Origin of the sequence: Nocardiopsis tropica (genome assembly GCF_042660575.1) — a bacterium.
Classification (GTDB): domain Bacteria; phylum Actinomycetota; class Actinomycetes; order Streptosporangiales; family Streptosporangiaceae; genus Nocardiopsis; species Nocardiopsis tropica.
On sequence record NZ_JBHSUF010000003.1, the window covers coordinates 278,587 to 393,929 of the forward strand.

At 72.4% G+C, this 115,343-nt stretch carries 87 protein-coding genes (2 of these 87 only partly in view); 52 read left to right on the forward strand and 35 right to left on the reverse strand.

Annotated features, from left to right (window positions below; translation table 11 throughout):
* A protein-coding gene (locus tag ACFQBR_RS06875) for a hypothetical protein (protein ID WP_344183084.1) crosses the window boundary here: on the forward strand, window positions 1–139 show its final stretch. 206 nt of this gene lie to the left of the window's left edge; the window shows 139 of its 345 coding nt (coding positions 207–345); its start codon lies off the left edge, out of view; the stop codon is at window positions 137–139.
* Between the two features lie 35 nt (window positions 140–174).
* Here the strand turns inward: ACFQBR_RS06875 and ACFQBR_RS06880 are convergent, their stop codons facing one another.
* Together ACFQBR_RS06880 and ACFQBR_RS06885 are read right to left on the reverse strand one after the other, a co-directional pair.
* Window positions 175–564 carry a hypothetical protein gene (locus ACFQBR_RS06880; protein WP_344183086.1) on the reverse strand — a complete coding sequence of 130 codons (390 nt, stop codon included), beginning with the start codon at window positions 562–564 and terminating at the stop codon, window positions 175–177.
* Between the two features lie 162 nt (window positions 565–726).
* On the reverse strand, window positions 727–882 hold the full coding sequence (locus ACFQBR_RS06885; protein WP_344183088.1) for a hypothetical protein: 156 nt from the start codon (window positions 880–882) through the stop codon (window positions 727–729).
* A gap of 556 nt (window positions 883–1,438) precedes the next feature.
* On the opposite strand from ACFQBR_RS06885, the gene ACFQBR_RS06890 reads away from it, so the two are divergent.
* Entirely contained in the window at window positions 1,439–1,570 is a 132-nt protein-coding gene (locus ACFQBR_RS06890; protein ID WP_378552463.1) for a hypothetical protein, read from the forward strand.
* 306 nt (window positions 1,571–1,876) lie between these two features.
* Here the strand turns inward: ACFQBR_RS06890 and ACFQBR_RS06895 are convergent, their stop codons facing one another.
* The 4 genes from ACFQBR_RS06895 to ACFQBR_RS06910 form a co-directional block, all read right to left on the reverse strand.
* Entirely contained in the window at window positions 1,877–2,179 is a 303-nt protein-coding gene (locus ACFQBR_RS06895; protein WP_344183092.1) for a hypothetical protein, read from the reverse strand.
* An 8-nt stretch (window positions 2,180–2,187) separates the two neighbouring features.
* Window positions 2,188–2,364: a hypothetical protein gene (locus ACFQBR_RS06900; protein WP_344183094.1), complete on the reverse strand. Its 177-nt coding sequence runs from the start codon at window positions 2,362–2,364 to the stop codon at window positions 2,188–2,190.
* 726 nt (window positions 2,365–3,090) lie between these two features.
* A complete protein-coding gene (locus ACFQBR_RS06905) occupies window positions 3,091–4,902 on the reverse strand; it encodes an ABC transporter substrate-binding protein (protein ID WP_344183096.1) in 1,812 nt (603 codons plus the stop codon).
* A gap of 82 nt (window positions 4,903–4,984) precedes the next feature.
* Window positions 4,985–6,010: an ABC transporter permease gene (locus ACFQBR_RS06910; protein WP_344183098.1), complete on the reverse strand. Its 1,026-nt coding sequence runs from the start codon at window positions 6,008–6,010 to the stop codon at window positions 4,985–4,987.
* A 317-nt stretch (window positions 6,011–6,327) separates the two neighbouring features.
* Here ACFQBR_RS06910 and ACFQBR_RS06915 point away from each other — a divergent pair, with 317 nt between their 5' ends.
* Window positions 6,328–7,044 carry a nucleotidyltransferase domain-containing protein gene (locus ACFQBR_RS06915; RefSeq protein ID WP_344183100.1) on the forward strand — a complete coding sequence of 239 codons (717 nt, stop codon included), beginning with the start codon at window positions 6,328–6,330 and terminating at the stop codon, window positions 7,042–7,044.
* A gap of 252 nt (window positions 7,045–7,296) precedes the next feature.
* On the opposite strand, the gene ACFQBR_RS06920 is transcribed toward ACFQBR_RS06915, so the two are convergent.
* The 3 genes from ACFQBR_RS06920 to ACFQBR_RS06930 form a co-directional block, all read right to left on the reverse strand.
* Window positions 7,297–8,919 (reverse strand): ABC-F family ATP-binding cassette domain-containing protein, encoded by a 1,623-nt coding sequence (locus tag ACFQBR_RS06920; RefSeq protein ID WP_344183125.1) that lies wholly within the window; start codon window positions 8,917–8,919, stop codon window positions 7,297–7,299.
* A 490-nt stretch (window positions 8,920–9,409) separates the two neighbouring features.
* A complete protein-coding gene (gene pgi, locus ACFQBR_RS06925) occupies window positions 9,410–11,110 on the reverse strand; it encodes a glucose-6-phosphate isomerase (RefSeq protein ID WP_344183101.1) in 1,701 nt (566 codons plus the stop codon).
* Window positions 11,111–11,322: 212 nt separating this feature from the next.
* Window positions 11,323–12,162, reverse strand: a complete 840-nt coding sequence (locus ACFQBR_RS06930; protein WP_344183127.1) for an ion transporter — start codon at window positions 12,160–12,162, stop codon at window positions 11,323–11,325.
* 274 nt (window positions 12,163–12,436) lie between these two features.
* On the opposite strand from ACFQBR_RS06930, the gene ACFQBR_RS06935 reads away from it, so the two are divergent.
* A complete protein-coding gene (locus ACFQBR_RS06935; protein WP_344183129.1) occupies window positions 12,437–12,685 on the forward strand; it encodes a hypothetical protein in 249 nt (82 codons plus the stop codon).
* A gap of 25 nt (window positions 12,686–12,710) precedes the next feature.
* Here ACFQBR_RS06935 and ACFQBR_RS06940 read toward each other — a convergent pair whose 3' ends face one another.
* Window positions 12,711–13,466 carry a FadR/GntR family transcriptional regulator gene (locus tag ACFQBR_RS06940; protein WP_267950341.1) on the reverse strand — a complete coding sequence of 252 codons (756 nt, stop codon included), beginning with the start codon at window positions 13,464–13,466 and terminating at the stop codon, window positions 12,711–12,713.
* A gap of 1,077 nt (window positions 13,467–14,543) precedes the next feature.
* Between ACFQBR_RS06940 and ACFQBR_RS06945 the strand changes: the two genes are divergently transcribed.
* From ACFQBR_RS06945 to ACFQBR_RS06965, 5 genes are all read left to right on the forward strand, one after another.
* Window positions 14,544–15,236, forward strand: coding sequence for a 7-cyano-7-deazaguanine synthase (locus tag ACFQBR_RS06945; protein WP_267949414.1), 693 nt, complete (start codon window positions 14,544–14,546; stop codon window positions 15,234–15,236).
* 325 nt (window positions 15,237–15,561) lie between these two features.
* The gene (locus tag ACFQBR_RS06950; protein WP_330157022.1) at window positions 15,562–16,347 is read left to right on the forward strand and encodes a (Fe-S)-binding protein; all 786 of its coding nucleotides are present in this window, start codon (window positions 15,562–15,564) and stop codon (window positions 16,345–16,347) included.
* Entirely contained in the window at window positions 16,344–17,771 is a 1,428-nt protein-coding gene (locus ACFQBR_RS06955) for a lactate utilization protein B (RefSeq protein WP_344183103.1), read from the forward strand. Before ACFQBR_RS06950 ends, ACFQBR_RS06955 begins: the two co-directional genes overlap by 4 nt.
* An 86-nt stretch (window positions 17,772–17,857) precedes the next feature.
* The gene (locus ACFQBR_RS06960) at window positions 17,858–18,481 is read left to right on the forward strand and encodes a LutC/YkgG family protein (protein WP_344183131.1); all 624 of its coding nucleotides are present in this window, start codon (window positions 17,858–17,860) and stop codon (window positions 18,479–18,481) included.
* A gap of 148 nt (window positions 18,482–18,629) precedes the next feature.
* Window positions 18,630–19,853, forward strand: a complete 1,224-nt coding sequence (locus tag ACFQBR_RS06965) for an alpha/beta hydrolase family protein (RefSeq protein WP_344183105.1) — start codon at window positions 18,630–18,632, stop codon at window positions 19,851–19,853.
* A gap of 16 nt (window positions 19,854–19,869) precedes the next feature.
* On the opposite strand, the gene ACFQBR_RS06970 is transcribed toward ACFQBR_RS06965, so the two are convergent.
* A complete protein-coding gene (locus ACFQBR_RS06970) occupies window positions 19,870–21,387 on the reverse strand; it encodes a cytochrome P450 family protein (RefSeq protein WP_344183107.1) in 1,518 nt (505 codons plus the stop codon).
* A 439-nt stretch (window positions 21,388–21,826) separates the two neighbouring features.
* Here ACFQBR_RS06970 and ACFQBR_RS06975 point away from each other — a divergent pair, with 439 nt between their 5' ends.
* From ACFQBR_RS06975 to ACFQBR_RS06985, 3 genes are all read left to right on the forward strand, one after another.
* On the forward strand, window positions 21,827–23,128 hold the full coding sequence (locus ACFQBR_RS06975) for a DUF2786 domain-containing protein (RefSeq protein WP_378552469.1): 1,302 nt from the start codon (window positions 21,827–21,829) through the stop codon (window positions 23,126–23,128).
* Between the two features lie 85 nt (window positions 23,129–23,213).
* Complete coding sequence (locus ACFQBR_RS06980; RefSeq protein ID WP_344183111.1) at window positions 23,214–23,999, forward strand: RNA ligase family protein; 786 nt, start codon at window positions 23,214–23,216, stop codon at window positions 23,997–23,999.
* Window positions 23,983–25,158 carry an AAA family ATPase gene (locus ACFQBR_RS06985; protein WP_378552471.1) on the forward strand — a complete coding sequence of 392 codons (1,176 nt, stop codon included), beginning with the start codon at window positions 23,983–23,985 and terminating at the stop codon, window positions 25,156–25,158. The genes ACFQBR_RS06980 and ACFQBR_RS06985 overlap by 17 nt, the downstream gene beginning before the upstream one ends.
* A gap of 130 nt (window positions 25,159–25,288) precedes the next feature.
* Here the strand turns inward: ACFQBR_RS06985 and ACFQBR_RS06990 are convergent, their stop codons facing one another.
* Complete coding sequence (locus tag ACFQBR_RS06990; RefSeq protein ID WP_344183115.1) at window positions 25,289–26,500, reverse strand: phosphatidylserine decarboxylase; 1,212 nt, start codon at window positions 26,498–26,500, stop codon at window positions 25,289–25,291.
* Between the two features lie 633 nt (window positions 26,501–27,133).
* On the opposite strand from ACFQBR_RS06990, the gene ACFQBR_RS06995 reads away from it, so the two are divergent.
* The gene (locus ACFQBR_RS06995) at window positions 27,134–28,711 is read left to right on the forward strand and encodes a hypothetical protein (RefSeq protein ID WP_344183117.1); all 1,578 of its coding nucleotides are present in this window, start codon (window positions 27,134–27,136) and stop codon (window positions 28,709–28,711) included.
* 79 nt (window positions 28,712–28,790) lie between these two features.
* Here ACFQBR_RS06995 and ACFQBR_RS07000 read toward each other — a convergent pair whose 3' ends face one another.
* Together ACFQBR_RS07000 and ACFQBR_RS07005 are read right to left on the reverse strand one after the other, a co-directional pair.
* Window positions 28,791–29,246 (reverse strand): GNAT family N-acetyltransferase, encoded by a 456-nt coding sequence (locus ACFQBR_RS07000; protein WP_267950339.1) that lies wholly within the window; start codon window positions 29,244–29,246, stop codon window positions 28,791–28,793.
* Window positions 29,247–29,430: 184 nt separating this feature from the next.
* Complete coding sequence (locus ACFQBR_RS07005) at window positions 29,431–30,261, reverse strand: hypothetical protein (RefSeq protein ID WP_344183119.1); 831 nt, start codon at window positions 30,259–30,261, stop codon at window positions 29,431–29,433.
* A 208-nt stretch (window positions 30,262–30,469) separates the two neighbouring features.
* Here ACFQBR_RS07005 and ACFQBR_RS07010 point away from each other — a divergent pair, with 208 nt between their 5' ends.
* Window positions 30,470–32,242, forward strand: coding sequence for a PD-(D/E)XK nuclease family protein (locus tag ACFQBR_RS07010; protein ID WP_344183121.1), 1,773 nt, complete (start codon window positions 30,470–30,472; stop codon window positions 32,240–32,242).
* Window positions 32,243–32,268: 26 nt separating this feature from the next.
* Here the strand turns inward: ACFQBR_RS07010 and ACFQBR_RS07015 are convergent, their stop codons facing one another.
* From ACFQBR_RS07015 to ACFQBR_RS07025, 3 genes are all read right to left on the reverse strand, one after another.
* Window positions 32,269–34,230 carry an ABC transporter ATP-binding protein gene (locus ACFQBR_RS07015; RefSeq protein ID WP_344183123.1) on the reverse strand — a complete coding sequence of 654 codons (1,962 nt, stop codon included), beginning with the start codon at window positions 34,228–34,230 and terminating at the stop codon, window positions 32,269–32,271.
* A 758-nt stretch (window positions 34,231–34,988) separates the two neighbouring features.
* On the reverse strand, window positions 34,989–36,209 hold the full coding sequence (locus tag ACFQBR_RS07020) for a CaiB/BaiF CoA transferase family protein (RefSeq protein WP_344185003.1): 1,221 nt from the start codon (window positions 36,207–36,209) through the stop codon (window positions 34,989–34,991).
* Between the two features lie 162 nt (window positions 36,210–36,371).
* Window positions 36,372–37,880, reverse strand: a complete 1,509-nt coding sequence (locus ACFQBR_RS07025; RefSeq protein ID WP_344185002.1) for a carboxyl transferase domain-containing protein — start codon at window positions 37,878–37,880, stop codon at window positions 36,372–36,374.
* 207 nt (window positions 37,881–38,087) lie between these two features.
* Here ACFQBR_RS07025 and ACFQBR_RS07030 point away from each other — a divergent pair, with 207 nt between their 5' ends.
* The gene (locus tag ACFQBR_RS07030; protein ID WP_267949390.1) at window positions 38,088–38,786 is read left to right on the forward strand and encodes a FadR/GntR family transcriptional regulator; all 699 of its coding nucleotides are present in this window, start codon (window positions 38,088–38,090) and stop codon (window positions 38,784–38,786) included.
* Window positions 38,787–38,873: 87 nt separating this feature from the next.
* Here ACFQBR_RS07030 and ACFQBR_RS07035 read toward each other — a convergent pair whose 3' ends face one another.
* Window positions 38,874–40,283, reverse strand: coding sequence for an SLC13 family permease (locus tag ACFQBR_RS07035; RefSeq protein WP_344185001.1), 1,410 nt, complete (start codon window positions 40,281–40,283; stop codon window positions 38,874–38,876).
* Window positions 40,284–40,902: 619 nt separating this feature from the next.
* Here ACFQBR_RS07035 and ACFQBR_RS07040 point away from each other — a divergent pair.
* Window positions 40,903–42,387 (forward strand): hypothetical protein, encoded by a 1,485-nt coding sequence (locus ACFQBR_RS07040; protein ID WP_344185000.1) that lies wholly within the window; start codon window positions 40,903–40,905, stop codon window positions 42,385–42,387.
* Between the two features lie 65 nt (window positions 42,388–42,452).
* Here ACFQBR_RS07040 and ACFQBR_RS07045 read toward each other — a convergent pair whose 3' ends face one another.
* Window positions 42,453–43,055 carry a histidine phosphatase family protein gene (locus tag ACFQBR_RS07045; RefSeq protein WP_330156994.1) on the reverse strand — a complete coding sequence of 201 codons (603 nt, stop codon included), beginning with the start codon at window positions 43,053–43,055 and terminating at the stop codon, window positions 42,453–42,455.
* A gap of 122 nt (window positions 43,056–43,177) precedes the next feature.
* On the opposite strand from ACFQBR_RS07045, the gene ACFQBR_RS07050 reads away from it, so the two are divergent.
* Together ACFQBR_RS07050 and ACFQBR_RS07055 are read left to right on the forward strand one after the other, a co-directional pair.
* Window positions 43,178–44,386, forward strand: a complete 1,209-nt coding sequence (locus ACFQBR_RS07050) for a hypothetical protein (protein WP_330156993.1) — start codon at window positions 43,178–43,180, stop codon at window positions 44,384–44,386.
* Window positions 44,387–44,537: 151 nt separating this feature from the next.
* The gene (locus ACFQBR_RS07055) at window positions 44,538–45,275 is read left to right on the forward strand and encodes an SDR family NAD(P)-dependent oxidoreductase (protein WP_344184998.1); all 738 of its coding nucleotides are present in this window, start codon (window positions 44,538–44,540) and stop codon (window positions 45,273–45,275) included.
* Between the two features lie 54 nt (window positions 45,276–45,329).
* Here ACFQBR_RS07055 and ACFQBR_RS07060 read toward each other — a convergent pair whose 3' ends face one another.
* From ACFQBR_RS07060 to ACFQBR_RS07070, 3 genes are read right to left on the reverse strand one after another with little or no spacing between them, the layout of a single operon-like run.
* Window positions 45,330–49,577: an SbcC/MukB-like Walker B domain-containing protein gene (locus ACFQBR_RS07060; protein WP_378552479.1), complete on the reverse strand. Its 4,248-nt coding sequence runs from the start codon at window positions 49,575–49,577 to the stop codon at window positions 45,330–45,332.
* On the reverse strand, window positions 49,574–51,058 hold the full coding sequence (locus ACFQBR_RS07065) for a DUF2398 family protein (RefSeq protein WP_344177733.1): 1,485 nt from the start codon (window positions 51,056–51,058) through the stop codon (window positions 49,574–49,576). The genes ACFQBR_RS07060 and ACFQBR_RS07065 overlap by 4 nt, the downstream gene beginning before the upstream one ends.
* Window positions 51,058–52,587 (reverse strand): TIGR02677 family protein, encoded by a 1,530-nt coding sequence (locus tag ACFQBR_RS07070; protein WP_344177735.1) that lies wholly within the window; start codon window positions 52,585–52,587, stop codon window positions 51,058–51,060. The genes ACFQBR_RS07065 and ACFQBR_RS07070 overlap by 1 nt, the downstream gene beginning before the upstream one ends.
* A gap of 273 nt (window positions 52,588–52,860) precedes the next feature.
* Between ACFQBR_RS07070 and ACFQBR_RS07075 the strand changes: the two genes are divergently transcribed.
* From ACFQBR_RS07075 to ACFQBR_RS07115, 9 genes are all read left to right on the forward strand, one after another.
* Entirely contained in the window at window positions 52,861–54,225 is a 1,365-nt protein-coding gene (locus ACFQBR_RS07075; RefSeq protein WP_344177737.1) for a hypothetical protein, read from the forward strand.
* Between the two features lie 239 nt (window positions 54,226–54,464).
* Window positions 54,465–54,968 (forward strand): DoxX family protein, encoded by a 504-nt coding sequence (locus ACFQBR_RS07080; protein ID WP_344177739.1) that lies wholly within the window; start codon window positions 54,465–54,467, stop codon window positions 54,966–54,968.
* Between the two features lie 177 nt (window positions 54,969–55,145).
* Complete coding sequence (locus ACFQBR_RS07085) at window positions 55,146–56,276, forward strand: 2-keto-3-deoxygluconate permease (RefSeq protein WP_344177741.1); 1,131 nt, start codon at window positions 55,146–55,148, stop codon at window positions 56,274–56,276.
* The gene (locus ACFQBR_RS07090; protein WP_378552484.1) at window positions 56,273–57,472 is read left to right on the forward strand and encodes a four-carbon acid sugar kinase family protein; all 1,200 of its coding nucleotides are present in this window, start codon (window positions 56,273–56,275) and stop codon (window positions 57,470–57,472) included. Before ACFQBR_RS07085 ends, ACFQBR_RS07090 begins: the two co-directional genes overlap by 4 nt.
* On the forward strand, window positions 57,469–58,500 hold the full coding sequence (pdxA, locus tag ACFQBR_RS07095) for a 4-hydroxythreonine-4-phosphate dehydrogenase PdxA (RefSeq protein ID WP_378552487.1): 1,032 nt from the start codon (window positions 57,469–57,471) through the stop codon (window positions 58,498–58,500). Before ACFQBR_RS07090 ends, pdxA begins: the two co-directional genes overlap by 4 nt.
* Before the next feature lie 202 nt (window positions 58,501–58,702).
* Entirely contained in the window at window positions 58,703–59,656 is a 954-nt protein-coding gene (locus tag ACFQBR_RS07100) for a GntR family transcriptional regulator (RefSeq protein ID WP_344177747.1), read from the forward strand.
* A gap of 291 nt (window positions 59,657–59,947) precedes the next feature.
* Window positions 59,948–60,244 carry a lactococcin 972 family bacteriocin gene (locus tag ACFQBR_RS07105; protein WP_267949375.1) on the forward strand — a complete coding sequence of 99 codons (297 nt, stop codon included), beginning with the start codon at window positions 59,948–59,950 and terminating at the stop codon, window positions 60,242–60,244.
* A gap of 69 nt (window positions 60,245–60,313) precedes the next feature.
* Entirely contained in the window at window positions 60,314–62,380 is a 2,067-nt protein-coding gene (locus tag ACFQBR_RS07110) for a hypothetical protein (RefSeq protein WP_344177750.1), read from the forward strand.
* Window positions 62,381–62,397: 17 nt separating this feature from the next.
* On the forward strand, window positions 62,398–63,054 hold the full coding sequence (locus ACFQBR_RS07115; protein ID WP_344177752.1) for an ABC transporter ATP-binding protein: 657 nt from the start codon (window positions 62,398–62,400) through the stop codon (window positions 63,052–63,054).
* 103 nt (window positions 63,055–63,157) lie between these two features.
* Here the strand turns inward: ACFQBR_RS07115 and ACFQBR_RS07120 are convergent, their stop codons facing one another.
* The gene (locus ACFQBR_RS07120; RefSeq protein WP_378552491.1) at window positions 63,158–63,778 is read right to left on the reverse strand and encodes a GNAT family N-acetyltransferase; all 621 of its coding nucleotides are present in this window, start codon (window positions 63,776–63,778) and stop codon (window positions 63,158–63,160) included.
* Window positions 63,779–63,902: 124 nt separating this feature from the next.
* Between ACFQBR_RS07120 and ACFQBR_RS07125 the strand changes: the two genes are divergently transcribed.
* From ACFQBR_RS07125 to ACFQBR_RS07155, 7 genes are all read left to right on the forward strand, one after another.
* Complete coding sequence (locus tag ACFQBR_RS07125; protein ID WP_344177758.1) at window positions 63,903–64,721, forward strand: metallophosphoesterase family protein; 819 nt, start codon at window positions 63,903–63,905, stop codon at window positions 64,719–64,721.
* A gap of 71 nt (window positions 64,722–64,792) precedes the next feature.
* Entirely contained in the window at window positions 64,793–65,209 is a 417-nt protein-coding gene (locus ACFQBR_RS07130) for an SgcJ/EcaC family oxidoreductase (protein WP_344177760.1), read from the forward strand.
* A 305-nt stretch (window positions 65,210–65,514) separates the two neighbouring features.
* Window positions 65,515–65,931, forward strand: coding sequence for a hypothetical protein (locus ACFQBR_RS07135; RefSeq protein ID WP_344177762.1), 417 nt, complete (start codon window positions 65,515–65,517; stop codon window positions 65,929–65,931).
* A gap of 361 nt (window positions 65,932–66,292) precedes the next feature.
* Window positions 66,293–66,562 (forward strand): hypothetical protein, encoded by a 270-nt coding sequence (locus tag ACFQBR_RS07140; protein ID WP_330156336.1) that lies wholly within the window; start codon window positions 66,293–66,295, stop codon window positions 66,560–66,562.
* Window positions 66,555–67,163: a DUF6879 family protein gene (locus tag ACFQBR_RS07145; RefSeq protein WP_344177763.1), complete on the forward strand. Its 609-nt coding sequence runs from the start codon at window positions 66,555–66,557 to the stop codon at window positions 67,161–67,163. The genes ACFQBR_RS07140 and ACFQBR_RS07145 overlap by 8 nt, the downstream gene beginning before the upstream one ends.
* Window positions 67,164–67,227: 64 nt before the next feature.
* Entirely contained in the window at window positions 67,228–69,594 is a 2,367-nt protein-coding gene (locus ACFQBR_RS07150) for an ATP-binding protein (RefSeq protein ID WP_344177923.1), read from the forward strand.
* Between the two features lie 326 nt (window positions 69,595–69,920).
* Window positions 69,921–71,219 (forward strand): purple acid phosphatase family protein, encoded by a 1,299-nt coding sequence (locus ACFQBR_RS07155; RefSeq protein WP_344177765.1) that lies wholly within the window; start codon window positions 69,921–69,923, stop codon window positions 71,217–71,219.
* 92 nt (window positions 71,220–71,311) lie between these two features.
* Here ACFQBR_RS07155 and ACFQBR_RS07160 read toward each other — a convergent pair whose 3' ends face one another.
* Together ACFQBR_RS07160 and ACFQBR_RS07165 are read right to left on the reverse strand one after the other, a co-directional pair.
* A complete protein-coding gene (locus ACFQBR_RS07160) occupies window positions 71,312–75,019 on the reverse strand; it encodes a caspase, EACC1-associated type (protein WP_344177767.1) in 3,708 nt (1,235 codons plus the stop codon).
* A complete protein-coding gene (locus ACFQBR_RS07165) occupies window positions 75,016–75,408 on the reverse strand; it encodes a hypothetical protein (RefSeq protein WP_378552497.1) in 393 nt (130 codons plus the stop codon). The genes ACFQBR_RS07160 and ACFQBR_RS07165 overlap by 4 nt, the downstream gene beginning before the upstream one ends.
* Before the next feature lie 262 nt (window positions 75,409–75,670).
* Here ACFQBR_RS07165 and ACFQBR_RS07170 point away from each other — a divergent pair, with 262 nt between their 5' ends.
* On the forward strand, window positions 75,671–76,639 hold the full coding sequence (locus ACFQBR_RS07170; RefSeq protein ID WP_344177771.1) for an HNH endonuclease: 969 nt from the start codon (window positions 75,671–75,673) through the stop codon (window positions 76,637–76,639).
* Between the two features lie 244 nt (window positions 76,640–76,883).
* Here the strand turns inward: ACFQBR_RS07170 and ACFQBR_RS07175 are convergent, their stop codons facing one another.
* The 7 genes from ACFQBR_RS07175 to ACFQBR_RS07205 form a co-directional block, all read right to left on the reverse strand.
* Window positions 76,884–77,912, reverse strand: coding sequence for an alpha/beta hydrolase (locus ACFQBR_RS07175; RefSeq protein WP_344177773.1), 1,029 nt, complete (start codon window positions 77,910–77,912; stop codon window positions 76,884–76,886).
* Window positions 77,913–78,216: 304 nt separating this feature from the next.
* Window positions 78,217–80,784: a hypothetical protein gene (locus ACFQBR_RS07180; protein WP_344177776.1), complete on the reverse strand. Its 2,568-nt coding sequence runs from the start codon at window positions 80,782–80,784 to the stop codon at window positions 78,217–78,219.
* The gene (locus tag ACFQBR_RS07185) at window positions 80,765–81,274 is read right to left on the reverse strand and encodes a hypothetical protein (protein WP_267949361.1); all 510 of its coding nucleotides are present in this window, start codon (window positions 81,272–81,274) and stop codon (window positions 80,765–80,767) included. Before ACFQBR_RS07185 ends, ACFQBR_RS07180 begins: the two co-directional genes overlap by 20 nt.
* Window positions 81,275–81,598: 324 nt before the next feature.
* A complete protein-coding gene (gene idi, locus ACFQBR_RS07190) occupies window positions 81,599–82,207 on the reverse strand; it encodes an isopentenyl-diphosphate Delta-isomerase (protein WP_344177779.1) in 609 nt (202 codons plus the stop codon).
* 166 nt (window positions 82,208–82,373) lie between these two features.
* Complete coding sequence (locus ACFQBR_RS07195) at window positions 82,374–83,234, reverse strand: geranyl diphosphate 2-C-methyltransferase (RefSeq protein ID WP_267949360.1); 861 nt, start codon at window positions 83,232–83,234, stop codon at window positions 82,374–82,376.
* Window positions 83,235–83,320: 86 nt separating this feature from the next.
* Entirely contained in the window at window positions 83,321–84,688 is a 1,368-nt protein-coding gene (locus tag ACFQBR_RS07200; protein ID WP_417629310.1) for a family 2 encapsulin nanocompartment cargo protein terpene cyclase, read from the reverse strand.
* Between the two features lie 44 nt (window positions 84,689–84,732).
* Complete coding sequence (locus ACFQBR_RS07205) at window positions 84,733–86,136, reverse strand: family 2B encapsulin nanocompartment shell protein (protein WP_344177784.1); 1,404 nt, start codon at window positions 86,134–86,136, stop codon at window positions 84,733–84,735.
* A 679-nt stretch (window positions 86,137–86,815) separates the two neighbouring features.
* Here ACFQBR_RS07205 and ACFQBR_RS07210 point away from each other — a divergent pair.
* The 3 genes from ACFQBR_RS07210 to ACFQBR_RS07220 all read left to right on the forward strand — a co-directional run bounded on the left by ACFQBR_RS07210 (window position 86,816) and on the right by ACFQBR_RS07220 (window position 94,004).
* Entirely contained in the window at window positions 86,816–88,048 is a 1,233-nt protein-coding gene (locus tag ACFQBR_RS07210; RefSeq protein ID WP_344177787.1) for an MFS transporter, read from the forward strand.
* Window positions 88,049–89,103: 1,055 nt separating this feature from the next.
* The gene (locus ACFQBR_RS07215; RefSeq protein WP_344177790.1) at window positions 89,104–92,793 is read left to right on the forward strand and encodes a CHAT domain-containing protein; all 3,690 of its coding nucleotides are present in this window, start codon (window positions 89,104–89,106) and stop codon (window positions 92,791–92,793) included.
* Between the two features lie 740 nt (window positions 92,794–93,533).
* Complete coding sequence (locus tag ACFQBR_RS07220) at window positions 93,534–94,004, forward strand: hypothetical protein (protein WP_344177792.1); 471 nt, start codon at window positions 93,534–93,536, stop codon at window positions 94,002–94,004.
* 667 nt (window positions 94,005–94,671) lie between these two features.
* On the opposite strand, the gene ACFQBR_RS07225 is transcribed toward ACFQBR_RS07220, so the two are convergent.
* Window positions 94,672–95,271 carry a TetR/AcrR family transcriptional regulator gene (locus ACFQBR_RS07225; protein ID WP_344177794.1) on the reverse strand — a complete coding sequence of 200 codons (600 nt, stop codon included), beginning with the start codon at window positions 95,269–95,271 and terminating at the stop codon, window positions 94,672–94,674.
* Window positions 95,272–95,502: 231 nt separating this feature from the next.
* Here ACFQBR_RS07225 and ACFQBR_RS07230 point away from each other — a divergent pair, with 231 nt between their 5' ends.
* The 4 genes from ACFQBR_RS07230 to ACFQBR_RS07245 are packed head-to-tail and all read left to right on the forward strand — an operon-like array spanning window position 95,503 to window position 101,505.
* Entirely contained in the window at window positions 95,503–96,213 is a 711-nt protein-coding gene (locus ACFQBR_RS07230; protein WP_378552506.1) for an ABC transporter ATP-binding protein, read from the forward strand.
* Window positions 96,214–96,216: 3 nt separating this feature from the next.
* Window positions 96,217–99,171, forward strand: a complete 2,955-nt coding sequence (locus ACFQBR_RS07235; RefSeq protein ID WP_344177797.1) for an ABC transporter permease — start codon at window positions 96,217–96,219, stop codon at window positions 99,169–99,171.
* Window positions 99,158–100,465, forward strand: a complete 1,308-nt coding sequence (locus tag ACFQBR_RS07240) for an MFS transporter (protein WP_267949348.1) — start codon at window positions 99,158–99,160, stop codon at window positions 100,463–100,465. The genes ACFQBR_RS07235 and ACFQBR_RS07240 overlap by 14 nt, the downstream gene beginning before the upstream one ends.
* On the forward strand, window positions 100,462–101,505 hold the full coding sequence (locus tag ACFQBR_RS07245) for a 3-oxoacyl-ACP synthase III family protein (RefSeq protein WP_344177800.1): 1,044 nt from the start codon (window positions 100,462–100,464) through the stop codon (window positions 101,503–101,505). Before ACFQBR_RS07240 ends, ACFQBR_RS07245 begins: the two co-directional genes overlap by 4 nt.
* Here ACFQBR_RS07245 and ACFQBR_RS07250 read toward each other — a convergent pair.
* Window positions 101,494–101,751, reverse strand: a complete 258-nt coding sequence (locus ACFQBR_RS07250; protein WP_344177802.1) for an acyl carrier protein — start codon at window positions 101,749–101,751, stop codon at window positions 101,494–101,496. The two genes, ACFQBR_RS07245 and ACFQBR_RS07250, sit on opposite strands and share 12 nt — an antisense overlap.
* Before the next feature lie 108 nt (window positions 101,752–101,859).
* Here ACFQBR_RS07250 and ACFQBR_RS07255 point away from each other — a divergent pair, with 108 nt between their 5' ends.
* The 9 genes from ACFQBR_RS07255 (at window position 101,860) to ACFQBR_RS07295 (ending at window position 110,798) form a co-directional block, all read left to right on the forward strand.
* Entirely contained in the window at window positions 101,860–102,129 is a 270-nt protein-coding gene (locus ACFQBR_RS07255; protein WP_330156283.1) for an acyl carrier protein, read from the forward strand.
* Window positions 102,126–102,779: a GNAT family N-acetyltransferase gene (locus tag ACFQBR_RS07260; protein WP_344177804.1), complete on the forward strand. Its 654-nt coding sequence runs from the start codon at window positions 102,126–102,128 to the stop codon at window positions 102,777–102,779. Before ACFQBR_RS07255 ends, ACFQBR_RS07260 begins: the two co-directional genes overlap by 4 nt.
* 7 nt (window positions 102,780–102,786) lie before the next feature.
* Window positions 102,787–103,566, forward strand: a complete 780-nt coding sequence (locus ACFQBR_RS07265) for an SDR family oxidoreductase (RefSeq protein WP_344177807.1) — start codon at window positions 102,787–102,789, stop codon at window positions 103,564–103,566.
* Window positions 103,563–104,510: an ACP S-malonyltransferase gene (locus tag ACFQBR_RS07270; RefSeq protein WP_344177809.1), complete on the forward strand. Its 948-nt coding sequence runs from the start codon at window positions 103,563–103,565 to the stop codon at window positions 104,508–104,510. The genes ACFQBR_RS07265 and ACFQBR_RS07270 overlap by 4 nt, the downstream gene beginning before the upstream one ends.
* Window positions 104,507–105,469, forward strand: coding sequence for an ACP S-malonyltransferase (locus tag ACFQBR_RS07275; protein ID WP_344177811.1), 963 nt, complete (start codon window positions 104,507–104,509; stop codon window positions 105,467–105,469). Before ACFQBR_RS07270 ends, ACFQBR_RS07275 begins: the two co-directional genes overlap by 4 nt.
* Window positions 105,466–106,836, forward strand: a complete 1,371-nt coding sequence (locus ACFQBR_RS07280) for a class I adenylate-forming enzyme family protein (protein ID WP_378552514.1) — start codon at window positions 105,466–105,468, stop codon at window positions 106,834–106,836. The genes ACFQBR_RS07275 and ACFQBR_RS07280 overlap by 4 nt, the downstream gene beginning before the upstream one ends.
* A 529-nt stretch (window positions 106,837–107,365) precedes the next feature.
* Window positions 107,366–108,733 carry a radical SAM/SPASM domain-containing protein gene (locus ACFQBR_RS07285; protein ID WP_344177815.1) on the forward strand — a complete coding sequence of 456 codons (1,368 nt, stop codon included), beginning with the start codon at window positions 107,366–107,368 and terminating at the stop codon, window positions 108,731–108,733.
* On the forward strand, window positions 108,730–109,716 hold the full coding sequence (locus tag ACFQBR_RS07290; RefSeq protein WP_344177817.1) for a hypothetical protein: 987 nt from the start codon (window positions 108,730–108,732) through the stop codon (window positions 109,714–109,716). Before ACFQBR_RS07285 ends, ACFQBR_RS07290 begins: the two co-directional genes overlap by 4 nt.
* 215 nt (window positions 109,717–109,931) lie before the next feature.
* Window positions 109,932–110,798, forward strand: a complete 867-nt coding sequence (locus ACFQBR_RS07295) for a JmjC domain-containing protein (RefSeq protein ID WP_344177819.1) — start codon at window positions 109,932–109,934, stop codon at window positions 110,796–110,798.
* Window positions 110,799–110,988: 190 nt separating this feature from the next.
* Here ACFQBR_RS07295 and ACFQBR_RS07300 read toward each other — a convergent pair whose 3' ends face one another.
* Window positions 110,989–113,820, reverse strand: a complete 2,832-nt coding sequence (locus ACFQBR_RS07300; protein WP_378552519.1) for an AfsR/SARP family transcriptional regulator — start codon at window positions 113,818–113,820, stop codon at window positions 110,989–110,991.
* 862 nt (window positions 113,821–114,682) lie between these two features.
* Here ACFQBR_RS07300 and ACFQBR_RS07305 point away from each other — a divergent pair.
* Window positions 114,683–115,343: the start of a BCCT family transporter gene (locus ACFQBR_RS07305; RefSeq protein WP_344177824.1), read on the forward strand. The gene runs 1,160 nt beyond the window's last position; 661 of the gene's 1,821 nt are visible here — the first part of the coding sequence; its start codon is at window positions 114,683–114,685; its stop codon lies off the right edge, out of view.

The following is a 115,343-nucleotide window of genomic DNA, read 5'->3' on the forward strand; positions in this document are numbered from 1 at the left end:
CGCGCAGGAGGCGCTGGCGGCCTCGGCGGCCGTGCCCCGGGAGGTCGCCCTGTCACGGTGGGCGGGGGCGGTGTTCGGCGAGCACCCGGACCTGGCGCGCCTGGACCGGCAGCTGGAGCACTTCTACGGCGACGCCTGAGGACGGGACGGCCGCACGAGGTCGCCGGCCCGGTGTCAGGGGAACGGAACGCCGTGGAGTTCGTCCAGGCGGCGCAGCCGGGCGCGCAGCTCACGTGCCGGCCGGTTCCGCATGGCGTGGACCAGGAGGTCGAGAAACTCCTTGGCCATCATCGGGCTGCCGCAGCACTCCCAGCAGCAGTACCACGAGCCGGGATAGAGGTGGTCGTCCCAGGGAGGGCGCCGGGGATCCCGGGCGTACCTCTCCCACTTGGGGAATGCCTCGCCGATGATGCCCGGCCACAACTGCGGGTGGCGGTGTTCGACCCGCCGGATCTCGGCCATCGTCTTGGACGACAGGCCGTCGATCCCCGACCGCTTCTTCTGTCCTGGACGCGCACGGGGATGGTTCTCGGCGCGCAGGCTCCCCGGCCGTCTACGCGGCACGGGCCTTTCTGTCGTTGAACATGCGACGCATCATGCCACAACGCCTGCGACGCGGCCAGGCCGGATCTGCGGGTCCTGTACGGCCGGGACCACAGGACCCCGTCGAAGTGACGGGAAGAATCCTGCCAGGACAGGCAGGGCCCTCCCCCACCAGAAGCGAGGTCAGTCCCCGGAGGAGGACGCGTCCATCATCTCGATACCGATGGCGACCACACCCAGGGCCTCACGATCCGGCGGGTAGATCTCCCGGATGTTGCGGAGTTGGTCCTCACGGGTGGCGGTCGGGTCGACCGAGGAGACCGGTTCGTGGTCGAACATCTCCTCGAAGTCGGTGTACCGGGCCAGGCGGGTGATGCGGGCCAGGACCTCCGCCTCGCGGCACCGGAACCGCTCTTCCTGACGGACAACCTGCTACGGCAGAGCCATGTCCGGATCAAAGAAGCCCGAAGGCCCCGACCATTTCCAGGCCAGGGCCTTTATTGCAAGGTTGTCCGCTCTGCCTCAGGCTCACATCAACAGCTGGCCCCGGAGTTTGGGCTAAATCCAGAACCCGGTGCAGCGGGTGTCACTCCGGTTGTGCGCCTTTCCGCAGGCTGCGTAGTAGACACTGGGGTACACGGATGGGGTGGCGACTCCAGTTGCCCCGGCGGGGATGCTCCTCTGGTGAAGCCGTGTGCTGGAGTGCTCCGTGCGCAACCACACCAGGTCTCCAGGGCTCCCATAGCGGATCCCAGCGTGCAGAGTCGGATTGCTGCCGGGATTGACAGTGCGCCACAGACTGATCCTCCGCCCGTGAAGCGTGACAGAACCCATCTCCCAGGTTGCCGCAGCGCCGACCTCCCCCTGGGTGCTGCTGGTGACGCGCACTCCCTCCGTGCTCTCAGCAGCAGCCGGTCCCGCCATCGCCAGCCCACCGCTCAACAACACCCCGGTCGCGGCGAGGGTCGCCAATGTCTTCTTGATCGCGCCCATGAGTCTCCTCGAAGAGAACCTTCGCGCCAAGTAGCGCGTTGGAAGGATCCTTACAAAGTCGACTTTGGCTCGGTGTCCTCTGTCGGTCCGCTGAATCGGGCCACATGGAGGACTTCCTGTCGCCCCACTGTCCGACGTAAGGCCACCAGTTTCCGTCCAGCGTGCGGGAACCGGACACAGCCGAAACGCCAGGTAGCGACAATGCGGTCGATCATCGACCCAGTTCAGACCCGCCCGGCAGGAAGCATCCACCCCGTGATGCGTCCCCGACTGCCGGGCGCCCAACATCCCGCCCTGCTCCGCGCCCCTGAGGGGGAGGCGCGTCGAGCGGGGCGGGCGACTACTTCCCCGCCGGGTCCCGCTTCTTGCCGACCGACGGGTCCATGATCAGCGCACCGAAGGCCAGCACGGCGCCCGGGACAATCGACCCCCACACAAGCAGAGTTCGGTTCGACCAAGCGGCCGCACACTCCGGGCCTCCGAGGTAGCTGCTCTCGCGATCGAACACCTTCCCGCACTCGCCTATGAACAGGGGCCCGGACTGGCCGGGGTCGATGGGCTCGATGGGTAGGAGCCCCGCGACGACACCGGTCACCACGAGGGCGACGCCGACCAGGATGAACAGCTTCGTGGAGTGCCGCATGGCGGCCCTCACCGGTAGTAGGTCTTCGTGACGCGCCTCTTCGGCACGATCACCCGGAAGATCCACCACGGGATCCAGATCATCAGCCACATGCCGCAGGAGAAGATCGTCAGCAGCAGGTGCGTCGAGTTCGCCAGCCCGCCGAGCCCGCGCCGCTTCTCCACGCTCTTGGAGTACCGGGGCATCGGCGGAGGCGGAGGAAGCTGCTGAGGCGGCGGATAGTACGGCTGTTGGTGGTGCGGCTGCTGATAATGGCCATAGGGGTCCTGGCCCGGGAGCGGGGGGTACGACACAGGCGTCTCCGAAGGCAGCGCAGGGATATGCCGCCACAGTAGACGGGCGCCAAAACCCCCTCAGGACGTTTGGCCACAGGCGGCCACCAGGGCGACCGCCCATCACCTGGGGCGTCTGGAGGTGCCCGTTGTCCGGAGGGTGGAGAGGCAGCACCCGCAGGGCCGAACTGCCCTCCGACTGGTACAGCCGCGGGCGCCCGCGCATCCTGCGCCGCGACCGCCATGTCTGCCAGTGGCGAATGGCTGTCGGGGAATCTGCGGTGAGCCCGCAAACCAGGTCGACCACATCGGCGACTGCCACGACCACCGCTACGAGAACCTCCAAGCGCTGCGCGAAAGACACCACAAGCACAAGAGCGCGGCCAAGGGCAACGTCTCCCATCGGCCGCTCCCGAACCACTTCCGCAGGCCTGAACGCCACCCCGAAACCTCATAGTCAGCTGAACTGGCAAAACAGGTGATACCCCCTCTCCCGCACCACGGTGTGGGCCCCGCCCTGTGGGGATCCAGGTGGAGCCCACGCGTGTGCTGGATCCGGGTGCGGCACGGGGTGCGAAGACAGGCGTCGCGGGCCGGAAGACCCCTCCCCCGACCCGCGACGCGTCCTGCCCGCCGCCCCTATTCCCGGGTGGTGCCCAAGGCCATGTAGTCGTACATCGAGTAGCCCGCGTGGTAGTAGACGTTGGTCAGGTGCGGCGGCCGGTACAGGACGGTCCGCTCGAACACGGCCGGGACGATCACGGCCTGCTGCATGGCCCGCTCGTCGATCCGCGTGTAGATCGACGCGCGCTCCTCCTGGTCGTCGACGGTGACCACCTCGTCGAACCAGTCGTTGATCCGGCTGTCGTCCAGCTCCGCGATGTTGGTGTTGCCCGCGTCCTGGATGGCGTCGCCGTCCAGCACCTTGCTCATGAACCCGTAGCCGCTGGGCCAGTCCGGCGCCCACCCGTACACGGTCAGGCCGAGGTCGTTCTCGTGCACGAAGTCCGGGGACCCGGCCTGGGTGTTGGTGTAGCTGTCCGACGGGTACTGCTTGATCTCCACGTCGATGCCCACACGGGCCAGGGCCTGCTGGAGGGCCTCGGCCGTGCTCACGTCGGTGGGACGGTCCGCGCGGGCGCCGATCGCCGTGGAGAACCCGTCGGGCTCACCGCACTCCTCCAGCTTCTCGCGGGCCTTGTCCAGGTCCCCCTTGTTGTCCTGGGAGGGGTACAGGTCGATGCTCGGATCGGCGCCCGGGAGCGCGGCGGGCATCAGCTGCGTCGCGATGTCGCCGCCGGTGTCGCCGCCCCACGCCCGCTGGAGGGCGTCGCGGTCCGCGGCGAACATGACCGCCTCCCGGCAGGCGGGGTCGTCCAGGGGCTCGATGACGGTGTTGATGTTGACGTAGCGCAGCGTGTTGGTCTGCGGGTTGTCGACGCTGTGCCGCTGGTTGTCGTCGGTGATCAGCGTGCCCTTCATGGCAGGGCCCACCCCCGCGCCGGCGAGGTCGACGTCGACCTCGCCGTTGACCAGGCGCTGGTCGATCTCGTTCTGGTCGACCCCGAGCTGGACCTCGATCCGGTCGGGCAGGGCCTTGCGGGTGGGGTCCGTGGCCGCGTCCCACTGGTCGTTGCGCACCAGGTTCAGGGAGACGCCGGGCCGGTAGTCGCCGTCGAACTTGTAGGGCCCGGACGACATGACGTGGCTCTGGTACTGCTCGCCCCGGTCGGCCTCGGCCGGGACCGGAGCCGTCTGGGGCTGCACCAGGACGTACGGGAACTCGGAGAAGCTCGTGTTCAGGTGGAAGACGAGGGTGTGGTCGTCCGGGGTCTCGATGCCGTCGAACCCGGCCAGGGGGTCGGCCTCGTCCGCGTAGGGCCCCTCGTAGTCGTCGCTGTCGGCCAGCAGCTCCTGGAAGTACTTGGGCCCGTTGGGCAGCGCCTGGTCGCCGAAGTTGCTGCGCGCGATGGCGTACTTGACGTCCTCGGCGGTGATCTCGGACCCGTCCTCGTATTTGAGGCCGGGCTTGAGCTCGACGGTCCACTCGGTGGAGTCCTCGTTGCCCTGCGGCATCCCCTCCGCCAGGTCGGGCTGGAGCTCGGTACCGCCCTCCCCCGGCGCCTCGGTGTAGGTGAGCAGGGTGCGCGCGTAGTAGCGGGTGAAGTTCCAGCTGAACGCGTAGTAGGTGTTGCCGGGGTCGGGCGAGTCGAAGTCCGAGGAGATGGCGTACCTCAGGGTGCCGCCGGTCTGGTCGGAGGGGTTGACGATCTCCGTCTCCCCCTGGTTGAACTCCGCGTCGACCGCGCCTTCCCCACCTCCGCCGCGGCCGTCCCCGCAGGCGCTCAGCAGCAGTGCCACGGCCGCCGCCGCGGCCGTGCACGCGGTGGCCAGGCCGCTCCCGCGGCGCCGCCTGGACGGCCCCGCGTGTGTGAAGTGATGGGTACTCACCTTGCCTCCTGGTCGGATTCGATGGTGGGACCGCGCCCCGCACGGTCCGGTGAACGGTCCGGCCCGGGCCGGACCCGGTGCGTCAGTCGGAGGAGCGGGGGTCGAACGCGTCGCGCAACCCGTCCCCGAAGAGGTTGAAGGCCAGGACGGTGACGAAGATGGCCAGGCCCGGGATGATCACGAAGTGCGGCGAGGTCGTGTAGAAGCGCAGGGCGCCCTCCAGCATCCCGCCCCAGGTGGCGGTGGGCGGGTTGATGCCCACCCCCAGGAAGCTCAGGGCCGCCTCGAAGAGGATGTTCGTGGGGATGAGCAGGGTGGAGTAGACGAGGATCGGCGTGACCAGGTTGGGCAGGATCTCGCGGAAGACGATGTGCGCGCTGCCCGCGCCGAGGCTGCGCGAGGCCTCCACGAACTCGCGCTCCTTGAGGGTGAGGGTCTGTCCGCGCACGATGCGGCCGATGTAGGGCCAGTTGAAGAACCCGATGATGAACACCAGCACGCCGATGCGCAGGTTGTTGCCGGAGAGGCCGAAGGCGCCGTCGGGGATGACCCCGACGAGGGCGATGGCGAACAGCAGCAGCGGGAAGGCCAGGAAGATGTCCATGGCCCGGCTGATGACGGTGTCGATCCAGCCGCCGAAGTACCCGGCCACGATGCCGAGGACGGTGCCGATGAGGACGCACACCACGGTGGCGACGGTGGCGACCAGCAGGGAGGTGCGCGCGCCGTAGACGATGCGGCTGAACAGGTCGCGTCCGTTGACGGGTTCGACGCCCAGGAGGTGCTGGGCGCTGATGCCGCCCCACGGGTCGAGCCCCTGGGCGGGGTCGTCGGGGTCGCGCAGGACCCCGCCGGTGAGCGGGTCGACCAGGTCCTGGTCGAACTGGTTGGGCGGGTGGCCGAACCAGGCGGTGAGGAGGGGCGCGAACAGGGCCACGAGGATGAGGAGGACGACGATGATCCCGCCGGCCATGCCGACCTTGTCCCTGCGGAACCTCTGCCAGGCGATCTGGCGCAGGGACCTGTTCGCCGCGTTCGCCGCGCCCGCGATCACCGCCTCGGGGTCGGCGTGTCGGGACGACTCGGGCACGTCCATCGGCGCGGTCATGTGGCCCTGCCCCCGTCATTACTTTGAGTAGTTTATCGACTACGCAAAGATTGCACGACTGACATGGGCGTTTCCAGCGTCCGCGCCGGTCGCCGACCGGCATGTCCAGCGCAGGACAGAAGGCGACAAACCGCAATGAAGCGGGGCGTCGATCCACTCCGGAGGCATGGCCCGCCCCCGGCTCGGGAGAACGCAGGCGCGACAGCGTGTCCCCGGTCGCCCACCCGGGGCTCGCCCCGGGCTCAGGGGAACGCAGAAGTCCTCCACGCCCGCCCGGCCCGCGCGTGGACCGGCCTCCGGTGCGGTAGGACCACGGAATGAGCAGAGAACGGCCGGCCCCCGTCCCCACGGTCATCGACCTCTCCCGCCGCCTGTTCCCCGAGGCCCTGGCGGTGGTCCTCGGCGGCAGCTCGGCCGCCGGGCGCCTCACCCCGACCTCCGACCTGGACGTGGTCGTGGTGACCCCGCCCAGGCCCGCCCCCTACCGCAGCTCCCTGCACTGGCTCGGCTGGCCGGTCGAGGTCCTGGTCCACGACCCGCAGACCCTGGCCGCCTACTGCGAGGACAACCTGGCCCGGCGCTGGCCGGGGATCCCGCGCCTGCTCGCGGAGGGGGTGGTGGTGACCGACACGGGCGGCCTCGGCGCCGGGTTCCGGGAGCGGATGCGGGCCCGGCTGGCGGCCGGTCCCGCGCCCCTGTCCCCGGCGGAACTCGACGAGCACCGCTTCGTCCTCACCGACCTGCTCGACGACCTCTCCGGGGCGACCGACCCCGGGGAGAGGGCCTTCGTCGCCTGGCGGGCGCTGACCGAGGCCTCACGGCTGGCCCTGGCCGCCGCGCGCCACTGGCAGGGATCCGGCAAGTGGCTGCTGCGCGAGCTCCGCGACCTGGACCCCGGCCTGGCCGACCGGGTCGTGCGGGCCATGGGCGAACCGGATCGGGCACACGGGGTCGTCCGCGAGGTGCTCGACCGCACCGGAGGGCCGCTGTGGGCGGGCCACACCGTGGTGTGCCCCCGCCGGCCGGGGCGGTGAACCCGGGGAGGTCGGTACTCCTTGTGTTCGGGTTCCTTGTCGAACTCGAAAACCCTCACCTTTATGTCGTAGATTCGTCTGTTTTTCCCGTTTCGCGCCGGTCGCTTCCTCCGCCGCTTTCTCGTACCTCCAGCGCGTTCGGGCGTCGAAGCCGCCCAGAAGTACACGTTCCACCGGCCCACCACAGCGGTGGCGGGGAGGGTTCCGACGGGAACCCCCTCCCACCACACCGGCGACGTGCACGGCCCGGACCTAGGACCCGGCCTGCGCCTCCGCGGCGCCGCCGTCGACCAGCCGCAGCTCGTCCCAGGACCAGTTGCGGCGCAGCCAGCGGTCGTGCGAGGCCACCACCACGGCCCCCGGCGCCGTGCCCAGCGCCTCCTCCAGCTCCTCCGCCAGGGACAGCGACAGGTGGTTGGTCGGCTCGTCCAGCAACAGCACGTCCGGGGAGTGGCCGACCAGCATCGCGAGCGCGAGCCGTCGGCGCTGCCCCACGCTCAGCTCCCCCACCGGCCGGTCCAGGTCGCGCGGCGCCACCAGGCCCAGGTCCGTCAGGCGCGGAGCGTCGGACAGCGACGCGTTCAACCCGTCGTAGAGCCCGCGCGGGGTCCGCTGCGGGTCGCGGAACACCACGTCCTGCTCCAGCAGCGCCACCGACACGCCCCTCCGCCACAGCACCTCACCGGACTCCGGCCGCAGCCGGCGCCCCAGGGCGTACAGCAGTGTGGACTTGCCTGCCCCGTTCGGGCCCGTCACCAGGAGCCGGCCGTCCGAAGGCACGTCCAGGCGGTCCAGGCGCAACCGCCCCGGCACCACCGCGTTCCGCAGCGTGATCGCGTTCGCGCCGGCCTCCCCGGGGTCACGGGTCAGTGCGGCGCCGAACACCAGCGGCCTCGGCGGCCTGCGCACCTGGTCGCGCTCCAGGTCCTCCAGACGCCCCCGCGCGTTGCGCACGCGGCGCGACACCTGCTTGTCCACGCGCCCGCCCGAGTAGTCGTACGCCATCTTGGCGTTGTCCCGGGGCGCCCGGTCCGGCGCGACCTGCCGCGACGTGGTGCGCACCGCCTCGCGCAGCCCCTTCAGGTCGTTCTGCTCCCGCTGGTAGCGCTGCTCCCAGCGCTCCCGCTCCACCCTCTTCTCCTCCAGGTAGAACGAGTACGCGCCGCCGTAGTACACAGGCCCCTCCACGGCCGGGTCCAGGTCCAGCAGACCCGTGCAGACCGCGTCCAGGAACACCCGGTCGTGGCTGGCCAGCACCACCACCCCCGGCAGCCCTCTCAGGTACCCCTCCAGGAACTCCAGCGCCCGGTCGTCCAGGTGGTTGGTCGGCTCGTCCAGCAGCAGGGCGCGCGGACGGCGGACCAGCAGCGCGGCCAGGCCCAGGCGGCCTCGCTGACCGCCCGACAGCCGTCCCACCGGACGGCCCGGGGAGACCCCGTCCAGTCCGAGCCCGGCCACCACCAGTTCCGCGCGGCGGTCGGCATCCCACACCTCCCCGCGCTCGGCGTCGGCCAGCGCCTCCGCGTACGCCGCCAGCAGCCCCGCGTCCTCGGGGGCGCCGTCGAGAGCGGCCGCGGTCTGCGTGAGCCGCCGCTCCACACGCCTGGCGGGCGTCAGGGCCTCCTCCAGGACCTGGGCCAGTGTCGTCTCCGGCCCATAGGGAAGTTCCTGGTACAGGAACCCGGTGTCGGCGGGTCGTTCCACCCTGCCGGCGTCGGGCTCCTCCTCCCCCGACAGCAGGCGCAGCAGGGTGGACTTGCCCGCGCCGTTCTCGCCCACGAGCCCCAGCCTCTGGCCCGGGGCGGCGTCGAGGCCGACACCGTCGAGCACCACGCGGTCGCCGTAGACGCGGGCCAGGTCGCGGGCGCGCAGCAGCGGTGGACCGCCCGTGCCGGGAGCCGCCGGGAGGGGCGGCCTCGGGGCCTTCGCCGACGCGGCCGGTGCGGATGTGGATTCACGGGTCACGGAGTGGGACCGCCCTTCGTCTGGGGGCGGGCCTCGACGCCTGACCGGTGCCGTCCCCTCCCGGTGCGCCTCGAAGGCGGATCCGTGGAGCGGCCCGGGACGACGGACAGGGGTCCGTCGCCGACATCGAGACCGCACCACGGGTCCGCGGGTCCGGGGGACGCCGCGAACGGGAAACAGGGAACGTGGGTCCGCCGTGCGGGACAGCGGGCTCGAGCCCTGGACGGGCGAGCCCCGCGCACGCGGCGGATCGGTCTCGATGTCAGTTCAGCATGTCCCCGCCAGGCTAACCGGACCGGCGCGGAACGCGCAAAGGGTTTTCCGGCGCGGCGCGGCCCCGTCCCCGCGCGGGAGGGCTGGGGCCCTCCCGCAGGCGGAGACAGGATCCGCTCCCCGGGGCCTACCTGCCGCGCAGGGACCGGTAGCGCTCCACCAGGGACGCGGTGGAGGCGTCGAGGCCGGGCACGTCGGCGCCCTCGCTCAACGCGGGTTCGACCCGCTTGGCCAGGACCTTGCCGAGCTGCACGCCCCACTGGTCGAAGGAGTTGATGTTCCAGACCGCCCCCTGCACGAACACCTTGTGCTCGTAGAGGGCGACGAGCTGGCCCAGGACGGACGGGCTGAGCCGGTCGGCCAGGATCGTCGTGGTGGGGCGGTTGCCCTCGAAGGTGCGGTGCGGGACCAGCTCAGCGGCGACGCCCTCCTCGGCGACCTCCTCGGCCGTCCTGCCGAAGGCCAGCGCCTGCCCCTGCGCGAACAGGTTGGCCATGAGCAGGTCGTGCTGGGGCGCCAGGGACTCGGGCAGGTCGGGGGCCGGGTTGGCGAATCCGATGAGGTCCGCCGGCACGAACCGGGTCCCCTGGTGCAGGAGCTGGAAGTAGGCGTGCTGGCCGTTGGTGCCGGGGGTGCCCCACACGACGGGGCCGGTCTGCCAGGCGACGGGGCGCCCGTCCCGCTGCACGGACTTGCCGTTGGACTCCATGTCGAGCTGCTGGAGGTAGGCGGTGAACTTGGACATGTGGTGGCTGTAGGGCAGGACCGCGTGGCTCTGCGCGTCGTGGAAGCCGCCGTACCAGACGCCCAGCAGCCCGAGCAGGAACGGCAGGTTGCGCTCCACCGGGGCGGTCGCGAAGTGGGTGTCCATCAGGTGGAACCCGGAGAGCATCTCCTGGAACCGCTCGCGCCCCAGGGCCACCATCAGGGACAGGCCGATGGCCGAGTCGTAGGAGTAGCGGCCCCCCACCCAGTCCCAGAACTCGAACATGTTGCGTGTGTCGATGCCGAAGGCCTCGACCTCGGGGGCGTTGGTGGACACCGCGACGAAGTGCTTGGCGATCGCGTCCCCGCCGGGCTTCTCCCCCAGCCCGTCCAGCAGCCAGCCGCGCGCCGCGGTGGCGTTGGCGATGGTCTCGACGGTGGTGAAGGTCTTGGACGCGACCACGAACAGCGTGGTGGCCGGGTCCGCGTCGATCAGCGCCTCGTGCAGGTCGGTGCCGTCCACGTTGGACACGAAACGGAACTCCAGGCCCCGGTCGGTGTAGGGGCGCAGCGCCTCGTAGGCCATGGCGGGGCCCAGGTCCGAGCCGCCGATGCCGATGTTGACGATCCGGCGCACGGGCAGGCCGGTGTGGCCGCGCCACTCGCGCGAGCGGACGCGGTCGGCGAAGGCGCCCATGCGCTCCAGGACCCGGTGCACGTCCGGCACCACGTCGTGGCCGTCGTCCTCGATGACCGCCCCGCGGGGCGCGCGCAGGGCCGTGTGCAGGACGGCGCGGCCCTCGGTGACGTTGATGTGGTCGCCGCGCAGCATGGCGTCGCGCAGGTCGGCGACGCGGGTGGCGGCGGCCAGTGCGCCGAGGAGGCCGAGGGTCTCGTCGGTGACCAGGTTCTTGGAGTAGTCGACGTGCAGGTCGCCGACGTCGAGCGTGTACCTTTCGGCCCGGGAGGGGTCGTCGGCGAACAGCTCGCGCAGGTGGGCGGGGCCGAGCCGCGCGCGGTGCTCTCCCAGCGCGGTCCACTCCCCCCTGCGGTCCAGGGGGAGGCCCGGGGCGGCCCCCTCTCCGGTGTCCCCGGTGCGAGGGAGGGGTGTGCTGGCAGACATCCGGTCGCTCCTCGTCGTCCGTGCGGTCAGGTGCGGGCGGCGGCGCACGGATGCCGGGTCCGCGTGCCGCTCCCACCGTGCGGCTGTGCCGCCGAACCGTCCGAAGGCGTCCGGCGCACAGCCCTAGCCTGCCACGAACACCACCGCTTCCGGGGCTTTCCACAGCCCCGGCCGGAAGACGGCGCGCCGCGGGGACCGGCCCCCGCGGGCGGTCACACCTCCTGGCGCTCCCGGCGCAGCTCGGCCACCTCGGCGCGCAGCATCCGGAGCTCCGCCATGATCATCGCGTGTCCCGGGTCGGGGCCGCCGTCGTCCGGGTCGGGCACCGCGCGGCCGCCCCGCCCGTCCCCGGGGCCGTCCCCGCTCTCCTCGCCGTCGTCCTTCTCCAGCGCCTCCACGGCGACGGCGATGAACAGGTTCAGGGCGACGAGGGTGGACACCAGGACGAAGACCACGAAGAACACCCAGGCCATCGGCGTGTGCTCCATCACGTCCTTGGCGATGGTGCCCCAGCCGTCGGCGGTGGCGATCTGGAAGAGGGTGAACAGCGAGGTGGGGAGGTCCCGGAAGTACTCCGGGGAGTCGTCCGCGAAGAGCCGCGTGGCCATGACCGCCGACACGTAGAGCAGCAGCATCACCAGGAAGAGGATGGACATCATGCCGGGCAGGGCCCGGAACAGGCCGGACACGACGTGCCGCAGGGACGGGATCACCGAGAGCAGCCGCAGCACCCTGAGGACGCGCAGCACCCGGAGCACGGAGAACGGCCCGGAGGTGGGCAGCAGGGCGATCCCGACGATCACCATGTCGAACCAGCTCCAGGGGTCGCGGAAGAACTCCGCCCGGTGGGCGTAGACCCGCAGCCCCAGTTCGAGGACGAACAGGGCGAGGATCACGATGTCGATACCGCGGAGGAGTTCGCCGTGGGCCGCCATCGCCCGGGGGGAGGTCTCCACGCCGAGGATGACGGCGTTGATCAGGATGAGGGTGACGACACTCGCCTGGAACCAGGAGGCGTCGACGATCGTTCGGACCCGGTCGCGCACGGTCACGGGAGAGGGGACTCCGTTCGTCATCTCGGACAACAGCGCCAAATCCTACCGTCCGTGACCACGCGGCGTTCCGGCCCTGGTGACCGCTTCGTCCCCGCCGGGTCCCCGGTCCGCACGCCCCTCTGGCATCCCCTGCCCTGACCAGGCATGATCAGGGGTAGGGACCACGAGAGCGAGGGGGACGCCGGTGACAGGACGACCCGACGGGTCCGGCGTGGGGCCCTTCGACCCCGCGCCCGGACACGAGAGCGACATCGACGACGTGGACGCGGACATGGACGTGGGCGCGGCGGACCAGGACACGGCGGTGGCCGAGTACCTGTCGGACCACCCGCACGGCCTCCGGATCGAGGAGCTCGAGGACCACGACGCCCTCGGCATCGGCGCGGAACTGCGCCAGGAGGTCCCCGAGCAGGCCCCCGAACCGGCGGAGGAGCGGGACCGGGCGCCGGACGGGGAGGACCTGACGCGCGTGCTCGGGGCGGAGGAGTTCGCGGACGGGATCCGCGACGGGGACGGCTGAGCCCCCGGCGCCGGCGGTGGTCCCCTCACCGTCCCGGCGCCCGCGTTCGGGTTCCGGCCCCGTCCCCCTGCGCGAGGTCGGCCCGGAGCCAGCGCTCCACCCGCAGGACGTGCACGGTCGCGGCGGCCCTGGCCGCGTCGGGGTCGCGCGCGACCAGGGCCTCGTGGATGCGCTCGTGGTCCTCGTGGAGCGCGGCGCTCAGACCGGCCTCACGGTGCCCGGCCCACACGCGGGCGTTGAAGGTGCGGGAGGACAGGCCCTCCCCGATCGCCGCCAGCGTGGCGTTGCCGGTGCTGGCCACGATGGCCTGGTGGAAGCCGAGGTCCGCGCCGGCCGTGTCGAGCACGCCCCCGTCGGGGGACTCCCGGCGGGGACGTGTGCCGCCCTCCGGTGCCGCGCCCCCCGGAGCCCCCGCGCAGTCCATGGCGTCGGAGCCGTCCATGCGCTCCAGCAGCGCGCCGATGCGTTCCAGGTCGCGCGCGTCGGCCCGCGCCGCCGCCAGGGCCGTGGCGGCGGGTTCGAGCATCCGGCGCACCTGGAGGACCTCCAGGAGGGTCTGCCCCTGGGACACCTCGGCGAGCACCGAGAAGGTCTCCAGCAGGTCCGCGGGGCGCAGCGCCGTGACGTAGACACCCGCCCCGTGGCGGGCCTCCAGGACACCGAGCGTGGTGAGGGCGCGGATGGCCTCGCGCATGGAACTGCGGGAGACCCCGAGCTGGACCGCCAGGTCGCGTTCGGTGGGCAGGCGCTCGCCGGGGCCGACCTCGCCCCCCGCGATCATCGCCTTGATCCGCTCGACGGCCCTCTGGGTGACGGGCGTGCGCTCTCCGCCGGGATCGTGGGGCACGGGTCTCTCCAAGTCGTCGGGCCGTGGCGCACCGCCCTCGCGGGGCGCCCCTCGCTGTGTTCCGGGCGGCGTCCGGGTCCGGTCCGGACTCCGAGAGGCTGCTGCACCGTTCCCTTTGACGGGCGATTCATCATACCAATTTTCTGATACATCATTGCTCTCCGCCGAAAAACCAGCTTATTTCCTCGGCTTGCCTCTCCCCACGACAGAGTGGTCCGACCATTAGGCGCTCGTCGGAACGGAGCAGTGAGTCCTGTCGCGGCCGGGGCACCGGGGCGGATACCGTGCTCCCCGCCGGGGCGAACCTCGGGCACCGGGCCGCGGGGCGCCGCCGCGGGCGCCGGGCCGGGCTCTCCTGGAACGACGGCCGGGGACCCGTCCAGCGACGCGGTACATCCGGCGGACTCCCCCGCGACGTGCGAACCGGGTTCCGCGAAACCCCTCACACGACGGATCCGGATCTGCTCAACTGGGAGCAGTTGTCGCCAAGGATGCTTGGAGCCGACCGTGATCCCTCACCTGTGCCGGGTGCGCGCCGCTCGTACCGCCGATGATGCGGCCCGGCGCACCCATGGCCCGGCCCGCCGCCCGGACGAGAGCGGCGACGGTCCCACGGCGGGCCCGCGCAGGCCCGCGTCGAGAACGTGGGCCGGCTCCCTCCTGCGGACCCCGCACCGGGAGACGGTCCTGCCGTCCTGAGACGGCCCCGGTCCACCTGCCCCCGAGCCCCGGGCCCGCCCGTCGCCACGGGTGGTGACACACCGTGTCCGACCCGACGGCCTGCCCGCGGACCCCCGCGGCAGGCGTCCGCGGGCTCCCCCGCCGCCACCGGGCCGGCCCCCGTGCCGGACGCCGGCCCCGGGACCTCCGTCCGCCGGACCCCGGGCGGCGGACAGAGCCGGGCGGCACACCGCCGAGGCCCCGCACGAGGAGTGCCGGGGCGGCCCCACGGGACTCCCCCTCTCACCGTTGAACCCGCACCGACGAAGGCAACCGAAAGGGAGATCTGCAATGAGCGACCTGGTACTGCTGTCCGGCGGCATGGACTCCGCCACCGCCCTGGCCCTCTCCGCCCAGGAGGGACGCGCCGGCGCGGTCCTCAACATCAACTACTCCCAGCGCAACGCGGCCGAGATCCAGTCGGCGAGGAGCCTGGCCGAGCACTACGGCGTGGACTACCACTTCATCGACCTCTCCTCCTGGGGGGCCAAGCTCCGCTCCTCCTTCACCGACCCCACCATCGACGTGCCGAGCGGCCCCTACTCCAACGGCGTGTACGGGGACGGCGGCGCCGACTCCACCGGCGTCACCGTGGTGCCGTCCAGGAACGGCACGTTCGTCTTCGCGGCCCTGGGCATCGCGCAGACCCTGGGGCACGACCGCGTCGTCACCGCGGTCCACGCCGACGACCACGACGTCTACCCCGACACCAGGCCGGAGTTCATCGCCGCGGTCAACACGGCCGCGCTGCTGTCCACCAGCGGCACCGTCACCGTCCACACCCCCTTCTCCCGCACGAGCAAGGCGGGCATCGGGAAGATCGGCCGGAGCCTGGGGGTGCCGTACGAGCTGACGTGGTCGTGCTACTCCGCCGGCCCCTCGCACTGCGGCACCTGCGGGACGTGCATCCTGCGCCACGACGCCCTGACCGCCGGGGGCCACACCGACCCGACCGTGTACGCCGTGGTCCCGGAGCTGGTGTAGCCCGTACGCGCCGCGGTCCGCACCCGTGGCCCGCCGGGGCCGCCCGGCCCCTCCCCCGGAAGGGGCCGGGCGCGGGCCCTCCCGGCCGGACCGGCGGGGCCCGGGAAGCACCGGTGGCCCGGAACGGATCCGCCCGGCCCCGACACGTGCCCCAGGCCACATAACCGAAAAGTGATCGTACCAATCCCGCCCGAGGCTCTCCCTCAACACCGACAAACCCCCCTGTTCTTGCCGCTCTTCCTCCAATGTGCAAAAGTGGTCGGACCACTGGAAGGCTCGTGGCGAGCGGGACGCCGACCCCTGGGGGACGGCTCGAGGGAGGCCCATGCGGATCGCACTCTTCATCACCTGTGTCAACGACACACTCTTCCCCGACACCGGGCGGGCGGTGGTGCGGCTCCTGGAGCGGCTGGGCCACGAGGTCGTCTTCCCGGAGGACCAGACGTGCTGCGGCCAGATGCACTACAACACGGGGTACCGCAGACCGGCGACACGGCTGGCCGTGCGCTTCGTCAAGACCTTCGAGGGCGCCGACGCCGTCGTCGTCCCCTCCGGCTCCTGCGCGGCGATGATCCGCGACAACTACCCGCGCCTGGGCGCGGGCGGCAGCCGCCTGTCCCGCAAGGTGGCCGGCCTCGCCCCGCGCGTGTACGACCTCACCGAGTTCCTGGTGGACGTGCTCGGGGTGACCGACGTGGGCGCCTACTACCCGCACAAGGTCGCCTACCACCCGACCTGCCACGGGCTGCGCATGCTCGGCCTGGGCGACCGCCCCTACCGGCTCCTGCGCGCCGTGCGCGGCCTGGAGCTGGTGGAGCTGGAGGGCGCCACCGAGTGCTGCGGCTTCGGCGGCACGTTCGCGGTCAAGAACGGCGACGTCTCCTCCGCCATGGGCGCAGACAAGGCACGGCACGCCGTCGAGACCGGCGCCGAGGTCCTGTGCGCGGTGGACAACTCCTGCCTGATGCACATCGGCGGCATCCTGTCCCGGCAGCGGTCGGGCATGCGGGTGGCGCACATCGCCGAGATCCTGGCCAGTACCGAGAAGGGCGGCTCGGCCGGGCCCGCCCCCGACCACGCACCCGCCGCGAAGGAGGCCGCCACCCGATGAGCGCCACGTTCCTGGGCATACCGCCCTTCCCCGAGGCCGCGAGAGCGGCCGTCGACGACTCCCGGACCCGCCACAACCTGCGCAGGGCGACGCACACGATCCGCGACAAGCGCGCGTCCGTGGTCGACGAGCTGCACGACGACTGGCAGCTGCTGCGCGCGGAGGGCGCGGCGGTCAAGGAGCACACGCTCCGCCACCTGGACCGCTACCTGGAGCAGTTGGAGGAGTCGGTGACCCGCGCGGGCGGCCGGGTGCACTGGGCCGCCGACGCCGAGGAGGCCAACGCGATCGTCACCCGGCTGGTGAAGGCCACCGGCGAGACGGACGTGGTCAAGGTCAAGTCGATGGCCACCCAGGAGATCGAGCTCAACAACGCGCTGGCCGAGGCGGGGATCACCGCCTACGAGACGGACCTCGCGGAGCTGATCGTGCAGCTGGGCGACGACCTCCCGTCGCACATCCTGGTGCCCGCCATCCACCTGGGGCGCGCCCAGATCCGGGAGATCTTCCTGGACCAGATGGCGGAGTGGGGTACCCCGGCCCCGCCCGGGCTGACCGACGACCCGCGCGCCCTGGCGGAGGCGGCCCGGCTGCACCTGCGCGAGCGCTTCCTGCGCACCAGGACCGCGATCTCGGGCGCCAACTTCGCGGTGGCCGACTCCGGAACGCTGGTGGTGCTGGAGTCGGAGGGCAACGGGCGCATGTGCCTGACCCTCCCCCAGACCCTCATCTCCGTGGTGGGCATCGAGAAGATCGTGCCGACCTGGTCGGACCTGGAGGTGTTCATGCAGCTCCTGCCGCGCTCGTCCACCGGCGAGCGGATGAACCCCTACACCTCGACCTGGACCGGGGTGACCCCGGGCGACGGCCCCCAGGAGTTCCACCTGGTGCTGCTGGACAACGGCCGCACGGACGTGCTGGCCGACACGGTGGGCCGCCAGGCCCTGCGCTGCATCCGCTGCTCCGCGTGCCTGAACACCTGCCCGGTGTACGAGCGCACGGGGGGCCACGCCTACGGGTCGGTGTACCCGGGGCCGATCGGCGCGATCCTCACGCCGCAGCTGCGCGGGATGTCCTCGGCGGTGGACGAGGCGCTGCCGTACGCGTCGTCGCTGTGCGGCGCCTGCTACGAGGTCTGCCCGGTGGCGATCGACATCCCGGAGGTGCTGGTGCACCTGCGCGAGGAGGTCTCCGCGGGCAAGGGCCACCTGGGCGAGAAGGCGTTGATGGCGGGCGCCGAGGCGGTCTTCTCGTCCTCGCGCGCCCTGGGGGCCGCCCAGCGCGCGGCGGGGCTGGGCCGCAGCCTGGTGCCGGGACACCTGCCGGGCACGGCCGGGGAGTGGACGGACACCCGGGACGTCCCGGACGTCCCCGCGGAGTCCTTCCGCTCGTGGTGGGACAAGCGTGGGAAGGGGCAGCGGTGAGCGCATCGCGGACGGGACGGACCCCGGGACGGGGAGGGGCCGCCGGAGGCGGGCCGCGGGGCCCCGTTCCGAGCAGCAGGGAGCGGATCCTCGGCCGGGTCAGGGCGGCGCTCGCCGACGTGCCCCCCGACGAGCCCGCGGTGCGGGCGCCGGGGCGCGGCTTCGCGGACAGCCACGCCGCGGGCCCGACCCTGGACGTGTTCGAGGACCGGTTGCTCGACTACAAGGCGCAGGTGCGCCGGGTCCCCGCCGACCGGGTGGCGGCGGAGGTGGCGGCGGCCCTGGACCGTCGCGGAGCACAGCGGGTGGTGGCCCCGCCGGGGGTGCCGGACGCGTGGTTCGACGGGGCCGCGGCCGAGCGGCTGCCCGACTCCCGGGAGGAGCCCCTGTCCGTGGGGGACCTGAACGGGGTGGACGGCGTGGTCACGGGGTGCTCCGTGGCGATCGCGGAGACCGGCACCATCGTCCTGGACGGGAGCCCCGACCAGGGACGGCGCGCGATCACCCTGGTGCCCGACTACCACCTGTGCGTGGTGCGCGCCGAGCAGGTAGTGGACGGCGTCCCGCAGGCCGTGCGGCTGCTGGACCCGGCCCGGCCGCTCACGTGGATCAGCGGCCCCTCGGCCACCAGCGACATCGAGCTCAACAGGGTGGAGGGGGTGCACGGCCCGCGCACCCTGGAGGTGCTGCTGGTCGAGGCCGCGCCCTGACCCGGTACGGCCGGCGGGGGTGGGGCCTGCCCCACCCCCGCCGGTCGTGCGGGCCCCCGGGGGAGGGGACGGCCCGCCGTATGGTCCGGCGGACCGGGGCTTCCTAGGGTCGGAGACGACAAGGACCCCACCGAACGACGGGACGCGCATGCCCCACGTACGACGCAACGCCGACCCCCTCCCCCGCGCCGCCCGCGCGCGGCGACGGAAATCCCCCTCCCGCCTGCGCACCGGGGCGGTGCTCGCCGCGGCCCTGGTCCTGGCCTCGCCGGCGGGCGCGCTCGCCGGCCCGGCGTCCCCACCCGCCCCGGCGGAGGCTCCGCGCGCCTCCCTCCCGGCCCCCACAGGGGAACGCCCGGTCGGCCGCACGACCCTGCACCTGGTGGACGAGGGCCGCGAGGACATGTGGGTCGGCGGTCCCCGCGAGCTGATGGCGACCCTGTGGTACCCGGCCCGGTCGGACGCGGGACGGCGCGCGCCCTACATGACCGAGGCCGAGTCGGCGGCGACGCTCGAAGCGCGCGGGGTGACCGGCCTGCCCGCGGACACCCTGCACCGGGTGCGCACCCACTCCCGTCTCGACGTCGCCCCCGCCCGCACGGGGGACGGCCTGCCCCTGGTCGTCCTGTCCCCCGGCGCGGGGCACAACAGGATCTGGTTCTCCTCCCTCGCCGAGGAGCTGGCCAGCCACGGGTTCGTCGTGGCCGCCGTCGACCACGCCCACGAGTCCGCTCCCGTCGAGTACCCACACGGGCTGGTGACCGGTTGTGCCGGGTGCGGCAGCGGGGAGTGGGCCCGGGGCGCGGTCAACCGCGCCGGGGACGTCTCCTTCCTCCTCGACCGGCTCACCGGCCCCGACCCGGCCTGGCGGTGGTCGCACGTGATCGACGCCTCCCGGATCGGGATGGCGGGGCACTCCTGGGGCGGCTCGGCCACCGCCGAGACCCTGCGCCTGGAGGAGAGGGTGGACGCCGGGATCAACCTGGACGGCCCCTACTACGCCACGGCGCTGGAGGAGGACCTGGACAAGCCCCTGGCCCTGCTCGGGAACGACCGGGGCATCGTCTGGGAGGGCCACGAGGAGATGTGGCCGCGCCTGACGGGGTGGCGCCAGTGGATCAGGGTCACCGGCTCCGGGCACTCCAACGGCATCGACCAGGGACTGGTCACCGAGCAGCTGGGGCTCCGCGACATGTATCCGGCCGAGGAGTGGCGCAACCTGTACGGCGACATCCCGGTCGGACACGGCCTGGACCTCGTGCGCGCCTACGGCCTGGCGTTCTTCGACCACCACCTGCGCGGGGGCGACCAGCCCCTCCTGGACGATCCGGAGCGCGTCCACCCGGAGCTGGTCGTGGTGGATCCCGGGTAGCCGCGTCAGGCGCAGGTCAGCCCCCGGGGCGCCAGGCGGCCAGCAGCACCTCCAGGGGGTCCGGCCGGGTCTCCTCCTCGGCGAACGGGGCCTGGTACCGGGCCCCGGCCCCCTGGGGCGGACGGCGCGGCCGGGGCCCGGGTCCCGCCGCCGGGACCCGGGCGGCCCGTTCACCCGGGTCCTCCTCCCGGGCCAGCGGCGCCTGGTAGCGGGCGCCCTGGGAGGCGGGCCTGCGCTTCTTGCGGATCCACCTGCGCACGGGCGTCTCCGGCTCCTCCTCGGCGGGCTCGGCCCGTTCGCCGGTGGCCGCGAACCACACCGGGAGCTCCACCAGGCCGTGGACGGACGGCCCGCCGCGGCGGCGCAGCTCGTGCGGCTCGACCGCCAGGACCATGCCGCGCATCCGGTCCACGGCCATGTCGATGGCGGTGCGCACCAGCTCGCGCGTGAACCCGGTGGCGGGGCAGCGGTGCGCCCCCGCTCCCCACAGCAGGTGGGAGCGGTTGCCCGCCATCGCCATCGCGTCGTCCCCGCCGTGGAACACGGACGGGTCGGTGTGGGCGGAGGCGAACCCGAACAGCATCGGCTCGCCCCGCCGGAGGCGGGCGCCCGCGAAGCCCGCGTCCGCCGTGGCGTAGCGCCCGGCGAGCATCCGGATCGGCGGGTCGGTCCACATGACGTAGTCGACGAAGTCCTCGGGGGTGAGGGTGCCGCCCAGGTAGGCGGTCCACATCCTCGGGTCCTCCAGCAGACTGAGCAGGGCGTTGCCGATGAGGTGGGTGGTCGGCTCGTGCCCGGTCTCCCACAGCAGGGACAGGGACGCGACCGCCTCCTCGTCGGTGAGCCCGTGGGGGTGGGCCAGCAGCCGACTGGCGAGGTCCTCGCCGGGGTCGGCGCGCTTGCGGGCGACCAGGCCCGCGAAGTAGGCGCGGACGGCCCGGGCCGCGGGTTCGGCGCGGTCCGGCTCGCCGCTCCACAGTCGCGCCGTGAGGTCGGCCAGCAGGCGTCCGTAGGCGTCCGGCAGTCCGAAGAGCTCGTTGAGGACGAGCGCCGGGAGCGGGGCCGCGTACTGGCCGATGAGGTCGGCGCTCCCCTCGGCGGCGACCCGGCCGAGCAGGTGCACGGCCGCGCGCTCGACCACCGGCACCAGCTGGGGCGTGCCCACCTGTGCCAGGGCCTCCACGAGGGGCACCCTCAGCCGCTGGTGCTCCTCTCCGTCGCGGGCCAGGGCCCCGCTGCGCGCCGGGGCCGTGCCTGCGGGGCTCCACGGGCGCGGGTCCGCGGAGAAGAGGTCGCGGTCGCGCAGGACCTGGAGGTTCTCCTTGTACCCGAGCAGGAGCCAGCCGCGCTCCCCGGGTCCGACCTCGACGGGGACCAGCCCTCCGTGACGGGCGCGCAGCAGGTCCCAGGGCACCTCGTCCCCGGGGCCCCCGTGGAGCCGCAGGGCCCGGTCCGCGCCGCGGGGGCAGCCGGCGGCGTCCGCCCCGCCCGGCGGCAGGCCGTCCCGGTCGTCGGCCCCGGTTCCCTGGCGCATGGCGGCTCCTCGGTGGGTGCGGATGGGAGCCGACGGTATTCCCCCCGTGTTTCCGGTGTGCTTCGGGGAGGAAAGCACTGCCTTTCCTTCCGGGGCACCGGGCTCCACGGCGGGGCAAGGCGGGATTTCACGACACCGCGCCCAACGGCGGCGTTGTCGTCGCACAGGCGCCGAATCCCCCTTCGGCCGCCCGGATCCGGCAGGGGGCCGCCGAACTGCCCCTTCGCCGGCGGAGGGCGCCCGAGGGCGCCGCCCGGTCCGCCTCCGCGGGGGAATACGGGCGGCGGGACGCGCAGGGGGCGAAAAGCGCTCCCCGGGCGCGCGACCGGCCCTTTTCCCGGAGGTTTCGGCTCTCTCACCGCGAATCCGGCCGACGGGGATCGGTAGGATTGTCCGTCGGCTCCACCGCCGAACGACGACACGACCGGGGAGAAGCACCGTGGGCAAGAAGGGTCGTGGCCGGCAGCGTCGCGCCGCCGGGGCGCCGACCGCCGCCTGGGCCGGGCCGGAGGCCGGGGCCTCCCCCGCGGAGGCGGTGTCCGGGGCGGTGGACGCGCTCGTGTCCGGCGGGGAGGGCGAGGGCGTCGACCTCGCCGCGGCCCGGCTCGCCGACACCGAGGACCGGGAGTGGGCGGACGCGGCGGGGCGCGCCCTCCTGGCGGCCCTCCTGGACGCCGCGGCCTCCGCGTGGACCCGCGGCTGGCAGCCCGCCGAGACGGTCCGCCAGGTCGAACGCGTGCTCGGACCCGTGGCCGCGGCGGTGTGCGCCGACGCCGTGACGGCCGACCTGGAGCGCCACTCCCCGGCGACGGTGGACCCGCGCTGGGCCGAGCAGGTGCGCGGGTTCGGCGTGAAGGCGTCGTGGGGCCGCGGCGAGGGGTACCCGGCCCACGTCGGCGCGGAGCACGGGCTGCTGAGGTTCGAGGCCGTGGACGCCGTGCTGCGGGTGCTGGCGGCCCTGCGGGTGCTCCCGCCCCTGCGGCGGCTGTGCCCGCCGCCGGGTGCGTACCGGCCGGGCCGTCCGGGCGCGGCGCGACGGCCCGAGCAGGTGGACGCGGGCAAGCTCGCCCGGGTGCGAGCGCTGCTGGCCAAGGCCGAGTCGACGGAGTTCCCGCAGGAGGCGGAGGCGCTGAGCGCCCGTGCCCAGGAGATGATGGCGCGGCACAGCATCGACCGGGCCCTGCTGGCCGAGGGCCCCGGGGAGTCGGAGGCCGCCTCCGGGCGCCGCCTGCCGGTGGACGCCCCCTACGACGAGCACAAGGCGGTGCTGCTGCACGAGGTGGCCGAGGCCAACCACTGCCGCGCCGTGTGGCACCAGGAGCTGGGGCTGTGCACCGTCATGGGGTTCCCGGGGGACGTGGAGGCCGTGGACCTGATGTTCACCTCGCTGCTGGTCCAGGCCGAGACGGCGATGCGGGCCAGCGGCTCGGTGCGGGACCGCTCGGGGCGCGCGGCGGGCAAGGCGTTCCGCGCCTCGTTCATGTCGGCGTTCTCGGTGCGGGTGGGAGAGCGGCTGGTCGAGACGGCGCGCGCCGCCGAGAGGGCGGCCCAGGCCGAGACCGGCACGGACCTCGTACCGGTCTTCGCGGCGCGCGAGCGCGAGGTGGAGGCGGCCGTCGCGGAGGCGTTCGGCGAGCTGACCTACTCGCGTGTGCGGGGCCCCTACAGCGAGGACGGCTGGGTCGAGGGGCGCGCCGCGGCGGACGCCGCCTCCCTGGGCTCGCGCCGCCACCTGCCCTGAGCCCCGGCCCCGGGGTGCCAACGCGGGCCGCCGCCGGGGGAAAACGGGTGGCGGCGCGGCGGCGCCGGCGTGTAGAACCGCACCCATGCGCAAGTACCCCCGGACCCGGCACATCCGCGGCTCCCGCCTCCAGGCGGGCGACCACGACCTGGCCGCCGTGCCCTTCGGGGAGCTGGCGGGCCGGCACCTGGTCGTGGAGGAGAAGCTCGACGGCGCCAACGCCGGCATCAGCTTCGGCCCCGGGGGCGCGCTCCTGCTGCAGAGCCGCGGCCACTACCTGGCGGGCGGGCCCCGCGAGCGGCAGTTCGCCCCGTTCAAGGCGTGGGCCGCCGCCGTCGCCCACCTGCTGTGGCCGCGGCTCGGTGAGCGGTACGTGCTCTACGGCGAGTGGATGTACGCCAGGCACACGGTCTTCTACGACGCGCTTCCCCATTACTTCTGCGAGTTCGACGTGCTGGACACCCGGGAGGACGCGTTCCTGTCCACCCCGCGCCGCAGGGAGCTCCTGGAGGGGACCCCCGTGGTTTCGGTGCCCGTGCTGCGCTCCGGCCCCCTGGACCGCCTGGAGGACCTGGTCTCCCTGGTGGGGGCCTCCACCTGCCGGACGGCCGGCTGGCGCGAGGCCCTGGCCCGGGCGGCGGTGGCGGGCGGCGCCGACCCGGAGCGGGCGCTGGCGGAGGGGGACGGCTCCGACCTGATGGAGGGCCTGTACGTCAAGGTCGAGGAGGACGGCCGCACGGTCGACCGGTACAAGTGGGTGCGCCCCGGGTTCACGGCCGCCGTCCTGGACTCGGGCTCGCACTGGCTGGACCGGCCGGTGATCGCGAACGGCCTCGCCGACCCGGAGGTGCTCCATGCGGGTCTTCGCTGAGCTGTGCCCCGCTCCCCCGTACTGGGAGCTGGACTGGGACCGGGTCAGGGAGGCGTTCCCGTGGGTGCGCGACCTGGCGGGGGTGGAACAGGACCCGGTGCACCACGCCGAGGGCGACGTGGAGGTGCACACCCGGATGGCCTGCGAGGCCCTGTCCGGGCTGCCCGGCTGGCGGGCCAGGCCCGCGCCGGAGAGGGTGCGGCTGTTCGCCGCGGTCCTGCTCCACGACGTCGCCAAGCCCTACTGCACGCGCCGGGACGCGGACGGCCGGGTGACGGCGCACGGGCACTCGCGGCGCGGCGACCTGATGGTGCGCCGCCTGCTGTGGGAGGCGGGGCCGGACGGTACGGCCCGGGCGGGCCGGGCCACGGAGGCCGACAGCCTCGCTGCGGCCCGGTGGCGCGAGCACGTGGCGGCGCTGGTCCGCCACCACCAGGTGCCGTTCTGGGCGCTCGAACGCCCCGACCTGCGCCACATCGCCTTCCGGGTGAGCCTGCTCGCACGCAACGACGACCTGGTGCTGCTGGCCACGGCGGACATCCTCGGCCGGCACTGCGGCGACACCGCCGAGGTCCTGGACAGCATCGGCCTGTACGGCGAGTACTGCGCCGAGCAGCGCTGCCTGGACCGGCCGCGCGAGTTCCCCTCCGACCACGCGCGGTTCTGGTTCTTCCGCAAGCCCGACCGCGATCCGGACTACGCGGCCCACGACGACACCCGGTCGTCGGTGACCGTCATGTCGGGGCTGCCCGGGGCGGGCAAGGACACCTGGATCGCGCGCCACCTCCCGGACACACCGGTCGTGAGCCTGGACGCGCTGCGCACCGAACTGGGCGTGCGCCCGACCGCCGACCAGCGGCCGGTGGCCGCCGCCGCCCACGAGCGGGCCCGCGAGCACCTGCGCGCGGGGCGCCCGTTCGTGTGGAACGCCACCAACGTCTCCCGCCAGCTGCGCGACCAGTGCGTCGGCCTGGCCGCCGACTACCGGGCCCGGGTGGAGATCGTGTCCGTGGAGGCCCCGCCGGGGGTGCTGCGGGCGCGCCTGGACCGCAGGGAGTCCCCCGTCCCGGCCGCCGCGGTCGAACGGCTGGTCCGCCGCTGGGAGTGCCCCGACCCCACCGAGGCGCACCGCCTCACCCTCGTCGCCTCCGGCGGGTAGCCGGGGCGCCGCGCACGCAGTGGCCGGGGCGCCGGCGATCGCGCGGGGCGCCTCCGCCCCGGCCCGGCAGCGGGCCGGGAGGGGCCGGCCCGCAGAGGCGTGGGGGCCGGTCGGGGCCGCCTCCCCGCGGTCAGGGGACGGTCCGGCGTCCGTTCGCGGGAAGGTCGGGGCGCAATGCCCCCGGACGGCGTGCGGCAGGTCCGGTGAAGAGGGAGCGCGGCTTCCCCGGGTCCTCCAGGAGCCCGATGCGCTGGCCCTGGAGCATCTGGAGCGCGGGGAAGCAGCCCTTCTCGAACAGGAGGATGTTCAGCGAACCGCCGTACTTGAAGCATCCGACCTCCTCCCCCTTGGCGATCGCGACCGGGTTCTCCGGCCTGACGCGGGAGAGTTCGGGACGGAACTCGACGGAGGCGATCGAGTTGAGGCCGACGGGCACCATCCCGACGTGTCCGCGCGCCGCGTTCCCCGTGTCGATGACGAGGTAGCCCCGCCGGAACCTCTCGAACATGCTGTAGTCGTGGCCGTAGCCCACGTTCCCGTCGTTGAGCAGTCCGGGGAGGTCGCGCATGCCGTAGTAGACGCCGCCGATCCCGGAGTTGGACTCCACGACCTGTCCCGCGACCGGGGAGTGGTACCGGTGGTAGCCGTCGGGCATCAGGATGCAGGACACCGCGGTGCCCCCGACGAATCTGCCCGCGTACGCGGAGCCGTCGAGCAGTTCCCTGACGTTCATGGTGACCGTCTTGACCGGGATGCGCGTCTCCTCGGTCAGCTCGTTCACGATCATGTTGATGACGCAGTCGGCGGGGGCGACCACGACGGTTTCGTCCGCGGGTGCGTCGATCGGGCGCTTTCCGTCCTTCACCTTCCGGACGAAGAAGTCGTTGAAGTTCCTGAACCCGCCCGGCGGCACGACATAGTCGTCCATCCTCGGCCCGAGCTGCCTCTTCCACTTCTCCACGAGCCCGAGCGATTTCTCGGAGTCCATGTAACGCCCTTGGAACTCGGTGAACAGGGCGGTCATCTCACATCCGGGACCGGAGGTGACGAAGACCATCCCGTAGTCGTTCTCGTAGTTGAGCCAGCTGAACTTCTCGATGAAGACGAGCCCGCTGTCGACCCCCGGCTCCCATTTGTCCCAGGCGCGAAAGAAGTCGCACAGGTCGTCGATCGTACTATTTCGCCAGTCGTGCCGGACCTCGGGCCCGATCCCCTCCGGGATCGGCTTCACGTTCTTGACCGCCGCGTCGAACATGGTGGCGAAACCCTCGTGGTCCGCCGCATACCAGCGCTGGAGCAGGTCGGTGAAGTCGTCGATGGTCTCGATGCGGTATTCTTTCATTTTTCCTCCCATGCAGCCAATTGTCTGATTCGCGCATTTCGCACGACCGGAGGTCGGATGGGACGGCTGCGCGAATTACACCTCCCGACCGGGGAAACAACCCGAACACACGGAGAGGTGTTCGATTCTTCCGCCAATCGCCCCGGGAGAGTCCGCGGCACTCGGAATCGAGATATCCCCGCACTCCGGGACGCCCAACCGCCTCTTACCCAGCCCCTTTGCGCGCAATAAACACACCGCTCCCGCAGGGGTCCTAATGGGGAAAAAGCGACTCTCTCCCGACAGAACGACACCCGTACTTCCGGAGGAGCCCGCCTTGCGGCCGCATCAGGACCTTGTGCACAAAACGCCCCCGAAACAGAACTCCGCGTGAATTGCCGACAAAGAAAACAGGGCGGCTGCGCCGGTCGACGCGCCCCGGAGCCGGCCCCTGCCGGGAGGGGCCGCGCAGCGCACCGCTCGGGCGCACACGCACCCGCCCGGCCCCGGGACGGGCCCGACCGCGTCCCGCGCGCCGTTCCGCCGCATCCGCCCCGGCCCGTGGGCGATTTCGGCGTTCTCCCGCGCCACGACGCGCGGCACGGTTAGCCTGAGGCCCTTTCGGCGACTCACACCACTCCGGGTGATAGGGCAATGACTGATCGCATCTACTCCGCCGTGCGCGCGTGTCTGGAGTGGGCCGGGGGCGTCGACCCCCGCCCCGTCCTGGACCCCGACACCCTTCTCTTCCTCCTGACCGCGCACCTGGAGGCCGGTGCGCCCGACCCCGGCGACTGGTCCACCGCCGACGTGCACGACATCGCCCGCACCGTCCGGCACTGGGACCGGACGCCCGTCGGTCTCAGGGACACCTGGCTGACGTGGTGCGACTTCCTGGTGGAGAAGGGGGATCTGCTGTCCGCGGAGAGCCCCCGCAGGCTCCGCCGGGCCATCGCCTCGGTCGACCTCTCCCCGGGCGGGTCCTCCGGCGCCCGCGACCCGGCGGACGGGGCGGAGGCGGACCAGGACGTGCTGCCGCTCCTGGACCGGTTCGGCGTGGGGGAGGGCGGGAGTTCCGGACCGCCGCGCCCGGTCGTGCCCGGGCGCCCGGAGGAGCTGGACGCGGCCGCGCGCCTGTGCCGCCCGCTGTCCGACGCCGTCCGCCTCGCCGCCTGGGTGGGCGGCGGCAGGGACCTCCGTTCGGACGGGGACGACGATCTCACCCGGTCCGACACCGCCGGGGCCGCCGCCGCGCTGGGCCGGACGCCCGTCGAGGTGCGGTCGCTGTTCGCCGTCGCCCGCCACTGCGGCCTGCTGCGCACGACGTACACGCGCGTCCTGCCCGGACGGGCCGCCCGGGCGGTCGCGGAGGAGGTCCCGGGCGCCCTCGCCGACGCCTGGTCGGACGCCCTGCTCACCATGGTCGGCGGGCCCGGGATGACGGCGTTCCTGCTGCTCGCGGACCTGTTCTCGCACGGTGAGCCCCGCACGCCCGCCCAGCTGGCCGGGGTCCTCGTCCCCGGGGCCGCGCCCGGGGGCGAGGACCCCGGGCGCCGTGCCGCCCGGGTGCTCGACACCCTGGCAGCCCTGGGGGCCGTGGCCCCCGCCGCCGGAGGACGGTTCCGCGTGACCCGGCTCGGCGACCACTTCACGGTGCGCCAGCTGCGGCAGTCGGGGGCCGACGTCGCGGTCGCCCCGCCCCTCGACGGGATGGGCGCCGAGGACGTGCTCGCGCTCGCGGACGGGGGGCGCCCCGTGGACGCCGAGGGGCTGGTGGAGGGGTGGCTGGCCGCCCGCGACACCGAGAGCGCCGTGTGCGACCTGCTCGAGGCCTGCGACGCGCCCGGCGACTGGCACCGCAGGCAGCGGGTGGCCGACGTCCTGTCGGCCCTGGACGAGGACCTCTCCCCCGTCCTCCGGCTGTACGTGCACCACCCCGTGCTGGGCGGGTGGGCGCGGGGGCTGCGCGGAGGTACGGACACCGACCCCCTGTCGCACCAGGCGGTGTGGGCCGTGCTCGACCGCTACGCGATCCGGCTCGACGCGGGCCGGCCGCTGCCGGAGTCGGACCGGGAGCGGTACGCGCGGTGCCCGGAGGAGTTCGCCCGGGCCGTGTGGCTGACCGGGCACCCGGTCTCCGACACGGTGCTGGACCGGATCTGCGGAGGGGCGCTGGGCGCGTCCCTGGCCGATGCGGCGCGCCGGGTCCGTCCCGCCCCGGCCGTCCCCTGAGGTGCCCGCCCCGCGCCTCCCCCGACGGCGGGGTCCGGGCGTCCGGTCCCCCGGCGGGACCGGACGCCCGGACAGGCGGTCAGTCCTTGACCACGAGCTCGTAGGTCAGGAGCTCCACGTCCGGCAGCGGGGACAGGTCGCGGTCGGGCGCCCGCCGGAAGCCGCGCGCCCGGTAGACGTACTGCGCGGCGACCATCTCGGGCAGCGCCGACACCAGCAGCCGGGAGACCCCCTCCTCGCGCGCCCTGTCGACGAGGGCGTTCACCAGCGCCCGGCCGACCCCGAGCCCCCGGGCCCCGGGCGACACCGCGAACGCGCGCATCTCCGCCTCGTCCGCGTTGCGGGCGATCTCGCTCTCCGGTGACCACGGCTCGAACATGACCGTCCCCAGGAGCCGTTCGTCGTCCGCCGCCACCAGGACCTCGCCGCGGCCGTCCGCCCCCAGGAGCCGCAGCGCCTCGACGTGGGCCGGGTTCACGTTCACAAGGCCGTCGGCCGTGTAGGCCATCACGCGCAGTTCGCTGACGGCGTTCATCTCATCGGGAAGTACTCGACGCACGATCATGCACGTCATTCAACATGATGAGGGGGTGCCGGACGGGTCTTCGCCGCACCGCCCGGGGAGGGGAAAACGTCACCGTGAGTGACTTTTTACGGAGGTTTATCCCCAGCTTCCCCGGACGTGGAGCGGTGTTCCCCGTCCGGGGCGCCCGTCGCGCTCAGGTACCGCGGATGGCGGCGCACCCGTCGTCGCCGTCGCGGTGGGCCTCCAGGTCGTAGGCGTCCTCGACCGGACCCCGGGGTTGCTCCCCCTCGGCGAGCTCGTCCGGATAGGCGGGGACGACGTTGTACCCGTCCACGCAGTGCGCCGGTCCGGTCCCGCGCCACCAGTTCGGCCACGCCTCCAGGGCCCCGTCCCCGGTGTCGAAGAAGGACACCTCGCCGTAGTGCGTGGTGACCAGCCGCACCGACACGGGATCGCCCGGGCGCGCGACGGGGTGGACGATCGTGTACTCGGTGTTGACCGCCAGGTGGTCGGGGCCGCCTTCGGAGGACTCCTCCGCCCACATACGGCCGTCCACCTTGACCACGTCGCCGATGGGCTCGGCGGTCCCGGGGGCGAGGTTGAAGACCACGTGCCGGCTGTCCAGGTCGCCGTTCTCGTGGCCGAGGTGGTTCATGTACCACTTCAGCGCCTGTTCGCCCAGCAGCCCGGTGAACTCGCTGTTGTCCTCGTCGAAGACCGCGTCGGGGTTCAGGTACACGGCGTCCAGGAGGTCCTGGGTGAGGCCGTAGGCCTCCTCCACCTGGGCGGCGGAGAAGGAGCCGACGGGCTCGGCCGGGGGCGGTTCGAATCCCTCGGCGTAGTCCTCGGCGGGGGTTCCCCCGAAGGGGTCGTCGCGGTCGACCTCGTCGTAGGAGCCCAGTCCGGAGACCGTCGGCGCGGGGGAGACGAACCACTCCAGGGCGTCCTGGACCTGGGCGCAGCCGGTGGCGGTGAGCAGGGCGAGCAGCGCGACCCAGCGGGTGGCGGCGGCGCGTCGTGACATGGGGGATGCCTGCGTTCTCTCTGGGTTCTGTGCGAACGATGTCCGCTTCGAGTGTTCTATACCACCGCGCCCGGACAGTTCGTCCACAGGCCGTTCGGCCCTGCGCCGACAGCCGGGAGCACGGCGCCTCCGAGGGCCCGGAGCGTTTGTCCACAGGCCTCCGGCGGGACGGTCCAGATCGTGCCACCCTTCTCCCAGGGAGGACACCGTGACCGACCGGACCCGTGGCAGCGACGGCCAGGCAGCCGTCATCCGACTCTTCAGCAGTTCCGCGACCCTCGCCGCGGGCGGCTGCCCCACCTTCCGCCGCACGGAGGCCGACCACGCCGCGCGGCGGGACCCCGCCCCCCGCCCGCCACCCCTCGCCGACTCCGCGCCCGCCGTCCTCGGCGCCGTCCTGGACCTGGTCGAACACCGGGGGCTGTCGCTCGGGGACGCGTGCTCGATGCTGCCCGCCCCCGGCGGGCGGTGCGCCGACGTGCTGGGCGAACGGGTGGCGCCGCCGCACCCGGGCCTGCTGGCCTGGGCGCGCCACGCCGCGCGGTCCTACCTCGACGGCCTGGCCGGGGACCGCGCGAGGGACGGCCTCGACCGCACTCCTGTGGCCGACTTCTGGGTGCGGCAGTACATGCCCGACCGGGGTGCCTCCCACGCCAGGCCCTACGAGGTGTGCGCGCAGGGGCGCGGGTACGCGTACCTGGACGGCGGGCAGCGGGTGCGGGAGCTGCGCGTCCCGGTCACGGGCCCGGCGGACGGCGGGAGCCTCCCCGACGCGGAGGTGGCCGTGGCCGCGTTCGTGCTGGCCACCGGCTCCGGGGTGGACCGCGACGCCTACGCGGGCCGCCCCGGACGCTACCGGGGCGGGGTCCCCTACCCCATGCGGGGGCGCCACGGCGGCCCGGCCGGTCCCCCCGACCGGGTGCGGGTGGTCCGGGCGTCGTGCCTGGACTCCTCCACCGCCGTGCTCTACGACGCCCCGGCCCGCGAGGCCGAGGGGTTCTTCTCCTCCTCCGGCAGGGAGCCCCTGCGCTCGGCCCTGGTCGGCGGGGCCCGGTCCCCGGGGGCCGACTGCCTGTCGTGCGGGGTGCGGACCGGCTGCGGACGCCTGCCCTCCGCCCCCGGGATCCTCGGCGTCCACGACCGCTCACGCCCCCGCAGGTCCTGGAGCGCAGCCGGGGGCCTGCGCTTCCGGGGCTGCCCGGCACGCGAACACTTCCACTCCCTCGGCCTCCCGGGGGACCCGCCGGAGGGCGCGCCGCCCGGGGCGGCCGGCGCCTCGGCCCGGGACCGCGCCGTCCGCGCCCGGCTGGAGCGGCTGCACGGGCGCCGACCGCGGAGGGCGTGCGGACCCGGCGACATCCCCGACGGTCCCGGGGACTGGGGCGCGGAGGGGTGGGTTCCCAGCGGCGGGGAGGCCCGCGCGGGCGCCGCCATGATCGCCGCCCACGTCGAGGTCTGCCCGCTGGACGGGCTCCGGTCCGGGAGCCATGTCCGGGTCGGGCGCACCGTGGCCGCCGACGACCCCCGGGCCGACGTCCTCGTCCTGGCCAGGCCCGACCTGCTGCTCCACCGGGACGGCGCCTGGAGCTGGCGGGACGTCGCGCCGACGACCGCGGGCCCGCCCCCGGACGAGCGCGGGCTCATGGCACGCGAGCCCGCGCTGGCCCTGGCCGTCCTGCTCTTCGCGTCCGGGGTGCTCCCCCTGGAGCCGGGGTCCGCGGTCGAACTGGAGGTCCTCACCCCCGACGGCGCCGACCTGCGCACCGTCGATCCCGGCGCCGCCCGGGTGAGGACCGAGGCGCGGGAGGTGGTCCACGGGCTCGCCGGTCCCTGGCACCGCGACCTGGAGCACGCCCCGACCCCGGGCAGGGTGTGCCGGGACTGCCCCTACCTCCGCTGGTGTCCGGCCTGGTCGGGGCGCCGGCCTCCCGAACGGGTCCCGGGGGCGCGCCCCGGGGACCGCGGGCGGGAGGGGCGGTGACGGGCACGGCGCCACCGCCCCCGGGGTCAGGCGCTGTGGCGGCTCTCCGGAACGGACCACCGGTAGGCGGCGGCCTGGAGGTCCCACAGTTCCCGGTAGAGCCCGTCGGCCTCCACCAGGTCGGCGTGGGCGCCCTCCTCCACCACGCGGCCCTTGCTGAGGACGACGATGTGGTCGGCCATCCGCACGGACGCGAGGCGGTGCGTGATCAGGACGACGGCCGCCCCGGTGCGTCCGGCGTGGGCGTGCAGGGAGGCGAAGAAGGCGTGCTCGGCCCGGGCGTCGAGCGCCGCCGTGGGCTCGTCGGCGATGAGCAGGGGCGTGGCGTCGCCGTCGTCGCCCCGGTAGAAGCCCCTGGCCGCCGCCAGTCGCTGCCACTGGCCCCCGGACGGTTCGGCGCCGTCCACGAAGCGCTTGTCCAGCAGGGTGTCCCACCCGTGGGCGAGCTCCGCAACGACCGTGTCGGCGCGCGCGGCGCGGGCCGCGCGCTCCAGGCGCCCGGGGTCGTCGCCGGGGCTGCTCATCACGACGTTGCGCCGGGCCGTCAGCGGCCAGTGGGTGTGGTCCTGGGCGATGACGGAGATGCGCCGCCGCAGACCGGTCCCGTCCACCCCGGCCAGGTCGGTGTCGTCCCAGCGGATCCTTCCGCTCTCCGGTGCGTACAGGCCGGACAGGAGCTTGGCCAGGGTGGTCTTGCCCGAGCCGTTCTCCCCCACGAGCGCCACGGTCCGGCCGCGCCGGAGGGTGAGGCTGACGTCGTCCAGGGCCGGCGCGTCCCCCTTGCCCCCGCTCGGGTAGGTGAAGGTGACGTTCTCGACCCGGATCTCCTCGAACCCCTCGGGGGCCGGTTCCGGTTCGGCCGGGGGCAGCCGCAGCGCGGCCTCCTCCTCGAAGGCGACGAAGTCGGAGAAGTACAGTCCGGACTCGTACACGTGCGTGAGGGAGGACAGGGCGTTGCCCAGCGCCCCCTGCGCGACCCGGATGGCGACCACGGCCGCGCCCGCGACGGCGATCTCCACGGTCCCGCCGACCAGCATCAGCCCCAGCACCGCGAACACGGCTCCGGAGGCGAGCCCGCCGGCGGCGCTGCCCGCCAGCCGGATCAGGGCCTGGCGGGTGGCCAGGCCGAGCTGGATGTCCAGCTCCCTGTCGGCGACCCTGTCGAACTCGGCGAGCAGGCGCCCCTCCATGGTGAACGAGCGGATCTCGGCCGCGTTGTCCCGGTTCACCATGATCTGTTCGAGCAGGAATTTGCGGCGGTGCCCGTCGGTGAAGGCCACGATCATCCGGTAGCGCATGCGCGCCGCCGCCGAGGAGCCCCACCACTGGGGCGCCATGGCCAGGAGCAGCAGCGGGAGGAGTGCGGGGTGCAGCACGCCCAGGACTCCGACGGCGGCGGCGACCCCCACGGTCCCGGTGAGCACGTCGGCGGTGTGGCGGACCAGCGCGCCCGCCTCGTCGCTGCCGCGCGCGTAGCACCGGTAGAGGTGGTCGTGGAAGCCGCTGTCGTCGAAGGCCCGCAGCTCGACGGCGGTGCACCGGCTCAGCAGCCGCCTCTCCGCGGTGAGCACGACCTTGGGCTCCAGGCGGGCCTGGGCGCGCCCGGCGGCGGCCGAGCAGATCCCGCGCAGGGCCAGGGCCGCGGCGAGCACCAGCAGGGAGGGCAGCGCGGCCGCGAGCCGGTCGGGGGTGGGCGCCGCCGCGAACAGCTCGCCGAGCACGCCGGTGGTGGCGACGAGCGCCCACGCGGTGGCCGCTCCCATGCCGATGTTGAGCGCGGTCGTCGCGAGGAGGTCCCGCGGGCTGCTCTGCCAGGCCAGCGCGGCGGCCTGGGCGGCCAGGGCCGGCATGCGGCGGGCGATCCGGGCCCAGGTGGCCTCGGCCGCCTGGGAGCCGAAGTGGCGCCAGACCGGGGTGGCCAGTTCGGGCAGGGACAGTCCCCCGCCGGTCTCGTCGTCGGTGACGGGTGGTTCCGTGGTTCGTGTCATGGAGTCCTCTGGTGGTCGGGAGCCGGTGCGCGCCCGTGTCCGGGCGCGCGGGAACGGCGGTCGCGCCGGGTGTGCGTCGCGACCTCCTCGGTGACCGGCGTCGAAGTGCTGCCGATCATGGACCCGCCGTGGGACGGTCGGAAGGGGATTTCGCGGTTGCGGTCGGACCGGATCCGGGCCCCCGCGAAGGCCCGGCGCGCACTCGCCCCGGGGGGTGGGAGACCCGGCCCGGGCACGCGAATCGAAAACCTGTCGGAGGGTGCGGCCCGGATCGGCACCGGATACGGACCGCCCCGAAGCGGGCCGGTCCGTCACCGATCCAAGGCCCGCCGGTGCCCGGAACCCCGGGGGGCTCGCCGTCGGGGGCCGGCCCGCGCCCGGAACCAGGGGTCCCGGGCGTCCGGGCGGTCGCCCGGCCGGGGCGCACGGTTCCGCCGGGACCCGGCCACGGGACGCGGCGCACGCGGGAGAGCCGTCACGGTGCCGCCGGGACCGGCGTGGGTTCCGCGCAGAAGGCCGGGGCAGCCCGCCGGGGGCGCGCGCCGAACGGCCGCACCCGCGCCCGGAGGGCGCTCGGTACGGCCGTTCGCATGGCTGTCGCGGTGCTCGTGGGGCCCGGGGGCAGGCCGGGGCCGGTGGGGTGGCGCTCGGCGCCCGTTCGCCGGGCGGGGGCCGTGCGCGGCGCCCGCTCCCCGGCGAGCCGGCCCGGTCGGAGGACCCGCGCCCCGTCTCCGGGGCAGTTCCGGGACCCCTCCGGGTCAGCCCACCGGCTCCGCCGCGGGCTCCCGCTCCCGCTCGACCTCGTCGAGCCAGGCCCGCACCGCGTCGTTGTGCTCGCCCAGGGCGGGGGGCGGCAGGTAGCCGCGTCCGAACTCCTCCGACTCACCGGGGTCGCGGGGGTCGAAGCGCAGGGCCGACCCGGGCAGCTCGACCTCGCCCAGCACCGGGTGCTCGACCGACACCACCAGCCCCTGGGACCGCGTCTGGTCCCACTCGTAGACCTGGTCGACGGTGCGCACCGCGCCGCAGGGCACCCCGGCCCCGCCGATCCGGCTCAGCCACTCGTCGCGGGTCCCCTGGCCGAGGACCGCCTCGATCTCCGCGATCAGGGCCTCGCGGTGGGCGACGCGGGAGGCGTTGTCCCGGAACCTGGGGTCCTCGGCGTCCAGCCCGAGCAGCCCCGCGAACCGGGTCCACTGCGCCTCGCCGCCCACCGCCACCTGGAGCATCCCGTCCATGCAGGCGAAGGCGCCGTAGGGGGCGATGGAGGGGTGCTGGTTCCCCAGCGCCGAGGGCACCTCGCGCGCGACGGTCCAGCGCGTCCCCTGGAAGGCGTGCACGCCCACGATGGAGGAGAGCAGGGAGGTGCGCACCACCCGTCCGCGCCCGGTGCGGCCCCGCTCCACCAGGGCCGCGAGCACGCCCTGCGCCCCGTTCATCCCGGCCAGCACGTCGCCGATGGCCACGCCCGTCTTGGTCGGCTCCTTGGAGGAGGGGCCGGTCAGGCTCATCAGGCCGGCCTCCCCCTGGGCGATCTGGTCGTAGCCCGCCCGGCCGCCCTCGGGCCCGTCGTGCCCGAACCCGCTGATGGAGCAGACCACCAGGCGGGGGTTGAGCTCCTCCAGGCGGCCGACGGAGAAGCCGAGCCGGTCCAGGACGCCCGGCCGGAAGTTCTCCACCAGGACGTCGGCGGCGCGCACGAGCCGGGTGAGCTGCTCGACGCCGTCGTCGGACTTCAGGTCGAGTTCGATGGACTCCTTGTTGCGGTTGCAGGAGAGGAAGTAGGTGCTGATCCGCTCCTCCTCCGGTCCGACGAACGGCGGACCCCAGCCGCGGGTCTCGTCGCCCGTGCCCGGCTGCTCGACCTTGATCACCCTGGCCCCGAGGTCGCCGAGCAGCATCGCGGTGTGCGGCCCCGCGAGGGCCCGCGACAGATCCACGACCACGGTTCCCTTGAGCGGGCCTTCCGAGCGGTCCATGTTCCACCTCCGGTGTCGTTCTTCCTGTCCTGTGTCCGGCCGGTCCCGGCGGAGGGCGGGCCTGCCCGCCGGCGCCGGCCGGACACGCGTGTCGTGGGGGACGCCCCCGCGGGAGGGCGTCCCCGGCGGCCGGTCCACGCGGTCCGGCCGTCCGGTCCCGGGTCAGACACCCGCGCCGAGCAGCCGGTAGCGCCCGGTGCGCCCGGTGCGTCCGGTGCCCGGGCCCTCCCCGGCGCGCGACCGCAGGGTCGAGAGTTCGTGGGCGACCGCGGCGCCGACCCGGACGCAGAGGGCCTCGCCGTCCTGGGCGGCGTCTCCCGCCTCGGCGATCACCCGGTCCACCACCCCCGTCGCCAGCAGGTCCGCGGAGCCGATGCCCTGGCTCTCGGCCAGCTCCTCAGCGCGGTCGACGGTGCGGTGCACGATCGCGCTCGCGCCCTCGGGCGGGAGGGGCGAGAGCCAGGCGTGCTGGGCGCACAGGACGCGGTCGGCGGGGAGCAGCGCGATCGCGCCCCCGCCGGTCCCCTCCCCCAGCAGCACCGACACGGTGGGGGTGGCGAGGGTGGCCATGTCCGCGAGGCAGTGGGCGATCTGGGCCGCCATGCCCCGTTCCTCGGCCGCGGCGGACAGCTCGGCGCCGGCGGTGTCGATGACGGTGACGAGCGGGAGCCGGAGCCCGGCCGCGAGGCGCATGCCCCTGCGTGCCTGGAGGAGGGCGGCCGGCCCCATCGGGGTCCGGGGGCCCTGCCTGCTGCGGTCCTGGCCGACCAGGACGCAGGGGCGTCCGCCGAACCGGGCCAGGGCCACCAGGAGGGTGGGGTCCTCGTCCCCCTCCCCGGTGCCGCGCAGGCGCACGACGTCGGTGGCGGCGTGGCGCAGCAGGTCGCGCACCCCCGGGCGCTCCTCGCGCCGGGACCGCAGGACGGAGTCCCAGGCGGGGACGCGGGAGGCGGGCGCGGCGGGCGGCGCGGCGGGGGGCCGCGCCTCGTCGGCGGTCCGGTCGAGCAGGACGTCGAGGGCCAGGACGGCGGCCCCGCGCAGCTCCTCCGGGGCCAGGACGGCGTCGACGAGGCCGTGTCGGCGGAGGTTCTCCGCGCGCTGGACCCCCTCGGGGAAGGCCTCGCCGTGGAGGGCCTCGTAGACGCGGGGGCCGAGGAAGCCGATGAGGGCGCCGGGCTCGGCCGCGGTCAGGTGCCCCAGGGAGCCCCAGGAGGCGAGTGCGCCGCCCGTGGTCGGATGGCGCAGGTAGACGAGGTAGGGGAGCCCGGCGGCCTTGTGCGCGGTGATGGCGGCGGCGATCGGCGCCATGGACACGAAGGCGCGGGCCCCCTCCTGCATGCGGGTGCCGCCCGAGGCGGGTGCGGCCAGCAGGGGGATCCCCTCGGCGGTGGCGCGTTCGACGGCGTCCAGGAGCCGTTCGGCCGCGGCGAGCCCGACGGAGCCGGCGAGGAATCCGAACTCGCTGGCCACGACGGCGACGCGGTGCCCGCCCAGGCGCCCCTCCCCGGTGAGGACGGCCTCGTCGCACCCGCTCGCGGTGTGCGCGTCGACCAGTGCTGCGGCGTAGGCCGGGTCGGGGCGCACGTCGGCGGGCACGGTGTCCCAGGAGGCGAACGAGCCCGTGTCGAGGACGAGGTCGAGGAGTTCGTGAGCGGTGCGTCGGGTCCCCACAGCAACCTCCAAATGGTTCAGTGGCTAGGCCACTAGGCCTTAAAGCCAGGGTGGCACGCCCACCCCCCGTTTGTGAAGCCCTCCGCGCCCCCGATCGCCCTCCCGCGCGTCCGCCGCCACAGGCTGGTTCCCGGGGGCGCGGGGGCGGGATGCTCTAGCCTGGAAGGCCTCTGACACAGCCGGATGCGAAGACAGGAGCCACCGAGCGTGCCTGCCAAATCCCGACCCCGACCGCCGGCCCGACCCCGTCTGTACGAGCAGCTCGTGGAGCGGCTCGTCGAACACATGCGGGAGGCCGGACTGGGCGTCGGCGACCGGCTGCCGCCCGAGCGCGAGCTGGCCTCCGCACTGGAGGTCAGCCGGGCCTCGGTGAGCCAGGCCCTGGTGGCCCTGGAGGTCCAGGGGGTCATCGAGGTCCGCCACGGCGACGGGGCGATCATCCGTCAGACCGTCTCCGAGCAGGGGGTTCTCGCCCTGCTGCGCGACCGGGCCAACCGGCGCGCGGAGATCATCGAGGCCCGCCAGGCGCTGGAGGTCAAGCTGGCCGAGCTGGCCGCCGAGCGCCGCACCCCCGAGGACCTGGCCTCCATCGACGCGGCCCTGGAGCTCATGCGCCAGGAGGTCGAGAACGGGGACCGGGGCGTCACCGGCGACGAGCGGTTCCACGCCGCGATCACCGCGGCGGCGCGTTCGCGCCTCCTGGCGCGGATGATGAACGAGCTGGCGCCGATGATCAGGGAGACCCGCCTGGAGTCCCTGTCCCAGCCCGACCGCCCCCAGGCCTCGCTCGACGGCCACGAGCGGATCGGCGCCGCCATCCACGCGGGGGACCCCAAGGCCGCCGCGGACGCGATGCGCGACCACCTCGTGCTGGTCTCCCGGGTGGTCGCACCGGTCACCCCGTGAGACTTCACCGGACCACAGGCCGAGCCTGTGGTCCGGTGGTCGGCCGCGGTGCGGCCCCGCACCGCGCCTCCGCCGGCGCGGGCCCGGTCACAGCAGGCCGGGCACGACCAGCACTCCCCAGGCGATCATCGGTCCCACCAGCACCACGATGGCGCTGTAGACGAGGATCTGCCGGTAGAACTTGTCCGGGTCCACCCCGGAGGCGTTGGCCAGCACCAGGGCGCCGTTGGTCGAGAAGGGGCTGACGTCGACGATGGTGGAGGAGACCGCCAGCGCCACGATCACGCCGGTCGCGCTGATCTCGCCCATCATGAGGAACGGGATCGCCAGCGGGATGGTCGCCCCCAGGATCGCGGTCGAGGACGCGAACGCCGACACGACGGCGCCGATGTAGCAGAGCACGAGCGCGACCAGGAGCGGCGCTCCCAGACTCGCCGCGGCGTCGCCGACGTAGTCGATGGTCCCGGCGCTCTCCATGACGCCGACGAACGTGAGCATGCCGGTGATCAGCAGCACCGTGGGCCAGCTGATCTGGGACAGCGCGTTCTTCTGGGCCTTGGGCGAGATCAGCGCCAGCACGACCGTCACGGACAGCGCGACGAAACCGACGTCGAGGCCGAAGCCCAGGGCGAGCACGCCGAGGACGACGATGCCGGCGATGGTGGCGAGCTGGTCGAACCGCACGGGCCCGCCCGCCGGACCGTCCGCGGACGCTTCGGCGGGGCCGTCCGCAGGCGGGTCCGCGGGTGCGCCGGCGGCAGAGGTCCCGGAGGGGCCGCCGGTGGCCACGGCGACGGAGCCGCCGACCGCGTCCGCGCCGGAGGCGGGGACCGCGGCGGCGCCCGTGCGCGCCGCGGCGTGCCCGGCGGCCTCGAACTCCTGCGCCCGCGCGCCGACCAGGCGGTTGCCGCCCAGGGAGACGAAGAGGACCAGCGCGATGCACAGGTTGAAGACGAGGTTGCCGAGGAAGAGGGTGAGCGGCGAGACCGCGAGCCCGCTGTCGGCGACGATGCCGTTGACCGTCGCGCCGTAGACGCTGACCGGGGAGAACCCGCCCCCCTGCGCGCCGTGGATCACCATCATGCCCATGAGCAGGGGGTTGATCCGGTACTTGACGGCGAAGCCCAGGGCGATGGGTGCGACGATGGCCACCGCCGCGGGGCTGAGGGCGCCCACGCCGGTCAGCAGGGCGCTGATGCCGAACATGATCCACGGGATGGCGACGACCCTGCCGCCGACCAGCCGCGTGGCGGCGCGTACGAGGAGGTCGATCGTCCCGTTGTTCTTGGCGATGGCGAAGAGGTAGGTGACGCCGACCAGTGTGAGGAAGAGGTCGGCGGGGAAACCGCCCAGGATGGCGTCGGTGTCCATGCCCAGGGCGAGGACGCCGACGAGGAAGGCCCCGACGAAGGCGAGGGCGCCGATGTTGATCGGCAGGACCGTGGCGATGACGAACATCGCCAGGAGGGCGAGGATGGTGAGGAGTTGCGGGGTCATGTCGTGTACCGATCAGACGAAAAGCAGGGCTGTGATCTGGCTCATACGGCTCAGTGGCCTAGCCAATATGCCTTTTGCCGACATGTCAACCCCCCGGTGGGACACTCCCGGGCCCGGGCGCCCCGTCCTCCCCGCGCGCGAAAGGTACGGTTGTTCCCCAGGTGGCGGCGGAACGTCCCCGGTGTCCACGCCATCGGACCCGCCGAATGTGGAACCGGTGACCCCAGGGACACGTCGTAACCCATGCCTGGTTCCCGCGACATGAGCGGGGCCAGATCCGGTCCGTCGAGCCCCGAGTTTCCCCTGCTCAACCCTCAATGACGGGACCGTCCCCCTCGCGGGGGAACAGCGTCGGCGCTGGTCGGCCACGCGCCGCACCGACCCGGTCCTGCCGCCGGTGGGAGAACCGTCCCTCCCCCCGTCCCGGCCGGACCCGTGCCACGGGCCGCGGGTCCGGCGACCGCCCCGGTCCGCTCACGAGGGCCGCGGCGTCCCGGCTCCGACCGGTGCCCCGCGCCTGGCGTTCCCGCCGCCGTTGTTCCCCGAAACGCCCCACGGGGCGACCGCGGAACGGTAGAAGGGGAAGGTCGGACAGCACGAGAGAGAACCGGGAGCGGACATGGCGTCGAACGAGACCTCGCACCTGGACCGCCGCGGCCCCGCCCGGGCCGCGGTCCGGCCGGTGTCACTGCTGCGACCGCAGGTGCTCGCCCAGGTCGCCCTGGGCACACCCCTGCTGTGCGACGCCCTGCGCCTGGCCCGGTGGAGCGCCCCGGCCACCCCCGTCTCCGGGCCCGGGGTGCCGAGCCCGGAGAGCGCCCGCGCCGCGATCGAGCGGTTCGGCCTGTGGCCGTACGGGCTCGTGCGCGACCGCGGCGCACGCGTGGCCTGGCTGCGGGGACTGGGCTCGGCCTCGGAGGCCGCGGAGTTCATGGCCCCCTGGCAGGCGGCCGTGGTCCTGGGCATGATCGAGATCGACACCGCCCGGGCGCGCCCCGCTCCGGGGCTGGAGGACCGCGTCCACGACCCCGAGGAGGTCCTGGACTGGTGGATGCGGCTGTTCGAGGACGCCGTGCGGTACGCGCGCGCCGACCTCCTCGACCCGGATCCGCCCAGGGGGCACCGCCCGGAGCTGCTGCCCGCGGTCCTGCTCCGCCTCTACGAGGGGCAGGACGGGGCCCGTGTCCCGCTGGCCTCGCTCGCCACGAGCGCACCGCCCTTCCCGGGAGCGCCCCCGCTCCCCGCCGGCCCCGAACCGGACCCGGACCTGGTGCTCCACCTGCTGTGGCAGCTCTCCGACACCGGAGCGGTCATCCTCGGCACGGAGCAGGCGACCCCTCCCCCCGCGGAGCGCGCGGCGGGCGGGGAACCGGGCCGCGGGGAGTACGCGGACGGCCTTCCCGCCTCCCCCTCCGCGCAGGCGTCCGGCCCGCCGGCGCACCCCGACGTCGAACTGACCGACCTGGGCCGCTACGGCGTGCGCAGGCTGCTGCTCCGGCGCGGTGTCCGCGCCCCGCTGGCCGAGGACCTCGCCGTGACGGACGCCGCGGAGTTCCTGGACTCCCTGGCCCGCGTCTGCGCGGCCGACCAGGGCGCGCTGGTCGACCCCTGGCTGGCCCGGCGCTCCCCGGAGGAGGCGCTGGAGGAGATCGTCCGGGCGGTCGCCGATCCCCGCCTGACCCGGCGCAGGCGGACCGGGGCCTCGGTCCTGCACATGGTCAGCTCGCGCCTGGCGGGAAGGCTGCGGGCGATGCTGCGCGCCCCCGACCGGGTCGCGGCGGGCCTGGCCGCCCTCGTGCTCCTGTCCTCCCGGATGCTCCCCCAGGAGGAGATCGACGCGGTCCTGGACCGGTTCGGCCCGTGGCTCGTGCTGGACCTGGCCTCCGCGGCCGGGACCGGGGCGGACGACCTCGCCGCCGCGCTCGACTTCGCCTTCCCCTCCGGCCTCGACGCCTCCCTCCTGGAGAGCGCCGACCGCCTGTGGCTGTGCGGGCACCCGGACACCGTCCCCGCGCTGGAGGCGATCGGCCGCCTGCACCGGGACCCGCGGGTGGCCCGCGCCGCGCGCGGGGCCGCGGGCCGGACCCGGCTCCGGGGCCTGTGACGGACCGGGCCCGCCGCCGGGCGGCGCCCGGCGGGGCCGGGTCAGGCGCGGACCGCGGGGCCGGGTCAGTCGGACGGCGCCAGGTTCCAGGAGGTGACCACCGGTCGGCCGTGCTCACGGCCGAGCGTGCTCACCGAGCCCGTGCCCAGGGCGAACAGCGCCCCCGCACCCGGTTCCAGCCCCAGCCAGCGGGCGGTGAGCACGCGCAGGACGTGCCCGTGCGCCACCAGGGCCACGTCCGGGGCGCCCTCCTCCCCCACCGACCGCGCGACCCCCTCCAGGACGCGGTCCACGCGCGCGCCGACCGCTTCGACGGCCTCCCCCGGGTGGTCCGGCCCGCCGGGGACGACGCCGTCGCGCCACAGGTCCCACCCGGGGCGCCCGCGCCGGATCTCGGCGGTGGTGATCCCCTCGTAGCCCCCGTAGTCCCACTCCCTCAGGTCCGGGTCGGCCGCGCCGCCGCCCAGCCCCGCCAGCTCGGCGGTGCGGACGGCGCGCGCCAGCGGGCTGACCACCGCCCGCCCGATGTCGCGGGCCTCCAGCAGGGGCCGCAGCCCCTCCGCCTGCCGTACGCCCTCCTCCGTGAGGGGGACGTCGGTCCACCCGGTGTGCCGGCGGTCCCGGCTCCACTCGGTCTGCCCGTGCCTGATCAGCACCAGTTCACCCATGCCGGGTTCCTGCCCCGCCGGACCCCGTCGGACTCCCCCGGGCGGAACCGCTCCTGCGCACCGCCCGGGCAAATTCGTCAGATGCCGGACACCGGCGCAGATTCGTCGCTACCCTCCTGACCATGACGCAGCACACCGCCACCAGTGACGCGCGGGACCCCTCCCCCGTGCCCCACGAGATCGCGCAGCCCCACTTCTTCCGGCCCAACGAGGACCTGGCCGCGGCCATGGAGTGCGCGCGCTGCGAGGAGCAGGGCATCACCACCCCGCCGGGAGGGGCGCCCCGGAGGCTGTCCAACGCGGAGCTGCGGGCGTTCAAGAAGGAGCGCAAGCGCGCACGGGAGGAGGCGCTGGCCAAGCCCCAGGCCAAGGTGCCGGTCGACCGCAAGCGCACCCTGCCGATCGGCCCCCACCACGCGGCGCTCCTGCGCGGGCTGTGGGCACGCCTGGCCGCGGAGGGCGTCGGCGCCACCCCCGACGGCCGTCTCCTGGGACTGACCTTCGCGGTGCGGGGCGCCGTCACGGGCCGGGCCAACTTCACCGGCCAGGACCTGCGGATGCTGCGCCTGGAGGACGCGCACGCCGCGCTCGTCGAGCTGACCTCGACCGGGTGGCTGGCCTCCACCCCGGAGGCGGTGATCGGGGCGGACGCCGCCAACCCCGCCCTGTGCGACCTGCCCGGCATGCGGGGCGACCTGTGGACGGTCGGCAACGGCGTGCGGTCCCGCGCCTCGGGATGGCTCTCCCAGGCGCTCGCCCACAAGAAGCTCCGCAAGAAGCCCAACCGGCTCCGGCTGGTCGCCGCCCACCTGGCCCTCCACGCGGACCCCGGCGGCTCCGTGTCCCTGCCCGCCGGGGACGTCGTGGCGGCCTGCGCCCTCTCCGGGGACGAAGAGCTGTCCGAACTCCTCACGTGGCTGGCCGAGGTGTCGTGGATCGAGGACGCCTCGGCCGCCGGCGGCGTCGTGGCCGCGCGGCTGACCGAGCTGACGCAGCCCCTGGCCGTACGGCCGGAGCCGCCGAGGACCCCTCCCAAGCAGGTCCCGGCGACCACGCCGCTCGACGTGCCCGTCGCCGACCGTGCGCGCGACCTGCTCTCCGGCCGCGAGGCGGAGGTGGCCCGGTGGGTGGACGCCTACCGGGGCGAGCACGGGCACGGGCCCAGCTGGTCCGCGATCGGGGAGGCCTTCGGCTGGCCGCCGCGCCAGGCGCCGGACCACGACGTCACCCACGAGGTGTTCCGCCTGCTCCGCGCGGGGGGCTGGCTGACCGGCTTCGGCCTGCCCTTCGGCCTGCGCGCCGGGGAGGGGCGGGCGGGGAGCGGATCCTGACACCCCGGCGCCGGGGGCCGCCTGCCCGCGCGGCCCCCGTTCCCGGGCCCTCCCCCCGCCCGCGGAAGGGGCCGGGGGCGGGGGCTAGGATGCCGCCCATGCCTCATCAACCGACGTCCGCCGCACCCGCCCCGACCCCGGGGAGGGACCGGTGAACCGGAACGTGCTGGTCACCGGGGCGGCCCGGGGCATCGGCCGGGCCGTGGCCCGGGCCTTCGCCGGGGCGGGCGACCGTGTGGCCGTCCACTGCGGGAACAGCGTGGAGGAGGCCGAGCGCACCCTCGCCGGCCTGCCCGGCGAGGGGCACGCGCTGTTCCGCGCCGACCTGCGCGACCCCGCCGCCACCGCCGACCTCGTCTCGGAGGTGGTCGCCGCCCTGGGCGGGATCGACGTGGTGGTCAACAACGCGGCCGTCAACACGGCCCACCCGGTCGCCGGCGTCTCCTACGAGGAGTGGCAGGAGGCCTGGCGGACCACCCTGGACGTGAACGTGGTGGCCGCCGCCAACATCGGCTACCTCGCCGCCCGGCACATGATCGACCGCGGGGCCCGGGGGCACATCGTCAACATCGGCTCGCGCGGCGCCTACAAGGGGGAGCCCGACCACCCGGCCTACGGGGCGAGCAAGGCCGCGCTGCACTCCCTGGGGCAGTCGCTGGCCGCGGCCCTGGCCCCGCACGGCATCGCCGTCGCCTCCGTGGCCCCGGGGTTCGTGGCGACCGAGCGCGTCGCCGACCGGGTGACCGACGAGGTCCGCGCGCAGAGCCCGTTCGGGCGGGTGGCCGCGCCCGAGGAGGTCGCGGCGGCCGTCCTGTACCTGGCCTCGCCGGAGGCGGTGTGGTCCTCCGGCGCCGTCCTGGACGTCAACGGCGCCTCCCACCTGCGCTGACCGCCCCCGCCGCGCGCCCCTCGGCGCACGGCGGCGCGGAACCGCTCCACCGCCTCACCCTCCGGTGTCCTCCAGGAGGGTCCCGGCCGCCGACAGCGGGGCGTAGCGGCTGGGGGTGAACCCGAGGAGCTCGGCCGCGAGCTCCTCGTTCCCGGCGAACCCCGCGTCGGCGTCGATCGTCTGGGCGCCGTCCCAGAGCATGAACAGCGCCGAGACGGTGTGCGAGCCCTTGTCGTGGTGCATGTCGTAGTGGGAGGCCATGGGCACGCTGTCGTAGTGCACCCACAGGTCGTGCCCGGTCATGAACATGTCCAGGTCGAACGTGACCGTCAGCCCCATGAGCTCCGGCTTGTACCGGTCGTCGATCCCGGCGAACGCCTCGTCCAGCGCCACCATCCGCGGGCAGGTGGGGGACGCCGAGGTGTAGAGGGCGTTGGCGGCGGCGAACAGGGGCAGGTGGATCGCCGCGGACTTCTCGCCGCCGGACATCTGCTCGTGCTTGTTCTTGGTGAGGCGGACCTCGTCCTGGCCGGGGACGGCCATGCGCAGCTCGAACCGGTACCAGGCCCGGTAGTCCAGCACCGCGGCCAGGACCTGCTTGTAGGTGGCGCGGGGGTGGGCGGCGTGGTGGGCCCGGATCATCTGCCGCAGGACCTCCCGCAGACGTGTCAGGCCCGCCTGCCCCAGGCCGGCGGCGTCGCGTTTGAGCAGCTGCGCCGCGAGGGCCTGGTCCTCGGTGAGGCGGTCCGACCGGCTCCAGCGGATGCCGATGCGCGTGCCCGAGGACATGGGCCGCGAGCGGGTGTCGCGGTCCATGCCGGCGACCAGGTCGCGGGCGACGCGCACGCGCTCGTGGATCTGCTGCGCGATACCGCTGAGCAGTTCGTCCTCCAGGACGCCGCGCTCCTCCTCCCGCAGGAGCGCGCCCTGGTCCTCGACGCGGTCGGCGATGGTGCGCGCGAAGGCGGAGACCGGGTTGCGGCCCGTCTCGTCGTTGACGAACACGGTGATGATCCCGCTCGTGCCGAAGTCGTGGTCGACGCGGTAGCCCTCCGCATCGCCGCCCAGGGCGTCCTGGAAGGCGCGCAGGGCGTTGGAGACGCGGGTGGAGGCGGACTTGAGGTCGCCGTCGGTCACGGCGCGACCCGGGTCGACCGCTCGCGCGAAGGCGTCGGTCAGCGCCGCCGCGGCCGGCGGCAGGACGGCGCGGACGGCGTCCCCGGGGTCCGCGTCCCCCTCCGCGAGCACCTTCTCGGCGGCCTGTTCCGGCTCGGGCCACAGCCCCCGGTCCGGCCAGGCGGGCCCGGGCTCCACACCCAGGGTGGCGCGCAGGTCGGGGTGGGTCAGGGCCGCGAAGGAGTCGGCGTGCTCGAACAGGGCCGTGAAGGCGTCGGTGAGGGCCTTCTGCCCGTGTTCGAGGTCGCGGTCGGCGCGGATCATCGTCTCGTGCGCGGCGGACGCCCGCGCCCGGACCTCGCGCTGCTCCGCCTCGGCCCCGCGCAGGGACTCCCGCACGGCCTCCAGTTCGGCCATGATCTCGCGCACCGGGGCGCTGATGCCCTCCTCGCGGGCGGTGAGCTCCGCGACGGCCCGCTCGTGCTCGCGCAGGCGCTCCTCATGGCGTTCGCGGTCCTCCTCCAGCCGGCCGCCCAGCCGGGCGACGGTCTCCCGCCGCCCGTCCAGGTCGGCGGTGTGCCGGGCGGCCTCGGCGCGGGCGGCGTGGAGGTCGCGGGCGGCGGCGGTGAAGTCGTCCACGGCCGAGGCCACGGCCTCGACGGCCTCCGGGCGCACGGGCATGGCGCGTTCGGCGGCCACCGCGCGCACCTGGTGGCGGTGGGCGTCCACCTCGGCGACGGCGGAGTCGAGGGCGCGGCGCCGCTCCTCGCTCTCGCCGCGCGCGGAGGCCAGGAGGGTGGAGTGGTGCTCGACGCGGCGCACGGCACGGTCGACCGGGGCGGTGTCGGGCAGGGCCGACCGCGCCCGGGTGAAGGCCTTGAGGAGTTCGCCCGCGCGGTCGAGGTCGGCGGAGAGCAGGGCGCCCTGCTCGGCGAGTTCGGCCAGGCGCGCGTCGCAGGCGGCGAGGCGCTCGCGGCGGCGGTGGGCCCGGTTGGTGGCGCCGATGAACTCGGGGACGTCCTTGGGGCAAGTTCCCACGAGGAGGCCCTGGGCGAACCCGGCCCGGGCGGTGACGGTGTGCGCCGCAGGGGCGGACCCCGGGGCCCCGGAGACCTCCGCGCCGCCCGCGGCGCCGTCCAGGCGGACCGAGGCCAGGACGCGGGCGATCACGTCCTGGGGCACCAGGTCCTGCTGCTCGGGGACGAGCACCTCGGCGAGGGTGCGGCCCCCGTCCGCGACCGTCTCACCGGTGGGCAGGAGGTAGGCGTCGGCCTCCCCCGCCTCCAGGGCCGCGCGGGTGGCGCCGGCGTCCGGGTGGACCCACGCGGTGAGCAGCCCGGCCCCGTCCAGCGCGCCCTCGACCGCCGCCGCGTCGGCGTCCGCGACGGTGTCGGCGAACCGGACGAGCCGCCACAGCGGGGCGCCGGGGCGGCCCTCCCGGGACGCGGTGCGCCGGTGGTCGGCGGGCGGGGCGTCGTCGCGCTCGGCGGCGATGTCCGCGCGTTCGCGGGTGAGGCGCGCGGTCTCCCCGTCCAGCTGCTCCCTGCGGTCCTCCAGGGTGCGCACGCGGCCGGCCGCGTCGAGGCGCTGCTGGTCGGTGTGCTCGCCGTAGACCTCGGCCAGGGCGGGGGTGCCGGGTTCGCCGAACCGTTCCAGCGCCTGCTCCAGGGCCTGGACGCAGGCGGCGCCGGTGACCGGGGAGGGGCCCTGCGCCCAGTGCCCGGCCCAGGCGGCGAGGGCGTCGGCGGCGGCGCCGCGCGCGGCGGCCAGGGCCTCGTCCGCCTCCCGGCACTCCTGCTCGCGCTGCTGGAGCCGCTCGTCTGCGCGGGCGGCTGCCTGGTCGGCCGCGGCGCGGGCGGTCTCCGCCCCGGCGAGCCCGCGGAGGCGTTCGCGCACCGCGTCCACGTCGGCGCGGCGGGCGGTGGCGCGGGCCCGTGCCGCGGAGGGCAGGTCGTCGCCGCTGTCGGCGGGCCCCTCCCCGTCGTGGGCCAGGCCGGCCCGGTCCGCGGCCTCGGCCAGTTCCGCGGCGAGTTCGCCGGTGCGGGCGCGTACCCGTTCGAGGTCGTCGGCGACCTGGTCGGCCTCGCGGCGCAGGGCGCCCACCTCGCCCGCCTGGACGTCCAGGCGGGCCTGCTGTTCGCGGAGTTCGCGGGCGGTCTCCGCGCTGTGGGCGCGCTCGACCTCCAGGGCGGCGTGGCTGCGGAACGCGTCGTCGGCCTCCAGCCCGCTCCTGCGCGCGGCCAGCTCGCGGACGCGGGCGTCGAGCTCCTCGGACCTCGCGGTGGCGGCGGCGTGCTCGACGGCGGCGCGTTCCCGGGTCCCGCGCGCCTCGGTGACGGCCGCCGCCCGCTCGGCGGCGTGGCCGGTGGCGGTGCGCAGGCGCGCGAGCCGGTGGCGGGCGTGCACGTCCAGGTAGGAGGCGTACTCGCCGGCGAAGGCGGTGGCCGCGGCGTGGGCGGTGGTCGCCTGGTCGAACCGGCGCTGGACGGCGGCCAGGTTGGTGAAGTCGCGGGCGGCCTGGTCCAGGAGGGTCTCGTCGAGGGGGCTCAGTCCGCTGGTGAGGGTCTCGGAGACCTTGTCGGGGTCCAGGTCCTTGGCCAGCAGGGGCCGGCGCAGCGCCAGGAGCAGGTCGAGGAGCTGGGTGTAGCGCTCGCCGAGCCCGAAGAGGCGTGCGTCCACGGCCTTGCGGTAGTCCGCGGCGGTGGCGTGCCAGGCCGCGTCGCCCAGGACGCCCTTGAGCTGGCGTTCGGTGAGCGGGCGCCCGTCGGAGGCGAGCAGGCCGAAGTCGACGCCCAGGCGCCGGTCGGTGACGAAGAACGAGGGGTTGACGCCGTCGCGGTGCTTGTGCGCGCGCAGGCCGACGACCAGCGTGGCGGTCTCGGTGCGGTCGCCGTCGGCGCGGGCGAACTCCATCCACACGTACCCGTACGCGGAGTCCTCGCCCCGGTAGAGCAGGTTGGACTTCATGGTGCGGTTCTGGCCGCTGAAGGGGTCGAGGCGGCGTGCGTCGGTGTACCCGTCGAGCACGAACGGGAAGAGCACCTCCAGGGCCTTGGTCTTGCCCGAGCCGTTGTGCCCGCGCAGCACCAGGCGGCCGTCGGCGAACACGAACTCCTCGTCGACGTAGTCCCAGACGTTGATGACGCCGGCGCGGCTGGGCCGGAAGCGGTCGCTCCTGGAGGTCATCGGTTTCCTTCCGCGGGGGCGTGGGCGGCCGTGGGTTCGGGGGCCGGCCCGGGATCGTCGGGGGGTGCGGTCCCGGAGGGGGGCTGGTCGGCGGGGGCGGCCTCAGCGGGCGCCGGGTCCGCCAGCCCCAGGGGGAGCTGGCCCCTCTCTGCGCGCTCGGGCAGCGCGCCCTGGAGGTTGCGGTAGCGGGAGGCGGCGGGGAGCACCAGGGCCCCGCCCGGGACCGGCCGGACCAGGGAGAGTTCGGCGAGCAGCGCCAGGGCGGCGTCCAGGAGGCCGTAGGGGTCCTGCTGCCAGGCGCCGCCGAAGGAGGCCGCGCCGAACTCGGCGAAGAGCTCGTGGATCATCGTCTCCCACCGGGCGCGTTCGACCAGGGGGGCCTCCAGCCGCTCCGGCGGCCCCGCGCCGTCGTCCGCCCCGGGGGGCTCCGGCGTCCAGGCGAGTCCGGTGACGACCCCGTCGCGGGGCAGGCCCGCGTCGACCAGGCGGACCAGGGCGGCCTGGTCGGCGGGGAGCGGGGGCACGGGCAGCACCACCAGCGCCGCCAGGGACGTCTCCAGGAGGTCGGCGACCTTGGCGAGCAGGAGACCGGCGGTGCGGTTGACCGCGCCGCCCCGCCCGGGGAAGGGCCGGTCGGTGAAGGTGCCCGCCGGGTCGGCGAGCAGGACCCCCTCCGCGCGGCGCTCCACCTTCAGGCCGGTGGCGCGGGCCAGCTCCTCGGCCGCGCCCCGCCCGCGCAGGACGGCGGCGACCTCGGGTTCGACGTCGGCGAAGTAGACGACGGGGCGCTCCACCAGGAGGCGCCGGGCCCGGCGGGCCGCCTGCTCGCGGGGGGAGGCCGCGGTCAGAGGTTCGGCGAGCAGTCCCGCCGCGCTGCCCAGGTGCTGGACCGGGCGGGCCGGCCGGAACAGCACCTCGCACACCTCGTGGTCGATGTCGAAGAGCGCGTCGCCCTGGTCGCCGGTGGCCGCCCACGCCTCCAGCGAGCCGTCGGACAGGTGCAGGGCTCCCCGGTCGAGGAGCCAGTGGGCGGCGTCGACCAGCGCGGCCTTGTGCGATCCGTCGGTGGGGTCGTAGCCCAGGCCCTGGACCGTGTTGGCGGCGGGGGTGAGGCGGGCGACCAGGTCGGCGAGGCTGATCTCGATCTGGGAGCGCTGGAAGGAGGCCAGCAGCAGGCACAGGTAGGCGAGCCTGCGCCGGTCGAAGGGCCTGCCCCGGCGGGAGAAGGCCTGGGTCTGGGTGGGGTCCAGGGCGTCCAGCTCGCGGACCAGGCGCACGTGGTCGGTCGTGGCGATGAGGGTGTAGCCGAAGAGCCGGTGGAGGTCGGCGGCCAGCTCGTCGGCCCAGCGCAGTACCTGGTCGAGGACGCCGGGGCGGGGCCGCGAGGCGGTGATGAGGTCGCAGGTGAGGACGCGCCGCACGGCCTGCTGGTAGGAGCCCAGGTCGGCGGGGGCGACCGCGGGGGCGGAGGTTCGGGGCATCAGGGGTTCTTCGTTCGTGTCCGGTGGGCGGTCGCCTCCAGGCGCAGGCCCGGGAGGTGGATCCGGCCCTGGCTGGTGCGCACGGTGCTGCCCGCCGGGTCGGGGACCAGGCGGACCATGGTGCCGTCGCCCTCGCCGGAGGCCGAGGAGAGGCGTCCGGCGACGACGGTGCGCGCCTCCAGGGCGCGGGTGACCAGGCGCAGCAGGATACGCGTGTCGGTCTCGTCCAGCACACGGCCGTGGACGCCCTCCTCGACCAGGCGCTCGGCCGACCTGCGCTCGGACCCGCGGTCGGCGGCCTGCCTGCCGCGCAGGCGCGCCTGGGCCCCGGGGTTGCGCCGCACCGGCCTGGGCACGCCGGCCGTGGGCGCGGTGCCGCTGCGGAACAGGGTGACCGAGACCTCGACCCCGGGCGCGTCCCACCAGGTCAGGCCGGGGGAGATCTGTTCCTCGTCGTCGTGGGCGACGCCGAGGTGGCGGGCGGAGCGGACGTTGAACGCCGCTCCCATGAGGGCGTGGGCGGCGCCGTCGTCGGGGGTGTTGAACACCCAGGTGGCGAGGTGGCGCAGCTGGCTGGAGCGGTTGACGCCGCCGCGCTGGGCCTCGGTGATCTGCCGGAGCAGGGCGATCACGCCGGAGACGGCCGTCCTGGTGGCCGCGTGCAGTTCGGCGGCGCGCGCGGGGACGGCGTCGTCGGAGGAGAACCAGGCGCGCAGGGCCTGCCAGCGGCGCTCCCAGTCGGCGCGGCGCTCGGCGCGCTCCATGAAGGGGCGCTCGTCGGCGTCGGCGGCCCGGGAGAGGAGGGTGGCCAGGCCGGTCTCCTCCACCTCGCGGACGGCGCGGTCCAGGCGGGGCAGGTGGCGGTCGAGCTCGGCCGTGAAGTCGGACATGTGCACCAGCAGGGCGTTCTTGTGGCGCAGGAAGACGTCCGGGGAGGAGTCGGTGGAGCGCAGGATCTCACCCAGGGTGACGTGGAACTGCGCCGAGCGGCGCCCCATGTCCTCCATGGCCGAGTCCAGGCGGGCGAGCCTGCGGTGGACGTGCTCGGCCCGGCCGGTGCGGTTGGCCTCCGCGAGGGCCCGCAGGTCGTCCAGGACCTCGGAGAAGACCAGGCGGGACAGGTTGACGTCCTCGATGCGGGCGCCGAGCAGGTTCTCCACCGCCTGGTAGGCCCAGTAGCCCAGCTCGCTGAACTGGTAGACCGACTGGCGGTTGCGGTAGCGCACCAGGTTCCCGGCCCGGGAGGCGTCGTCGAAGCGGTGCACGACGCGGTCGGCGTGGAGTTCGTCCAGCCGGTCGCGCAGGCCGCGGTCGGGCGTGGGCACCTGGTCGTGCGCGGCGGCGAGCTCGCGCAGGGCCGCGGCGACGTCGTCGGGGGACACCTGCACCTGGTGGACCTCGCGCAGCCGGTCCATGGCGCGCAGGATCCACAGGTAGGTGACGTGGTCGTCGCGCCGGGTGAAGTTGAACAGCCGGAACCGGTCGCTGACCGCGAGGGAGTCCATGTCCAGGGCTCTGCGTTCGACCACGGGCCGCCCTTTCGGTGATGTGGGAGTGGGGCCGCCGGGCGGAGGGGGTTCCGCCACACCATGACGCTACGTGACTGCGGGGGCAGGTGCGGACGTCCGGGCCGCTGTCGGCGGTCGACGGGGCCCGGTTCTCCGCGTCCGCCGCCGTGGGGCGTGAGGGGCCGGTGTGCCGGGCGCCACGGGGCGAACTTGGCGAATCCGCCACAACGCGGCCCACCGGCACGGTAGAAGAAGAGGAATCACGTTCCACACAAGAGAATCCATGAGCTCCCCATGCCCTCCGACGAACCGGCGTCCCCGGACATCCTGCGGCTCCCGGCCCGCCCCGTCTCGCTCCCTCCCCCGGAGGACCTCGCCCTCGCCGCACTCGCGTCCCCGCCCCTGCGCGACGCCCTCGGCCTGGCCCGCTGGTGCGGGCCGGCGACCCCCGTCTGCCCCAGGGGGCTGCCCGGAACCGCCGACGTGCGCGACGCCGTCCGGGAGTGCGGGCTCTGGCCCCGCGGCCTGGAGGACCACCCCCGCCGGCGCCGCAGATGGCTGGACGGACTCGGCCCGGCGTCCGGCGTGGAGGAGTTCGTCCGGCCGTGGCGGACCGCCGTCCGGCTCGGCCTGGTCGAGCTGTGGGCCGGGAACGCCCACCCCGCGCGAGGACTGGAGGAGCACGCACGCTCCCCGGACCGGATCCTCGCCTGGTGGTCGCAGGTGTTCCAGGACGGTGTCGAGCAGGACCAGGACCCCCGCTGCCCCTCCGGCGCCGACGCCCTCCTCCCCCGGGCCCTGAGACTCCTCTACGAGGCCCCGGACGGCGCCCGCACCCCCCTGGAGGCCCTGACCGGCGCCGACCGTCCGGCCCCCGGCCCGGGGCAGGAGGATCCCGATCCCGCCTCCGACCGGCTCCTGCGCTCGCTGTGGCGGCTCACCGGCACCGGGGCGGTGGTCGTGGGGCGCCACGGCCCCGGGACCGGGGACGGCTCCCGCCCCTTCTGGGCGCGGCTGACGGGCCTGGGCCGGTTCGGGGTCAGACGGATCCTCCTCGCGGTGGGCGTTCCCGCCCCGCTGACGGAGGACCTGGCGGGGGCGGGGGAACTCCTCGACGCCCTCGGCGCCCTGGCCCCGGAGGGCCGGCTGTGCTCGTTCGACGCGTGGCTGGAGCAGCGCACCCCCGCGCTCGCCCTGCGGGAGATCGCCGAGGCGGTGCGGGGGCCGGGCCGCGCACAGCGCCGGTGGACGGGGGCGAAGGTCCTGGACACGACGAGTTCCGAGCTCGTCCCGGACCTGTGGTCCCTCCTCGGCTCCGGCGAGCCCACCGCGGTCGGCCTGGCGGCCTCCGTCCTCCTCTCCTCCGGCATGCTCGCCCGGCACGAGGTCGACCGGATCATGGACAGGCACGGAGCCCTGGTCGTCATCGACATGCTCGCGGCGGCGCTGGACCCCGACGAGGCCAACCTGCGCGCCTTCCTGACCGCCGAGTGCACGGAGGGCATCGAGGAGCTGATCCTCGACGACGTCGACCGCCTCCGGGCGGACCGCCACCCCGACACCGTCCCCGTCCTGGAGGCGATCGGCCGCCAGCACCCGGACCCGGGCGTCGCGGCCACCGCCCGCAGGGCCGTGGAGAGGCTGGCCTCCCCCTCCTGAGCGCGCGGCGGCCCCGGCCCCGGCCGCCGCTCACGACCACCCTCCGCTCCGTGGCACGCCCGCGCCGCCCTCCGTCCGGACGGGCCCGGGCCCGCCTCTCCCACGGCCCGGCCCCCACCGCAGGTTCCGCCGCACGCCAGTTCCCGCTTTGCCTCCATCTTTCCATTGACAAGTTAGGGCGCCGCGAGGCAATCTTTCCAGTAGAAAGATTTCGGGACACCACCCATCGGAGGCCCGCCATGGAACCGCTCATCACCCTGATCGGCACCACCACCGCACTGCTCGCACTGGGCGTGCTCGGCGTGCGGCCCCTGCGCTCCTGGCCGCGCGCCCTGCGCGGCGGACTCGCGGCCATGTTCACCCTGACCGGCGTGGCGCACTTCGTCGGACTGCGCGAGGAGCTGGTCGCCATGGTCCCGCCCCTGCTGCCCGCGCCCGAGCTGCTGGTCACCGTCACCGGAGTACTGGAGCTCGCCGGGGCCGCGGGCCTGCTGTGGGCGCGCACCTCGCCCTGGGCGGCGGCCGGGCTCGGCGCGCTCATGGTCGCGATGTTCCCCGCGAACGTCTACTCGATCATGACCGGCGCGAGCGCGGGGTTCAGCGAGAGCCTGCCGGTCCGGACCGCCATGCAGGCGGTGTTCATCGCGGCGACCCTCGCTGTGGTCGTCCACCACCTGCGCGCCCGCCGGGCCGCGGCCGCCGTCGGGGACCGCGCCGAGGCACGGGAGGCCGTGCCGTCCTGACGGGCACGAACACCGACACGCGCCCTGTCACGCAGGGGATACGGCCGGGGCCGCTGTGAAATCTTGTGGCCCCGGCTGACATCATCCCAAATTGTACGTACACTCTGTACGGACAAGATGAGTCCCGGCCCGGATCCTCCGAGGTCCCCGCCGGGACACCCCTGCGAACGGACACTCATGCGCGACGACCACGGGACCCTGGTGCCCCTCTACCACTGGATGAACAAGATCCCCGGCGGAGCCATGCTGGTCCCGCTGGTCCTGGGGTCGCTCATCGGAACCTTCGCCCCCGGGGCGCTGGACATCGGCAGCTTCACCACCGCGCTGTTCAAGGACAGCGCCCTGCCGCTGATCGCCCTCCTCATCTTCGCCACCGGCACCCAGGTGACGCTCCGGACCGGCGGCCCCGTCCTGGCCGCCACCGGCGTGGTCCTGCTCGGCAAGAGCCTCATCCCCGGCCTGCTGATCGTCGGGCTCGCCGTCTTCACCGGCCCCGACGGCATCCTCGGGGTGTCGATCCTGGCGCTGCTCGCCGCCACCACCAACGCCAACGGCGGACTGTGGCTCGCGATCACCGGCCAGTACGGGCGCTCCCGCGACCGGGGCGCCTACATCGCGGGGGCCGTCAACGACGGCCCGTTCATCGCCCTCCTGTTCATCGGCGCCTCGGGCCTGGGCCAGATCCCGGTGCTGGCCCTCGTCGCCGCGATCGTCCCGTTCCTGCTCGGCGTGGTCGTCGGCAACGTGGACGCGCAGTGGCGCGAGGTCCTCAAGCCCGTGCCCTCCATCGTGATCCCGTTCTTCGCCTTCGCGCTCGGTGCGGGCATCGACCTCGCCGACGTCGCCCGGGGCGGGCTGACCGGCATCCTGCTGGGCGTCGTCATCACCCTGTTCACCGGCGGCCTGGTCTACCTCGGCTACAAGCTGATCCTGCGCCGCGGCAAGGAGTCCGGCATCGGCTTCGCCGCCGGGACCGTCTCCGGCAACGCCGTCGCGACCCCCGCCATCGTGGCCGCCGCCGACCCGTCCTTCGCCGCCTACATGGGCACGGCGACCTCCCAGATCGCGGCCAGCGTGCTGGTCACCGCGATCCTGGCGCCGCTCGTGACCACCTGGGTCCTGCGCCGCGCCGGGGCCTCCCCCGCCGAGGCGGAGAAGGCCGAGGAGGCGGCCGAGGCCGAGAGGGCCCTGGCCGCCGGCGAGACCGCCGCCGACGCGGAGACGGCGGCCACCGGAGCCGGACAGGCGACCGCCGCGGCCCCCGCCGCCGACACCGACACCACCGAGCAGAAGGAGTCCGACTCGTGAGCACCCCCGTCACACCGCGCGTCGCCGTCGTCGCGGACGACCTGACGGGCGCGGGCGACACCGCCGTGCAGTTCCTGCGGGCCGGGTGGAGCACGGAGCTCCAGCTCGACGCCGCGACCCCGAACGCCGAGGTCGTCGCCGTCAGCACCGACTCCCGCGCGCTGCCCGCCGACCGCGCCGCCGCTGCCGCGGCCGAGGCGGTCCGCCGCCTGCGCGGAGCCGGGGCGGCCCGCCTGTACAAGAAGGTCGACTCCACGCTGCGCGGCCCCATCCGCGCGGAGATCGACGCCGTCCTGGACGCGTGGTCGCCGGACGCGGTCGCCGTGGTCTGCCCGGCCTTCCCGGCCAACGGCCGCACCGTCCGCGACGGGGTCCTCCTCGTCGACGGGGTCGAGGTGCACCGCACCGCGGTCGGCACCGACCCGGTGACCCCGGTGTCGGAGAGCCGCGTCGCGGTCCTGCTCGGCGCCGAGCACGTCCGGCTCACCGGCGGCGACGCCGCCGCCGACGCGGCACAGCTGCGCGCCGCCGGACCGGTCGTGGTCGCCGACGCCGGGACCGACGAGGACCTGGCGCGCCTGGCCGCCGCCGTCACCGCTCTCGGCCCCGACGCCGTGCCGGTCGGCTCGGCCGGGCTCGCCGCCCGGCTGGCCGACTCCTGGGCCGCGGAGGCCGAACCGGCCCCCGCCCTCGTCGTGGTCACCTCGCTCCACCAGACGGCCCGGGGCCAGGTCGAGGAGCTGGCCGCCGACGACCGGACCCGGATCGAGCAGCCCGCGCCGCGCGACCTCGCCGACGACGCGGCCTGGCGCGCCTGGTCCGCCGGGGTCCTGGACCGGTTCGACCCGGCCACGGCCCACACCGCGCTGGTCGCGCCCGAGGACCGCGACGGAGCGCTCGACCCCGCGTCGGTCGCCCGCCGCTTCGGCGCGCTCGCCGCCGACCTGGCCGCACGCCACGAGCTGTCCGGCTTCGTGGTCACCGGCGGCGACGGGGCCCGCGCCCTCACCGCCGCCCTGGACGCGCGCGCCATCGCCCTGACCGGCGAGGTCGCCCCGGGCATCCCGCTCGGCACGCTGTCCGGCGGACCCCGGCACGGCCGGGCCATCGTCACCAAGGCCGGGGGATTCGGATCCCCCACCGCACTACTGGAGGCCGCTGACGCGGTACGCCACACGAAAGGCAGGAACGCATGAGCCGCCCCACCCTGGCAGTCACCCTCGGCGACGTCGCGGGCATCGGCCCGGAGATCACCGCCAAGTCGCTGCTGCACCACCCCGAGGTCCGGGAGTACTCCCGCCCCGTGGTGATCGGTGACGCCGACGCCCTGCGCAACGCGGTCGCCGCCGTCGGCGGCGACCCGGCCTCGGTCAACCCCGTCGAGTCCCCGGCCGACGCGGCCGACGACCCCGCCGTGATCGACGTCGTGCAGACCGGCCCCTCCCTCGGCCACGTGCCGCCGGGCGAGCTGAGCGCGGAGGCCGGCGACGGCGCGGCGCGGTTCGTGATCGCCGCGGTCGACCTGGCCAAGCGCGGCCTGGTGGACGGCATCGTCACCCCGCCGCTGAACAAGGCCGCCATGCACCTGGGCGGCCACGCCTGGCCTGGCCACACCGAGCTGCTCGCCCACGAGTTCGGGGTGCGGGACTACAGCCTGGTGCTCTCCGCCGGGGAGCTGTCCTTCTTCCACCTGACGACGCACGTGTCCCTGCGCAACGCGATCGAGGGCATCACCCGGGAGCGCACCCTGGAGGTGCTGCGCCTGATGAGCGCGTTCGCCCGCGCCCAGGGCAGTCCGGACGAGCCCATCGGGGTGGCCGGGCTCAACCCGCATGCCGGGGAGAACCGCCTGTTCGGCGACGAGGACGCCGACGTCCTCGCGCCCGCGATCGCCCTGGCCCGCGAGGAGGGCATCAACGCCCACGGCCCGCTCCCCGCCGACGCCCTGATCCCGGCTGCCGTCAACGGCAAGTGGAAGCTGGTCGCGGTCTGCTACCACGACCAGGGGCACGCGCCCTTCAAGGCCGTCTACGGCGACGACGGCGTCAACATCACCGCCGGCCTCCCCGTGGTGCGGGTCTCGGTCGACCACGGCACCGCGTTCGACATCGCGGGCCGCGGGATCGCCCGCGAGGCCAGCCTCGTCCTGGCGCTGCGCCGGGCCGCTGAGCTGGCCCCCGGCTGGGGGCACGTCTGGCAGGCGTCCCGCTCCGACGCGCGGTAGCGGCGCGAAGGCCCACCGGGCGGGGCGGCCCCGCCCGCCCTCGGCCGCCCCTGCCGGAGCACCGGTGAACGGTGTGCCCGCGTCCCCGTCGGGGCGCGGGCACACCGCCGTTCCGGTGCCCGATCCCGCGCGGAAGCCGTGCGGCCCGGATCCGCAGCGTGCCGTGCACGGGCACGCCCCCGCCCGCACGCCCGGCCCTAGAATGGCGCCCATGCCCGTCGACCGCACCGACCCCCGCCCCCTGCACGCCCAGGTCGCCGGCGTGCTGCGCGCCGAGATCCGCGACCGCTCGATCGCCCCCGGCGACACCCTGCCCAGCGAGGCGGCCCTGCGCGAGCGGTTCGGGGTCTCCCGCAGCGTGGTCCGGCAGGCGCTGGCCACCCTGGAGGACGAGGGCTCGGTCAGGAGGACCCGGGGCCGAGCCCCGGTCGCCGCGGTCCCCACCGAGCACCACCGGCTCGTCCAGCGCGTCACCGGGCTCTTCGACCAGTTCTCCTCCGAGGGGCTGAGCCTGTCCACGGCGGTGCTGTCGCTGGAGCCCTCCCTCTCCGGGGGCCCCGCCGCGGTCGGGCACCTGGGCACCCGGGACCTGCTCCGCCTGGAGCGCGTGCGCTCGGTCGGCGGCGACCCGCTGTCCTACGTGCGCACCTGGCTCCCCGCCGAGCGCTTCCCCGGCCTGGAGGCCGCGATGCTGCGCGACGCCTCCCTGCACCGCCTCATGGAGGAGCGGTTCGGGGCCGTGCCCACGAGCGGGCGCCGGCAGATCCGGGCCGTGCCCGCCGACCCGCGCATCGCCCTGGAGCTCGGGGTGGCGGCCGAGGCCCCGCTCCTGCTGCTGGAGGGCGGGACGTTCGACCGGGACGGCACCCCGCTGGAGTGGTTCGAGAGCTGGCACCGGTCGGACCGGGTGGTGTTCGACATCGAGGCCGAGGGCGCCTCGGAACAGGTGCGCATCGCCCCCGACCCCTCCCTGCTGGACCGGCCCGCCCCGGAGCGGCCCGCCGCCGAACCCGTCCCCGGGCCGGCGGACGCGGCCCCCGCGCCCGGCCTGGACCGCGCCGTCGAACTGGCCGACGAACTCCGGGCCGAGCTGGCACGCCTGCGCGACGGCCTCACCGGCGGTGACGCAGAGCAAGGCCCGGGCGCCGCCCGCTAGACCGGAACGCACGGAGAACCCTGCTACGGGCGAATTCCTGTCCGATAGTGGCCACAAAGAGTTACCGAAGCACTCCGTGCGGTACTTTTTTCTTGCGTCGGCACGAGCGGGACGGCAGTGAGGAAAACGCCCCGCCCCGCGGAACGCGCCGCCGCCCCCGTCGTCCGTCCCCGACACGGAGCCCCCCGGCGCGCGGCCGGGAGGCCCGCCCGACCGCACCCTCCGCGCACCGTCCCCGCACGACGAAGGCCTCCGCCGACAACCGTGCCGGAGGCCGTGAGAGGGAACGACATGCCCCACCCCCTGAAGCGCGCCGCCGCGTCCCTGGTCTTCGCGGCCGGGCTCACCGCGGCGACGGCCGGTGTCGCCGACGCGGCCATCAGCTACGTCGGCGGCGGTACCTGGTACCACGGCCTCACCACCGGAAGGGTGTACTCGAACTACTTCCACGCGACGCTCTGCCACGGGTCGACGGCGGTCGGCACGTACACCGTCACGTCCGCCGCGATGCTGCCCGGCAAGACGTCCGAGGCCTCCGCCCCGCGCGCCGTCAACCACAACGAGACCTACTGGAGGCACTGCGGGTAGCGCCTCCCGCAGCCACGGGGCCGCCCCTCCGCCGGGGCGCACGGCTCCCCGACCACGCGCAGGGACACGATGCCCAACCGCACCATCGCCTTCGCCCACACCGCGCTCCTGGTCTGCGCCGCGCTCATCGCCGCACTGCTGCTGGCCGCGTGGGAGGCGACGATCCCCACGGCACAGCACTCGGCGTCGGTGTGGATCGTCGAGGACGACGGCGCCTCCGACGGCGGCGAGGTCGCGCGGACCGTCGAACGCGTCGCGGCGGAGCAACGGATCTCCGTCGGCCTCGTCGTCCCGGACGTGCGCTCGCCCGAGTCGCTGTGGCACATGTACCTCGCGGTCGGGGACCCCGGCTCGGCCCAGGCCGACTGGCTCACCGACGGATACCCCTCCTTCGGCCGCACGATGGAACTGCGCGTGCACCCCGTGCGGGACATGGCCGACCGCAGCCCCCGCGGCAACTACCTCGTCTTCGGACCGCCGGAGAACGCGCGGGTGCTCGCCGACGCCCTCGCCGCGCACGGGCTGGGCGCGGACCCCGGCGCGGGCCAGGCCCGCCTGTGGCAGTCGTTCCTCGGCGGACCCCTCTTCCACGTCCTGGCCACGGCGCTGCTGGTGGGCACCACCTCGATCGGCGCGGGCGTCCTGCTCGACTCCCGGGACCACGGCGTCCGCCGCCTCCACGGGCACTCCTACGCCCGGATCCTCCTGGGCGACCTGGGCCGGGTCGCACGGCTGTGGGGCGTCGCCCTGCCCGCCGTGTGCGCCCTCACCCTGCTCCTCCTCGGCCTCTACAACGGGTGGAACCAGCTCGGCCTGTACTCCCTGACCGCCCTGGCCCTGCTCGGCGTCCTCACCGCCGCGGCCCTGGTGACGCACGCGGCGGCGCTGGGCCTGGTGCACGCCACCGGGGTCCTGCCGGCGCTCCGGGGGCGCCTGCCCGTCCGGAGCACCCGGGCCGCCGTCTACCTGGTGCGCGTGCCCGTCCTGCTCCTCCTGCTCGGCGTCCTGGCGAGCACGCTCCACCTCGCGCAGGCCGCGCGGGAGCAGCGCGCGGCGCTGGAGGCGTTCGAGCGCACCGGGGAGACCTCGCACGCCACACTCAACGGCAGCACGGCCTTCGACGACCCGGGGACCGCCGAGCGCCTCCTCGGCCCCTGGCTGCGCCGCGCCGACCTCGACGGGAAGCTCGTCGTCGCCGAGCGGCATCCCCCCGCGTCGCTCGTGCCGGTCGGCGCCCCACGCCCCGGCTTCGACCTGCTCGTGGTCAACGACACCTACCTCGCGCAGCAGGAGGTCCTGTCCCCCACCGGCGCACGCTACGGCGCCGCCCCCTCCGACGACCGGGTCAGGGTCCTGCTGCCGCCCGCGCACGCCGCCCACCGGGAGGCCGTCGAGGGCGAGATGCCCGACTGGTACGCCCTCCAGGCCGGGAGCACGGGAACCGCTGCCGACATCGAGGTCCTGCCGCTGGCCGGCGGCCAGCGGGTGTTCACCTACGGGTCGAGGGACCCGGGCGGGACCGACGCCTCCCCCTTCCTGCGGGACCCGGTGATCGTCGCCCTGCCCAACGGCTCCGCACTCTCCGACCGGACCTACCTCACCTACCTGACGCACGAGGCCCTGCTCTTCCCCGACCCGGACGTGGTGCTGGAGGCCCGCGCCGACCCGCGGGTGGCCGAGTACGTCAACACGGTCCAGCCGATCCTCGACAAGGCCAGGAGCGCCCACGCCGCCCAGGTCGCCGCGGTGCGCGTCGAACTGCTCGCGCTGGCCGCCGGCACCGCCGTCCTGCTGACGACCGGCGTCGCCGCGTGCGTCATCCACGTGCGCACGCACGCCCAGACCGTCTTCGCCCGGCACATCAGCGGGTGGGGGTTCCTCGCCGCACACCGCCGGTTCCTCGCCGTGGAGGCCGTGGTCGCGCTCGGCTTCACGGGCTGGGCCGCCTGGGACACCCTCGCCGCGCTGCGGGCCCTGGACGACCCCTTGCGGCCCCTGCCGCCGCAACCGGTGCCGACCAGCGGGCTGGAGCCCCTCTACGCCGCGGCCGTCACGGCGGCCGGGCTCGCCCTGACCCTCAGCGCCCTCGCCCTCTTCCACCGCCGCATCGTCCGCGAAGGTTCCTCGCGGGCCTGACACCACCGGGGAGCACCATGATCACCGCCGAGAACCTCGCCAAGGCCTTCGGGGACCGCGTCCTGTGGCAGGGCCTGGACCTGACCGTCGAGGCCGGGCAGACGGTCGCCCTCGTCGGGGCCAGCGGCTCGGGCAAGACCACCCTGCTCAACTGCCTGGGCCTGCTCGACAGGCCCAGCGGCGGCCGGATCCTCTGCGAGGGCGCCGACCTGACCCGCCTGGGGCCGGGAGGGCGGCGGCGCTTCCGGCGCGACAGGCTCGGCTACCTCTTCCAGGACTACGCGCTCATCGAGAACGCCACGGTCCGGGCCAACCTGGACGTGGCGCGGCGGCGCGGCGCCCGGGCCGGCCACGCCGCGGCGCTGGAGCGGGTCGGCCTGGCCGGGCGGGAGGGCGAGGTGGTGCACCGCCTGTCCGGCGGCGAGCGGCAGCGCGTCGCCCTGGCCCGCCTGCTCGTCAAGCGGCCGTCCCTGGTGCTGGCCGACGAGCCGACGGGGGCTCTGGACGCGGACAACGCGGCGATGGTGGTGGAGGTCCTGCGGCAACTGGGCCGCGAGGGGTGCGCGGTTGTGGTCGCCACCCACAACGACGGGGTGCGGGCGGCGTGCGACAGGGCCTTCGACGTGGGGACGGGGCGGGAGGCGGCGCCGGGCGGCCCCGCCTCTCCCCCGTGATCTTGTACTTATAGACGGTGTGGGCGCCCACACCGTCTATAAGTACAAGATCATCCAGGTCAGGGCCCCTCACGTCCCACCGGATACCGTTCCGGTCAGCCCACTATCGGAACCGGAGGGCGCCGCTCAGCCCTGGGCGACCGCCTGCGGAGCGGGGGGCGCGGAGGCCGCCCGGTCCGGCAGCGCGAGCGCGTAGGTCAGCAGGTCGACCCCGGGCACCGGGGTCCAGTCGCGTTCGGGGGTGCGGACGAACCCGTGGGCCCGGTAGCAGGTCGACCCCGGGCACCGGGGTCCAGTCGCGTTCGGGGGTGCGGACGAACCCGTGGGCCCGGTAGAGGGACTGCGCCGCGAGCATCGGGGGCTGCGTGGACAGGACCACCCGGGACGCCCCCCGCTCCGAGGCCAGGGCGACCACCGCGCGCACCAGGGCGCGGCCCACACCGCGGCCCTGGGCGTCGGGCACCACCGCGAACGCCCGTACCTCCGCCTCCTCGGGCCCGCGAGCGATCTCGCTGGACTCCGACCACGGGACGAGCAGGACGGTGCCCACGACCCGATCCCCCTCGACGGCCACGAGCACCTCGCCCCGGCCGTCGGACCCCAGCGCCCGGAGCGAGTCCGTGTAGGGGTCCCCCTCCTCCAGCAGCCCCAGGTCCCGGTAGGCCGCGACCCGCAGTTCCCCGACCGCCGCCATCTCCTCCGGCAGCGCCTCACGCACGTTCATGGGAGCAGTCAAGCAGAGGCCGGGGACAGTCCTTTGCCCGGCCCGGGTCCGGGCCGCCCGCCCGAAAGACCGCCCGGGTGTGTAGGGTGTCGCCGATCCACGACCACCGAAGGGGACGGTGACGATGAGCCTGGTCGCCATCAGTGACCTGCACGTCCGGCACGCCGACAACCGCGCCTTCACCGAGGCCCTGCGGCCCGCGTCCGACGACGACTGGCTCCTGGTCGCCGGCGACGTCGCCGAGACCTCGGACGACATCCTGTGGGCCATGGAGCTGCTGAGCGAGCGCTTCTCCACGGTGGTGTGGACCCCCGGCAACCACGAGCTGTGGACCTCCCCGCGCGACCCGGTCCAGCTGCGCGGCGAGGCCCGCTACCGGCACCTCGTCGAGGCGCTGCGCGGTCTGGGCGTGCACACCCCTGAGGACCCCTACCCGGTGTGGCCCGGCCTCGACGGGCCGGTCGTCGTCGCCCCGCTGTTCGTCCTGTACGACTACACCTTCCGCCCCGAGGGCGCCCGCACCAAGGAGGAGGCGCTCGCCGTCGCCCACGCCTCCGGGGTCGTGTGCACCGACGAGTACCTGCTGCACCCCGACCCCTACCCGAGCCGCGACGAGTGGTGCCGCGCCCGCCTGGACTACACGCGCAAGCGCCTCGACGCCCTCGACACCGAGACCCCCACCGTCCTGGTCAACCACTTCCCCCTGGTCCGCGAACCCACCCGCGTCCTGCACTACCCCGAGTTCGCCCAGTGGTGCGGCACCGAGGCCACCGCCGACTGGCACACGCGCTACCGCGCCCGCGCCGTCGTCTACGGCCACCTGCACATCCCGCGCACCATCGTCGTGGACGGCGTGCCCCACATCGAGGTCTCCCTCGGCTACCCGCGCGAGTGGGGGCCGCGCCCGAAGCCTCCGGAGGGGCCCCGGCCGGTCCTGCCCTGAGGCGGGGTGCGGGCACGGGCGCGGAGCGGGCGCCTTGACATGAACAAAAGTTGAGCTTCTAGGTTCGTCCCATGGACACCACGAGCACGACCCTCCCCGACCGCGCCACCGACGAGCGGCGCATCCACGACCTCGTCGCCCGAGCGGACCGGGCCCAGAACGACCCCGTCGCACTCCCGGCGCTGCACACCTCCGACGTCGTGATCGTCAACTTCGGCGGGCGGCGGCTCTTCGGCCTGGAGGCCTTCACCTCCGCCATGGCCGAAGCCCTCGCCACACCCCTCAAGGACGTCCGGACGGCCCTGCGGGTCGACGACATCCGCTTCGTCGCGCGCGACGTCGCCCACGTCAGCCTGACCAAGACCGTCTTCGACGGGCGCCCCGAGGCGGAGTCCTCCGCTCCCCGGGAAGGCGTCATGTCCTACCTCCTGGTCCGCGAGGGCGACGACTGGCGCATCTCCCTCGCCCAGACCACCCCGGTGGTCTGAGGGTTCGGTCGGGCGGGCGGCCCAGGTGCTGGAGGGCCTGGCCGGTGAACGGCGGACTACCGAAGGTCCGAACGGACCACTCCACTCCTGGCGGAGAGGCTCGCGGCGAACCACTCACCGCTCCCTTCAGGCCGAAGAACACACGGCCCTGACCGGTCAGTCCACTGTTACCCGCTTCTGGTCTGCGTCGAGATGAAATGCCGTCTCAGGCAGAAATTCCTATCATCGATCTCGGCAAGGGAACCACCCAGGAGTTCGAGGCCTCACGCCCGAGGCAGACAAACCGACAACCGAGACGAGTAGTCGTGGGGAGCAACCAGCCGGACCCGGCCCATGCCATGTCTCGCGGAGAGGCATGGGAAGACCTTGGCCTGGAAAGATCCGGATCGAGGCCGAAGTTCGACCGTCTGACAGACACAGCCGTACTCTACGTTCCGATACACAAGGAAGGAGTCGCGATCGGCTACCTCTGGGCCTCGGTGGACGGGAAGGCAGCAAATTTCCTGAGCCTTCAGTCAGCCGACACAGAAGCAAGGAATGAAAAAAGTGTGTGGGTACGCCGACTCCTCCAGGCAAAAAGGGATGGCCTGACATCCATCGAAGCCCTCGAGAGATGGCTTGGAAACCCCTCGGGCGAGCAAGGGGGAATAATACCTCCGGGCAGCCACCTCGAAAAAGCCAAAAACCTCCAGGAACTTCAGGACACAGCAAATTCACAATGAGAAGCGGACGCGCGAACGATTCAGCGAACCAACAGGAAAACCTTCATTTCCAAGCAATGAAGGATTGACTGAAAAAATCCTCGTTCGCCCACTCGAAGGACAACCAAGGCCACTGCCCCGGTCCCGAACAACAGACGCACCGTTCACACACACGACAAAGAGCCAGACGGCAACACTGAAACCCCCACCTGCCACTTTCCATGACATAGCAAGACTTGTCTCGAGGCGGGCGTACTGTCCACGCCGAACCGGAAGGAAAGCGTGGCTGGCCGAAACACGATGATCACCCGAGGAGAGAAAGAGGCCGTGTTATTTTCTAGGGGCGCACCATTCCCCCGTCCGGTGCGCGGAAGGGTTCGAAATGGCACGCCCCTGGGAAGCGGACCCCGGCGCCGACATGGTCCGCCGGCTGGGCAGGTCGCCGGAGGAGCTGGACACCACCAACCACGTCAAGGGGTGCCCAGACATCTGGGAACTCGACAACGGCGACATCGCGGTGATCGGCCGGGACCTGACACCGCTCTACGCCCACCGGCTCCCCGAAGGGGCGTTGATCTCCCCCGGCGAACGGCTCGTCGTCATCCCTCGCGCCACGCTGATCTCGGCGAAGGCCGACATACCCGATGCTTGACACCATCGCCGACCGGCCCGGAGACCGCCTCACCCTGGACGAGTACTCCGAGGACTTCGACGTCCGCTTCGGATCGCTCAGAGACACCGATGTCTGGAAGCTCGAGCGGCAGCAGGAGTTCGACCAGCCGGAGGAAAGGAGCTGGGTGGCGTTCGCCGACGGGAGAAGGGCCGAATCCCTCCGCATGTTGGAGGCGGAGCGCCCGCTTCTGCGCTCGGAGTTCGACCGTCTCGCCGGTCTGGGGTGCCGGATCCGCAGAGTGCGGGTCGTGGAGAAACCGCTCCCCCTCTACCTGCTCTGGGAACTGCACTCCCTCCGTATACGCGCCCAGTGCGGCGAGGACATCCGCGTCGTCTCCGCCGAACCGCTCACAGCCCTGGAGCGGGAAAGGCCGGTTCCGGAGATCGTGACCCTCGGCGACGCCGTGACCTACAGGATCCGCTACGACTCCCGGGGGATCCTCGACGGAGCCGTCAGGTACACCGACGCAGACGTCACCGCGCAGTGCCGTTCCGAGATCGCGGCCCTGCACGAGAACGCCGAGGCCCTGGAGGACTTCTTCGTCCGCGAGGTGGGTGGGACGGAAGCCGGCCGTGCCTGACGACAGACGCCGCCGCCCCGGAGACGGGCCACACGAGAGTTCCACCGACGGCGTCCGGTCGCGGATCTCCGACGTCTCCGGCCGCGCGGTCCAGGCACGGGACGTCGGGGGCGGGATCCACTTCCACGACCACGAGCCCGGACCCGCGCGTGCTCCGGTGCCCAGGCAGCTCCCCGCGGACGTGCGCGGGTTCGTCAACCGCGCGGGGGAACTGGAAGTGCTCAGCGCCCACCTGCACAGCACCGGCGGGGAAGCGGCCGGACGCGCGGAATCCGTGCTCCACGTCATCGCCGGCACGGCCGGGGTGGGCAAGACGGCCCTTGCACTGCACTGGGCGCACCGGGTACGACAGCACTTCCCCGACGGCCAGCTCTATGTCGACCTGCGTGGCTACGGGCCAGGGTCTCCGCTGTCCCCGGACCAGGTGCTGGACAGGTTCCTACGGGCGTTCGGTGTGTCGGCGGACTCCATACCCGCCGACCTCGACAGCCGGTCCGCCCTCCACCGCTCCCTCCTCGCGGACAAACGCGTCCTCGTCCTCCTCGACAACGCCTCGTCCACCGCGCAGGTCCGCCCGCTGCTTCCCGGCTCCCCCGGCTGCGTGGTCCTGGTCACCAGCAGGGACCGGCTCTCCGGCCTGGTCGCCAGGAACGGGGCTCGGCGCGTCACCGTTCACACCCTGGATCCCGCCGAGGCCGTGGCGCTCCTGGAACACGTGACCGGCCACCACCGGCAGAAGGACGACCCGCAGGAGGTGGCCGAGCTGGCACGGCTGTGCGGACAGCTCCCCCTCGCCCTGCGCATCGCCGCCGAGCGCGCGGCCAGCCGCCCGTACATGCCGTTGGACGACCTCATCCAGGACCTGCGCGACGAGTCCGCACTCTGGGACGCCCTGGCCACGGACGACGAGGAGGAGGCCGACGCCGTCCGGTCCGTCTTCGCCTGGTCCTACCGGGCGCTGCCCGAGGGCGCCGCACGGCTGTTCCGGCTGCTCGGCCTGCACCCCGGCCCGGACTTCGACGCGGGTGCGGCTGCGGTCCTGGCCGAACTGCCGGTGCGCCGGGCACAGCGCACCCTGGACGCCCTCGTCGGTGCGCATCTCCTGGAGCAAACCGACACCGACCGCTACCGCTTCCACGATCTGCTGCGCTCCTACGCCACCGACCAGGTGCGCCACGAGGAGGACCAGGACGTCCGGCAGCGGGCCGTGCAACGCCTCCTGGCCTGGTATCTGCGCGGCGCGGACACCGCCGCCAGGGCGCTGGATTCCCACTTGAGGCACATCGGACCGGCGGAGGAGGACGATGGCGTCCGCAGGTTCTCTGACGGTTCGGAGGCGGCGCGGTGGTTCGAGCTGGAGGGGAGGAACCTGACCGCCGCGGTGGAGGCGGCCGTCTCCGCGGGGATGGACGGCGTCGCCTGGCGGCTCGCTTCGGCCCTGAGGCACTTCTACACCTTCCACTCCTACGACTCCGTATGGCTCACGACCGCCCGCCTCGGCCTGGAAGCAGCACGAAGGGAGGGCGATGCGTCGGCGGAGGCGGACCTGGAGGAGAGCCTGGGCATGGCCTGCGTGCAGGCCAACCGGCCGACGGAGGGACTGGCCCATCACCGGCGCGCACTCGAGCTGCGGAAGGAGGAGGACGACGAGTTCGGAGTGGCCATGTCGCTGAACGCCATCGGTCTGGCCCGTCTTCGCGAGCACGTGCTCGGCGAGGCCCGCGAGCACTTCGAGCGCTCCCTCGGACTGGTGGTGGGTGCCGGTGAGCGCCTGTGGGAGGGGATCGTCCTCGGCAACCTGGCCCAGTGCGTCCTCGAACTGGGCGAACCCGAGGAGGCCGTGGTGCTGGGCGAACGAGCCATCGGTATCCACAGGGAGACCGGTGACCGCATGAGCGAGTTCGCCTGCCTGGCCTCCCTGAGCGCGGCTTGGCGGGTGCTGGGCAGGAACGACCGCGGCCTGTCCTGTGTGCGGCGGGCGCTGGAGATCGCCCGTGAACTCGGGGACGCCGTCCTCGAGGGGTTCGCGTACCTGGAGCTCGGCAGGATCCAGGCGCGTCTCGGACACACGGAGGACGCGCTGCTCTCCTTCCACGAGTCGGCAGGGCTGCACCGCTGGACGGCCGACCACGTGCGCGAGGCGGAGTCCTTCGAGGGCGCCGGAGAGGTCTATCGAAGCCTTGGGCGCCCCGGTGAGGCCGCGAGGTTCTACCGGCAGGCGGCCAACGGGTACCGCAGGTACCGGGATCGCTGGAGGCTCGCGGTCTGCCTGGACAGGCTTGCCTCGGCAGTGGCCGCCGACGGGGCCCCGGACGCGGCCCGCGGGTACTGGCGCGAGGCACTGACGGTTCTGGAGGACTTTCCCGATCCCAGGGCCCTACGTCTGCGGGAGGAGATCACCGACCGCTTCGGGGGTTCCGGCACGTCCTGACCGTGTCGGCGCCGTCCTTCCGGTCTCCGGAGGGACAGCGCACGCTGTTGTGCTGGCGTTTCCGTGGACTCCGGAGAGGTGCTCGGCCGTACCGGATCCCGGCAGCCGTGATGCCGTTCCGATTGGAGCCTGCGAAGTGCCGGGGTTCCTCGACGGGGCGCTCCTCCGCGCGACGGACGGCATAGGGTGCGGTCCCACCGGGAGAGCTGTTGCGACGGATTTCCGCCTCTCACCTGGGTAGGAGCCGGACACGACGCCTCCCGGACCGGCTCGCCGCCTCCCCGCCCCGCGGTCCCGGACCGCCGGAAGAAAGGACAGGTACCTCCATGCCTACCGCTCCACCCAGCCCCGCTCCGGGTCGCGTGCCGGCGGCCCTGTGCGGGACCCTTCTCGTGGCAGGGCTGTGCGCCTGCACACCCCAGGCCGCATCCGAACGGCCCGTCGACCGCGTCCTCCTCTCGCCCACAGCCGATCCCGGCACCTCCCAGACGATGACCTGGCACGCGTCCGGAGCGGAGGAGTCCTTCCTGGAGATCGGGCCCGACGACGGTTCGGAGGAGACCGTGCGGGTCGACGGCAGCCCGACCGGAGGCGACGAACCGGGCTCCACCTTCGCGGCCACGGCCACCGGCCTCGAACCGGACACCGCCTACCGCTACCGGATCGGCGCGATCGGTGCCGGTGAGGGCTCGGAGGAGGAGACCGGGGACTGGCGCACCTTCACCACCGCGGCGGAGGGAGCGGAGCCCTTCAGCTTCCTGTACTTCGGCGACATCCAGAACGACATCACCGAGGACGCGGCCCCCGTCGTCCGGGCCGGGCTGGAGGCGGTGCCCGACGCCGAGCTGGCCGTGCACTCCGGGGACCTCATCGACGACGCCGACAGCGCTTCCCAGTGGGACGAGTGGTTCGACGCCTTCGGGCAGGCGTCCGGGAGCATGAACCACGTGGCCACGCCGGGCAACCACGAGTACGACGACGGTCTGAGCCGGCACTGGGGCCCGCAGTTCCCCGGCGCCGGCAACGGCCCCGACCGGGGCACGGACCTGGCCGGAACCGCCTATCACACCGACTACCAGGGGGTGCGGTTCGTGGTGCTCAACTCCAACTACCGGGAGGCCGCCCCGGAGGACCCCGAGCGGTGGCTGGACACGCAGCGGGACTGGCTGGACCGGGTGCTGACCGACAACCCCCACCCGTGGACCGTGGTCACCTTCCACCACCCGGTCTTCTCCAGCGACCCCGAACGCGACAACGGGCCGCTGCGCGAGGCGTGGCTGCCGGTCCTGGAGGAGCACGACGTGGACCTGGTCCTGCAGGGCCACGACCACTCCTACACCCGGGGTGTCCTGGCCGAGGGCGAGGACGGCGGCTCCGGCGCTCACACCGGCCCGGTCTACGTGGTCTCGGTGACCGGACCCAAGACCTACGACGCCGGCGAGGACAACTGGACCGACAACGGCGCCCGGGTGCAGGTGCAGCGCGAGGACACCCAGACCTTCCAGCACGTCGCGGTGGACGGCGACACCCTGGAGTACCGGGCCCGCACCGCCGACGGCGCGACCGTGGACGCCTTCACCATCGTCAAGGACGGGGACGGCAAGCGCGTCACCGACGGTTCCTGAGCGGAGATGAGACCTTCTCCGCCCCAGGGGCACACACTCTTCGGACACACCCGTGCGCACCGCCCTGGCCGGGCGCCGCCCGGCTGAATCCGCTATAAGGCCATGAGCTCCCCGGCCACCACCTCGGGCTCCGCCAGGCACCGCCACTCCGGAACGCGTACGGTGCGCAGACCGGACACCGACGCGAACAGGGCCGCCCTGTCCAAGGTGCGTTGCAGCGTGCGCCCCGGTGCGGGCGTGGCGGTGGCGCCGGGCCTGGGGCGGTCGATCACCACGGCGATGTCCCCGTCCTTCCCTGGCACCAGCAGATCACAGGCATAACCCTCGACGCGGTGGCCGGCCCTGGGCGAGGACGCACTGTTGGTGAGGGCCTCGAACAGCAGGCCCGCAGCCTCGTCCAGGCCAGGAGCGGTTCCGCTCGCGGCCTCTGTCACCAGGTCGGACAGCAGTCCTCCCTGTTCGGCCCAGTACCCCCGGTCGCCCACGACGTAGAGGCGCGAGCGCGCCCGGGTGACCGCGACGTTCCACAGGTTCTGCTGCTGCAGCGCCCACCTCCCGCTGTGCCGGTTCACGCCCTCGGCCGCGGCGGGCGAGACCACGACCACGTCCCGCTCCCCGCCCTGGAAGCGGTGCGCCGTGCCCACCCTGATCCTCTCGGCTGCCTCTTCCCCCAGCTTCTTCTCGATCCAGCGGACCTGGGCGGTGAAGGGTGAGACCACGCCGATGGTCGCCTCCGGCGGGAGCGTCCGCCAGAGCCGGCGCAGCAGGGCGAGTACCTCCTCCGCCTCGTCCCGGTTGAGGCAGGAGCGCCCGCCCGGCCGCTCGCAGGCGCCCCGCACGTCGATCCACTGGACAGCCCGGTCGCCGGGGGCGGCCAGAGCGGTGGTGTCGGTGCGCACCGCGAGCCGGTCACCGTAGAAGCGCCGGTTCACCGGAGCGACGATGTCGGGGTGGCAGCGGTAGTGCTCGTCGAGCCAGAGCACCTCGCCTCCGCCCGCCACCAGTGCGGAGGCGGCAGCGTGGTAGGCGGAGGAGCCGGTGAAGGCCAGGGAGCGCTCCCCCATCTCGGCCTCGGGGAGCCCGTGGACCGCCTGGATCCTGCGGTCTTCCTGACCGGTCATGGGGTTGACCGGCTGGAGCTGGTGCGGGTCACCGATCACCAGTGCCCGCCGGGACCGGTACAGCAGCGGAACGAGATCGGCGACGGTGCACTGGCTGGCCTCGTCGACCACCACCAGGTCGAACAACTTCGGTTCCGGCGGGAAGACCCCGCGCACCGATCGGGACGTGGTGGCCCAGGCCGGCACGGTGCGCACCAGCTTTTTCATGCCCTTCCAGCCGTTCTGCCCCGAGGCGAGGTCGCGCAGCCTGCCCTCCACGACGGTGTGGCCCCTGCGCAGCGACTCGGCGACCCGGCCCAGCAGGAACTCCCTGCTCGCCTCGCGCCGCTCTTCTCGTAGGCCGTTGATCCGGGCTACCGCTGCCTCAGGACGCATCCCCTCCCCCACCCGCTCGCGCAGCTCCCGCCACTCCCCCTCCGTGGTGAGGAAGGCAAGGATCTCCGAGAGTTCCCCGTCCGTCCCCGCGATACGGAGCCCCCGCCTGGTCAGCAGGCGGTGCCACCAGCCGGTCCACCGGGACTCCAGCGCCGCCTCGGTGCGGCGGGTCCACCGGCGCAGTTCCCGGGGCCCGCCGAAGACGTCCGGACCGACCCCGCCGGGCAGGTCCCGCACCTGCCGGTTGCGCGTGCCCGCCAGCGCCGCAAGCATCCGCTCCGCTTCCTCCGCGACGGCCAGCTCGTGCTGGGCCGTCCCCACTCCGCGATGGTGGACCACGAGTCGGGCCTGCGCGGTGGCCGTGTCGGCGGGTTCCCATTCGGCGGCCAGGAGCCCGTTGAGGATCTCCGGCTCGGCGGCCCGGCGCTCCTGGTTCCCGGTGCGCACGACCAGGTCGGCACCGGGAGCGAGTCGGTTGACCCTCTCGACCACCTCGTCCACGGCCGTGTTGTTGGTGGAGGCCACCAGGACCGACTGCCCGGCCGCGACGGCGGTGGTGACCACGGACGTGATGAGTTCGCTCTTCCCCGTGCCTGGGGCGCCTGTGGCCACGGTCATGACCTGCCCCATGGCCGAGGCCAGGATCTCCTCCTGTGCGGCGTTGCTGCGACCGGTGACCACGGGCAGAGCGGTCCCGGAACCGCTGACCGCGTGGCGGAAATCGGACAGGGCCGCAAGCGCCGTACCCGCGAGGGCATCGACCCGGATCCCCTTGCCCCGGTGGTCGAGATCGCCGACGAGCTGTTTGACGGCCGCTCCCGCGGGGTCGCCGCGGTAGAGGACGGCGGCGTTCTGCGCTCCGCGCCGCGCACCGCGGCGCACGTCCAGCGAACTGCGCAGTTCACCGGCGACGAGGTCGTCCACACGGGCCAGCCGGAGCCGGTCGCAGACCGTGCGCGCCTTGTCTGCGAGGCCGGAGACCTCTCCCCCGTCCCAGTCGACCTCGAACCAGGTGACCAGTTCCTCGATGTCGCTCTCGTCCAGGCCGGCCGCGGAGATCAAGAGTTCGCGGTTCAGCTCCGGCTCGCCGACGGGCACCAGGTAGTGCCCGTCGGACTCCTCAGCCATCTCCACGTCCATCACGAACAGCGGGGCGAGCTTGGCCTTCCTGCCGCTGCCGCGGTCGGACCGCACGGGGTCGAAGAGCACCGCCGGGTAGCCGTAGCGCAGCGGACGGCCCTCCTTCACCGCTTCCCGCGCAAGGGTCTCGGCGCGGCCGGTCAGCCGCCACCGGCCCTCCGCCCGGCTGAGAAGGACCTCCGAGTCCATCTCACAGACGGCCGCGTCCCGGCCGCTGGCGTCGGGCAGCTGCTGCAGGACGCTCTGCCGGACCAGGCAGTCGCGCAGATAGTCCAGGTAGCCCGACCAGGTCCATTCGGCGGGCCGCTCACCACGGGCCCGCGGCTGTTCCGCGCCGGCCCCGCGCGCCTCGGCCCCCTCCGCACCCGCCGCGCCGACCCGGTCGGGCCTGCCGGAGGCCCCCGGCAGGTCGGCCGCGGTGGCCGATCCCGTGTGCCGGGCCAGAACCAGCGATCCGCGTACACCGAGGGAGGACACGGTGACACGCTGGCCGTCCACGTGGTCCACCTCGCGGTGCGCGTACTGGTAGAGGTCGACCGCGTCGATCCACCCGTCACCGTTGGCGTCCGCCGCGGCGCCTCCGAGACCCCGCACCACCGCCTCGCTGAAGGGCGAGGGCCGCACCCCCGACGCGTTGTCGCCCTCCCGGGCCAGTTCCAGGGCCCCCGAGGCGGCGATGACGTAGGTGCCCGCGCCATCGCTGAGCTGACGCTCCAGGTCGAGCGGTTCCGCCTCCTCACCGGCGGAGCGGGTGGCGAACCCGTCGGCGAAGGCACCGCCGTGGCAGCAGTCGAGCAGCAGCACCTTGCTCCGCATACGGGAGTCCTCCAGCAAGCGCTTGAGGACCTCGGCGGAGAGCGCGGTGGTCTCCAGCCTCTTGCGGCGGGTGTCCCGCAGGGCCAGGTGCAGCCGACCCCTCTTGTCCTTGACCCCGTGCCCGGAGAAGGAGATGAGCAGGAGGTCGTCGGGCTTGCCCTCCGACAGCGCCGCCTCCAGCACCTCCATCGCCTCGTCGCGCGTCGGGTCGAGGAGCGCCTCGACCCTGGTGTAGTGGCCGTTGTGCTTCAGGACCCGTTCGAGCGCCCGGACGTCCTCGTACGGCGAACGCAGGTCGTCGAGGTCCTCGTAGCGGTTGACGCCCAGGAGAATCGCGGTACGCCTCACGCGTCGCCCTTCCCGGATTCGACAGCGGGGGCGGACCCACCGTCGCGCAGGGCCTGGACGTAGCCCTCCACCTCGCCGGGCGCCACCCTCCCCTGCACGGTGACCTTGGCTCCCTCGACCTCCACCGTCACCGACCGCTGGCCGCTCTGTTCCAACCAGGTCCCGACGAGCGAGACGACCGCCGTGAGCACAGGTTTGAGCAACATCCCGGTGACCAGCACGGCGCCGGCCACGGCAGCGGGGTCCGCCGACCGGGTCCCGGAGACGGCCTCTCCCTCCAGCGGCCGGACCTCGTCGACGTCCAGGTCCTCGAGCAGGAGCACCAGGTCACGTGTGTGCCGGTCCGCCTCCTCCGCCGTGACGTCGTCCTCGAAGCCGACCCTGGCCACCAACGCACTCTGCCGCACCCGCACACGCTCCCGTCCCCCGGAGAGGACCGCTCGGTCACGGCCCGCTGCCACTCCGCCACGCACGTTCTACCAGCAGAGGCCCGGCCGTGACCGGGACTTCGGTCCCCTGGCCGCTTCCGGCCATCCGGAGCCGATCCGCGCGGCCGTCTTCCAGGGCCTTCGCACACGCACTTCCGCCACCGGATGCGGCAACCCCGCTCACCGGCACACGCCGGTGAATACCTGCTCCACAATGTCGGACATGAAGGCTTTTGTCGGAGTCACTGACAAGTCCTGGGCCGATTTCCTCGCCCAGCGCCCCCACCTGGAGGAGATCAACTTCTGGCGCCCCTCAGGGAAAAGTTTCAAAGCGCTCTCCCCCGGTGACCTGTTCCTGTTCAAGACCCACAAGCCGCACGACCGGATCGTGGGCGGCGCCCTCCTCAGCGGGTTCGCGCTCGTCCCCCTGTCAGAGGCCTGGGCGGCCTTCGGCGAAGGCAACGGCAGGAGCAGCCTGTCCGCGGTGCGCGAGGCGATCAACGTGTACCGAGCGAAGAACAAGATGCCGCCCATCCTCCCCGGGGAAGACCCGCTCATCGGCTGCATCATGCTGCGCGCCCCGGTGTTCCTGCCGAAGAACGAGACCTTCGGCCCTCCCCTGGACTGGTCCTACGGTCTCGTTCAGGGAAAGACCTACAAGGACATCACCAGCTCCGAGCACACCGACTACTTCGCCCCCATCGTCAACCGCGTTCTCGCGCGGAGCCCCGCGGAGACCCTCGTCGACGACGAGACCACCGTGACGACCACCTGGGAACACCACGGCCCCATGTTCGGCGAAGCCCGCCCCACCCGCCGTCGCATGGGTCAGGGAGCGTTCAAGCTGGCGTTGTTGGACGCCTATGAAGGCCAGTGCGCCATCTCCGGCCGACGCGTACGTCCGGTGCTGGAGGCCGCTCACATCCACCCGGTCTCCCAGGGAGGACTGCACCGGCTCGACAACGGGATGCTCCTGAGATCTGATGTGCACACCCTCTTCGACCTGGGGTACATCGGCATCAGTCCGAAGATGCAGGTGCGAGTGAGCCCCCGCCTGCACAAGGACTTTCCGGACACCGAGGAGTACGCGGAGCTGGCAGACAAGGCCGTCTTCCTTCCCAGGGAAAAGACGGACCGCCCCGCCCCTGACGCCCTTGCCTGGCACCTGGACAAGGTCTTCAAAGCAGCCTGATACTCAGAGTCCACCGCGACCTCCGCTCCCCTCGTCGATCGTGTGGACCACCGCGGCAGAACCACCGGCCGGCAGTCACCCCGTGAGAAGGAACGCCGTTGGTTCCGGCCGCTCTGGTCCGCACCTGTACAACCTCGGTCAGAGACCCGGAAGCACCTCGTGGTCGTGGCCGGACGGGTCTGCGGAGATGTATCCGCGGGTGCCCGGCCAGTGGCCGGTGCCCCGTACGGCGTTGGCGCGCGGTTCACCGACGCCCACGGCGACCCGTGGTGGTCACCGCTGGCCGAATGAGGTGCCTGCGCAGGAATTCGTCCACGGTCGCGAATCCGAAGGTGGTCCGCACCGCCCCGGCGTCGGGCTCGGCCGTACGGCGCCGCACGGCTCGGGCCGCCCCTTCCAGCTCCAGGCGGCCGTCGTCCATCACCGCCGCGGGCTGTCCGTCGAGACCGCCCGCCTCGTTGAGGAACCCGTGCTTGTAGCCGTCAAGGAGGTAGAGCTCGCTCGACGCGCCCGCAGCGGCCAGGGCCTCGTGCAGGAGTTCGCTCTGCCTGTACGAGACCAGGTCGTCGACGGTCCCGTGGGAGAGCTGGAACGGTGGTGCGTCGGCGTGGACCCACGTCAGAGGGCAGGCGTACCGCGCCGCGTCCACCAGCTCGGCCGGATCTCCGCCCAGCAGCCGACCCTCCGGAGAGGATGCGGCGTCCGTGTCCGGGCGCCCGGACTGGGCCTCGGTGACCACGACGGCCAGGTCCACGGGGGCGTAGGAGGCGACGACGGCCTGCACCGACGGGTCGCCGCCGGTGTCCTCCTCGTCGACCAGGGCAGCGATGTGACCGGTCAGGCCCGCCAGCGCGGCCAGATGGCCGCCGGCGGAGCCGCCCCATACCCCGATCGCCCGCGGGTCGAGTCCGAGTCTTTCCGCGTGCGTGCGCAGGAAGCGGATCGCGGCCCGCACGTCGTGCAGCTGGGCGGGGAAGGACGCCTGATCGGAGAGCCGGTAGTCGATGCTCGCGAAGGCGTATCCGCTGGCGCGCACCCTGCGTACGAGATCCGGTGCCTGGGTGCGGTCACCGGCGTACCAACCGCCCCCGTGCACCCAGAGCACGACCGGCACGGGACGTTCGGCGGAGGCCGACCGGTACAGGTCGAGCAGGAGGTCGCCGGTGTCGCGCCGCGCGAAGACGAATCCGGTGTCGACCGCGACCCGGCAGGAGGACGTCGAGGCGGTGTCGGGGGCAGAGTCCGCAGAAGGGGGCGTGGAAGCATGGCTCATACCGTCCATGGTGCTGTGTGCGAGGACCTGTGACACCACGGGCAGGGCACGACTTCCCGCCGAACCGTGATCGCCCTCGAAGGGGACCGCTGTCCTCAACCGCCCTGTCCTTAACGGTGAACAGGCAGGTTCACGGGGCCACGGACGTCGTCTCCCCCACTGTGGGCCCCGAGCCGGATACGGTTTTCTCCGGGGATGACCGGCGCTGAGCCGAACGGTCCCTCGAACTCCGCGACCGACGGTGCGGCCGCGTTCCCGGGGGGGTGTGAATCGGGGCCGTGCCGGAGGGCACCGGGAGCCCGGTTCAGTTCCGGTAGCAATAGGAGTTCAGCGCGGCGAAGACCCGTGGGTGGGGCACACCGGGCTCGTCGAGCACGACCCGCCCGAATGCGGCCAGGACGGGGTCGCGGCTCGAGGCCAGAATGACGGCCCCGGCCTCGACATCGTGGGAGATCAGCGCGGGATCAGTGTCGTCCGCTGTCAGGTTCTGGCTCTCCAAGCCCTGCTCGCACGTCTGCTCCCGACCCACCGTCGAGGACTCCACCTGCGCCAGCAGAGGGGGCTTGCGTTCTGCTGCGATGGGCGTGATCTCGTTGGGCAGGCTCTCGACCACGGCCGACCCGAGAACGGTCACCGTGGCCACGGCCGCCGCCAAGACTCCGATGACGTGCCGTCTCCTCCGGGGAGCGGCGATATCCGGCTCCTCGGAGGTCGGTCTGCGCCGTTCGATCGCCGAGCGCACCCGTGAACCCGCGGCGGCCCCTCCCCCACACAGCGCCAGGAGCACGGGGAGGCCCCACAGGAGGAACACCGGTTCGGCGTACCCGGTGAGCACGGCTCCTCCCACGGCAGCCGCGCACTCGGAGGGTGACCTGGTCGCCAGGCACAGCAAGCCCTCGAAAACAGTGCCGTAGACGAGCGGCTCCAACGCCAGCACGGTGAAGACGAGGACGGCGGCCACGCACGGCCCCGCGCCCCGCAGGCGCGGACCTCCGGACCAGGCTCCCAGCACGACGCTCACGGCCACGGCCGCCAGCCAGACAGGGAGCAGGAATACGAAGTGGAGCGCGTACCCGCCGTCGGCAGCCAAGACGACCCCCAAAGGAAGCAGGACACCGTACACGGCGGAGAGAGCGCATCCGGCGACGACCGGCACCAAGGGGTGCCGGGCGATCCCCCGGAGACGCGCCCTGCGCACCAGGCCGCCGAAAGCGAACAGCATCGCGCATCCCACCGCCACGTGGAAGCGCACGTCGGTGACGAGCGCGACCAGCGGAAGGACGACCGGTGCGAGCCCGCCTCCCTCGAACGCCATGGGGATGCCCGCGTGGAGGTAGACCCACACCCCGAATCCGCAGCCGAAGACGACCGCACCGCAGGCCATCCCGAGTAGGCACAGCATCCGCTCCCGGCCCTCGGCGGCCAGCCATGCCCTACCGCTCAGGGCCGCCCACCTCAGGAACAGCAGACACACGCACCACAGCACCAAGCCCGACACCAGAGCCGCCAGAGGGTTGCTCAGGAGCAGGTAGACCCACCAGGTCCCGGGTTGGGCGGGTGGCAGGTGAGCGATGAGCACTCCACCGGCCAGTGCCGCGGCCGGCCCCGCCCACCGGTGCCGGGCCTCCGGGGCTGCGCGGACCACGTTCCAGACCATCGCCGTCACCAGGGCCCCCACCGGCAGACCCAACACCACGCTGGTGGAGGAGATGCCTCCCAGCCCTCCGGCGGAGGCCATGAACGCCGCGATGCTCAGATGCAGGTGTGCAGCGCCCAGGACGATCCCGGCCGTGACCAGATCCGCGCCGCTGATCGAGGCGGTGAGCCGTCGCGGATCGTCCAGGATGTCCCCTCGGGCACGGTGTGAGGGGTGGTAGTCACGCAGCCCGCGCCACCTGCGCCGTATCAGTGAGCCTTCCCCCGACCATTGCGACTGGGCCAGCAGATGACGCAGGCTTGCACCGATGTGTCCGGCTCCCGCCGCACGAACGTCGGCGTAGTGCTCGCGTGAGCGCAGGACGCGGGCACGCGCCGTCTGCACCAGTACGAGCGTGGCGGCGGTGAGGAGCAGTCCCTGCACGGCGGCGCCGACCAGTGGGTACCCGCCGGAGGCACTGAAGAAGGTCTCGTAGAGGAAGGCGATCCCGTACAGCGCGAGGGGCCCCGTGTTGACAAGGACGAAGCCCCACCACGAGGACATCGTCAGGTAGGTGATGTCGACGTCCCGGTTGCGCAGATGAGCGGCCTCGTGCCGGATCACCGCCCGAGCACTCTGATCGAGTTCTCCGTCCTTGCGTGGGACCAGCAGGGAGCCGTCAACGGCCATGCGGTACCGTCCGAACGCTCCGAACACGCGTGCGCCGCCCGCGGTCCCCGGAGTGACGAGGATCCTGACGCGTTGACGGGTATTTCCCAGAGCGGCCTCCACCTCTCGCAAAACCGCCCGGGCTCCGCTCTCATCCGGGAGTTCGCCGGGGCGCAGTCGCTTCTCCAGCCGTCGGGGATAGAGCGCGTAGACCAGGACGGTCAGGGCGGCCCACAGCAGTCCGGGGATGACCATCCACAGGGCCGCTGCGCGATCCGCGGCCGCTATACAGTCGGCGTACCCCTCGAAGAGCACCTGGTCGGAGAGTCGGCCGGCGTCAGTGCGTGCCTGCTCGGCACAGACCGCCGCAGCCTCGGTGCCGGTGGGGTCGACACCGAGGACCGGCACGGTCGGCAGGTAGAAGAACCCGATGTACATGGAGCCCACGGCGGCGAGCAGGATGATCAGGAAGAACCGAATACTCGTCGCGCTGGGAAGCAGGAACGGGTCGAACGCCCGGGACGGAGGAGGATCGGTTTCCCGCTCCTCAGCCAGAGGAATCTGCACAGGCACCGTCGTCAGGCCGTTCCGGGGAGGTGAGTTCGGCGATGATGGCCTGCGCCAGGAGTTCGGCCTGCTGCGGTGGCAGGCCCGCTTTCCGGACGTGGTCGTTGACAGAAGCGATGACCGCGGGAACCTGCTCCGGGGAGGGGGCGCGCGCGACGGTGCCGGGTTCGACCTTCGGGCGCCTGCGCACCCGCAGGAGCTGCCCTATTCGCTGCCAACCGCGCTTCCACCACGGTCGGGCCGCGTCGGTGAGCGACTCGACCGCCAGGTCGTGGAGCACGGTGAGCACGATACCGGTGACCACGCCAACGACGATCTCACCGAACCCGAGGGGATTGTCCTCGGACCGGTTGGCCCTGCCGCGTACGAAGTACTCGTCACGGACGCGCGGGTAGGCGTCGATCTCGTCCGGAGCGACACGAGCGACCACGGACCTGGCCACGTCGTCAATGGTGGTGGATCGCCCCGTGGGGGCGGGAATCTCGGGCACCGAGCGTGTCCTCTCCGCCTCGAATGTGGAATCGGATGCTCAGGCTACGCCGCGAACACCGGCTGTATCCGGAAAACTCCCTTCTGTGGCACGATCCGGCCACACGATCACGCCGCACAGCAGGCGTTCAAGTCCGGCTCGGGGCACGCTCCTGTACTCGACGGACCCTGAGACGCAGGAGTTCCTGTCCGGGTTGACGTCAAAGGCGAACTGAGCAGATTCCGGGGCGTCTCCGGGGTCGTCGGCGGTTCGCTCGTGAGCCGTCCCGCCGACGTCCCCGGAGCGCACTCGTGTCCGGTGGCTTCCCGAGCCGGTCCGGAGCGGCTACCAGCCAGCTGCCGGTGCCAGTTCGCGCAGTCCCGGCCGTGCCGCGTCGAGCACCGTCGTGAACCACACGGAGAACGGGTCCGCGCCCACGAGCTTCGCCAGCTCCTCCGGGTCGGCGAAGGCGGTCTCGGCGATCTCGTCGGGGTCGGGGCTCAGAACGCCGTCCACCAGGCCCACGAACAGGTGGTTGAACTCCTGCTCGACCAGCCCGGAGTCCGGGTCCGGGTGGTGGTAGCGCACGGTGCCGGCCTCGCGCATCAGCGCGGGCGCCACGCCCAGCTCCTCGCCGACGCGGCGGGCCGCAGCCGCGAACGGCGGCTCGCCGGGGTAGGGGTGGCCGCAGCAGGTATTCGACCACACACCGGGCGAGTGGTACTTGCCCAGGGCGCGGCGCTGGAGGAGGAGGCGGCCGTGCTCGTCGAGGAGGAAGACGGAGAAGGCGCGGTGGAGCCGTCCGGGGGCCAGGTGCGCGGAGAGCTTCTCGGCCGTGCCGATGGTCGTCCCCGCCTCGTCGACCAGTTCGAGCATGATCCGGCCGTCGGGGCGGTCTCCGGGCGGGACGGTGGCGGCGGTTCCGGGGCGGCCGGCGGCGGGGTGCGTGCTCATGTGGATCCTTCGGTCGGGCGGACGGGAAGGGGTGACGGGCCCGCGTCGCGGGCCCGTCGTCCCCGTCCGCGGTTGCGGTGCCCGGGCTGTGGGCTACGGGGGGTCTGGAAGATCGGTACGGGCGCTCGGTGCGAGACCGGCGAGCGCCCGCGCGCCGGGCCTGGGGTCAGACCTTGTCGGCGGCGATGAGCAGGTAGTGGAAGCTGCCCTCCTTGTAGGCGGTCAGGAACGGGTCCTCCACGCCGGTGGCGACCGAGGACTGGGCGCGCAGCTCCCAGTAGGGGATCGTGTCGGCGGTGAGGTCGACGACGCTGATGGGGACGAGGTTGTTGGCCGCCATCGCCTTGAAGTAGGCGCTGCGGGGGTGCACGTTGCACGTGTAGTGCTCGTCGATGCGGCTGACCGCCTTGGAACGCCCGCCGGTCACGTCGTTGTAGCATCCGGTGATGGTGACGTAGCGGCCGCCGTACCGGAGCAGGCGGGCGTGCTCGCTGAAGAGCTCGTAGAGGTCGACGTACATGGTCGACTCGTTGTTCCAGCTGGCGCGCATGGACCCCGTCTCGAAGCCGGTGTCCAGCATGTTGCGGAAGTGGAAGCGGACCTTGTCGTCCACGCCCCGGTCGCGCGCCTGCTCGTTGGAGAAGTCGACCTGCTGCTGGGAGATCGAGACGCCGTCCACGTAGCAGCCGAACCGCTGGTTGGCCATGAAGCTGGTACCGCCCCGGCCGGAGCCGGTGTCCTGGATGCGGTCCTCGGGCCTGATGTCGCCGAGGTGGTCGATGAGCACCTGGGCCTGGGCGGACTCCAGGCGGTGCAGTTCCTCGATGATGCGCGCCTCGCGGGTCTCCTCCGGCCCCTGCAGGACGGAGGGGTCGTAGTCGCCGATCCCGTAGTGGTGGTGGAAGAAGCCGTCGACCTCGCCCAGGCGGATGTTGACGGGGTCCTTCTCCGCGTTCCAGTACGCGGCGACGGACTTCTGGTAGTCGGTGCGCAGCACGTTGTCCGAGGAGGGCATGGTGGTGGTCATCGCGTGTACTCCTTGTGGTGGTTTCCGGAGGCGGCCCGGGCAGGGCCCGGGCCGCGGTGGTGACGTGCAGGGGGCCGTGATCCCCCTCAGGCGGTGCCCGTCCCGTGGTAGCGGGCGGTGCGGGCGTGCCATTCGCGGCTGCCGCCGCACCAGGCCCACACGCCTGCCAGGAACCGGCGCAGCTCGGGTGAGCCGGTGAGGGCGAGGGCGGAGGCCTCCGCCTCGTAGGTGTGCATCAGCTCGTCGTGGAGCACGACGGTGCGCTCGATCGCCTCGCGCTCGGAGCACCCGTCCTCGGTGGCGATCAGCCGGGGGACGCTGAAGTCGGAGGGGTCCTCCTTGCCCATCGAGTACAGGTCGTTCACGATCACGGTTGCCGATCCGGCCATGGTGAACAGGCGACGCACCCTGGGGTCGGAGAACTCCTCCGCTGGGAGCTCGTAGCCGGCGACCGTGTCGATGAGCGCCATGCAGGGCACGAAACTGTTCTCGTGCCGGTGCATGAGGAACTCCCAGACCGGCGGCCGCTGCCCCGTCGCCGCCCAGACGCCCTCCTGGTTGTAGGCCACGAACATGATGGCCAGCTCGTGGCGGAGCCTGCGCACCTGGGTTGACGAGCCGTAGCGGGCGAGGTTCTTCAGGCTGGAGCGCAGGGCGACCATCACCGGGTCGCTCTGGACGACCTCCTCCAGCTGGGGCGCGTAGCTCAGCGGGAGGTGGGCCTGGTCGATCACCGAGTGGGCGATGGCCAGGCGCTGCCCGAGCAACTCGGGCTGCGCCTCCTCGACCTCGCCGTCGACGTAGTGGTCGTCCACGGACCACTCCGCCAGGGCGCACTTGGCCGCCGCCAGCAGGCGGTCGGGGTCGTCCGTCTCGGGGTGGGCGAGCATGATGAGGCGTCCGAACCCGGCCGACCGGACACGGTCGAGCTGGCCGGGGTAGACCCCCACCTCCTCGGCCCACTCGACGAGCCGGTCGTCGACCTCGTCGCCCAGGGCGGGGTCGTCGCGGAGGGCCGGCGGGCAGTACAGCACGGGCACGGCGGACGCGCTGTCCGCCGGCGGGCGTCGGGACTCCGCCGGGCGGGCGGTGTCCGGAGACGGCCCGCCCCCGTGGGAGCCGAAGCTCCCGGCGCCGGGCGGCGTCGCGGGGATCCGCGGGGCGGTCCGCGCTCCGACGCCGGTACGGCCCGGAGCCGGGGCCCCGAGGGGGACCGCGGCGCGCTGCCGGGCGGGCGGCGCCGGGAGCCGGATCGTGGCCGCCGAGACGCCGAGCCCCGTGGGCCCGCCGGGGAGGCGCGGAGCGGCAGGACCCTCCGGTGCGGCCGCCTGCGGTACCGGTACCGCAGGGGACGCCAGCAGGTCCGGTCTTCCGGGTCGGTTGGAGTCGCGGAGCAGGGCCTCCACCAGGTCCGCCGCCTTGTGGGTGGCGGTGGAGGCGGACATCCGGGCCATCAGTGACACCGTCTCAGTCCTCCTTCCCTGACAGTGTCGGGCGCTCAGGCACGGGGCCGGACCTCGGCGTTCTCCAGGATGCCGATGGCGTCGGGGACCAGGACCGCGGCGGAGAAGTAGGTGCTGACCAGGTAGGAGATGATCGCCTTGTCGTCGATGCCCATGAACCGGGCGTTGAGGCCGGGCTCGACCTCGTCGGGGAGGCCGGTCTGGTGGAGCCCGATGACGCCCTCGTTGTCCTCGCCGGTGCGGATGGCGATGATCGACGAGGTGTGGTGCTCCGAGACCGGGATCTTGCCGCACGGCAGGAGCGGCACGCCGCGCCAGGCGGGGAGGTGGTGGCCGTTGACGTCGACCGTGCCGATGTTCAGCCCCCGCTTGTTGCACTCCTTGCCGAAGGCGGCGATGGCCCTGGGGTGGGCGAACATGAACTGGGTGTTGCGGCGCATGCTCAGCAGGTCGTCGAGGTCGTCCGGGGTGGGCGGGCCCTCGTGGGTCTGGATGCGCTGCTTGAAGTCGGCGTTGTGGAGCAGGCCGAAGTCGCGGTTGTTGACCAGCTCGGACTCCTGGCGCTCGCGGAGCGCCTCGATGGTCAGCCGCAGCTGCTGCTCGGTCTGGTTCATCGGCTTGTTGTAGAGGTCCGCGACCCTGGTGTGCACCCGGAGCACGGTCTGGGCCACGCTCAGCTCGTACTCGCGGGGCTTGAGCTCGTAGTCCACGAAGGTGCCGGGCAGCTCGGTCTCGCCGACGTGTCCGGAGGACAGGGCGATCTCGGCCTCGCCGTGCTTGTTCTGCCGGTGTTCGGGAACGGACAGGAAGTGCTGGACCTGCGCCTGGAGGCTGGGCGAGTCGTCCAGGAGGGCGATGAACTCGCGACGGGGCAGCGCCAGCAGGACACCGGAGGACGCCGCCTTGACGGTGAAGTCCCAGACCGGGTCGGTGTCGAGGAGGTAGCGGTCCCCGAACTTGTCGCCGTCGGCCAGGACGCCGAGGCGGTTGACCTCGCCGTAGTGGCCGTTGCTGGTCTTGTGCACGCGACCGTGCGCAAGGAGGTAGAGGTGGTCGGCCGAGGTCCCCTCCTGCGCCAGCACCTGCCCGGCCTCGAACTCCTGCTGGACGAAGCGCCCGGCCAGGGCCTGCAGCACCTCCATGTCCTCGTAGCCGCGCAGCACGGGGAGCTCGCCGAGCTCTGCCGGGATGACGCGGACCTCGGAGCCGGTCTGGTCGAAGTCGATCCGGCCGTCACCGATGGTGTAGGTCAGGCGCCGGTTGACCCGGTAGGCGCCGCCGTCGGCCTGGACCCACGGGAGCATCTTCAGCAGCCAGCGGGAGCTGATGCCCTGCATCTGCGGCGCGGACTTGGTGGTGGTGGCGAGGTTGCGCGCCGCTGCGGTCGCCAGGCTCCGCTGCTCGCTGGTTCGTACCTCGGGGGCTGAGTCGATCGACATCCGCGGAGTCTCTCCTCGTGGTGGTCGTTGTACCCGTCCCGTGGGTCCTCGGGGGAGCCCACGGGACGGGCGAGGGGAAGGAGGGTTGGCTGAACGCCTACGTGAGCCGCCCGACCCTGGTGGCCCCAGAGCCCGCGTCCCGTAAACCGCTGATCACCCTAGGAGAGCGCCGCCGGACATCGCAGCGGAATCGCGTTTTTCCCACTCTGAACAGGGGTTACCAAAACCCACTGCCCATGCTCGACCTTTCATGAAGAACCCGAGAGAATCCTCCGTTCTCCCCCTTCGACCCCAGCTCAAACCTCCCCCTTAACGTGACAAAGGATGACGAAAAACCCCACAGTATTGACGGCGCCACACGCGAGGCACTGCCATCCCTTTTGACCGGAAGGCGATGACATAACACGACATGAACGCCTCTTGAAAAAGAGGGCCCCGGCGCGTCCTCCGAACTCCAAAGGTGGTGTTTTCGGACAACCGGTTACAGCTTCCCGTGTGATCCCAAAGCGGATTCCCCGTCCGGACGGAGCGACGCCGGACCCGCCTCGGGGGCCGGGGCGGGAGCCGGGCTAGGATCGGCCGCGACCGCGCCTCCCCGGTCCGGGCCCCTGCGGCCCGGCGCACAAGGCGACCGGCCGGCCCCGGAGCGGGCCGGGAACACGACAAGCGAAGAGCGGGCATGACCGGCTTCCTGCGTTTCCTGCACTCGAACCGGCGGTGGCTCCTCGGCGGGTTCGCGCTCTTCCTCATGTCCTCCTTCGGACAGACCTTCTTCGTCTCGCTGTCCGCCGGCGACATCCGGGCGGAGTACGGCCTCTCCCACGGGGAGTTCGGCTCGCTCTTCATGTTCGCGACCCTGGCGAGCGCTCTGGCCCTGACGCAGATCGGTTCGGTCGTCGACCGCTTCGGCACGGCGGGGGTCGTCCTGGGGGTCTTCGCGTTCCTGGCCGTGGGCGCGGCGGCGATGGCACTGTCGTCACACGTCGCCGCCCTCTTCGTGGCGCTGTTCCTCCTGCGCCTGTTCGGCCAGGGGATGATGACGCACACCTCGTTCACACTCATGGGCCGGTGGTTCGGCCGCGAGCGGGGACGCGCCACCTCGGTGGCGACGCTGGGGCTGAACACCGGAGAAGCGCTCCTGCCCCTGGCCGTGGTTGCACTCGCCGCCCTGGCCGGATGGCGCGGGACCTGGTGGGCGGCCGCGGTGCTCCTGCTCGTCCTCGTCTGGCCGGTCACGGCGCTCATGAGCGCCGAGCGCGAACCCGACCCCGTGCTGGAGGGAGGCCGGGAGCTGCGGGCACGGGACTGGACCCGCCGCCAGGCCCTGCGCGACCCCTGCTTCTACCTGGTCGCGGCGGCGATGGCTGCTCCCGCCCTGATCGGCAACACCGTGTTCTTCCACCAGGTGTACCTGGTGGAGTCGCGCGGGTGGGCGCCAGCCGCGTTCGCCGTGGCGTTCACCGTGTACGCGGTGACCACCGTCGTGTTCAACCTGGTCGGAGGACAGCTGGTCGACCGGTTCAGCGCGATGCGGCTGGTGCCCGTCTACCTGCTGCCGCTCGGGTTCGGCCTGGTCGTGCTGGCCTCGGTGGCCGGCCAGTGGGGCGCGTTCGCCTTCATGGCGCTGTACGGCGTCACCAACGGCCTCTCCCTGAGCCTGTTCGGCGCGGTGTGGCCGGAGGTCTACGGGACCGCGCACCTTGGCTCGATCCGGTCGGTGGTCGTGGCGGTCCTGGTGTTCGCCTCCGCCGCCGGTCCCGGTATGGCGGGTCTGTTCATCGACGCGGGGGTCCCCTACTCCGCCCAGCTGGCCGCACTGGGCGGCTACTGCCTCGCGGTGTCCGCGGTGATGGCCAGGACTGTCCCACACCTGCGGGCACGTGTGCTCTCGCAGAGCGTTCCCTTGGACTGACGCCCCGGTTCGTGCGGTGGCTGCCGGGCGGTCACGGCGGATCTCCCGACCGCCGGCGTCCAGGGCCTGGGGCCGGACCGTGGAATCCGTCCGCCTCACGGGGTTCGACGAGTGGTGAGGGGTGGGCCTGCCCGGTGCCGTGTCGGCGGGCTACATCTTCCCTGCCAGCGCCGTCCTCGTCTCCCCACGTGGCGTGGTCCACCGGCCAGACTGCATGCACCAGTGTCTCGTGCCGGGTGTGATGGAGGCTCTGGCATGTACCGGCTTTGGTAGAGCCGTGTTTCTGGAGTCTCAGGCCACGGTGCTCGGTAGTCTCTTCTCGAACTCTACTGGTGACCGTGATCTGCGTGATCAGATAGCGCCAATCCCAGGCGCGGTCGTGTCCCAGAGTGTGTGCCAACGGCCACCCGTCAGATCCAGAGCACCGGGAAAGGCAAGAAGGGACAACCGCTGATCGGTCAGCTTCTTTCCCAGTACCGTCAGCAGCCCGCCCACCGGCTACGCCGCTGGGGTGCGCTTTAGCCGCACTCCGTCGACATAGCACGAGGGGACCTCTTCCGCAGGACTGGGTTCCCACACACGTGCACACCGATTCCGTGGGCAGTGGTACTTGGCCCAGCTTGGCCGAGACCGATCAATCCCGACTGCGTTCAGCCCTCGATCCCCCGTAGCCCAAGCAAATCCGAGGTAGCCATGTAGGCCCTTTCGCTCCCCCAACGCGGCCAGGGCCGTGTCCAAGACCTCCAGGGAATCTGTGGTGTCCTGACCAGCGCGCGCCTTGTTTAGCACCGTTTCGACCAATTCGGGGCCATTGGGGCGAGAACTCAGTCGTTCACGGATCGCTTGTGCGTTTTGACAGACGGCGGACAACAGCACTTCCACCTGGTTCGATGCCGCTTTTTCCGCTTCACTCATACGGCCTCTTCTCTGCACGGGTCGCAGGACACTGGGGCACGAGATCCTACCCTGAGCGATGATGACAAAGCAGGACTTAACAAGCTAGCATAGCACAGATACCATACTTATGTCCTGATGATCACTTCGGAAGGCCATGAATGCAAGAGCAGTGGTGGTCGGAATCATTGGCTCGGATACTTGAAGCCATCAATAGCGGCAACACATTTGCGCTGTTGAACTCGGAGTTAGACCAGGATTTACAGGAATTGCAACTCGTGGCGTTCTTCAGTGATCAGAACCCCAGTCTACTGAGAGTCAGTCACGCGGTCGGATGGTTCCAGTGGTTGCGTTACCTGGCTGTACCTGGGGGAGAGGACAAGACTGATCTCCATGGTGCCACGGATGCTCTGGTACCGTGCTTTTTCGCAGGATTGGAGCCCTTGCCCCGCCCTTTGCTCCCTTTGCTCGCCGATGCGTCGGTCCAAAGCGCCCTTCAACTGTTGGATCAGGCCATGTCCTCCGCGAGCCCCGAGCTCGCCACTACAGCGGTATCAGTGTGGGAACGCATCGTGTCAGCAACTCCGGATGATCATCATGACCGTTTCGATCGTTTGTCCAGCCTTGGCATTGTGCTGCATATCCTGTCTCGACATACCGGCCGACTGACTGACCTGGACAGAGCCATCAACACCATGCGCCAAGCCGTCCACACCACACCAGCTCGCCATCCTGATCGGGCCGTGTATTTGTCGAATCTCGGGGCGGCTTTAGCGGACCGGTACAGGATTTCCAATGACTTGGCCGATTTGAACGAAGCAGTGGACTTCAGCCGGGAAGCCGTCCAGTGCATCGACGATCATCCCGATCAGGATAGGCACCTCCACAACCTCGGTTTGGAACTCAAGGACCGGTATCGGCGCACCGGGCAGCCGATTGATCTGGACGAGGCCATCGCCAGCATACGTCAAGGCATCTTGACTACACCGGACGACCACCCAGATCGATTCCAGCGCCTGACGGACTTCGCCGGGTTGTTGACCGCTCGGTTCGAGCACACGGGTAGCCGACCCGACGTGGACGAGGCCGTTTCCACCTTGAGAAAAATCGTCCAGACCACACCCGAAGAGCACCCCCACCGAAACAGACACCTAGCTATCCTCGGCGCGGTGCTGCGGGCCAGGGCCAAGTACGCTAGCGGCCCAGCGGATTTGAACGAGGCCATTGATCTCACCCGATGGGCCGTCAATGTTACACCTGACGACCACCCCGACCAAGTCACGTTGCTGTTGAACCTCGGTATGGCAATTTCCGAGAGGTTCGAGCACACCGGCGACCAAGACGACCTGGACGAAGCCATCACCACCATCCGCCAAGCCATCCGCACCGCACCACAGAACCATCCCTCACGAACCGCAATGCTGTCCAACCTTGCCATTGCACTGCGTAATCGATTCGATTACATCGGAGGTCGGTCTGATCTGAACGAGGCGGTTGAGCTTAACCGTCAGGTCATTCTAGCCACTCCGGATGAAAGCCCCAACCGCGGCGGCGACCTTTCCAATCTTGCCGTAACTCTGCATGCCAGGTTCCATATCGCAAGGAATAAGGACGACCTGGACGAGGCCATCGCCACCATTCGCAAAGCCATCCACAAAACACCCGAAAATCGACCGAACAAAGCCGCGATGCTATCCAATCTCGGCATTATGCTGCGCGTCCGGTTCAAACGAATCGGTGACCAAACAGATGTGGACGAAGCCATCGAGGTCGGCCGCCTTGCTGTCGACCGAACCAACGTCAACGCACCTGAGCAAGCAGGGAGTCTGTTCAACCTCGGCATCGCGCTGGCTGAGAGGTTCGAGCACACCGGTAACCAGGACGACCTGGACGAAGCCATCACCGCCACCCGCCAGGCCATACACACAACACCCGCCAACGACCCGCACCTACCCGACTACCTTTGTGGCCTCGCTGCAAGACTCAGTTCCCGGGTTCGGCACACCGGAGATCAAGGAAACCTACGAGCCGTAATTGAGCTCTACGCCCGTGTCTGGCGCATGCAGTCCGCCACACCTACTGTACGAATCCACGCGGGTTATAAGTTGGCCGATCTAGTATCCTCCGCAAACCCGGCACACGCAGCAGAGGTTCTACAGGACATCGTCGGCCTGCTGCCCAAGGTCGCTCCCCACCGCTTAGCCCGTACTGATCAGCAGTACCAGCTTGGCCAGTTCTCTGGCCTGGCTGGAAAGGCCGCAGGGGCAGTACTCAACCATCCCGGTCTGAGCTCGCAGGACCGAGCCATCCAAGCACTGGGCATTGTGGAAACAGGCAGGGGCGTCCTGCTCAGCCAGGCCCTGAACACACGCAACGAACTCACCGACCTGCAGAGAATAGCCCCAGACCTTGCAAACCGGTACGCACAACTGCGCAACAATCTGAACAGCCCCGAGCTTCCAAGAAGTCTCGAAACCGCCTCCGCCACGGAGACATCGGCTGCGAATTCGGATAAACAGGCAGTCATGAGTGATCAGCGCATGTTCCAGGACCGACACCTTCTGGCCAGTGAGTTCGATGCGGTTCTGGAAAATATTCGCACACTAGACGGCTTTTCGACCTTCGGACTCAACCCATCTGTTCAAGAAATAATAAGGGAAGCAGACCAGGGTCCGATAATCGTGTTCAACACGACACCCGAACGCTGTGACGCCCTACTGCTTACCAACACAAGTATCTCTCACCTGGAGTTGCCCGATCTGACCTGGGAAAGCTTGGTGGAGAAAGTCAATATCTTCCGCCGCCACCGAACACAGATAAATTTCACGAAATCAGATGCCCTCGATAACAGCGAGAACCCTCAGCAGGAACTGATCGACATCCTGGCTTGGTTGTGGGACGTAGCAGCTGGCCCGGTTCTGAATGCGTTGGGCTTGGACACGGAGCCCGAGGATGATTCCTGGCCACGAGTGTGGTGGTCTCCAGGAGGTCTATTGGGGCTGTTGCCCCTGCACGCGGCTGGCCATCACACTGATCCACCCGGAAGCCGGCGCACAGTGATGGACCGGGTCATCTCCTCATATACTCCCACCGTGCGCGCTTTGCGTTACGCCCGCGAACAGGCCTCCCGCCACGAGAGCGGGGTGGGAGCAGCTAAGCGGGCGTTGGTGGTGGCGATGCCTACCACACCCGGCCTCGACCACCAACCAGGCGAAGGCGCGCTGCCGTTTGTGACCGTGGAGAGGGAGAAGGTACATAGGCATCTGCCTGAGGCCGTCGTTCTGACGACCCCCGATCCTACCCTGTCCAACCCGAACAGTGACATGTTCGCAGTACCGACCCGAGAACAGGTCCTCGAGCACCTTCCTCGTGTGGCGATCGCGCACCTGGCCTGCCATGGCCAAGCTGACCCGGTCGACCCCTCACAGAGCAGACTTCTACTACACGATCACGCCGACCATCCGTTGACCGTGGCGCAACTGGGGCCACTGCAGCTCGACCATGCCCGACTCGCCTACCTGTCGGCATGCAGCACCGTTGCCATTACGAAAGACGAATTGTTGGACGAGGCGATCCATGTGGCCTCAGCGTTTCAGCTCGCTGGATTTCCGCACGTGGTGGGGACCCTGTGGGAGGTCAACGATAAGGTCAGCGGGGCCGTAGCTGATCTGTTCTACGCCTATCTGCGTAATGAAGGTGATCAAGAGGTCAACCCAACGCGTGCCGCCCGGGCACTGCATGCCGCAGTACGAGCAGTACGGGATGGTGCTGACTTGCAGGACATACTGCCCGGTTGGGACCGGATCGCGGCACCGTTGTTGTGGGCTCCCTACCTGCACACCGGAGCATGAGCTGTTTCGTGCCGGGAGATGACCTGGCCGTGGGTCATGGGCCCGTACGGCGGTGAGGTCACCCACGCGCGTGTCCGCGGTGACCGGACGTCCCCGCTTCGGCAGCCGGAACACCGACACGTTCAGGTGGGCGGGCGAGGTGATCGTGGCCGCCGCCTAGGTCGACACTCGGCGATCGGCTGACTAACACCCATAGAATTTGAGAACGGACAACCGAGCACCGTGGCCCGAGGGTCCGAAAACACGGCTTCATCAAAGCCGGTACATGCCAGAGCCTCCAATAAAACCGGCACGAGACACTTCTAACCTGATGACCAAAGGTCAGAATATTGCCGGGCGCTCCATAAAACCCGATTCAGACGGATCATTCGGGGAGTCAGCAAGAGGCCCTCATCGCATTTCGGGCCCATGCACGCTCCATACGTGCTCTGCAGTACCAGGTCCAGTACAGGCAAGCGAGCAAGCTCTTCTCACGTCCAGCAAGAGGAAGTATCCGCTGCGTTCCCATACGCAACCTCTAGGATCTGCAACTTTTTTACAGCGGCACGACAGCACTCGCACCCGTGGGAGAATGATGTGTGATCGACCCCAAGACCATTGATCTGACAGACCTCCTTGCCACTTGGTACGGTGCCCCCGTTAGAAGCGCAACACCTCTCCCTGATTCCTGCATTTGGCTCCCCGAGTCGCTTAAGGATTGGCATGCACTAGCCAGGCGATGGGACACCCGAATCAACCACATGACGTCGATGATTTCACCTGAACAGATCCGCACCACCGGGGGCAAGGCCATTTTCATGGTGGATGCAACAGGCGACTGGCGCTGGTGCATTGACCCAAACGAACCAGACAGCGTTTTCGACGCTGAACTCTACGAACCTTGGGAGAGGAGCACTGAACAGCTTCCAGAATTCCTTGTACACAATACCGTGAAAGAATTTATTTACGGAGCATCCGCAAAAATGTGGACCCTCAACGCTCCCGGCGAGGCAGTGAAAGAAATCCTCTCTCCCCTGGAAGAAGTTGCGTTCGGCGCCTGGAATTGGCCAGCACCGGGATGCCGAATCTTCATGGGAGGTGACACACTCGCACAGATCAGCCCAACTCACCACAAGGACTTTTGGGAAGTCGACGTGGCCACTCCGAACTTCGCCGACCTATCCCCTTTTGAAAAAATTTCTGGAGTAGACTGGCAGAAAAGAGAAGCATGACAGCACACCAAAAAGGGTCGGGTCTAGGAAATCCGAGCTCGGCCTTATTTTGGAAATTTAATTTTTACGTTAGAGCTCAACTCAAAAGCCCCGCGGCGTGCACCCGCGTCTGACATGACCACACCCGGTGAGTTACGTGTTGCCCGACGGGCTCTGGGATATCGTCCAACCGCTACTGCCTCCTGGGAAGACCTCACTGTCGCCTCACGTGTCCCAGGTCGACGGCTTCTACGTCGATCCGCACCTTGGTATCACCCAGGGCGGTGATCTCAACTGCCGCTGCCCTCCTCTGAACACGGACGGCGTCTCACGGAATGACGCTGCGCCAAAGGGCCGTGCCCACCCATCGAGCCCGGCTGTTCGGGGCGGCCCGCCGCACACGTTCCCGGGGAGGTGCGCCGGCACCCGGGCCGCATACACACCCCCGAACCCCGTTCAAGGTTCGCGCAAGGAACGCGCAAGGCGCCGCTGGAAGGGTGCTGCCATGCTCGCGAACAGGCGGTAGACCACGGCGTCTCCTGTGCCCGTCCACACGGCCGCAGGTCCCGTGGAGAGAGTGAGGAGTTGCCCTGATGGAGGCCATCCCCCCGGCGCGCTTCGGCGCCAGCCACCTCCGACCCGCCTCAGGACGCCCGGGGGTCGCGCACGCCGAGGACGGTCGGCGGCGTCACCCGGCCAGCCAGGTCACCGCGGCCTCGACCGCGGCCAGCTGGCGGTCCGGGCGGTCGCCCTCGGACAGCCTCGCGCACCCCGCCCACAGTCCGTCGACGGTCACCAGGAGCAGCTCGGCGACGGCCTCCGGGTCCTTCACGGAGGACAGCTCGCCCTCGACGCGCGCGTGCTCCAGGGCCCGCAGGAAGCCGGCGCGGAGCCTGTCGTCCAGCACCGAGAGCACCTCCCCGAACGCGGGATCGACCACGGCGCGCGCGTAGAGGACGTTCCAGGCCCGCACCTGGGCCAGCCGCCGCTCGTCGGTGGGCAGCAGATCCACGAGCACCTGTCGCAGGACCTCCGGAAAAGCAGGACGCCCGACCCCGTCCTGGAAGACCCCGAAGCATGCAGTGATCTCGTCCGCGATCACCTGGAAAGCGAAGTGGAGCAGCTCCTCCTTGGTGCCGAACTCTCTCTGGACCGCACCCGCCGATAACTGCGCCTCCGCTGCGACAGCGCGAATACTGACCCCCTCCAAACCCTTCTCGGCGGCGATCCTGTACAGCGCATCGACGATCCGGCGGCGTCTTTCCTCTTTGTCCACAACTTTTGGCATCCGCCCATCATGGCACAGCGGAGCGGATTATCAATACACCCGCGAGAACACATTGGCATCAGGCTCACGGAATCGAATCCACGAAGTCACGGAGAGCAAAGTCCGACTGCCACGAAGCCTGTCACCTGCGAGAGCGCCGCTGATACACGCGACAAAGTAATTCATTCCACGGCAATGCTCATACCGAACGCGACGACCGCGAGGCGATCTGTGACCACCCCAGTCATTCATGTGAAGGACATAACGAAAACGTACGGAGAGGGGCAGGCCTCCTCCTCCGCGCTCAGAAACGTCTCGCTGACGGTCGCCGAAGGCGAATGGGTGTCGATCATGGGTCCCTCCGGGTGCGGAAAGTCGACGTTGCTGAACTGCGCCTCCGGTTTGGACGGTATCGACGGCGGCACGGTGCTCGTCGAGGGCGAGGACATCCACGCCCTCTCCGAGCGCAAGCGGACCGTCCGGCGCGCGCGCCGGATGGGGTTCGTCTTCCAGGGGTACAACCTGATCCCGGTGCTCTCGGCGCTGGAGAACGTGGAGATGCCGCTCCTCCTCGGCGGCGCCCGTCCCGGCAACGCGCGTTCCAGGGCGCTCGCCGCCCTGGAGCGGGTGGGTCTGGCCGACCGCTCCCGCCACCTCCCCTCCCAGTTGAGCGGCGGCCAGCAGCAGCGGGTGGCGATCGCCCGCGGGATCGTGCACGATCCGGCCATCGTGTGGGCGGACGAGCCGACCGGCGCCCTGGACTCCGCCTCGACCTCGGAGGTGCTGCGCCTGCTGCGCGAGCTCCACGCCGACGGCCTCACGCTGATCATGGTCACGCACGACCCCGACGTGGCCGCCTACGGGGACCGCGAGGTCCACATGGCCGACGGACGGGTGGACCGCGTCGAGGACAACTCCGCGCGCCCGGCCTCCGGCCCCTCCGACGCCTCGCCGGGGGTGTGACGGATGAGCGACGCAATCACCCTCGTGGTCGCGGTGGCCTCTCCGCTGCTGCTGATCGCCCTGGTGGCGCTCACCCCGCGAGGCCGGCTGAGCGTGCGCATCGCCATGCGCAACGCCTTCCGCCGACCGGCCCAGACCCTTCTCGTGGCGTTGGGCCTCTCCCTCGCCGCCCTGCTGTTCTCCGCCTCCTTCACCCTGGAGGCCGCACTCCACCAGGCGATGCGGGCCCAGCAGACCGCGGACCTGGGCGGGGTCGACGCGGTCGTGACCCCGGTGGAGGCGGACGACCGGGAGGAGCCGGAGCAGCCGGAGGAGGCGGGGGAGGCTGCCGACACCGGGCCGCCCGCCCTGGACTCCGACGACGTCCGCTCCATCGAGGACGCCCTGGACGAACCCGGCACCACGGTCTCCTCGCTGCTCAGCCTCCCCGTCCCCGTGGAGCACGGGCGCACCGAGCGCGGCGAACCGGGGCTCACCGTGGTCGGGGCCGCGAACAACGACGACGCGGTCCGGCTCGTGGACTCGTCGGGCGAACCGCTGGCACGCGACGGCCTCCGCGAGGACGACATCCTGATCAGCGGGGCCGCCTCCCGCGACCTGCGCGCGGAACGAGGGGATGTCCTCACCGTCGCCGGCCGCACCATGCGCGTCGTCGGCGTGTACGAGACCGGCGCCCCGCTGGCGCCTCCCGCCTCCGCGGTCGTGTCCCTGCGCGAGCTCCAGGAGATCGCCGACCTGCCCGGCCGGGTCAACGCCGTCACCCTGGCCTACGACCGCGAGGTCACCTGGGAGGAGCGGGAGGACCCCGTCCACGGCGAACTGTCCTCCCTCGCCCGCGCCAACGACTGGGAGGCCGAGCCCCTGCGCGCCTCCGCGCACGAGAGCGCGGACCGCCTCACGACCGAACTGTCGACCCTGTTCCTGCTGTTCAGCCAGCTGTCCATGGTGGCGGGCGTGCTCCTGATCGTCCTCGTCGTGATGATGCTGGCCGGCGAGCGCCACGCGGAGTTCGGCGTCCTGCGGGCCATGGGCATGAAACGCGGGCGGCTCGCCTTCGTCCTGGCCCTGGAGGGGCTGGGGTACGCGGTCCTGGCGTCCGCGGCCGGAACCCTCCTGGGCTGGGGGGTCGGAGCGGGCGCGTCGCGTGTGCTCAGCGACCGGGTCGCGGACCCGGCCCTGCCTCCGCCGCGTCTGGAGTTCGGGTTCGACCCCGTGGCCATGGCCACCGCCTACCTCATCGGCGTGGGCGTCATCGCGGTGGTCTTCGCGCTCGTGGCCCTGCGGGCCTCGAAGGTGGACATCGTCGCGGCGCTGCGCGGGGCCGAGGCTCCGCCCCGGTCCCGGCGCCGGGCCGTGGTCCTGCCGGTCCTGGCCCTGCTCGCCGGAATCGCGACCGCGGCCCTGGGCGTGCGGAACGGGACCGCGGCCGAGACGCTCACCGGGCTCACCCTGGTGTGCGGGGCGCTGGGCGCCGGGCTTCCGCGCGTGCGGGTCCCGCAGCGCCTCGCCCACTCCGCGGGGGCGGTGGCGGTCATCGTCCTGTGGTCGCTGCCGGGGGAGCTGTTCGGCGAGACCGGGTCCGGCATCACGATCTTCTTCCTCTCCGGCATCGCCCTGGTGGGCGCGGGCGTCTGGCTGTTCGTGTCCAACGACGACCTCGTGCAGCGGGCCCTGCGGCGCCTCCTGGCACCGCTGCCGAGGATGACCTCGGTCATCCCCATCGCGGTGGCCTACTCCGTCCGGAACCGGCTCCGTTCGGGGATGACGATCGCGATGCTGAGCATCGTGGTCCTGACGATCACCCTCAGCGGCTTCGTCACCGCGGCCGTCAACCAGATCTACGCCGACCACCGGTCGGTGACGGGCGGGTTCGACCTCCAGGCGTCCTGGGTCTCCCCGGGCGGGACGCCCCCGGACCTGCGGAGCGTGTTCGAGGAGAGCCCGCACATCGCCACCTCGGAGGTGGGCCGGATCGGCGGGTACGCCGACGTCTCCGTGCGGGCCCGCCAGATCGACGCCGAGGCGGGCGCCGAGGAGGTCGGGGTCTGGGGGGCCGACGAGGACTACCTCCTCGGCAACCGCTACCCGGTATTCCTCCGGGCCCCGGGCCTGGACTCCTCCGAGGAGGTCTGGGACGAGCTGCGCCGCTCCCCGAACACCGCCGTCGTCTCCGGGACCATGATCCCCAGCGACTCGGCGGCCTTCGTGGGCGGCGGGAGCGACCTGGAGCTGGAGGGCGTGGACGTCCTGGACGAGGAGCTGCCGGGGGACCTGCGCCTGGAGGTGGCCGGTCCCGACGGCGGCACCACCACGCTGCGCGTCATCGGGGTCGTGGACCGCAGCGCCGAGTACCTCGGGGACGTCGTGACCTCGACCGAGGGGCTGGCCAGGATCACCGGTGAGGACGCCTCCCCCACGCACTGGTTCGTCGCCGCCGAGGACCGGGAGGAGGTCGGGGAGGTCGCGCTCGCCGCCCGTCGCGCCCTGCTGGACCACGGGGTCACGGTCACGCCGCTCCAGGAGGAGGTGGAGTTCCGTGCCTCCTCCAACGGGGTCGTGCAGTGGCTTTTGATGGCCTTCATGGGCTTCGGGCTCGTCGTCGGGTGCTCGGCCCTGGGCGTGGTGAGCATCAGGTCGATCACCGAGCGCCGCAACCAGATCGGGGTGCTGCGTGCCATCGGCATGCAGCGCTCCGGGATCCGCCGGCTCTTCCTCATCGAGTCGCTGGTGGTCACGGTGAGCGGCATCGCGCTCGGCGTGGGGCTGGGCTTCGCCGTGTCCCCGGGCCTCGTGGACTCGCTGCGGGTCGACCTGCCGGGGGTGACCTACACGGTCCCCGTGGCCGTGCTCGTCGTGATCATCGGGGCCACCCTCGTGTTCTCCACGCTGGTGTCCGTGCTCGCGTCGCGGCGCGCGGGCGACGTCCCACCCGCGGAGGCGCTCCGTGACCGGACCTGAGACCCGGCCGGTCCCCCTGCGCCGCAACCGGTCCTTCCGCATCCTGTGGACCGGCCAGTTCGTCGCGCAGTTCGGCCCCGGGATGGGGGCCGTGGCCTACCCCCTCATCCTGCTGGACTCGGGGGGCACCCCGGCCCTGGTCGGCACGGTGACCTTCGCCCTGGGGGTCGCCGCCATCGCGGCCAGGCTTCCCGGCGGAGCCGCGGCCGACCGGTTCGACCGGCGCGCCCTGATGATCGGCGCGCAGGGGTCCCGGGCGCTGGCCATGGGGTTCCTGGTCCTGGTGCTGGTCGTGGTCGGCGACTCCACGCTGCTGCTGTGGGCGGTGGTGGCGGTGGCACTGGTCGACGTGGTGGGGCACGAGGGCTACCGCTTCGCCGAACGGGCGGCGCTGCGGCACATCGTGCCCTCCTCCCAGCTGTCCGCCGCGGTGGGCCAGAACGAGGCGCGCAACCAGATCGCGTCGATCCTCGGTCCGGTCGCGGGCGGGTGGCTGATGGCGGTCTCGCGGGTCCTGCCGTTCGGCGCCGCTGCCGCGGGCCACGCGGTCGCGGCGATCGGGCTGGTGTTCGTCCGGGAGAGGTTGCAGGGTCCCCGCGAGCCGGCGGCGTCCGTGGAGGGGCCGCGGCACCGGCGCTGGACGGAGGCGTTCTCCTGGATCGGGGAGCGCCCCCCGCTCCAGGTCCTGCTGCTCGCCGGCGCCGCCCCGAACCTGGTGATCAACGGGGTGATGCTGACGGTCGTCATGGTCGGCGCCGACGCGGGGGTCGGGAGCGCGGCAATCGGCGCCGTGCTGGGCACGGTCGGCCTCGGGGGGATCTGCGGGGCGCTGGGGGCCTCCGCCCTCCTCCGGCGCTTCTCCCCCAGGACCCTGGTCCTGGTCACCCTCTGGGTGCTCCCCCTGACGGTGGTGGCGGCCATCCCGCTCGTCGACCACTGGAGCGTGGTGTTCCCCCTGGCCGTGGCCGTGGCCATGGCCCCCCTGCTCTCCATCATCCTCGGCACCTACCAGCTGCTGACCACACCCGACCGCCTCCAGGCCCGGGTGGGCAGCGCGTGCACGTTCATCTCCGGGGTGGTGGCACCGCTCGGTCCGCTGGTGGCCGGGTTCGGTGTGCAGTACACCGGCACCCCTCTGCTGTTCTCGGGTTTCGCCCTGCTCCTGCTCGGCGTGGCCGCGCTCGTCACCGCGCTGCCCGCCACCCGTGAGCTGACCTCCTTCCCCCGACAGCCGGACCGCCCGGCGGGGAAGTCCTCCGACGAAGCGCCCCCCAGCGCGAAGGAAGCGCCATGAGACCAGATGAGAACATCTCGACCACCTCCGGCAACACCCTGCTGAACAAGGTCCCCGTCGGCATCCTGGGCGTGGGCTCCTACGTGCCCGGGGTGGTCGTCACCAACGAGGACCTGGGCCGCCACCTGGACACGAGCGACGAGTGGATCGTGTCCAGGACGGGCATCCGGGAGCGCCGCTTCCTGCCCGAGGGCGAGAACACGTCCGACATGTGCGTGGCCGCGGCCCTGCGCGCCCTGGAGGACTCCGGGACGGGCGCCGACGAGATCGACTGCGTCATCGTCGCGACGTTCACCTTCGACCAGCTGCTCCCCTCCACGGCGCTGACGGTGGCGGACCGGATCGGCGCGCGCGGGGCTGTGTCGCTCGACATGAACCAGGCGGCCTGCTCCGGCGGGCTGTACGGCATGTGGACGGCCGTGCACCTGCTCCAGAACGGCCACTTCCGACGCGTCCTGGTCATCGGGGCCGAGGCCCTGTCCCGCATCACGGACCCGGCGGACCGCACCACCCGGGTGTTCTTCGGGGACGCCGCGGGGGCCGCCGTCCTCGGGCCCGTGGAGGAGGGCAGCGGGGTGCTGTCGTGGAGCCTGGGGGGAACGCTGTCCCACGCGGTGGAGGTCCCCGCCGGGGGCGCGCGCGAGCCGTTCGGGCCGGAGGTGGTCGGCACGGGCCGGCAGTTCCTCCAGATGGACGGGCCCGAGGTGTGGCGGCAGGTCATGACCCAGGTCCCCCCGAACCTGGAGGAGACCCTGAAGCTGGCGGGCCGCACCGCGGACGAGATCGACCACTTCGTGTTCCACCAGGCCAACAAGAACCTCGTGACCGGGCTGATGGACGCGCTGGGGCAGCCGATGGACAAGGCCGTGACCACCATCGAGGAGTACGGGAACACGGGCGCCGCGACGATCTTCACCGTGCTGGACCGGTTGAGGGGGGACGGGCGCCCCCGACCCGGCGAGCACACGGTGTTCGCCGTGATCGGGGCCGGCTTCCTGTGGGGAAGCATGTGCCTGCGCCAGCAGGGCTCAGGCGTCTAGCGCGGCCCCGCCCCGCCGCGCGTCTCCCTCGCACCGGAGCAGGCCCAGCAGGTCCCCCACACTGCGCAGCCCGTCGAACTCCTCCTCGGACACCTGCGCACCGCACCGTTCCCGGATCAGCAGGCGAATTTCGAACCCGGCGATGGAGTCCACCCCCAGATCCTGGAGGAGTTCCTCCCTCCCGGGATGTCCCCCCTCACCGTCAACGGCCTCCCGAATGATTTCCAGGACCATTGTCTCCGTCACGACGGATTCCTTTTCCATTGCCCGCTCCAAGCTTTTCCGACCATGAACAGCAATCAGCCAAAGAATACACACCGAGCCACATATCTCCAGAACGACAGGGGTTTGAAAATGCGCACCACCGAGTCCTACGAAAGCGAAGTGAAGAAGGTCTACGTCGAACTCTTCGAGATCGACGCCGCGCCGGAGTCCATCGGCGGCGACGAGGAGCTGTTCGGCCCGCAGTGCGTCCACGGCATCGACTCGATGGACGTCCTGCGCTTCCTCGCCGTCCTCCGTAAGCGCTACGACCTGGACGTCTCCGAGATCGCGACCGAGACCTTCCGCACCCCCGCCTCCATCGCGGCGTTCCTCGCGGGGCGCGAGGGGGGCTCCGAGTGAGGGGCGCCCTGGTCAGCGTGTCCGCGATCGAGGACGACGAGTACCCCCTCGTCGCGCAGTGGTTCCGCAAGGGCCTGGTCGGCGCCCTCAGCACCGGCAGCTCCCAGCGGTTCACCAGCACGTCCGGCATCCGCGCGGCCATCGAGTCGGGGCCCGAGAAGTTCGCCATGGTCCGCACCCACGAGGACGTCCCGGTCGGCCTGGTGCAGTGGCGCCAGCGCAAGTACCCGGGGAGCTACACCGTCGGCGGCGTCATCGGCGACAGCGAGCTGTGGGACTCCGGGTGCGGCGGAGAGGCGTCCTGGCTGCTGGTCCACGAACTGTTCCACGCGCACAACGCGCACCGGATCGAGTTCATCACGGCCGCCTTCAACGCCCGGGTGATCCGGATGCTGGTCAAATCCGGAATGGTCATCGAAGGGGTCCTCCGCGACTACCTGTTCCTCGACGGCCAGTACCACGACGCGATCGTCACCTCGTACCTGCGGGACGAGTACTACGGCGCGGACGAGAGCGGCATGACCGGCGACGCCTTCTTCGGCGACACCGTGCCGGCCGCGGACAAGGCCGAGGCCCGCGCGCTGCTGCGGGACTACATGCAGAACCGGCGGTTCGACGACATCACCAGGTCCTACACGAAGGAGCCGTGAGAAGCACATGGAACTCGACTCGAAATTCGCCCTGGTCACGGGCGGCGGCAGCGGCCTCGGCCGCGCGGTGTGCCTGCGCCTGGCCGAACTCGGCGCGGGCGTCGCCGTCGGCTACCTCTCGCGCTCCGAGGTCGCTGAGAAGACCGCCGAGGAGATCCGCGCCTTCGGCGGCACGGCCCAGGCGGTGAAGATCGACGTCCGCGACTACGCGGAGGTCACCGAGGCCGTGCAGGGCCTGGTCCGGGAGCACAAGAGCATCGACATCCTGGTCAACAACGCCGGCATCTGCACCGCGAGCACCATCGTCTCGACCGAGTCCACCGAGGGGTGGAACGACGTCATCCAGACCAACCTCGTGGGCGCCTACAACTGCATCAAGGCCTGTGCCCTGCCGATGATGCTCCAGCGGTCCGGCGCCATCGTCAACGTCTCCTCCATCCTCGGCCTCGTCGGCAAGGGCGGGCTGAGCGCCTACTGCGCGAGCAAGGCCGGTTTGTCGGGCCTGACCGCCTCCCTGGCCGCCGAGTTCGCCATGCACGGCGTCCGGGTCAACGCGGTCGCCCCCGGCCTCTCCGGCGGCACGGGCATGATCCAGGAGTTCCCGCAGGACCAGCTGGAGATCATCGTCAACGAGCGCATCCCCCTGCAGCGTGCCGCCGAGCCGGAGGAGATCGCCGAGGCCGTCGTGTTCCTGACGCGCGAGGGCTCCAGCTACATGACCGGGCAGACCATGGTCGTGGACGGCGGGCTCACGTCGGTGATCCGGGGGATGGCGAAGACCAGATGACACAGAGGACGGCCGTCCTGTTCAACCCCCAGGTGGCCATGCGCCCCGGGGACTACCGGGACCTGTACGAGGCCCTCCCCCGGGTCCGCCGACGGCTGGAGGACGCCTCCGAGGCGATCGGCGCCGACCTGGTCGGGGCCTTCCACTCCGCCGACGCGGACCTGGTCAACCAGGGGCCGCTCATCCGGCCCATGTCGGTCGCCCTGGGCATCGCCCTGTACGAGTCCCTGCCCGCGCGGCTCAGGGAGGGGGCCGCGTACACGGCCGGGCTCAGCCTGGGGCAGATCACCGCCGCCGCGGCCGCCGGGGCGCTGGAGTTCGCCGACGCCGTCCGCACCGTGCGGACCATGGCCGCCATCGAGGAGGAGGTCTTCGCCGGACGCGACTACGGGAGCACGTTCTGCTACTGCGTGGACCTCCAGGCCGTGCACGCGAAGATCGGGGAGCTCACCGGGCAGGGGTTCGAGGTGGCGCCCTGCGCCGTCACCGGCGACGACCAGATGGTGGTGTCCGGCGAGGGCCGGGCCCTCACCGCCGTCAACGAGCTGGCGGCGGAGACGGGCGGGGTCGGCGTGCGCATCCCGCACGGACCGCCGGGCCACTCCCCCATGCTGGCGGACGCCGAGCGCCGCTTCGCCGCCGAGTGGAAACAGGCCGACCTGGTGCGCGCCCCGGGGGTCCCCCTCATCTGCAACATGGGCGCCCACCCGCTGACCACGGCGCAGGAGGTGCGCGAGGCCCTGATCACCCAGTACACGCGGACCGTGTACTGGGCCGAGGGCATCGAACGCCTCCTCGAGCTGGGAACCACCCGGTTCGTCGTCGTCGGCCCCGGCCACTTCATCGCCAAGTCCTTCACGTTCATCGGCAGGGCGAAGGGGGCGGACGTGATCCGCTTCGACCAGGCGCCGTCCTTCCTCCGCGAAATGGCGGAGCACCGATGAGCGCGGTCCTCTTCGGCGGAACGGTCCCGCCGCTGCACGCCAAGACCGGCGACTTCCTGGAGACCGACCCCTACGCCCGTGCCCGGCTGGAGGAGGCCGAGGAGGTGCTGGGCGCGGGCATCCTCCCGCGGTTCGCACGGACCTCGGAGTCCTACTCACGCGAGGCCCGGCAGGCCTATCTGGTCACGTGCGCCGCCCTCGCCGACCGGGTCAGGTCGGAGGAGGGGGACGCCCGCCTCTGCACCGCCGCGAGCATCGGCCACCTTCCCGCGCTGCACTACGTGGGAGCGCTGTCCTTCGCGGACATGATGCGGGCGGGCGAGGCCGTGGCCGCGTCCGAGGAGGTGTGGAACGCGGCCGACCACGGCAGGGTGTCCCACTTCGTGTACCGGGTCGGGCGCGACCGCCTCGAGGAGCTGCGGGCCCGGGTCGAGTCCGAGGGCGGATGGGCCGAGGTCGCCGGCCACTTCAGCGACACCATCCACCTGCTCAACGTGTCGGCGGAGCACCTGCCCCTCCTCGAACGCGAGGTCAGGGCCGGGGGCGGGGTCTCCGTCCTCACCTTCCCCCAGGCCGAGCACAGTCCGTCCAACGCCGGCCTCCGGGACCGGACGGCCGAGGGCACCGCGGCGTTCCGCTTCCGGGACGCGGGGGTCCCCTTCGTCCGCGGTTCCGACGGCGTCCTGGTGGACAGGGCCGAGGACCTGCGCGACACGCTGGTCCAGGACTGCGTCACCCCGGTCGACTTCCCGCTCGTGGTGGGCCGGCTCCGGGAGCTGGGCGTGCGGCGGGTCCACGTGATCGGTCCCGGCAACCTGTTCGAGCGGCTGACCAGGGACCACTTCGACGTCACGGTCCTGGCGCCCGACGGCCGCGCCCGGGGTCTGACGACGGCCGGCGCGGGCCCGGCCCGGGTGGGCGGCCGGTCCGCGGCATCCCCGGAAAGGAGTCGGACATGACGGGCAGGCTCTTCATAGACGGGGAGGAGGTGCCCGGGCCCCGACTCGCAGAGGACGCCGGGGCGCTGACGCGGGCGCTGTCCTCCGCCGGTGCGGGCCCCGGGCACGGTGTGGTCCTGGGCCGCGACGACGCCTACACCGCGGTGCTCACGGCCCTGGCCGCCGAGTCCCTGGGGGCGCCGGTGCTCTGCCAGGGCGAGCGGTGGCGCCGCATGGGGTGCACCCGTCGCGTGGCCGCCGTCGTCGCGCCCGGGGCGGGCGGCGGGCCGCCGGCCGTCACGGCCGTCGCCGACGACGGCCGGCCCGGGTTCGCCGAGACCACGCACACCCTGCTCTACACCTCCGGGAGCAGCGGTGAGCCCAAGGCCGTGGAGCTGTCGCGCGGTGCGATCGACTACCACCGGCACACGGTGGCCGCCCATGCCGGGGTCGGGTCCGGGGACCGGATGCTGGTGCCGATGTCGCTGCTCAACTCCTACGGGTGGGGGGTGGTCCAGTACTGGCTGGAGCACGGGTTCGCGCTGCACGTGGAGTCGCGGCTGAGCATGGACCGGGTGGCCGGGCTGCTCCGAGGCGGCGCGTTCACCACCCTCGACGGCGTCGGCTCGATGTACGCCGCCCTGCTCGCGGCGGCGCGCGAGGACCGGGGCCTGGCCTCCGCCCTGGGCGGCCTGCGGTTCCGGGGGTGCGGCGGGGACGTGCTCCCGGTCTCCCTGGTCGAGGGCTACGTGGACGTGGTCGGCGGCCCGATCCACGACGGGTACGGGCTCTCGGAGACGGTCGCGTGGGTCACCCAGTCGGTCCCGGACGACTGGCGGCCGGGCACCGTGGGCCCCCTCGTCAAGGGCTCCTCCGCCCGGATCGACCCGGACACGGGGGAGGTCCACCTCCGCGGCCCGGGCCTGATGGACGGGTACCTGGACGATCCGGGTGCGAACTCCGACGCCTTCACCGGGGACGGGTGGCTGCGCACGGGGGACCGCGGTTCCCTCGCCGGGGACGGCCACCTGACCATCGAGGGCCGGATCAAGGAGTCCCTGGTCGTGCACGGGGAGACCTTCCCCCCGCGGTTCGTCGAGGACGTCATGGCCGCCTGCCCGGCTGTGAGGGAGGCCGCCGTGGTGGGGGTGCCCACCGGGAAGGCCAGGGGCGACCGGCTCGTCGCGTTCGCGGTGGCCGATCCGGGGCACGGCGGGGCGGCGCTCGCCCAGGTGCGCGCGGCGCTGCGCGACCACCTCCCCGTGCACCTGAGGCCGCGGGAGATCCACCTGCTCGACGAGTTCCCCCGCACGAGGACCGACAAGCCCGACCGCCGCGCGCTGCGCTCGTCGGTCACGGCGGGGGAAACACCGGGAACGGCTCGCTGAAAAACCGCGAAGAGTAACACGGGGAACACGTAGGACAATAAAAAGGAGAGATACAGCAGGAGGAATTACAGAAGCGATATACCGAGAGCCCAGAAAGCCGAACCCGAGAGAGGCCATTCGGCTTCTTCGGCCTGCCCGGAAAAGGGGCCCGCCCCCAAAGCGGAAAACACTTCGGAGAGGGTTGACAGGAAAAAATATGGCGTCCTAATATGAGCACTGTTCGCGAACCCGCCCCGCAAAGGCAAAAGCTTCACCCGGGAAAGACAGCGCCGGCCACATTGGACTTCCCGAGTCAATTTCGCTGAATCTCAGAGAGGAATGGTTCCCATGCAGGAGTTCGAGGAGATCATCACCGAGTCCGCCGCTGACGAAGAGGTCTCGTTCATCGACTTCAACTGCTAGCAGGCGTCTCTGGCCCGGCCCGAACGGCCGGCGACCGAAGCATCACGGGCCCCGTGGCGGGGCCGGAAGATCCCGAGACCCCGCCGCGGGGCCCTGCTCGTACGACTCTCCGAACAGAGGATCGACCATGCCCGACAAGGCTCCCGACGGCACGTTCCGTCCCTCCCGATTCAACGTGGTCACCAAGGCCGAGGACATCGGCGCGGTCGTCCTCTACAACTCCATGCGGGGAAGCGTCTTCAAGGTCGGGTCCCCGCTCGGCGAGCGCGTCCACGCCCTGCTCCACAACCGCAAGAGCGTGCTCTCCCCACCGGATCCGGACTCGGAGGAGAGGGTCCTGTTCGACACGCTGGTGGCCAAGGGCTTCCTCGTCTCCTCGTCCCACGACGAGCTGGCCGCCGCCGACGACCTGCGGGACCGGCGCAAGAACCGGACCGACCGCCTGGAACTGATCATCATGCCGACGGAGGCGTGCAACTTCCGCTGCACCTACTGCTACGAGGACTTCGCGCTGGGCCGCATGGCGACCCATGTGCGCGAGGGCGTCAAGGCCCTGGTCAGGCGCTACCGCCGTGAACACGGCATCGAGAAGCTCACCGTCTCCTGGTTCGGCGGCGAACCGCTCGTCGCCTTCGACGTGATCGAGGAGCTCAGCACGTTCTTCCTCGACTTCTGCGCCGAGGAGGGGGTCGAGTACAGCGCGGGCATCACCACCAACGGCCTGCTCCTGACCCCCGAGGTGGCGGCCCGCTGCATCGAACTCGGCATCAGCAGCTACCAGATCACCCTGGACGGGCCGGCGCACACCCACGACTCCTCGCGCTTCCTCATGGGCGGCGGCAAGACCTTCGACGAGATCGTCGCCAACCTGACGGAGATGTCGCGCACGGACAAGGTCTTCCGCGCCCTCATCCGCACGAACTTCACCGAGGAGAACAGCGTCCACGTGCCCGAGCTCATCGAGGAGATGAGCCGGCTGTACGCGCACGACAAGCGGTTCCGGGTCATCTACCGGCCGGTCGGCGACTGGGGCGGCCCCCAGGGCGAGGACTCGGAGGCCTTCTCCGGCAAGCAGGCGGAGATGACCAAGCTCGGCCTGTGCACGAGCGCCCTGGACGCGGGCCTGGACCCGGCCGACGACGTGTTCCTGAAGCCGAACGGATCCGTCTGCTACGCCGCCTCGCCGTGGTCCTTCGTGATCCGACCCAACGGCCTGGTCAACAAGTGCACCGTGGCCCTGCGCGACCCGCGCAACGCGGTGGGACAGCTCGGCGCCGACGGCGACCTGGGTCTGGACCCGGAGCTGATGAGCCTGTGGGTGGACAACGACGACGCCAAGGACTCCGGCTGCCGCTCGTGCTTCTTCCGGCCCTCCTGCCAGGGCGCGCACTGCCCCCTCGTGCGCATCCAGGAGGGTGAGCGGCCCTGCCCGCCCCAGAAGGTCTGGATCGGTCCCACCATCACGACCGTGGCCGCCAGCAGGGGGGCACGATGACCGGACGGGCCGGCATCGCGGTGGACGACGACAGCACCTGGTGCGCCTGGACCACGGCGGGGGGCCTGGTCCGCGCCATGGAGCTGGGGGCCGACCGCTCCGGGGAGATCGTCGACGCGGGACGGGGGACCGCCGTTCACGCCGGGTCCGGGACGGGACGCTTCCTGGTCCACGACGGGGAGGACGTCCGGTCGTGGAGTCCGGACGCGGGGACCCGGAGCGTGTGCTCGGCCGAACCCGGCTCACTGCTCCTCGAACCCGGGGGAGCCTCCGGCCACGAGGCCACCCTCGTCGCCGCCGCCTCGGAGTCGGAACTGGCGCTGCTCTCGGCGGCCGGGACCGTGTCGTCCCAGCGGCTCGGCGCCCCTCCCCTGGTCCTGGCCTGGCAGCACCGCCGCCGCCGGATCCTGTGCGTCCTCGCGGACGGCACCGTCCACAAGCTCGACCCCCGCACGGCGCGGACCGACACCTCGTCCCTGTCCTTCACGGGCAACCACCGGCTGGCGTGCTACGACGAGGTGCTCGGCGGGGTCTGGTCCGTCCCCGAGCAGTCACCCGACACCGCGCACTTCCACCGGACCGAGGCCGACCGGCCCGGCACGCTCTACACGCTGGGGCTCGGCACGGTCCCGGCGGTGATCCGCTCCTCGCACAGCGGTGAATGGCTGATCGCCGCGACCCCCGGGCGGCCCACCATGCTCACCAACGTCAACAGCGGGCGCTCCTTCACCGTTCCGGGCGAACTGGCCGCGCGGGGGGCGCCCGGCGTGTTCTCCTTCGACAACCGGCTGGTGAGCGTCGAGGGCGATGCCTTCGAGGTCCTCCCCGTGCCGGCCCGCGCCGACGTCCGGTCGCGTGACGGCTCCCTCCCCATCGAGACGTTCTGGTCTGCGCCGCCGCAGATGCACCGCGCCACCAGGCGGCCCAAGGAGGAGCGCCCCCGGGGAGAGGGGGGAGGGACACGTGTCGGCGCCGTTTCCTGACCCGCCGCTCCGCGGAGGCCCCCGGGAACCGGACGCCCAGGCCGTCGGCCGCGGAGAGGGAGGCCCCCTCCCCCGCGGCCGACAGCGGTCACGCCCCGTCAGGGCCCGGGCCGGATCCCCCGCCCCCTCCGTTACCGGCGAACCACGACCCCCGCGCCCGACGACCCGCCGAGGTCGACGCCGGGGCTCGTCCGACCCTTCCACTGGAGAACCGCATGACACCCACGACGACCACCGATCGGCAGGAGCTCAGGGGCCACGGCGCCACCCTGGGCCGCCTGGTCGGTGACACCGACGCCTTCCTCGAACACTGGGAACGCGCACCCGCGGTCGCGGAGGCGTCCGCGGACGTGGCGCGGGCCTTCCCCCTGGACAGGGCCTTCTCCCTGCTGGGGACCCCGGGCCTTCCCGTCTCGTGCTTCCGGCTGCTCCGGGACGGCGCGCCGGTACCGCAGCAGGAGTACTCCGCGGCCCGTGAGCGCCCCGGCCCCGGCCGGGAGCCCTTCGCGGACGGTGCGGCCCTGCTGAGGGCCTACGAGGACGGCGCGACGATCATCTTCGAGGAGGTGCGCCTGCTCGTGCCCGAGGTGGGCGCGCTGGCCTCCGGCCTCGAGGAGGACCTGGGGTTCGGGATCTACTGCGCGGCCTTCCTGACCCCCGCGGGGAACTCGGGTGCGCGCCCCCACTACGACCTGGCCAGCGGCCTCCTGTGCCAGGTCCACGGATCCAAGGTCTGGTCGGTCGGCGACCCCTCCGAGCGGTGGCCGGCCACGCCCTGCGGCGACGCCCGGCCCGAGTTCGACCCCGTGCTGGAGACGGTCCTGCGGCCGGGGCAGACCCTCTACATCCCCCGCGGCCATCCGCACGCCGGGGCCGCGACGGACGAGCCGTCGCTGCACGTGTCGTTCGCGATCAGACCCCGGACGTGGAGGGACGTCCTCCAGTCGTACATCAGGCTCGGGGGGACGCCGGAGCCCCTGCGGGAGCTCCTGCCCCTCGACCACACCGGACGCTCCGCCGAGGACCTGGCGGCCGAGGCCGTCGACCGGCTGCGCGAGGCGCTGCGGTCCCCGGCCGACTGACCGCGCCTCCGGGGGCGGCGGCGCGCAGGGCCGCGGGGGGACGGACCCGCGGCCCGGCGCCGGTCCCCTCCGCCGCGAAGTGAGGGGCGGGCCCCTGCCGGTCCGCCCCGCGTCCGGCAAGGGGACCGGGCCCGCAGCGGGAGCTCGGGAGTTCCGCGCCCCGGGCACGGGAACGGGCGGCCCGGGAGGATCACCGCAGCTCGCGGAGCCTCTCCTCGATCTCCAGCACCTGTTCCGTGCGGTGCTGTTCGCGGTAGAGCTTCAGCGCCTGTGTCCATGCCTCGCGTGCGGGGCCAGGCTCGCCGAGGGCCAGGTGCGCCTTCGCCAGGCCGCTGAGGGTGTTCGCCTCCTCGTAGGAGTCCCGCAGGACGCGGTGCACCGGAAGGGATTCGTGGTAGTGCTCGACGGCTTCTTCGTGGCGGCCCGCCCGGGTGGCGATGTAGCCCAGGCTGTCCAGGCAGGCCGCCTCCCCCACCTTGTAGCCGAGGTCGCGGCTGGCCTTGAGCGCGTCCTGGCAGTGGGACCGGGCGCTCTCGTAATGGCCGAACTGGGCCAGGGTCCAGCCCAGGTTGTTGAGCGCGCTGGTCTCCCACGTGGCGTTGCCGACACGGCGGTAGAGCTCCAGGGAGCGTGCCGCGTTCTCCAGTGCCATCTCCTCGTCGCGGATGTGCAGCCCGAAGCGTGTGTAGATCTGGTGCGTGTGGGCCTGGTTGAGCAGGTCCCCGGACTCCTCGAACTGGGCGACCGCCCGCGCGAGGTGCTCCAGGGGCTCCTCCCCCCGGTGATCCGCCTGGATGAGGGCGGTCGCCAGGCCCCGGTGGGCCATCGCCCGCAGGGTCGGGGCGTCCGGCCCCTCGACCCTGGTCGCCGCGTCCAGGCCGACACGCCTGTTGCCGACGAAGTCGTCGACGTCCCCCCAGCGCCGCAGGAAGGTGTGCGTGTCCCATGCGAGCCGCCACACCTCGCGGTGGAGGCCGAGGTCCTGTGCGAGGCGCATGACGGCGGGCAGCAGGGAGCGCTCGGTGGTGAACCACGCCAGTGCGTCGGCCTCCCCCGTGAGCTCGTAGGCGCGTGCGCGCTCCCCGGTCGGCTCCACGACCGCGTCCGACAGGATCTCCTGGGGCGCCAGCAGGTGCTTCCCCAGAGCCGCGGTGCGGACGAAGAAGTCGACCAGCGCGGACAGGCCCTCGCGGCGTTCCTCCTCGGACCGGTCCCGCTCGGTCCGCTCCCTGCCGTGGAGGCGGACGAGGTCGTGGAGCTGGTAGCGCCCGGGCATCGGCTGCTCGACGAGATGGGCCGACCCCAGGGTGCGCAGCAGTTGCCGGGTCCGGGCGCGTGTGAGCCCGGCGAGCGCCGCCGCGGCCGGGACCCCCATGTCCTGCGCCGGCGCCGCGCTGAGCAGGCCCAGCAGCCGGGCCGCGGGTTCGGGGAGGGCCCGGTAGGAGGCGTCGAGGACGCTGCGCAGGGACGTGTCGAAATCGCCAGTGTCCAGGGCGTCGAGCGTGCTCTCGGCCTCCCCCAGCTCGGACGCGAGTTCGGCGAGCGGCAGGTGGGGGCTGCCGGCGGCGTGGGCGGCGGTGATGGCCAGGGCGAGGGGCAGCCGTCCGCAGCCGGCGACGATGGTGTCCACCGCCTCCGGTTCCCTGGCCACCCGGCGCTCCCCGACACGGGCCGTCAGCAGTTGGCGCGCCTCGGCGGAGGTGAGCGGGTCGAGGGCGACGACGCGGACGCCGCCGGTGGTGAGCAGGCCGCTGAGCCGCTCGCGGCTGGTGACCACGACGGTGCAGGAGGCCGACCCGGGGATCAGGGGGCGGACCTGTTCGGCGTCGCGCGCGTTGTCCAGCAGGATCAGCATCCGTTTGTGGGCGACGATGCTGCGGTAGAGGCCGAACCGCGCCTCGGCGCTGGACGGGACGGCCTGCTGGTCCACCCCGAGGGCCGTGAGGAAGTCGTGGACGGCGGTCTGCGGTTTCGTGGCGGGCGCGCTCGGGGCGAAGCCGTGCAGGTTCACGTACAGCTGGCCGTCGGGGAAGCGGTCGAGGTTGTCGTGCGCCCAGCGCAGCGCCAGCGAGGTCTTGCCGACCCCGCCGAGACCGCAGACCACGGTGACCGGCAGCGCCCCGGGGGCCTGGGTGTCGTCGAGGAAGGCCATCTCCCTCCGGCGCCCGGCCAGCAGCGGCGGAGGCGGCGGCAGCTGCATGGGCAGGGGCGGGGGCGCCGGAGCCGGCCGTGCGCCGGGGTCCGGCGCGGACGCCTCCGACACGTCGTGCGCGTCCAGGGCCGGGTCCGCGTGCAGGATCTTGCGGTGCAGTTCCCTGAGCTCCGCGCCGGGGTCGGTCCCCATCGCCTCGGAGAGCATCCTCCTGATGCGCTCGTAGTGTTCCAGCGCCTGCGCGGCGCGCCCCTCCCGGTACAGGGTGAGCATGAGCTGGCCGACCAGGCGCTCGTCGAGCGGGTGCCGCTGTGCGAGGTCGGAGAGGTCGCCCAGGAGTTCGGACTGCCGTCCGTGACGGAGGAGCAGGTCGTTGCGGTCCAATTCGGTCCGGAAGCGTTCGAGCCGGAGCCTTTCCCGTAACTCGTTGACCCACGTACTGTCCAGGCTCCCGAACGCGTCGGCCCGCCAAAGGCGCAGCGCCTCCTCGAACAGGGCCAGGGCGGATTCGCCGTTCGCCGAATTCCGCGCCCTCGCGACAATCTCACGGAAACGGTACAGGTCGATTACAGAATTCGCATCGTCGTCGAGTTTGAGGATGTAGCCGCCGGGCCGCCGATCGACCGTGATCCCGTCGACCGCGCCCAGGGCGGAACGGAGCCGGGAGACGTAGCTGTACAGCGAGGAGCGGGCCCCGTCGGGAGGGCGCGGGCCCCAGACCCGGTCGATGAGCTGGTCGACCGTGACCAGGCGGCCGGCGTCGACCAGCAGCCCGACGAACACGAACTGCCGCCTCATGTGCCCGAGATCGACGGGGCGCCCGTCGATCCGCATCTCGATGTCGCCGAGTACAGAGATCTCGACCGTCAACGCCACTCCCGGATTGGAACGAAAGGGGACGACCCATACCCGTGGTACGCGGGAGCACAGCAGTACCTTGGACCCCAGGAGTGTACTCCCGGAAGAACGTTCCAAAACCCTTTGCGGAAGGCACTTTTTCCACGGATTTCCCGGCGGGGGTTGATCGTGGTTCCCGGCGAACAGGCGGACCGCCGCGGCCATGACTCAACCGATAGAAAGGGTCACGGTGAGAACAACTCCACGTGTCCTTTGATCCGATGACCGGCCGTTCTCTTCGGGGAGGATATGGCCGTCCCCCCGGGACGACCGCACCACCTGCGCGCGGATATCGACCCCGCTGCCGGCGGGCTTGCCGCCGTCCGGTGGCCCGCGCCCGAAATCCCGTCGCGCAGAGCGAAGTTCTCGTGCGGGTCTTCCGTGCCGAATACCCCGCTTGCTTGTCCGAGCCGGTCGGAGGCGGAGGCGTCGTCAGGTTCCGGGTTCGTGCTTCCGCCTCCCCGCGTGATCCCGCGGCGGCCGTGCGTCCCCGTCGGGACAACCGGACCACCGACACGTTCATGCGGTCGGGCGAGGTGCTCGCGGCCGCACGCCGGCACCGCCCCGACACCCCGGACACGGCACCAGAAGCCGGGTGTCCCTGCGCCTCGGTCGACGCAACAGCGCGTACACGCCACTGCGCGTCGGGCGACCCTGGCAGCACCGTCGTCGTTAGGGTGTGCACAGATCTCCGGACGTTCCGGTTCTTCTCGGTCGATGAACCCCTGTGTCGGAGACCTCCCTATTTTCGGGCTCGGACATGCCGAACAACGCTCAGGCGGGGTAGGAGACACATCCGGCTTCGATACAAGCCTTGGTTCAAAGAAAGGATCACATGCTGACCCGTTTGCACGACGTCCTACGGTTGCGGACCTCGCCGCCGATTTTCTTCGGCTCGGCCGGTGTGATCATCGCGTTCGTGCTCGTCACGATCATCTTCACCGACCCGCTGGACGCAGCCGTCACCGTCGCCTCGGAGTGGCTGTACACCAACCTGGGCTGGTTCTACATCCTCGGTCTCACCCTGTTCCTCGTTTTTCTGATCTATATCGCCCTCGGCAGATTCGGGCGGGTGAAACTGGGCCCCCACGACGAGGTTCCCGAGCACTCCGGACCGGCCTGGTTCGCCATGCTCTTCGCCGCGGGCATCGGTAGCATCCTGATGTTCTGGGGGGTGGCCGAACCCATCAGCCATTTCGGCGATCCGCCCCGGGGCCCCTCTCTGGGTATCGAACCGGGAACGGCAGAAGCCGCCTCGGACGCGATGAACTTCACGTTCTACCATTTCACCCTGCACACCTGGACGATCTTCACCCTGCCGGCCCTGTGCTTCGCCTACTTCATCCACAAGCGGAATCTGCCGCCGCGTGTCAGCTCGATCTTCCAGCCGATTCTCGGCGAGCGGATCCACGGTCCCATCGGCGTCTTCATCGACGTCGTCTCCATCGTCGGCACGGTCTTCGGCGTCGCGGTCTCCCTCGGCCTGGGCGCCCTGC

Coding starts and splice junctions, on each gene's coding strand:
- ACFQBR_RS07020 (WP_344185003.1), bottom strand. CDS start 36,209: ATGGACCGCTCGGAAGGCCCGCTCAAGGGAACCGTGGTCGTGGATCTG.
- ACFQBR_RS06940 (WP_267950341.1), bottom strand. CDS start 13,466: ATGATCGCGGGGGGCGAGGTCGGCCCCGGCGAGCGCCTGCCCACCGAA.
- ACFQBR_RS07285 (WP_344177815.1), top strand. CDS start 107,366: ATGCCCGACAAGGCTCCCGACGGCACGTTCCGTCCCTCCCGATTCAAC.
- ACFQBR_RS07065 (WP_344177733.1), bottom strand. CDS start 51,058: ATGCCCCGAACCTCCGCCCCCGCGGTCGCCCCCGCCGACCTGGGCTCC.
- ACFQBR_RS07275 (WP_344177811.1), top strand. CDS start 104,507: ATGAGCGCGGTCCTCTTCGGCGGAACGGTCCCGCCGCTGCACGCCAAG.
- ACFQBR_RS06900 (WP_344183094.1), bottom strand. CDS start 2,364: ATGCCCCGGTACTCCAAGAGCGTGGAGAAGCGGCGCGGGCTCGGCGGG.
- ACFQBR_RS07215 (WP_344177790.1), top strand. CDS start 89,104: ATGCAAGAGCAGTGGTGGTCGGAATCATTGGCTCGGATACTTGAAGCC.
- ACFQBR_RS07105 (WP_267949375.1), top strand. CDS start 59,948: ATGCCCCACCCCCTGAAGCGCGCCGCCGCGTCCCTGGTCTTCGCGGCC.
- ACFQBR_RS07015 (WP_344183123.1), bottom strand. CDS start 34,230: ATGACACGAACCACGGAACCACCCGTCACCGACGACGAGACCGGCGGG.
- ACFQBR_RS07290 (WP_344177817.1), top strand. CDS start 108,730: ATGACCGGACGGGCCGGCATCGCGGTGGACGACGACAGCACCTGGTGC.
- ACFQBR_RS07270 (WP_344177809.1), top strand. CDS start 103,563: ATGACACAGAGGACGGCCGTCCTGTTCAACCCCCAGGTGGCCATGCGC.
- ACFQBR_RS07200 (WP_417629310.1), bottom strand. CDS start 84,688: ATGGCCCGGATGTCCGCCTCCACCGCCACCCACAAGGCGGCGGACCTG.
- ACFQBR_RS07040 (WP_344185000.1), top strand. CDS start 40,903: ATGGCGTCGAACGAGACCTCGCACCTGGACCGCCGCGGCCCCGCCCGG.
- ACFQBR_RS06980 (WP_344183111.1), top strand. CDS start 23,214: ATGCGCAAGTACCCCCGGACCCGGCACATCCGCGGCTCCCGCCTCCAG.
- ACFQBR_RS06915 (WP_344183100.1), top strand. CDS start 6,328: ATGAGCAGAGAACGGCCGGCCCCCGTCCCCACGGTCATCGACCTCTCC.
- ACFQBR_RS07085 (WP_344177741.1), top strand. CDS start 55,146: ATGCGCGACGACCACGGGACCCTGGTGCCCCTCTACCACTGGATGAAC.
- ACFQBR_RS07125 (WP_344177758.1), top strand. CDS start 63,903: ATGAGCCTGGTCGCCATCAGTGACCTGCACGTCCGGCACGCCGACAAC.
- ACFQBR_RS07155 (WP_344177765.1), top strand. CDS start 69,921: ATGCCTACCGCTCCACCCAGCCCCGCTCCGGGTCGCGTGCCGGCGGCC.
- ACFQBR_RS07205 (WP_344177784.1), bottom strand. CDS start 86,136: ATGTCGATCGACTCAGCCCCCGAGGTACGAACCAGCGAGCAGCGGAGC.
- ACFQBR_RS07120 (WP_378552491.1), bottom strand. CDS start 63,778: ATGAACGTGCGTGAGGCGCTGCCGGAGGAGATGGCGGCGGTCGGGGAA.
- ACFQBR_RS07060 (WP_378552479.1), bottom strand. CDS start 49,577: ATGACCTCCAGGAGCGACCGCTTCCGGCCCAGCCGCGCCGGCGTCATC.
- ACFQBR_RS06955 (WP_344183103.1), top strand. CDS start 16,344: ATGAGCGCCACGTTCCTGGGCATACCGCCCTTCCCCGAGGCCGCGAGA.
- ACFQBR_RS06895 (WP_344183092.1), bottom strand. CDS start 2,179: ATGCGGCACTCCACGAAGCTGTTCATCCTGGTCGGCGTCGCCCTCGTG.
- ACFQBR_RS07045 (WP_330156994.1), bottom strand. CDS start 43,055: ATGGGTGAACTGGTGCTGATCAGGCACGGGCAGACCGAGTGGAGCCGG.
- pgi (WP_344183101.1), bottom strand. CDS start 11,110: ATGTCTGCCAGCACACCCCTCCCTCGCACCGGGGACACCGGAGAGGGG.
- pdxA (WP_378552487.1), top strand. CDS start 57,469: ATGAGCCGCCCCACCCTGGCAGTCACCCTCGGCGACGTCGCGGGCATC.
- ACFQBR_RS07280 (WP_378552514.1), top strand. CDS start 105,466: ATGACGGGCAGGCTCTTCATAGACGGGGAGGAGGTGCCCGGGCCCCGA.
- ACFQBR_RS07000 (WP_267950339.1), bottom strand. CDS start 29,246: ATGAACGCCGTCAGCGAACTGCGCGTGATGGCCTACACGGCCGACGGC.
- ACFQBR_RS07195 (WP_267949360.1), bottom strand. CDS start 83,234: ATGACCACCACCATGCCCTCCTCGGACAACGTGCTGCGCACCGACTAC.
- ACFQBR_RS07100 (WP_344177747.1), top strand. CDS start 58,703: ATGGCGCCCATGCCCGTCGACCGCACCGACCCCCGCCCCCTGCACGCC.
- ACFQBR_RS07145 (WP_344177763.1), top strand. CDS start 66,555: ATGCTTGACACCATCGCCGACCGGCCCGGAGACCGCCTCACCCTGGAC.
- ACFQBR_RS07235 (WP_344177797.1), top strand. CDS start 96,217: ATGAGCGACGCAATCACCCTCGTGGTCGCGGTGGCCTCTCCGCTGCTG.
- ACFQBR_RS07035 (WP_344185001.1), bottom strand. CDS start 40,283: ATGACCCCGCAACTCCTCACCATCCTCGCCCTCCTGGCGATGTTCGTC.
- ACFQBR_RS06885 (WP_344183088.1), bottom strand. CDS start 882: ATGTTCGACCACGAACCGGTCTCCTCGGTCGACCCGACCGCCACCCGT.
- ACFQBR_RS07130 (WP_344177760.1), top strand. CDS start 64,793: ATGGACACCACGAGCACGACCCTCCCCGACCGCGCCACCGACGAGCGG.
- ACFQBR_RS06965 (WP_344183105.1), top strand. CDS start 18,630: ATGCCCCACGTACGACGCAACGCCGACCCCCTCCCCCGCGCCGCCCGC.
- ACFQBR_RS06950 (WP_330157022.1), top strand. CDS start 15,562: ATGCGGATCGCACTCTTCATCACCTGTGTCAACGACACACTCTTCCCC.
- ACFQBR_RS07115 (WP_344177752.1), top strand. CDS start 62,398: ATGATCACCGCCGAGAACCTCGCCAAGGCCTTCGGGGACCGCGTCCTG.
- ACFQBR_RS07255 (WP_330156283.1), top strand. CDS start 101,860: ATGCGCACCACCGAGTCCTACGAAAGCGAAGTGAAGAAGGTCTACGTC.
- ACFQBR_RS06935 (WP_344183129.1), top strand. CDS start 12,437: ATGGACGTGGGCGCGGCGGACCAGGACACGGCGGTGGCCGAGTACCTG.
- ACFQBR_RS07220 (WP_344177792.1), top strand. CDS start 93,534: ATGACGTCGATGATTTCACCTGAACAGATCCGCACCACCGGGGGCAAG.
- ACFQBR_RS07210 (WP_344177787.1), top strand. CDS start 86,816: ATGACCGGCTTCCTGCGTTTCCTGCACTCGAACCGGCGGTGGCTCCTC.
- ACFQBR_RS07050 (WP_330156993.1), top strand. CDS start 43,178: ATGACGCAGCACACCGCCACCAGTGACGCGCGGGACCCCTCCCCCGTG.
- ACFQBR_RS07265 (WP_344177807.1), top strand. CDS start 102,787: ATGGAACTCGACTCGAAATTCGCCCTGGTCACGGGCGGCGGCAGCGGC.
- ACFQBR_RS07075 (WP_344177737.1), top strand. CDS start 52,861: ATGCCCTCCGACGAACCGGCGTCCCCGGACATCCTGCGGCTCCCGGCC.
- ACFQBR_RS06910 (WP_344183098.1), bottom strand. CDS start 6,010: ATGACCGCGCCGATGGACGTGCCCGAGTCGTCCCGACACGCCGACCCC.
- ACFQBR_RS06985 (WP_378552471.1), top strand. CDS start 23,983: ATGCGGGTCTTCGCTGAGCTGTGCCCCGCTCCCCCGTACTGGGAGCTG.
- ACFQBR_RS07175 (WP_344177773.1), bottom strand. CDS start 77,912: ATGAGCCATGCTTCCACGCCCCCTTCTGCGGACTCTGCCCCCGACACC.
- ACFQBR_RS07170 (WP_344177771.1), top strand. CDS start 75,671: ATGAAGGCTTTTGTCGGAGTCACTGACAAGTCCTGGGCCGATTTCCTC.
- ACFQBR_RS06945 (WP_267949414.1), top strand. CDS start 14,544: ATGAGCGACCTGGTACTGCTGTCCGGCGGCATGGACTCCGCCACCGCC.
- ACFQBR_RS07295 (WP_344177819.1), top strand. CDS start 109,932: ATGACACCCACGACGACCACCGATCGGCAGGAGCTCAGGGGCCACGGC.
- ACFQBR_RS06970 (WP_344183107.1), bottom strand. CDS start 21,387: ATGCGCCAGGGAACCGGGGCCGACGACCGGGACGGCCTGCCGCCGGGC.
- ACFQBR_RS06995 (WP_344183117.1), top strand. CDS start 27,134: ATGACTGATCGCATCTACTCCGCCGTGCGCGCGTGTCTGGAGTGGGCC.
- idi (WP_344177779.1), bottom strand. CDS start 82,207: ATGAGCACGCACCCCGCCGCCGGCCGCCCCGGAACCGCCGCCACCGTC.
- ACFQBR_RS07080 (WP_344177739.1), top strand. CDS start 54,465: ATGGAACCGCTCATCACCCTGATCGGCACCACCACCGCACTGCTCGCA.
- ACFQBR_RS07005 (WP_344183119.1), bottom strand. CDS start 30,261: ATGTCACGACGCGCCGCCGCCACCCGCTGGGTCGCGCTGCTCGCCCTG.
- ACFQBR_RS06990 (WP_344183115.1), bottom strand. CDS start 26,500: ATGAAAGAATACCGCATCGAGACCATCGACGACTTCACCGACCTGCTC.
- ACFQBR_RS07110 (WP_344177750.1), top strand. CDS start 60,314: ATGCCCAACCGCACCATCGCCTTCGCCCACACCGCGCTCCTGGTCTGC.
- ACFQBR_RS07140 (WP_330156336.1), top strand. CDS start 66,293: ATGGCACGCCCCTGGGAAGCGGACCCCGGCGCCGACATGGTCCGCCGG.
- ACFQBR_RS07225 (WP_344177794.1), bottom strand. CDS start 95,271: ATGCCAAAAGTTGTGGACAAAGAGGAAAGACGCCGCCGGATCGTCGAT.
- ACFQBR_RS07245 (WP_344177800.1), top strand. CDS start 100,462: ATGAGACCAGATGAGAACATCTCGACCACCTCCGGCAACACCCTGCTG.